The 83,824-nt window shown below is 68.2% G+C and carries 80 protein-coding genes and 3 tRNA genes (1 of these 83 only partly in view); 44 read left to right on the top strand and 39 right to left on the bottom strand.

Translation table 11 applies throughout. The features are described 5' to 3' along the window. The coding region (locus AW270_RS26650) for an IS5 family transposase (protein ID WP_157522687.1) at positions 1-572 on the top strand (572 nt) is incomplete at its 5' end. A gap of 120 nt (positions 573-692) precedes the next feature. Here the strand turns inward: AW270_RS26650 and AW270_RS42290 are convergent. Further along, positions 693-1,532, bottom strand: a complete 840-nt coding sequence (locus AW270_RS42290; RefSeq protein WP_063819346.1) for an O-acetyl-ADP-ribose deacetylase — start codon at positions 1,530-1,532, stop codon at positions 693-695. A 345-nt stretch (positions 1,533-1,877) separates the two neighbouring features. Further along, positions 1,878-2,681, bottom strand: a complete 804-nt coding sequence (locus AW270_RS26640) for a hypothetical protein (RefSeq protein WP_157522684.1) — start codon at positions 2,679-2,681, stop codon at positions 1,878-1,880. 766 nt (positions 2,682-3,447) lie between these two features. On the opposite strand from AW270_RS26640, the gene AW270_RS26635 reads away from it, so the two are divergent. The 4 genes from AW270_RS26635 to AW270_RS26625 all read left to right on the top strand — a co-directional run bounded on the left by AW270_RS26635 (position 3,448) and on the right by AW270_RS26625 (position 11,237). Then, positions 3,448-5,892: an N-6 DNA methylase gene (locus AW270_RS26635; RefSeq protein ID WP_061298748.1), complete on the top strand. Its 2,445-nt coding sequence runs from the start codon at positions 3,448-3,450 to the stop codon at positions 5,890-5,892. Further along, on the top strand, positions 5,885-7,192 hold the full coding sequence (locus AW270_RS39090) for a restriction endonuclease subunit S (protein ID WP_157522681.1): 1,308 nt from the start codon (positions 5,885-5,887) through the stop codon (positions 7,190-7,192). Before AW270_RS26635 ends, AW270_RS39090 begins: the two co-directional genes overlap by 8 nt. Positions 7,193-7,285: 93 nt before the next feature. Next, positions 7,286-10,513 (top strand): type I restriction endonuclease subunit R, encoded by a 3,228-nt coding sequence (locus tag AW270_RS26630; protein ID WP_061298746.1) that lies wholly within the window; start codon positions 7,286-7,288, stop codon positions 10,511-10,513. A gap of 19 nt (positions 10,514-10,532) precedes the next feature. Continuing rightward, a complete protein-coding gene (locus AW270_RS26625) occupies positions 10,533-11,237 on the top strand; it encodes a M48 family metallopeptidase (RefSeq protein ID WP_063819352.1) in 705 nt (234 codons plus the stop codon). Positions 11,238-11,404: 167 nt separating this feature from the next. Here AW270_RS26625 and AW270_RS26620 read toward each other — a convergent pair whose 3' ends face one another. Then, positions 11,405-12,916, bottom strand: a complete 1,512-nt coding sequence (locus AW270_RS26620; RefSeq protein ID WP_063819345.1) for a DUF8426 domain-containing protein — start codon at positions 12,914-12,916, stop codon at positions 11,405-11,407. Positions 12,917-13,541: 625 nt separating this feature from the next. Between AW270_RS26620 and AW270_RS39085 the strand changes: the two genes are divergently transcribed. Then, positions 13,542-14,000 (top strand): hypothetical protein, encoded by a 459-nt coding sequence (locus tag AW270_RS39085; RefSeq protein ID WP_157522678.1) that lies wholly within the window; start codon positions 13,542-13,544, stop codon positions 13,998-14,000. On the opposite strand, the gene AW270_RS26615 is transcribed toward AW270_RS39085, so the two are convergent. Then, positions 13,990-15,324 (bottom strand): helix-turn-helix domain-containing protein, encoded by a 1,335-nt coding sequence (locus AW270_RS26615; RefSeq protein WP_061298738.1) that lies wholly within the window; start codon positions 15,322-15,324, stop codon positions 13,990-13,992. The two genes, AW270_RS39085 and AW270_RS26615, sit on opposite strands and share 11 nt — an antisense overlap. A 329-nt stretch (positions 15,325-15,653) precedes the next feature. Here AW270_RS26615 and AW270_RS26610 point away from each other — a divergent pair, with 329 nt between their 5' ends. The 3 genes from AW270_RS26610 to AW270_RS39080 all read left to right on the top strand — a co-directional run bounded on the left by AW270_RS26610 (position 15,654) and on the right by AW270_RS39080 (position 17,107). Then, the gene (locus tag AW270_RS26610; RefSeq protein WP_063819344.1) at positions 15,654-16,043 is read left to right on the top strand and encodes an ATP-binding protein; all 390 of its coding nucleotides are present in this window, start codon (positions 15,654-15,656) and stop codon (positions 16,041-16,043) included. After that, positions 16,040-16,297 (top strand): hypothetical protein, encoded by a 258-nt coding sequence (locus AW270_RS26605; RefSeq protein WP_061298735.1) that lies wholly within the window; start codon positions 16,040-16,042, stop codon positions 16,295-16,297. Before AW270_RS26610 ends, AW270_RS26605 begins: the two co-directional genes overlap by 4 nt. Positions 16,298-16,480: 183 nt before the next feature. After that, the gene (locus tag AW270_RS39080; RefSeq protein WP_157522672.1) at positions 16,481-17,107 is read left to right on the top strand and encodes a hypothetical protein; all 627 of its coding nucleotides are present in this window, start codon (positions 16,481-16,483) and stop codon (positions 17,105-17,107) included. A gap of 87 nt (positions 17,108-17,194) precedes the next feature. Here AW270_RS39080 and AW270_RS26600 read toward each other — a convergent pair whose 3' ends face one another. Next, positions 17,195-18,076, bottom strand: a complete 882-nt coding sequence (locus tag AW270_RS26600; RefSeq protein ID WP_061298733.1) for a hypothetical protein — start codon at positions 18,074-18,076, stop codon at positions 17,195-17,197. Continuing rightward, complete coding sequence (locus AW270_RS26595) at positions 18,073-18,831, bottom strand: GntR family transcriptional regulator (RefSeq protein WP_061298731.1); 759 nt, start codon at positions 18,829-18,831, stop codon at positions 18,073-18,075. Before AW270_RS26595 ends, AW270_RS26600 begins: the two co-directional genes overlap by 4 nt. Positions 18,832-19,048: 217 nt before the next feature. Between AW270_RS26595 and AW270_RS26590 the strand changes: the two genes are divergently transcribed. The 7 genes from AW270_RS26590 to AW270_RS26560 all read left to right on the top strand — a co-directional run bounded on the left by AW270_RS26590 (position 19,049) and on the right by AW270_RS26560 (position 27,011). Beyond that, a complete protein-coding gene (locus AW270_RS26590; protein WP_030452048.1) occupies positions 19,049-19,297 on the top strand; it encodes a hypothetical protein in 249 nt (82 codons plus the stop codon). Positions 19,298-19,641: 344 nt separating this feature from the next. Further along, positions 19,642-20,532: a DUF2637 domain-containing protein gene (locus AW270_RS26585; RefSeq protein WP_051759538.1), complete on the top strand. Its 891-nt coding sequence runs from the start codon at positions 19,642-19,644 to the stop codon at positions 20,530-20,532. Further along, entirely contained in the window at positions 20,529-22,655 is a 2,127-nt protein-coding gene (locus AW270_RS26580) for a cell division protein FtsK (protein WP_061298729.1), read from the top strand. The genes AW270_RS26585 and AW270_RS26580 overlap by 4 nt, the downstream gene beginning before the upstream one ends. A gap of 350 nt (positions 22,656-23,005) precedes the next feature. Then, the gene (locus tag AW270_RS26575) at positions 23,006-23,887 is read left to right on the top strand and encodes a bifunctional DNA primase/polymerase (RefSeq protein ID WP_061298726.1); all 882 of its coding nucleotides are present in this window, start codon (positions 23,006-23,008) and stop codon (positions 23,885-23,887) included. Beyond that, the gene (locus AW270_RS26570) at positions 23,884-25,428 is read left to right on the top strand and encodes a YfjI family protein (protein ID WP_061298723.1); all 1,545 of its coding nucleotides are present in this window, start codon (positions 23,884-23,886) and stop codon (positions 25,426-25,428) included. The genes AW270_RS26575 and AW270_RS26570 overlap by 4 nt, the downstream gene beginning before the upstream one ends. A gap of 12 nt (positions 25,429-25,440) precedes the next feature. Then, a complete protein-coding gene (locus AW270_RS26565; protein ID WP_030452043.1) occupies positions 25,441-25,620 on the top strand; it encodes a helix-turn-helix transcriptional regulator in 180 nt (59 codons plus the stop codon). Beyond that, positions 25,620-27,011: a tyrosine-type recombinase/integrase gene (locus tag AW270_RS26560; RefSeq protein ID WP_061298721.1), complete on the top strand. Its 1,392-nt coding sequence runs from the start codon at positions 25,620-25,622 to the stop codon at positions 27,009-27,011. The genes AW270_RS26565 and AW270_RS26560 overlap by 1 nt, the downstream gene beginning before the upstream one ends. A gap of 115 nt (positions 27,012-27,126) precedes the next feature. Here AW270_RS26560 and AW270_RS26555 read toward each other — a convergent pair. Continuing rightward, a tRNA-Arg gene (locus AW270_RS26555) sits at positions 27,127-27,202 on the bottom strand. A gap of 756 nt (positions 27,203-27,958) precedes the next feature. On the opposite strand from AW270_RS26555, the gene AW270_RS26545 reads away from it, so the two are divergent. After that, positions 27,959-28,999: a M15 family metallopeptidase gene (locus AW270_RS26545; protein WP_245674865.1), complete on the top strand. Its 1,041-nt coding sequence runs from the start codon at positions 27,959-27,961 to the stop codon at positions 28,997-28,999. 131 nt (positions 29,000-29,130) lie between these two features. Here the strand turns inward: AW270_RS26545 and AW270_RS26540 are convergent, their stop codons facing one another. From AW270_RS26540 to AW270_RS26520, 5 genes are all read right to left on the bottom strand, one after another. Next, positions 29,131-29,721, bottom strand: a complete 591-nt coding sequence (locus AW270_RS26540) for an SAF domain-containing protein (protein ID WP_061298717.1) — start codon at positions 29,719-29,721, stop codon at positions 29,131-29,133. A gap of 23 nt (positions 29,722-29,744) precedes the next feature. Continuing rightward, positions 29,745-30,551, bottom strand: coding sequence for an S-methyl-5'-thioadenosine phosphorylase (locus tag AW270_RS26535; protein WP_061298715.1), 807 nt, complete (start codon positions 30,549-30,551; stop codon positions 29,745-29,747). A gap of 77 nt (positions 30,552-30,628) precedes the next feature. Beyond that, the gene (locus AW270_RS26530) at positions 30,629-30,934 is read right to left on the bottom strand and encodes an FmdB family zinc ribbon protein (protein ID WP_061298714.1); all 306 of its coding nucleotides are present in this window, start codon (positions 30,932-30,934) and stop codon (positions 30,629-30,631) included. 88 nt (positions 30,935-31,022) lie between these two features. Continuing rightward, complete coding sequence (locus tag AW270_RS26525; RefSeq protein WP_369409006.1) at positions 31,023-32,531, bottom strand: potassium/proton antiporter; 1,509 nt, start codon at positions 32,529-32,531, stop codon at positions 31,023-31,025. A gap of 18 nt (positions 32,532-32,549) precedes the next feature. Beyond that, positions 32,550-33,146, bottom strand: coding sequence for a 5-formyltetrahydrofolate cyclo-ligase (locus AW270_RS26520; protein ID WP_275477777.1), 597 nt, complete (start codon positions 33,144-33,146; stop codon positions 32,550-32,552). Positions 33,147-33,158: 12 nt separating this feature from the next. Between AW270_RS26520 and galU the strand changes: the two genes are divergently transcribed. The 8 genes from galU to AW270_RS26480 all read left to right on the top strand — a co-directional run bounded on the left by galU (position 33,159) and on the right by AW270_RS26480 (position 38,557). Further along, positions 33,159-34,067, top strand: coding sequence for a UTP--glucose-1-phosphate uridylyltransferase GalU (galU, locus tag AW270_RS26515; protein ID WP_061298712.1), 909 nt, complete (start codon positions 33,159-33,161; stop codon positions 34,065-34,067). Then, positions 34,051-35,256: a molybdotransferase-like divisome protein Glp gene (gene glp, locus AW270_RS26510; protein WP_061298710.1), complete on the top strand. Its 1,206-nt coding sequence runs from the start codon at positions 34,051-34,053 to the stop codon at positions 35,254-35,256. The genes galU and glp overlap by 17 nt, the downstream gene beginning before the upstream one ends. Beyond that, on the top strand, positions 35,253-35,720 hold the full coding sequence (moaC, locus tag AW270_RS26505) for a cyclic pyranopterin monophosphate synthase MoaC (RefSeq protein ID WP_061298708.1): 468 nt from the start codon (positions 35,253-35,255) through the stop codon (positions 35,718-35,720). Before glp ends, moaC begins: the two co-directional genes overlap by 4 nt. Next, the gene (locus AW270_RS26500) at positions 35,717-36,193 is read left to right on the top strand and encodes a MogA/MoaB family molybdenum cofactor biosynthesis protein (protein ID WP_245674864.1); all 477 of its coding nucleotides are present in this window, start codon (positions 35,717-35,719) and stop codon (positions 36,191-36,193) included. Before moaC ends, AW270_RS26500 begins: the two co-directional genes overlap by 4 nt. Before the next feature lie 36 nt (positions 36,194-36,229). Next, positions 36,230-36,868, top strand: a complete 639-nt coding sequence (locus AW270_RS26495) for a GNAT family N-acetyltransferase (RefSeq protein WP_061298703.1) — start codon at positions 36,230-36,232, stop codon at positions 36,866-36,868. A 122-nt stretch (positions 36,869-36,990) separates the two neighbouring features. Beyond that, positions 36,991-37,572 carry a divisome protein SepX/GlpR gene (sepX, locus tag AW270_RS26490; protein WP_061298701.1) on the top strand — a complete coding sequence of 194 codons (582 nt, stop codon included), beginning with the start codon at positions 36,991-36,993 and terminating at the stop codon, positions 37,570-37,572. 53 nt (positions 37,573-37,625) lie between these two features. Then, positions 37,626-37,699: transfer RNA gene (locus AW270_RS26485), tRNA-Ala, on the top strand. Positions 37,700-38,173: 474 nt separating this feature from the next. Beyond that, positions 38,174-38,557: a hypothetical protein gene (locus AW270_RS26480; protein ID WP_061298699.1), complete on the top strand. Its 384-nt coding sequence runs from the start codon at positions 38,174-38,176 to the stop codon at positions 38,555-38,557. Between the two features lie 15 nt (positions 38,558-38,572). On the opposite strand, the gene AW270_RS26475 is transcribed toward AW270_RS26480, so the two are convergent. Continuing rightward, a complete protein-coding gene (locus AW270_RS26475; RefSeq protein WP_061298697.1) occupies positions 38,573-38,884 on the bottom strand; it encodes a hypothetical protein in 312 nt (103 codons plus the stop codon). Between the two features lie 36 nt (positions 38,885-38,920). After that, entirely contained in the window at positions 38,921-39,079 is a 159-nt protein-coding gene (locus tag AW270_RS39075; RefSeq protein WP_157522669.1) for a hypothetical protein, read from the bottom strand. Positions 39,080-39,834: 755 nt separating this feature from the next. Between AW270_RS39075 and AW270_RS26470 the strand changes: the two genes are divergently transcribed. Next, positions 39,835-40,314 (top strand): RICIN domain-containing protein, encoded by a 480-nt coding sequence (locus tag AW270_RS26470; protein ID WP_169807382.1) that lies wholly within the window; start codon positions 39,835-39,837, stop codon positions 40,312-40,314. Between the two features lie 413 nt (positions 40,315-40,727). Here the strand turns inward: AW270_RS26470 and AW270_RS26465 are convergent, their stop codons facing one another. From AW270_RS26465 to AW270_RS26430, 8 genes are all read right to left on the bottom strand, one after another. Then, complete coding sequence (locus tag AW270_RS26465; RefSeq protein ID WP_061298693.1) at positions 40,728-41,321, bottom strand: hypothetical protein; 594 nt, start codon at positions 41,319-41,321, stop codon at positions 40,728-40,730. Beyond that, complete coding sequence (locus tag AW270_RS26460) at positions 41,318-41,923, bottom strand: DUF6286 domain-containing protein (protein ID WP_157522666.1); 606 nt, start codon at positions 41,921-41,923, stop codon at positions 41,318-41,320. The genes AW270_RS26465 and AW270_RS26460 overlap by 4 nt, the downstream gene beginning before the upstream one ends. Further along, positions 41,898-42,173: an Asp23/Gls24 family envelope stress response protein gene (locus tag AW270_RS26455; protein ID WP_157522663.1), complete on the bottom strand. Its 276-nt coding sequence runs from the start codon at positions 42,171-42,173 to the stop codon at positions 41,898-41,900. Before AW270_RS26455 ends, AW270_RS26460 begins: the two co-directional genes overlap by 26 nt. 47 nt (positions 42,174-42,220) lie before the next feature. Then, entirely contained in the window at positions 42,221-42,370 is a 150-nt protein-coding gene (locus AW270_RS26450) for a hypothetical protein (protein ID WP_439649076.1), read from the bottom strand. A 32-nt stretch (positions 42,371-42,402) separates the two neighbouring features. Then, complete coding sequence (locus AW270_RS26445; protein ID WP_061298684.1) at positions 42,403-42,714, bottom strand: Asp23/Gls24 family envelope stress response protein; 312 nt, start codon at positions 42,712-42,714, stop codon at positions 42,403-42,405. After that, a complete protein-coding gene (locus tag AW270_RS26440) occupies positions 42,711-43,124 on the bottom strand; it encodes an Asp23/Gls24 family envelope stress response protein (RefSeq protein ID WP_245674863.1) in 414 nt (137 codons plus the stop codon). The genes AW270_RS26445 and AW270_RS26440 overlap by 4 nt, the downstream gene beginning before the upstream one ends. Before the next feature lie 690 nt (positions 43,125-43,814). Next, on the bottom strand, positions 43,815-44,018 hold the full coding sequence (locus tag AW270_RS26435) for a hypothetical protein (RefSeq protein WP_061298680.1): 204 nt from the start codon (positions 44,016-44,018) through the stop codon (positions 43,815-43,817). A 100-nt stretch (positions 44,019-44,118) separates the two neighbouring features. Then, positions 44,119-44,724, bottom strand: a complete 606-nt coding sequence (locus AW270_RS26430) for a DUF6000 family protein (protein ID WP_157522660.1) — start codon at positions 44,722-44,724, stop codon at positions 44,119-44,121. A gap of 100 nt (positions 44,725-44,824) precedes the next feature. Between AW270_RS26430 and AW270_RS26425 the strand changes: the two genes are divergently transcribed. Beyond that, the gene (locus AW270_RS26425) at positions 44,825-45,319 is read left to right on the top strand and encodes a hypothetical protein (protein WP_061298676.1); all 495 of its coding nucleotides are present in this window, start codon (positions 44,825-44,827) and stop codon (positions 45,317-45,319) included. A 41-nt stretch (positions 45,320-45,360) separates the two neighbouring features. Here AW270_RS26425 and AW270_RS26420 read toward each other — a convergent pair whose 3' ends face one another. Next, a complete protein-coding gene (locus AW270_RS26420) occupies positions 45,361-46,203 on the bottom strand; it encodes an NAD(P)H-binding protein (protein WP_061298674.1) in 843 nt (280 codons plus the stop codon). Positions 46,204-46,279: 76 nt separating this feature from the next. Here AW270_RS26420 and AW270_RS26415 point away from each other — a divergent pair, with 76 nt between their 5' ends. Next, positions 46,280-46,852, top strand: a complete 573-nt coding sequence (locus tag AW270_RS26415) for a TetR/AcrR family transcriptional regulator (protein WP_245674862.1) — start codon at positions 46,280-46,282, stop codon at positions 46,850-46,852. A gap of 49 nt (positions 46,853-46,901) precedes the next feature. Here AW270_RS26415 and AW270_RS26410 read toward each other — a convergent pair whose 3' ends face one another. Then, positions 46,902-47,477 carry a TetR/AcrR family transcriptional regulator gene (locus AW270_RS26410; protein WP_061298670.1) on the bottom strand — a complete coding sequence of 192 codons (576 nt, stop codon included), beginning with the start codon at positions 47,475-47,477 and terminating at the stop codon, positions 46,902-46,904. Between the two features lie 93 nt (positions 47,478-47,570). Between AW270_RS26410 and AW270_RS26405 the strand changes: the two genes are divergently transcribed. Then, positions 47,571-48,464 (top strand): SDR family NAD(P)-dependent oxidoreductase, encoded by an 894-nt coding sequence (locus AW270_RS26405; protein ID WP_061298667.1) that lies wholly within the window; start codon positions 47,571-47,573, stop codon positions 48,462-48,464. A gap of 23 nt (positions 48,465-48,487) precedes the next feature. On the opposite strand, the gene AW270_RS26400 is transcribed toward AW270_RS26405, so the two are convergent. Further along, on the bottom strand, positions 48,488-50,260 hold the full coding sequence (locus AW270_RS26400) for a vWA domain-containing protein (RefSeq protein ID WP_061298665.1): 1,773 nt from the start codon (positions 50,258-50,260) through the stop codon (positions 48,488-48,490). Beyond that, positions 50,260-51,321: an AAA family ATPase gene (locus AW270_RS26395; protein WP_061298663.1), complete on the bottom strand. Its 1,062-nt coding sequence runs from the start codon at positions 51,319-51,321 to the stop codon at positions 50,260-50,262. The genes AW270_RS26400 and AW270_RS26395 overlap by 1 nt, the downstream gene beginning before the upstream one ends. 93 nt (positions 51,322-51,414) lie before the next feature. Here AW270_RS26395 and AW270_RS26390 point away from each other — a divergent pair, with 93 nt between their 5' ends. Then, entirely contained in the window at positions 51,415-52,311 is an 897-nt protein-coding gene (locus AW270_RS26390) for a protein kinase family protein (RefSeq protein WP_061298661.1), read from the top strand. After that, entirely contained in the window at positions 52,308-53,378 is a 1,071-nt protein-coding gene (locus tag AW270_RS26385; RefSeq protein ID WP_061298659.1) for a calcium:cation antiporter, read from the top strand. The genes AW270_RS26390 and AW270_RS26385 overlap by 4 nt, the downstream gene beginning before the upstream one ends. Positions 53,379-53,394: 16 nt before the next feature. Here the strand turns inward: AW270_RS26385 and AW270_RS26380 are convergent, their stop codons facing one another. From AW270_RS26380 to AW270_RS26365, 4 genes are all read right to left on the bottom strand, one after another. Beyond that, positions 53,395-54,450 (bottom strand): hypothetical protein, encoded by a 1,056-nt coding sequence (locus AW270_RS26380; RefSeq protein ID WP_061298657.1) that lies wholly within the window; start codon positions 54,448-54,450, stop codon positions 53,395-53,397. After that, positions 54,447-54,953, bottom strand: coding sequence for an RNA polymerase sigma factor (locus AW270_RS26375; RefSeq protein ID WP_245674861.1), 507 nt, complete (start codon positions 54,951-54,953; stop codon positions 54,447-54,449). Before AW270_RS26375 ends, AW270_RS26380 begins: the two co-directional genes overlap by 4 nt. A 52-nt stretch (positions 54,954-55,005) precedes the next feature. Further along, complete coding sequence (locus tag AW270_RS26370; RefSeq protein WP_061298653.1) at positions 55,006-56,334, bottom strand: hypothetical protein; 1,329 nt, start codon at positions 56,332-56,334, stop codon at positions 55,006-55,008. A gap of 100 nt (positions 56,335-56,434) precedes the next feature. Further along, positions 56,435-58,039, bottom strand: coding sequence for a dolichyl-phosphate-mannose--protein mannosyltransferase (locus AW270_RS26365; RefSeq protein WP_061298651.1), 1,605 nt, complete (start codon positions 58,037-58,039; stop codon positions 56,435-56,437). A 287-nt stretch (positions 58,040-58,326) separates the two neighbouring features. Here AW270_RS26365 and rsmI point away from each other — a divergent pair, with 287 nt between their 5' ends. Beyond that, complete coding sequence (gene rsmI / locus AW270_RS26360) at positions 58,327-59,157, top strand: 16S rRNA (cytidine(1402)-2'-O)-methyltransferase (RefSeq protein WP_061298649.1); 831 nt, start codon at positions 58,327-58,329, stop codon at positions 59,155-59,157. 4 nt (positions 59,158-59,161) lie between these two features. On the opposite strand, the gene AW270_RS26355 is transcribed toward rsmI, so the two are convergent. After that, positions 59,162-60,655, bottom strand: a complete 1,494-nt coding sequence (locus AW270_RS26355) for a hypothetical protein (protein ID WP_061298647.1) — start codon at positions 60,653-60,655, stop codon at positions 59,162-59,164. Between the two features lie 113 nt (positions 60,656-60,768). Here AW270_RS26355 and AW270_RS26350 point away from each other — a divergent pair, with 113 nt between their 5' ends. Genes AW270_RS26350 through AW270_RS26335 form a run of 4 tightly spaced genes read left to right on the top strand, consistent with a single transcriptional unit; the run spans position 60,769 to position 65,673 of the window. After that, entirely contained in the window at positions 60,769-61,986 is a 1,218-nt protein-coding gene (locus tag AW270_RS26350) for a glycosyltransferase (RefSeq protein WP_063819342.1), read from the top strand. A gap of 24 nt (positions 61,987-62,010) precedes the next feature. Continuing rightward, positions 62,011-63,795: a methionine--tRNA ligase gene (gene metG / locus AW270_RS26345; protein ID WP_061298645.1), complete on the top strand. Its 1,785-nt coding sequence runs from the start codon at positions 62,011-62,013 to the stop codon at positions 63,793-63,795. Beyond that, positions 63,795-64,643, top strand: coding sequence for a TatD family hydrolase (locus AW270_RS26340; protein WP_061298643.1), 849 nt, complete (start codon positions 63,795-63,797; stop codon positions 64,641-64,643). Before metG ends, AW270_RS26340 begins: the two co-directional genes overlap by 1 nt. Positions 64,644-64,698: 55 nt before the next feature. After that, positions 64,699-65,673: a resuscitation-promoting factor gene (locus AW270_RS26335; RefSeq protein ID WP_082801848.1), complete on the top strand. Its 975-nt coding sequence runs from the start codon at positions 64,699-64,701 to the stop codon at positions 65,671-65,673. 227 nt (positions 65,674-65,900) lie between these two features. Here AW270_RS26335 and AW270_RS26330 read toward each other — a convergent pair whose 3' ends face one another. Next, the gene (locus tag AW270_RS26330; RefSeq protein ID WP_061298640.1) at positions 65,901-67,088 is read right to left on the bottom strand and encodes an FG-GAP repeat protein; all 1,188 of its coding nucleotides are present in this window, start codon (positions 67,086-67,088) and stop codon (positions 65,901-65,903) included. Next, positions 67,085-69,352: a serine/threonine-protein kinase gene (locus AW270_RS40690; RefSeq protein ID WP_061298639.1), complete on the bottom strand. Its 2,268-nt coding sequence runs from the start codon at positions 69,350-69,352 to the stop codon at positions 67,085-67,087. The genes AW270_RS26330 and AW270_RS40690 overlap by 4 nt, the downstream gene beginning before the upstream one ends. 104 nt (positions 69,353-69,456) lie before the next feature. Between AW270_RS40690 and rsmA the strand changes: the two genes are divergently transcribed. The 3 genes from rsmA to AW270_RS26310 are packed head-to-tail and all read left to right on the top strand — an operon-like array spanning position 69,457 to position 73,002. Next, positions 69,457-70,317 carry a 16S rRNA (adenine(1518)-N(6)/adenine(1519)-N(6))-dimethyltransferase RsmA gene (gene rsmA, locus AW270_RS26320; protein ID WP_061298637.1) on the top strand — a complete coding sequence of 287 codons (861 nt, stop codon included), beginning with the start codon at positions 69,457-69,459 and terminating at the stop codon, positions 70,315-70,317. 14 nt (positions 70,318-70,331) lie between these two features. Next, positions 70,332-71,195 (top strand): 4-(cytidine 5'-diphospho)-2-C-methyl-D-erythritol kinase, encoded by an 864-nt coding sequence (locus tag AW270_RS26315; RefSeq protein ID WP_061298779.1) that lies wholly within the window; start codon positions 70,332-70,334, stop codon positions 71,193-71,195. 16 nt (positions 71,196-71,211) lie between these two features. Then, complete coding sequence (locus AW270_RS26310) at positions 71,212-73,002, top strand: ABC-F family ATP-binding cassette domain-containing protein (RefSeq protein ID WP_061298634.1); 1,791 nt, start codon at positions 71,212-71,214, stop codon at positions 73,000-73,002. Positions 73,003-73,119: 117 nt separating this feature from the next. On the opposite strand, the gene AW270_RS41435 is transcribed toward AW270_RS26310, so the two are convergent. Together AW270_RS41435 and AW270_RS26300 are read right to left on the bottom strand one after the other, a co-directional pair. After that, on the bottom strand, positions 73,120-74,637 hold the full coding sequence (locus tag AW270_RS41435; RefSeq protein WP_063819341.1) for a trypsin-like serine peptidase: 1,518 nt from the start codon (positions 74,635-74,637) through the stop codon (positions 73,120-73,122). A 303-nt stretch (positions 74,638-74,940) separates the two neighbouring features. Next, entirely contained in the window at positions 74,941-75,450 is a 510-nt protein-coding gene (locus tag AW270_RS26300) for a MarR family winged helix-turn-helix transcriptional regulator (RefSeq protein ID WP_061298632.1), read from the bottom strand. Positions 75,451-75,548: 98 nt separating this feature from the next. On the opposite strand from AW270_RS26300, the gene AW270_RS26295 reads away from it, so the two are divergent. Genes AW270_RS26295 through AW270_RS26285 form a run of 3 tightly spaced genes read left to right on the top strand, consistent with a single transcriptional unit; the run spans position 75,549 to position 78,178 of the window. Next, positions 75,549-76,304: a trans-aconitate 2-methyltransferase gene (locus AW270_RS26295; RefSeq protein WP_061298630.1), complete on the top strand. Its 756-nt coding sequence runs from the start codon at positions 75,549-75,551 to the stop codon at positions 76,302-76,304. Further along, on the top strand, positions 76,301-76,654 hold the full coding sequence (locus AW270_RS26290) for a VOC family protein (RefSeq protein WP_061298629.1): 354 nt from the start codon (positions 76,301-76,303) through the stop codon (positions 76,652-76,654). Before AW270_RS26295 ends, AW270_RS26290 begins: the two co-directional genes overlap by 4 nt. Positions 76,655-76,681: 27 nt before the next feature. Beyond that, on the top strand, positions 76,682-78,178 hold the full coding sequence (locus AW270_RS26285; protein ID WP_063819340.1) for a CYTH and CHAD domain-containing protein: 1,497 nt from the start codon (positions 76,682-76,684) through the stop codon (positions 78,176-78,178). Here the strand turns inward: AW270_RS26285 and AW270_RS26280 are convergent. The 4 genes from AW270_RS26280 to AW270_RS26265 form a co-directional block, all read right to left on the bottom strand. Further along, positions 78,171-79,022, bottom strand: a complete 852-nt coding sequence (locus AW270_RS26280) for an NUDIX hydrolase (RefSeq protein WP_082801847.1) — start codon at positions 79,020-79,022, stop codon at positions 78,171-78,173. The two genes, AW270_RS26285 and AW270_RS26280, sit on opposite strands and share 8 nt — an antisense overlap. Beyond that, the gene (locus AW270_RS26275; RefSeq protein ID WP_061298625.1) at positions 79,019-81,106 is read right to left on the bottom strand and encodes an RNA degradosome polyphosphate kinase; all 2,088 of its coding nucleotides are present in this window, start codon (positions 81,104-81,106) and stop codon (positions 79,019-79,021) included. The genes AW270_RS26280 and AW270_RS26275 overlap by 4 nt, the downstream gene beginning before the upstream one ends. 63 nt (positions 81,107-81,169) lie before the next feature. Next, positions 81,170-82,015: a TetR/AcrR family transcriptional regulator gene (locus AW270_RS26270; RefSeq protein WP_245674860.1), complete on the bottom strand. Its 846-nt coding sequence runs from the start codon at positions 82,013-82,015 to the stop codon at positions 81,170-81,172. Between the two features lie 21 nt (positions 82,016-82,036). Next, entirely contained in the window at positions 82,037-82,981 is a 945-nt protein-coding gene (locus tag AW270_RS26265) for an acyl-CoA desaturase (protein ID WP_061298621.1), read from the bottom strand. A gap of 234 nt (positions 82,982-83,215) precedes the next feature. Here AW270_RS26265 and AW270_RS26260 point away from each other — a divergent pair. Then, positions 83,216-83,288, top strand: a tRNA-Gln gene (locus tag AW270_RS26260). Positions 83,289-83,386: 98 nt separating this feature from the next. Further along, positions 83,387-83,824: the beginning of a bifunctional UDP-N-acetylglucosamine diphosphorylase/glucosamine-1-phosphate N-acetyltransferase GlmU gene (gene glmU / locus AW270_RS26255; protein ID WP_061298620.1), read on the top strand. Its footprint extends 993 nt past the window's final position; 438 of the gene's 1,431 nt are visible here — the first part of the coding sequence; its start codon is at positions 83,387-83,389; its stop codon lies beyond the right edge, outside the window.

Here is an 83,824-nt window from a genome sequence, read left to right as displayed (position 1 = left end):
AAGCCGGCCCGGTAGTGCAGGAGCGCCAAACGGCGCGACGATGGTTACGGCTGCGGCACGGCATCCGGCTGAAGCTTGCCGCGCTGGGACGCTCACGGGGTGGGCTGACCAGCAAAATCCACCTCTCGGCCGATCGGCGGTGCCCGCCGCTGTCCTTCGTTCTCACTCCAGGTCAGGCCGGAGACAGCCCGCAGTTCCGTGCAGTGCTGTCAAAGATCAAGGTTCGGCTTCCGATCGGCCGTCCACGCACCCGACCCGGGGCGGTAGCCGCCGACAGGGCCTACTCCTCGCGCGGCAACCGCGCCCACTTACGTGAGCGCGGCATCAAAGCCGTCATCCCGGAGAAGAAGGACCAAGCCGTCCACCGCAAGAACCGCGGCTCACTCGGCGGCCGCCCCATCGGCCACGACCCCATCCTCTACCAGCAGCGCAACACCGCCGAACGCTGCATCAACCAGATCAAACAATGGCGCGGCCTGGCCTTCCGCTCCGATAAGACCCCTGGCAGCTATTTGGCCGGGCTCCATCTACGCGGTGCCCTTCTGTGGATCCGAAGCCTTCAGCCCGGATGAAGATCCGAAGTCCGTACAGGCCCTAGCCCTCGCAGCTTTGGCCAAGATGGCGTCCGTCGCTCCTTCCAGTTCCGCACCATTCGCCTCATGACGATCACGGGTGGGAGCGCCGCCAACCGGTCAGGCCCGTTCGTGCCACCGCCGCAGACTGTCGAGTGCCGCAGGCAGACTGCCGTCGCGGATCCGGTCCTCCCGTACACCCATGCCGCCCCCACTCCAGTAGTCCTCGCGCCAGATCAAAGTGATCAGCCGAACGGCCTCGGCCACCGTGAGATCCTCCGGCCTTCGCCCGTCGACCAGCGGATTCGAGTAGTCGCACCTGACGAGCAGCGGGGCGCGGAACAGCCGCCGGAACAGCTGTCCGACGGCGTCGCTGCCGATGGTCTCCAGGTCGGCGGGAGTGACCCGGTCGGCGGCTTCGAACAGCTCGCGCCACCGGTCCGCAGGTACGGCGTCGAGGACGCGAACGATCTCGGCATCGGTGACCCGGTGATCCTTGGTACCCATCGCCTCCTCGTATGCCCGGAGGTCGGATACCGAGTACAGGACAAGACGTATATCAAGGCGGAAGCCCGTTGTGTGCAGCACGCGGGAGACAAGGCGGGCTGAGTCGGCGACCGGCCAGCCGAATTTTCCCGTGGAGATGGCCGGGAAGGCGATGCTCTCAGCGCCCAGGTCCTGGGCGAGCATGAGTGACCTGAGGTAACAGGAGGCGAGCAGGTCGGAGCGGTCCTCTGTCCCCGAGTAGACCGGCCCCACGGTGTGGATCACCCAGCGGGCAGGCAGGTTCCCCGCCGTCGTAGCCACCACCTCGCCGGTCGGCAGTCCCTTGCCGTACCGGGAGGCGCGAAGCTCGCGGCACTCCTCCAGAAGCGCCGGCCCACCCTTGCGGTGGATCACGCCGTTCAGCCCGCCTCCCCCGAGAAGGGAGGAGTTCGCGGCGTTGACGATGACATCCACCCGCTGCTCGGTGATGTCACCCTGGACTATCGACCCATGGCCCGGATTCTGTCAGCTGTCGCTTTCTCAGAACCGGACCCGCCCGGCCAAGATCTTCACAGGCATATCGATCCACCAGAGCGGAGAACAGCAACGCTCATCGAGATCGCGTCTTCGAGGCAGGGGCCCGCTGAACACGGTTTATGCCGCCGGCCGACCGGCCACGCCGGTCACCGGTTGGTCGGCCCGCCCACTGTCCCGAACAGGTCGCAGTCCAGCCGGGCCCAGCCCCGGCTGGAGCTGTCGCCGGAGGTGGCGGATCTGTTCCGTGCACTCCACGCGAACGCACAGATCCAGGCCGGCGGCCTATGCGGCATCCAGAATGCTGGGCCGGATGGCACCCCGGTTCCTGAGGTCGGTCAGTCCGTCCAATGTCAGAGGCCGGACTTGTACGAACGTGGAGAACGGAACGCCCCGCGGCACCTCGATGCCCGAAATCCCCATGGTCGCTCCACCCGCCCGGCCGAACCATGCCAGCTGCCCAGGTCCCGGACTGATCCACACTCCCGGACCGCCCCCGATGCAGTCGAGTCCGAGGTCGACGCCCTTCGGGGTGATCTGTTCCCGGCACAGCCTCCGGGGGTCGGTCGCCTCCGGATGAACGGTGACGTGGATTTCGGCGGAGACCGAGGTCGAGGTGAAGACGAAGCCGATCTCGTGAGGCTCCACGTAGGCCATGACGAGCTCGTGGCCAGGGAAGACCGGCACGACCAGCGGCGCCCCTGTGGCCAGGACCCGCTTCTGGAAGTCGGCCACCTCCCGCGCCTCGCGCAGCGGACCGGACACCGCGCATCCGGCGACCAGCGCGGCGCCGATGGCCACCCTGGGCCAGACATTCCCGGGCGCGACCAGCCACGACACGATTAGGAAAGCCATGGCCGGAAACGCCAGCCGCACCAGCTCGGGAACCTCCACCCCTGAGATCACTCCCCAGTCGGTGCCGCTTTCCCGGGCGAAATAGCCGACGGGGAACGCCACCAGCCCTGTCGGCAGCCAGCGCGGTAATCTCGCGACCGATGAGAGGACCAGCCCGAGCGCGAGGGGCAGCACCAGAACTGCGAGCGCGATCAGGGCGCGATCATAGGTTGGCACCAGGGCGAACAGGCCCACGGCAGCACCCCAGATCGCTACTGCGATGAGCAGACGTCTTCCCCATAACGGCATGCGCCTCATCTTGACAGCGGCATCCTGCCCCGCTGCCCATTCCCGGTGGGCGAGACGTCCGGGCCGGTCATTCCCTTGGGATTGCGATCCTCATGTCACATATTCGTGGATGGCTTCGGCTTCGTTCGACGGCGGAGACCGGCTGCGGCTGGCTCACACGTAGATGCCGGAGCGGGCTGCCGCCTGTCTCCCTCCTAGCTGTCCACGCCGGCGTAGGAAGGGGCACAGCTCCGGACGCCATGCTCGCTCAAGGGGGTAGGCATCGGGCAGACCCAGCAGCAAACGATCACCTCACCCGCAGACAGCCGGGCAGGTGAGAAGCTTACAATTACGCTAAGCAGCAGGTGGCAGGCGCTTCATAGAGTGCCCCCGGTAGGACTCGAACCCACGACACCAGGTTTAGGAAGCAGCGCAGCCCTCTATGAGGATGACTTCCCTGACCTGCTGAAACGTCAGGTTCCGCTCGCTGGATGCGTCTTGTGGGTAGGCATTGGGATCGAGATCCGTGGAGGAGCCGAGGCGCCGCGCTCAAGATGATCGTGTCTCAGCAGCAGGGACACCCGGCTCTGGGTTGATGGAGTGCCTGCCAACGGAATCCAATCGATGCTGAGAAGCATGTGTACTCAGATGTGACGCCTGCAAGACTGATCGTGTCTATCGTCGCGCAGTGCGCCGACCCCGTCTCACCTGGTTGAAGGAAAGAGGCCACTACGTGGCGAAGCTCACGTTGCCGCAGCTTGAGCGGCATCTGTTCGGGGCCGCGGACATCCTCCGCGGCAAGATGGACGCTTCGGAGTTCAAGGAATACATCTTCGGGATGCTGTTCCTGAAGCGCGCCTCCGACCAGTTCGACGTGGTCCGTGAGCAACTCGTCAAGCAGTGGGTCTCCCAGGGCAGGAGCCATGATGAGGCCATGCGGATGGCCGCCGCCCCCAACTTCTACCGGGGGGAGAGCTTCTACGTGCCCGAGAAGGCCAGATGGGCGTATGTCAAGGACCGTTCCCGCGAGAAGAACGTCGGCAACATGCTCAACACCGCGCTCAGCACGTTGGAGGAGGCCAACTCCACAGCGCTCGAAGGCGTGCTTGAGCACATCGACTTCATGAAGAAAGTCGGCCAGTCGACCATTCCCGACAGTCGTCTCCAGAAGCTCATCGACCACTTCAACCGGGTGCGGCTGCGCAATGAGGACTTCGAGTTTCCGGACCTGCTCGGCGCCGCGTACGAGTACCTGATCGGCGAGTTCGCCGACTCGGCCGGGAAGAAGGGTGGCGAGTTCTACACGCCGCGTGGCGTCGTGCGGATGATGGTCCGACTGGTCAAGCCCGAGCCTGGCATGCGTGTCTACGACCCGTGCTCCGGCTCGGGCGGCATGCTCATCCACGCCAAGGAGTACGTCGAGGAGCACGGCCAGGACCATCGCGACCTGACCCTGGCCGGCCAGGAGTACAACGGCGGCACCTGGGCCGTTTCGAAGATGAACATGATTCTCCACGGCGTGCTCAACGCGAGCCTGGAGAACGACGACACCCTCGCCAACCCCCTTCACAAGGAGGGCGGCGAGCTGATGCGCTTCCACCGGGTGCTCACCAATCCGCCGTTTTCACAGAACTACGTCGCAGCCGAGATGGAGCACAGGGAACGCTTCAAGTACGGCTTCGCCCCGGAGACCGGCAAGAAGGCGGACCTTATGTTCGCCCAGCACGTTCTCGCCGTGCTGACCCCCAACGGCGTCGGCGCCACAGTCCTCCCGCACGGCGTGCTGTTCCGCGGCGGCAAGGAGAAGGACATCCGCGAGGGCATCATCAACGGCGATCGCCTGGAGGCGGTCATCGGCCTCGCGCCCAACCTCTTCTACGGGACCGGCATCCCCGCCTGCATCCTCGTCCTTCGCGGTACGGCACGGCGGCCTGAAGAGCGGCAGGGAAAGGTGCTCTTCATCAACGCCGACCGCGAGTTCACCGCCGGTCGCGCTCAGAACTACCTTGAGCCGCAGCACGCTGAGAAGATCGTCGCCGCGTTCGACGAGTACAGGGACATCCCCGGCTTCGCCCGCGTTGTCGACCTCGCGGAGTTGAAGGAGAACGACTTCAACCTCAACATACGCCGCTACGTCGACAACACGCCCCTGCCGGAGCCCCATGACGTTCGCGCCCACCTTTACGGCGGTGTTCCCAAGGCTGAGGTCGCCAACAAGGCTCACCTGTTCCAGGCGTTCGGCGTCGACCCGGCGACGCTGTTCGCAGAGAAGAACGCCGATTACTTCGACTTCTTGCCCGAGGGCTGGCAGGCTACTGCGGAGCGCCTTCCGGCGCTCGCCAAGCCCGCAGAGGTGCGGCTCCAGGAGGCGTTCACCGACTGGTGGGTACGGCACAGCAAGCGCCTGGCCGAACTGCCGGTCTCCAAGAAGGTGATGGAGATCCGCGCGGAACTGCTGGAGTCGTTTGCCGAGGAGTTGAAGCCGCTAGGCCTGCTCGACCGGTTCGAGTTGGCTGGCGTCGTGGCCGCCTGGTGGGGCGAGACCCAGTACGACATCAAGACCCTCTCCCTGAACGGCTTTAAGGGCGTCGTCGAAGGCTGGCTCACCACCATCGAGTCGGCATTCGCGCTTGACGAGGAAGAAGTCGAATATTGGGACAAGCAGAAGATCGCCGCCGAGAAGCGTAAGGCCCGCGACCATCGCATCGTCCCGGCGCTCATTGCCGAATACCTGAAAGAGCTCGAAGGAGCCGAGGCCAGGTACGCCGAGCTTAACGCCCAGCTCAAGGCGGCCACCGCCAAGCCCAGCGAGGACGACGAAGCTGATGCAGAGGAATCGGAAGACCAACTCTCCGAGGCAGACCTGAAGAAGTTGAAGTCCGCCACGGCCACCGCGAGGAAGAAGGTCGGTGCCCTGGAGGCTGACTTCTTGCCCCGCCTCAAAATGACCGCTGGAGCCCTGGGCGAGGATGACCGCCGCGTGCTGGTCCTCGAAGTCCTCCGCCTGCAGCTCTCCAATCGCCTCGATACCCGAACGGCTGCTGGCCGCAGGCTGCTGGAATCGGCCTTCCGTAGTTGGGCCGACAAATACGCGGTCACCTTGCGGGACCTCGAAGCCCAGCGCGAAATAGCGGCTGCCCACCTCGAGGCATATCTCAAGGAGCTCGGCTATGTCTGAAATCAAGTTTAGGCATGTTCCGAGCGGGTGGAAGACACATGAGTTTGGACAGGTAGCAAGCCGAGTTGTTCGTAAGAATCTTGTCGGAAATAAGAATGTTCTCACCATCTCAGCTAAACACGGCCTGGTCAGTCAAGCGGAGTACTTCCAAAGGCGGGTCGCCAGCTCGGATGCCAGTTCTTATTTCCTGCTTGAACGAGGTGACTTCGCCTACAACAAGAGCTACTCGGAAGGGTATCCAGCTGGAGTAATCCGGCGACTGGACCGTTATGATTCCGGCATCGTCTCCCCGCTTTATATTTGCTTCCGTCCTGGAGGTGGCGTCGACTCAAATTTTCTGACGCATTACTTCGAGTCGGGACTTCTAAACGATGAAATTCTCTGGGTGGCCAAGGAGGGGGTCCGCAACCATGGTCTCCTCAACGTCAAGGTCGGCGACTTCTTCTCATTGCCTCTCCACCTGCCGCCGATTGGAGAGCAGCGGCGGATCGCCGAGGTCCTCGATACTCTCGATAGGTCGGTCTCATCTATCCAGGCATCCGTCGCTAAGCATGGGCAGGTTCGCCTCGCTCATGTGCGGGAATTGATGGCAGACGGCCTACACATCCTTCGATCCGTAGAGGCATCCGAACTTGGATCTCTTGGAACGGACGACCAGGGGTCGTGGTATTTGACCCCATTGGGTGGCGCCCTCATCGGAATTGAGGCAGGCAACAGCCCCAGCGTAGAAGACACTCCCGCTGGTCCCGGTGAATGGGGGGTTCTCAAAGTAAGCGCAATTGGGCGCAGCGGTTTTCGTCCGGAAGAGAATAAAGTCGCTTATGACCGGTCGCTGCATATTGAAGCCCTATGCGTTCGCCCCGGAGACCTGCTCATTACTCGTGCCAATACCGCCGAATTGGTCGGGATGACATGCATTGTAGGTGAAACGCCCCACGGCCTCATGTTGTGCGATAAGACACTGCGCCTTCACGTTAACGACGCCTTTGCGTCCACCGAATACATCCATCTTGTCCTCGCACTAGCGGAAATTCGGCGTCAGATCGAGATCGCTGCAACGGGAACCAGTGGAAGCATGAAGAACATCAGTCAAGCATCTATTCGTCGGCTCATGATTCCCTGGTCCGGCAGGCCAAAAATGGATCATGTGGTTCACGTCGATGCGGGGTATGCGGCCCAGGTCGATGCACTCGCACGGCAGGCGCGGCGTCTAACTCAGCTTAAACAGGGCTTGATGGAGGACTTGCTAACCGGGCGGGTACGGGTTTCTGAGGCGGAAGCCGTACTGGAAGATCTTTAGGGCTCTGACCGAGTGGGCTTCGGCTCGCCCACTACAAGGGCGATTTGTTTGGGTGTGTTGCTGAATCAGGCGGTTGGAGACGGGAGCGGGATCATGGCGAGTGAGCTCGAATACGCGCTGGTGGAAAAGCCCCTTATCGAACAGCTCCAAAAGATGGGCTGGGACCATCTGGAAGGTGCTCCCTACTTCGCGGTGATCCCGACGATCGCCCGTGATTCCTCCCGCCCTGGCTTCGACGAGGTGATCCTTGAGCAGAAGCTGCGAGACGCGCTGCTGCGGATCAACAAGAACGTCCACGGCGAGGAGTGGCTGGACGACACCCGGATCAGCTCGGCCGTCAGCGCTCTGACCCGCACCACCCCGGGTAGCCTCCTCGAAGTCAACCAAAAGGTCACCGAGCTGCTACTCAAGGGCACTCCCGTCGAGGGCGTTGACGGCTGGGAGGGCGGCAAGAGTCGTATCGTCCACTACATCGACTGGCGGCACCCGGAGAACAACGAGTTCACTGCGGTCAACCAGTTCCGAGTGGACATCCCGGGCGGGCGCGGGTCGATCGTCCCTGACATCGTGCTGTTCGTGAACGGCATCCCGCTCGTCGTCGCGGAGTGCAAGAAGACCACCGAGTCTGACCTGAGCGGCGCCGTCGGCCAACTCCGCAGATACGCGGAGCAAGTCGAGCGCGAGAGCCGTACCGGAAACCAGAAGCTCTTTCATACGGTTCAGCTGACGGTCGCGACTAGCGGCGAGGACGCCAGAATCGGGACGTTTACCGCCGAATACGAACACTACGTGCCGTGGCGCGACACCTACCCGCTCACCAAGGACGAGCTCGCCTTACGGCAGGGCAAGAACGCCGACCAGCTTAGCCGGCAGGAGATCATGGCCGCAGGGGTGCTCGCCCCGGCCAACCTGCTCAACATTGTGCACAACTACGTCACGTTCATGCCGAGTGAGCAGGGCAAGACCATCAAGGTCGCGCCGCGCTACCAGCAGTTCCGTGCCGTGGAGAAGGCGGTCAAGCGGCTGCTGACCGGCAAGACCCGCGAGCAGCACGGCAGCACGGACGGGCGCGGTGGCGTCGTCTGGCACACCCAGGGATCAGGCAAAAGCATCACTATGACGTTCCTGGTTCGCCGGCTGCGGTTCACTCCGGAGCTGGCGAACTTCAAGGTCGTCGTGGTCACCGACCGGACCCAGCTTGAGGACCAGCTCGGCAAGACCATGCGCCTCAGCGGCGAGACCGTGGTCACCGCCAAGTCCGGTGCGAGAGCTAGGACGGTCCTCGCCCATCACGGCCCGGCTGTCGTGTTCGTGATGATCCAGAAGAGCCAGGGCGGCGAGGGAATCACGGCGAAGACCGCTCTCGATGAGATCAACACCGACGAGTCGATCGTGGTGCTGATCGACGAGGCGCACCGGTCGCACACTGCCTCGCTCGGCGCAAACCTGCGGGAGGCGCTGCCGAACGCGGCCCGGATCGGCTTCACCGGCACGCCCATTATGACCCGGAAGGGTCAGCGCAAGACCAGCGTCGACCTGTTCGGCCCGTTCATCGACACCTATCGCCTCAAGGACGCCGAAGAGGACGAGGTGATCGTCCCGATCCTCTATGAGGGCGTCAAGGTCAACGCGGCGGTCCGGGACCGTAAGGACCTCGACGACATCTTCGAGGACGAGTTCATCGAACTCGACGACGACGAGCGGCAGCAGCTTCAGAGACGCTGGGCCACCAAGGGCAAGGTACTGACCGCGCAGCAGATGGTCGATGCCAAGGCTAAGCACATGTTGAACCACTACGTGGACCATGTGCTCCCCGAGGGCTTCAAGGCGCAAGTGGTGGCCGAGGACCGGGAGACCACGGTCCGCTATCGGGAAGCGTTCCTCGCTGCCCGCGACGATTTGGTCGCCGCCATCGAGAAGTTGCCTGAGCACGTGCTGGCCATGCCGCCGGAGAACATCCGCAGCGCGAGCCGCGCCCGGTTGGTGCGGGCGGCCAGGTTCCTCGACCTGTTGAAGCGGATCGACTTCGTACCGGTCATCTCCAAGGGCCAGTCGGAGGAGGAGCACCATCTAACCGAGTGGACCGATGAGGCGAAACAGAAAGCGCGGGTCGACGGCTTCGTTCAGCCCTTCGGGACGAACGACATCGCCATGTTGATCGTCAGGACGATGCTGCTCACCGGCTTCGATGCGCCGATCGAGCAGGTCATGTATCTGGACCGCAAGCTCTACGAGCATGACCTGTTACAGGCGATCGCACGAGTCAACCGTAAGGCGGACCGCAAGCCCAACGGCTGGGTCGTGGACTATAGCGGAGTCGCCAAGAGCCTCCTCGAAGCGCTGCGTATCTTCGCATCTGAGGACTTCGAGGGCGACGAGGGTGATGACGCCGCAGGAGCCCTGCGGGACGCTCGCCTGGAAATCGCCAAGCTGGACCCCCAGTTGCAGCGGCTGCGGATGATGTTCGGCGATCCGGAGGACGTCGAGCGATGCGTACAGGAGCTCTCCGATCCGGAGCTGCGGGATCGGTTCAACGCTGAGCTGAAGCGCTTTGCCACCACCGTCAACACAGTGCTGCCCGATCCGGCGGCTAAGCCGTTCCTGCCGGATCTGAAGCGGTTCATGGTCATCAAGCTGACAGCGGCCCGACGATATCGGATTGACGCCGGCGAGTTCGATCCCGGGGCATACGGTTCGAAGATCCGCGCCCTGATCGACGAGCACATCGCCTCGCTCGGCATTGAGGAGCAGTTGCCGCCGATCAAGATGACTGCGCCCGGCTTTGCCGCCAAGGTGGAGGCGATGACCGGTGGACCCCGGGCCAAGGCGTCGGAGATGGAGAACGCGATCCGGCACCACATCTCCATTCGCGGTGGCGAAGACCCAGCTCGCTATCAGATGCTCAGCGAACGCCTGGAGAAGATCCTCACCGAGTTGAAGGACGAGTGGGACCAGCAGGTCATCGCGCTCAAGGACCTGATGACAGAAATCGTCCAGGAGAAACAAGAGAATCCGTTCGGCCTGAGCGAGATCGAGGCACGCGTCCACCGGACCATCACCGCTGAGCTGGCAACCTCCCCAGAGGAAGCGCTGACGGAAGTACGGTTCGCTGATGCCGCCAGGGAGATCCATCTGAAGGCCACTCAGACGATCCACCGGCAGGACTTTTGGCGCAAGCGCGTCGATCAGGCCGACTTCAGGCTCGACATCTTCGCCATCCTCCACGAGCGGGCTTTGGGGGAGTACGAGCGGCTTGATCAGCTCGCCACCGACCTCCTTGACGTGATCAGGAGCAACCGCCATCTCATTCCAAGGGCATGAGACTGGCATCCTGGTGACCGTGAGTGATTTTCCAGGGGTTCTGCGCGTCGGTGGTCTAGAGGTTGCCGTTTCTGTGAGTGAGCGTCGCAGGAGTGTTCGGCTCACTGTCGAGCGCGACGCCTCGGTCACCGCAGTCGTTCCGCCCCAAGTCTCCAAGGCTGAGCTGGTCAAGATGGTCGAGGCCAAGCGGTCCTGGCTGTACCGCAAGCTCGCCGAGAAGCGGGATTTGGGCGAGGCTCCACCGGAGAAGGAGTACGTCTCGGGTGAGGGGTTCCTCTACCTAGGTCGGTCGTATCGCCTTCGAATCGTTGCTTCGGGAGATGTCCGGTTGATTCGCGGGCGCTTGGAACTCGCCAAAGGCGGCGCGGCTAAGGACCTAGTCCGCTGGTATCGGCGGGTCGGCGAGCCGTGGCTCCGCAAGCGGGTCCAGCCCTGGGTTTCCCGCATGGGTGCCGAGATGACCGGACTGCGGGTGCGGCCTCTGGGCTACCGGTGGGGATCCTGCTCCCAGGATGGTCAGGTCAACATCCACTGGGCCACGATGCAACTCCCGCCCACCTTGATCGACTATGTCCTCGTCCACGAGTTGGCGCATCTTCAGCGACCGGACCACGGCCCCGAGTTCTGGCGGATCGTCGAGCGTGCGATGCCCGGCTATGAGGACTATCGGCAACGACTTCGCTCTAGAGGAAATGAGCTTTGGCTTCCCGAAGAAGGGCGGTGAGTTAGAACGAGGTCACAGTTAAACGGTCCGGCATCGTTGGAGAGTTTGATGTTCCTGGCTTCTGTGGAGTCGCTCGACCAAACCCGCAGAGGCTTGATTCGTCGGATTGGACAGAGCACGTGGTGACGGTCCCAACCCTATTCACGGGCGGGGATCCGCAACACGGATCATGTTGTTAAACCTGCCACCGTGTCCATCTTCTCGTCCTCCAGGGGATCCGGTGCGAAGTGCATGAGTTCATTGCGAATGCGCCGCACGGTGTCCAGCCGATCCAGGAAGTGCAGGTGATCGAGGTCCCATTCCATGCGGGCCCAACGGTCGGAGGACTCCAAAAGCTTCTGATAGTCGTGCAGCATCAGGTTTTGGGCGCCTTTCACCTTCGAAGCAGACAGCTTCGCGAATTTGCGAATCTCATCCAGGGAGAAGACCTCGTCCACACGCCGCCGGAGTCGACGCTCGGCTTCCTCGACCAGTACGAATGGCCGGGCAAGCTGGCCGAACTGCTTAGTCATATCGGCAGCGGTGATGATCCCCACGACCCTCATCGCATGGTCGCAGGTGAAGATATAACCCCTATTGTAGATTTCGCCGACCTGACTAAGGAGTTCGGTGTACAGGTGAACGGCATTGACGGTCCGATCAATGGCATTGCTGACCGTGGCTAAGTGGCTTTTCGTCATGGCTGCCTTGCCGATGGATTCCCAGCTGATCGCTCCCAGGAGGATTCCGTTGTCGTCAAGGACGGCCAGCTGGGAGAACTGTCCGCTGAGTAGTTTTGTCCGCGCGACCTGCAGGCTGTCGCCCAGTCCGACCGATTCCACAGGTGTAGTGGCCGAAGGTACGACGCTGACGGTCAGCGTCAACGGGGGCATATCGGGCGCATCTTGTGTATTGGCCAGAGAAATTCGTTCTTCGGCGCTCGTGGTTTCGCCGGGCTCTCTCCCGATCGGCACAAGTGTGATGGAGTTGTCTATCCAGCTCTCGGTGAAGGGCGGGTTCGTCGTAACACCCTTCGCGGCCAGGTCAGTTTCGATTTGGGCCACTGCGTCCGAGGTCCGGCGCGTGACACCCCATCGCTTGAGGAATTCGCGGATAGTAAGGCGGATGGGTTGTCCTGAGATAACTGCGTCAAGGAGTTCGTGAGGGGTAGTGAAGCCCTCAAGTACTTCCATCTCGCCGGCCAGCGGCCCCGGATCGGAATCGTGGTGTGCGAGGTGAGCGATACGCCGCGGCGCGCCAAACCGGGTAAGCCCGCAGACAGTTAGCAGCGAGCCCATGCTATTGCGCAAGTCCTGCTTGATGACGCTCTTCGAGATGTTGGTCCGATGCCATTTGACCGGCCGGAGTTGGCGGAACTCGGGCTCGGCGCTCGCGTCGAAGAGGTAGTCACCCGTGATCTCTCCGATGGCGACTTTCCCGTTCTTCAGCGGTGATACTACGAAATCACCCGGCCGCATCTCCTTGGTGAACCGCCAGAGCTGACCGGTCCAGTTGGAGCGCACGGCCTTGCTCGCCTCAGGGTAGGCCTGGGCAACGAGCGTGGCCAGGTCCTCCCTCAGTTCGCAGCCGCTCAGGTCATCCAATTCGGACCATCCCAAAATCACGTGGCCGGAGGAGAGCGCAGCCTCCTCCCGTTCACCCGTGCTGCCGAGCCGTACTAACCATGCGCGAGTCGCCATCGCTGCCTATTCAGGAGATGTTGGTCGTAGACGGCCAAGGTAACACCGAATGCCGGGCGTGATCTTGAGAATGATGGCGATGCGTCGGAGTTGGCTGGAGGCTATGTTGAGCGGCGGGGGTCCATTTGTCGCTGCTCAGCCGTGAGGCCATCTTGTACGCCCTCCTTTCGTCGAAGGATCTCCGGTGCTGTCCGGCAGGCGAGAACCTCCGCGCCATCCCGAGCACATGCACTGCTGTCTGATCAGCGCAGGCTGATGCTGCTTGGGGCGCAGAAAAGTGAACCGCCCTGAGCGCGATAAAGGCTTCTTGCTGCGTTTGACCCGTTGACAGTGATGACGGCGATGACACGGCGAAGGTGGGTCCCAGTTCTGGCGGCCCGCGCACTCGATGGCGGAGCGGTGACAGGACGTGACAGCCGTTGACGCCATGACTGTGTCAACGGCTGTCAGCGCGGGTCACCGTCAGCGACTTCCCGCGAAACTCCCGGTGGATCCATGCGCAAGCATGCTTGTCACCGCTGTCATCTGTGTCCGCGCAAGATCGCCAAGTTTCGACAGCGAGGGAACACCGCCATCCTCAGCGATCGTTTGGCTGGCCGGTCGTACTGGATATCGGGGGGTTTCCATGAACGAGCTGCCGCCGTCCGCCTACAAGCGTCGTCCGCCCACCAAGCCCTTCGGCCGGTTCCTCTGGGGCCGGCACAGCCTGTTCCGCAGAACCGTGACGCTGGCCCTGGCCGTGGGGTTCGGTGTGGGGTTCGGTTATTCCTTGGGGGTCATCGTCCAAGCGGAAGAGCCCGCGCGACCCGCACTTGCGGTTGCGCCGGTTCCCGCAGCGCAATCGACCCCACCTGCTCCGGTGGCGCTCAGAGTCGCGTCAGTGAGCGTGCCCCATGTCCCTCTGGTGGACAAGAGCGCGGCGTCGGCCAAGCCGACTGAGAAGCGCCGGACACCACTCGTCAGGGTGAGCAAGAAGGTCAAGGGGCCAGCGGCGGCGAAACGCCACCGCTCCGTCCGGCACCACCCCTGCGCCCGTTTCGACGGCTACAAGGCGCAGGTGTGCAAGACGTTGTTCAAGCGTTGACGGGGTGAGCCAGCGCGCGTAGTTCTCTGACCATCGGCAGGTTGGCGGACTCGCGAGGGACCGCATCAACGATGCGACGGATGATGAGCTGTCTCATGGGGGTGAGCTGCCGAACTCCTTCTGCGATGCGTAGAGCATCCTGAAGGGCGTGCGTCAGATCGCCCCCGTGTACGGCAGACAGCGCCTGGATCAGTCGCAGGTTGCCGCCCGCGAGGTTCGACGGGTAAGTGGCAATGGCCCGGTCGATCGCGACGGGGGCCTTCTTCGTGTCGGCGAGGAAGGCGTACACGTAGGCCGCACTTCGGTGAACCGAAGCTTCGGGGTAGCTGGTCCCCACCGACGAGCCGATCGCCCCGGCCGTGGTGGCGTGGTCGGGTAGGCGTTCATAGGTGTCGGCCAGCTCGTTGAGTGCCTGGATGGCGTCCGCGGACCGGCCATCGAGGGCGGCGAGCTTTGCGCGGACCTCCAAGGCCATCGCGCGTCCCGTGCTGGGGGTGCCCTGGGCCTGGCCCAACGCGTCGTCGAGGAGAGCGGCGATCATGGATCGCGGCTGGTCCTGCCAGAACAGGCAGTCGGCCTCTCTAGCCCGCACCCAGACGGAGAGGTTCCTGTCTTCGGACGCGTCAGCGGTGCGACGGGCGGTCTGCCAGGCCAGCCGGGCGGAACGCCGGTTCCCGGCGTCGTTGAAGTCGGTGGCCATCAGGGCCGTGAGCTGCGACCCCACTCGGAGCAGCTCATTGCGCGGGAGACCAGTCCGGGGGTCCTGGAGAAGTCGGCCGACCTCTAGCAAATCAGCAGTTAAGTCCGCGATCAACGCGTTGGGCGGCTGGGCGTAATAGAGCTGGCCATACGTCTGGACGGTTCTGTGCCAGTCGTCCATGTGATGGTCGTCCCGCAGGCCGAAGGATCGTTCGACGCTGCTGAGAATGGTTTCCAGCGTTCCTGCGGGAACTGTCACTCCGGCGCTTAACGCGCTCATGAGTCGCAGGGCTGCACGGCGGTCCATATCGTCATCCTCGTCGCATGCTGAGGCTGTTGGGCGAATCTTGAGCATACGCCTGCGGAACTGGTCAAGTTCGACGATTAGGGCATAGAGACTGACAAGTCGACCATCCGTCTCTAGTGCGTGCTCAAGCCTTTCGACGGCTTCCAGCGGTGGGCGGTGTATGCCGCGCTCCCATTTGCCAATCAGGGAGAAATGCCAGCTCAGACGGTCTGAGAGCTGGCGCAGGCTGAGATCTTTCGTGTTACGCGCGTGACGGATGTGGCGGCCGAACAGTTCCCAAATATCGGAAACGTCGGCTGAGATCTCGGGCTCGGTCATCGACCATCTCCGGTTGTGTCGCCATGTGGCATACGAGATTTGCCACGCACTGATTCTTCTCGGTTACTACCCGTGGCCCAAGTATGTCACTGCACCGCAGTTCTTCCCCGAACAGAAGCGGGACCCGCAGAAACGTCGCCACGTCCTACGGGTCCCATTGATCGCACTCGGAGGTGCGACCCGTGGCACACGATAGGGCCGGAAGAGCAGCAAGGCGAGATGATCACGGGCAGGCCGGCGGAACTGCGGATTTAGCGGCCACAGGATGTACTCGCTTTTCCTTGCTGAATTCGTGTGCGGCAATTCCCCCTGGGAACTACCTGCGCCTTATGGCCCATCCTGAGTCTGTCGCGAAAGCGCGGGCGCATGTTCGTGGCCTTTTGGCGGCATGGGGACATGAGGGTCTGAGCGAGACGGCCGAGTTCGTCGTGAGCGAGCTCTCCACCAACGCGATCACGGCGACAGAGAGGGTGGTGGATTCACCCACCAAGGTGATCGGCCTGGACGCCTACCGACTCCCGAGGTCGGGCGCGGCCGGGGTCGTAGTGTCGGTCTGGGACTGCTCCCGCGAGCCACCCCGCGTGCTCTGCCCTGATGAGGATGCGGAAGGGGGCCGGGGGCTGCTGTTGGTGGCGGCGCTGGCGCAGGGGTGGGGATACCACCGACCCGTGATCTTCGGGGGCAAGGTCGTCTACGCCACGATCACGGAGGCTCAGTGAGCAGGGTGGACCTGGCTTCTGGGCCCAAGGGCTGCGGGGCGCCCTCGTGCGACGGGACCGCCTACAGGTGCAGCGTCACGCGGGCGCTGGCTGCTTCCGCCCATGCCGTGGCCAACGTGGTGCGGGAGCGGCTGTTCAGGGAGTGCGTCAACCTGCTGGGACGGCTCGACCGCGAGTGGATCGATGCGCGGTCTGTCGAAGAGAACGTGGTCCTAATGACCGATGAGGAGTGGGTCGAGTGGTCAGGCCAATGAGGCTGCCGCCGGGCTGATGAGCTCCGGGAATCCGTGGCTCGGAGTGAGGTCGTTCACGTACTGCCCCCACAGCGTGGACGGCCCTGGCCTGGCGGCATGCGGCGGGGTGGCTGAGCGCGGTCTGGCGTGCTCAGCCACCCTGTCGTTCAGGCAATACGATCTCGTCACCCCTAAGGTGGATCCATGGACTTAAGCCCGTTTAAGGACTGGGACGAATCGGCTTGGATTGCCTTGGGCGGTGCGATCATCGCAATGGTCGGCACCATCTACAACATCGGGATGAAGAGGCATGCTAAGCGGTCCGCCCTCGCCGCCAAGAAGTCGGCGGAGGCTGCTGAGCGGGCCGCCGAGCAGGCGACCCGGGTTGCGGACTTAGATGCTGCGCGATGGCATCAGGAGATGGCTCCTCCGCATCCGGGGGATTTGAGGATCTCTCCACGCAGGGAGGAGGGTTCCGGCCGGTGGGGGCTCTACGTGACGATTCATTTGCCGCGTGGTTATCGCGTCCGCGGGGAGACCATCTTCAAGAACAGTGCCCCAGCGCAGGACGCGCGAGGGCCCCTCAACATTGGGTTGTATGAGCGAGGCCCAGCCGACCTGGACCTTCACATCGAGTCGAGTGAAGGTTCCGAGGATGCATACGGTGCAGTGATCGGCCTGCAGCGTAATGTGAAGGCCGTACATCTGCGCTTCTGGCCTCCCCTGGAAACGGACGAGGCCGGGGCTTGGGTCTGTCCTTGCGGCGGACCGACTGGTGACAATGGCACAGGGCAAGGCCATTGGGAGATGATTCTTTCTGTCACCCTCTAGTCTCGCTAACCTCGACAGAGAAGGCCCGGACAGCCAGCAACTGATAGCGATCCGGACTTTCATCTGTTCTACGTAGCCCTTAGCTCTTCAGACTTGGCGATCTTTGGGAAGGTCCCGAGCTGAACCCGAGGCGCACTCTTTGCGAGAGAGCAGGGGCCGATCGGTAGGCTCAATAGTTGAGAACTCAGGTTGAGAGCGTGCCCAACCTTCCAATCGGAAGATCTCGTACGCGTCTTCGCGGACTGTCGCGTCCTGAACACGCGTCAGGAACTCGGGAACTGTGCTCCCGCACAGGCGCCGTAGCTCAGTCGACAATCCGAGTATGCGAGTGATCAACGCCCGTTGCTCAGTGAGCCGCAAGGCTTGCCCGGCCTCGTCGCTCAGATAGCCATGTTTGCCTACGTACACGTAACAGGCTTGGAGCGGAACGCCCGAGGTCAGGACCACGGGGAAGTCGTCGAGGGGAAGTAGCCGCCGGTCGTAGTTCGGCTCGGTGGCGTCGAGGATTTCGAACTGTGGCTCATCTAGCCACAACACGAACAGCCGGGATGTCTCACCCGGCACGACGATGGGGGCTGCGGGGATGTAGCCGTTCCGGTTGATGTGGGCCGACACGCCGGGGGCGATGCCGGTGACGTCGGCGATGGTCAGGGGGATGACCGGCCGGACGTCGTGGTTGACGAACTTGCGGTGGAGCTGGCTGGGGGCGGCGTTGGAGCCGACCGCGATCACGCGATGCCGCTCAGACATCGGCGCGACGCCGAGCTGGTCGAGGTGGTCGCCCAGGCGGCCGAGGTCGGTTTCGAGCACCCATGCTTCGGCCGGCTCTCCGTCGACTACGTCCAGGCGGGTGTACCGCCCGTCGGCGAACAGTCCGGAGGTCGGGGGGATCCGACCGGGATAGGTGAGCGGGCGCGTCATGGGGTCGTCGGCGAACAGGTCATCGACGTCGAGCTCCGGGGCGCTCACGTGGCGTCCAGCTCGTACACCAACACGTGTCGGTCACCGGGGAGCACCGAGACCATGACCCGGACCGGTCGGCCGTCCGCATCGTAGCCGGTCCGGGTGTGCTCCGCGATGGGTGTTCCGGCGGGCAGGCCAAGGCGAGTGGTCTCGTCCTTGGTCGGCATCCTGACCTGGATCTCGTCGAGCGTCTTCACCTGCGGGTGCCCGATCGACGACAGGATCCCGCCGGGGACGGCGATGTCGCCGGGCTTCATCAGCACGGTTCCCTGGGCGATGTCCATCGGGAAGTAGCTGTCTGAGAGCTGGAACGGCATGTCGTCGACGTAACGGACACGCCGACGCACCACGACAAGGTCGTCTTCGCTGACGCCGAGCCGCTGGGCGACCTTGGCCGACGGCGTGTCGATACCGACTGTGACCTCTTGGCGGGGTTCGTGCCCCTGGTTGCGGACGTCGTTGTTCCACGCGTCGCCGTCCGCGTTGTGGCGGGCGGTGCTCTCGAAGCTGGACAACTGCCAGCGCAGACGGGTCTGTGAGCGGACGACACGCCCGCGGCCCCGTCCACTGGAAAGCAGCCCCTCGTTCGTGAGCTGCTGCAAGGCCTGGCGTACGGTCTGGCGGCTGACCTGGTGGTTTGCCGCCAGTTCTTGTTCTGCGGGGACGTTGTCCCCGGGCTTCAACTCGCCGCGCACGATGGCGGCTCTGAGGTCGTCTGCGACGCGCTCGTACAGCGCGCGTGTGTCCGCTCCCGCAGGCACGTTGGCGCACCCCTCTCAACTCTCTGTGTCGGTGTACGTACTCACCGTACCAACCTGCTTGACATTGGTCACGCTGGGTAGCACTGTACGTACACAGAGGTGAGTACGTACTCAACGTACAAGCGGACTTGCCTCCGAACACAGAAAAGCCGGGACGCGGCCCAAGTCGCCAAACCAGATCCGCACCCCGGCACCCCTTTAGAGAGGTGTACTCATCATGACCTACGGGTCCAACCTGCCCAACCTTCCCGTCCTGCGCGTCGAGCTCGACTTCGGACGGGACGACGCCTTCGCTGGCGTCCAGTGGATCTGCCTTGTCTGCGACGGCGCTGAAGAGTGCGAGCCCGGTGACGAGGCTCCGACTCCCGCCATCTGTTCCTCCTGCAACGCTCTCGCCGTCGCCGAGGCGATGGACAAACTGCGGGAGTCCGGCGCGTGGACGACCGTCAGCGGGATCGAGGGCTGACATGCGCTTCGCCTGTCCCGACTGCGGACACCGCCACGGTTCAGCCCTTGGCTGCCGATGCGGCACCCCGTACCCGCAGATCCAAATGTGCGTCATGCACGCCATGCGCTGCGTGGCCGGCTGCCGGTCCTGCCGCGTCCTCGTCCGCTCCCAGTCCGGCCGATAGGAGGCTCCGTGTTCGTTCGTCTGCGTGGCCTCATCGCCCGCATCAAGGCCCGCCAACTGCTCAATGATCAGCGCAAGCTCGGTGGGTCCTGGGAACTGATGGCCCACTTCTGGTCAAGAGACCTGGGGCGCGAGTGCGCCAAACCCGAATGCCCTCGCTGCGGAGGGAGCCGGAACCGATGACTCGCCCGCTCACCGAAGGCGAGCACACGGCCGTCTCCGTCGTGACGGCGGCGGTCGGTGCGCTGGGCCTCATCGGATTCGTCATCTCCTTCGCCACCGTGGCACAGGCCGCCGAACCGGCCTTCGGCCGTCTGGCCTTCCTACTTCCGCTCGGTGTCGACCTCGGGATCGGAGTGTTCGCCGCGCTGGACATCGTCCTTGCCCGGCTGGACATGCGGGTGCGCTGGTTGCGCCTGATTCCGTGGACGCTCACCGCCGCCACCGTCTATCTGAACGTCGCCACGCAGGCCGACGTGTTCGGCATGGTCGCCCACGCGGTGCTACCGCTGCTGTGGGTGGTCGCCGTCGAGGTGGGCGCCCACGTCATCCGCAAGCGCGCCAACCTGGCCAACCCGGCGCGGATGGACCGCATCCGGAGTTCTCGCTGGGTGCTGGCTCCGATCTCGACCGGCCTGCTCTGGCGGCGCATGGTGCTCTGGGAGATCCGCAGCTATGGGGATGCGCTCGACCGTGAGCGTGAGCGCGTCCTGGCCACGATCGATCTGCACGACCGGTATGGCCGCCTGTGGCGGTTCAAGGCGAGCCGTCGCGAGCGGGCGCTTTACCGGCTCGGTGAGCTCACGCCCGCCGCAGGTCCGGCCGTGGTTCCTGTTCCGCCGACCGGCCGCCGGGCTGATGTCGACGACCTCATGCCGCTCGGTTGGCAGATCCTCGCCGACCACGACGCCGTCGGTACGCCGCTCACTCGTGACCGGCTCCGGGACGCGGTCCGCGAGACCGGCCAGTCCATTTCCACCGACCGGGCGGGGGCGCTGCTCGCCCGCCTCCGGTCCGAGACACCTCCCCGCCGTTCCGCCCGCTTCAAGGCTCACGAGGTGACCTCATGACGGATCACGAGCCCACTGCTGATGTTGTCCCGATCGACGCCGCCCGGGAACGCCGGGCGGCTGCTGAAGACCGACCGGTCGAGGGCGTCGTCGTCCGCGTCGACCGGCCCGACGCGGACGGCCCGGACTGGCTGACCGCCCTGGCCGAGCGGTCGAAGGACCGCCGCCCGATCGTCCCGTCATGGATGCGGTCGGGACCGGAACGTACCGCGACCATCAAGTGGGTCGCGGCCCACTACACCTACGTGGCCGGGTACCACGTCACCCGGTCACCGAAGTACGCCGGACGGCTGGCCATGCGCGCCCCGGTCGGCCTGGCCCGCGTCGTCAACAGCTCGTTGTCCTGGACGTTCGACCTCGAAGGGCGGCCCGTCCGCCTGGACGCGGTCCGCCGGGCCGACGCCGAGGCCTACCTCAAGCTGTCGCGCCAGCGGGACGCCCGCGTCCGGCTGCGCGTGGTGATCGCGCTTCTCGCGCTCGGCGTCGTCGTGCCCGCCGGGCTGGTGGTCGCGTTCGCCCCGCCGGGAGCTCAGTTGTGCGCGCTGGTGGTCCTGGTGGTCGTCCTGGGCGTCGCCGGTCGTCCGGCGGACCGGCCGTTGATCGATCGGGCGGTCGTGCCGACCGCACACGAGAAGCTGAGCAGCGACATCGTGATCCGCGCCCTGGGCGCGCTGGGTGTGCCCGCCATCAACCAAGCTCTCGCCCGTGGCGGGTCGGGGATCAACTTCGTCGCCCCGATCACCCGTGACGGCGGCACCGGCTACCGGGCAGACCTGGACCTGCCCTACGGCGTCACGGTCGCCGAGGTGATGGACCGGCGGGAGAAGCTCGCGTCCGGCCTGCGCCGCCCGCTGGGCTGCGTGTGGCCGGAGGCCGTTCCAGACCAGCACACCGGCCGGATGGTCCTGTTCGTCGGCGACCAGGACATGAACAAGGCCAAGCAGCCGGCCTGGCCGCTACTCAAGTCGGGCGCGGTCGACCTGTTCAAGGCTCAGCCGTTCGGCACCGACCAGCGGGGACGGTTCGCCTCCATCACCCTGATGTTCGTCTCGGTGATCATCGGCTCGATCCCGCGTATGGGCAAGACGTTCCTGCTCCGCCTGCTGTGCCTCATCGCGGCGTTGGACCCGCGTGCCGAACTGCACCTGTACGACCTCAAAGGCACCGGCGACCTGTCGCCGCTGGAGTCGGTCGCCCACCGGTACCGCGCCGGGGAGGAAGACGAGGACATCGCATACGCGATCTCCGACATGCGGGCGCTCAAGGAGGAGCTTCGCCGCCGCGCCAAGGTCATCAGGAATCTGCCCAAGGACGTCTGCCCCGAGTCGAAGGTCACGCCGGAACTGGCCAGCAACAAGAGCCTTGGGCTGCACCCGATCGTGATCGCCGTCGACGAGTGCCAGGTCTGGTTCGAGCACGCCAAGTACGGCGACGAGTTCGAGTCCATCTGCACCGACCTGGTCAAGCGCGGCCCAGCGTTGGGGATCGTCCTGATCGTCGCAACCCAGCGCCCGGATGCGAAGTCGCTCCCGACCGGCATCAGCGCGAATGCGGTCCTTCGCCTGTGTCTCAAGGTGATGGGCCACACCGAGAACGACATGGTTCTCGGCACGTCCGCGCACAAGAACGGCATCCGCGCGACCATGTTCAGCTTCTCCGACAAGGGGATCTGCTACTACGCGGGCGAAGGGGACGCCCCGCGCATCACCAAGTCCGTCTACATCGACGCGCCGGCCGCCGAGAAGATCGCTCTCAAGGCCCGTGCCCTGCGAGTCCACGCGGGGACGCTGTCCGGCCACGCCCTGGGCGACCAGTTCGAGGCCGACACCGCCCCGGCCTACGACCTGCTGGCCGACATCCTGGGCGTGGTCGGCGAGCCGAAGGTGTGGAACGAGGTCGTCGTGTCGCGGCTGGCCGAACTGCGCCCGACGATCTACGGCCCATGGGCCGACCTGGAACCGGAAGCACGGGCGGCCCAGCTCACCACCGCGCTAAAGCCCTATGGCGTCCGCACCGGCCAGGTCTGGGGCAACACCGAAGACGGACGCGGCGCGAACCGTCGCGGGATCACCCGCGACGAGGTCGCCAAGGCGTTCGCCGACCGCTCATCTGACGCTTCGTAGCCGTCGCTCTCGCCGCTAGGTCTAGCGGCCACCCCCGCTAGACCTAGCGCCCCTGCTAGCACCTCAAAGCCCTGCCTGTACGTGATCTAGCGCGCTAGCAGCCCATCTGCATCACCCCGGGAACATCCCTAGGAGCCACCTGTGGCCATCGCCATAGCCCTGCTAGTCCTCTGCCTGTTCGTCGTCACGCTCGGTTACATAGGCCTCTGCGTCGGGTCGCCCTGGAAACCCTGCGCCCGGTGCCGGAACAAGCGCCGGTCTCGCCACTGCCGCGCCTGCAACGGCACCGGCCTGCGCCAACGGATGGGCTGGCAGGTCTGGGTCTATCTGACCCGGTTCGGTCGTAGCCGATGAACAGCCGTCACGTCTACGCGCTCGCCGCCGCTTCGCACGGTTGGCACGTCTTCCCGCTCACTCCGAACGCGAAGACGCCGCTCCGCGGCTTCACCGCATGGGAGAAGCACGCCACCACCGACCGCGACCTGATCGCCCGGTGCTGGGACGCGAACCCGTTCAACATCGGCATCGCCTGCGGCCCGTCCCGGCTCGTGGTCGTCGACCTGGACCGGCCGAAGCCCGGCGCTGTGCCGCCGGAGCCGTTCGACGAACCCGGCGTCACCGACGGCGCCGACGCCCTGGCCCTGCTCTGCGAGCGAGCCGGTCAGCCGCTCCCGTTCGACACCTTCACCGTCCGCACCCGCAACGGAGGAACGCACCTGTACTTCACCGCACCCACCGGTCTCAGTCTCGGCAACACCGCCGGACGGCTGGGCTGGCTCATCGACACCCGCGCCAACGGCGGCTACGTGGTCGGCCCTGGTAGCCGAGTCCCGACGACGGGCGAGACCGGCGAATACGAGGTGACCAACGCCATCGCCCCAGCCACGCTCCCGGCCTGGTTGACCGCGCGACTCACCGACAGGCCGACCGGCCTTCGCAGCACGCCGACGGCCCTAGGAGGTGATCAGGCGACCCGCTACGCCTGGCGTGCCCTGCACGGAGAGACCGAACGCCTGTTCAGCGCTGGACCCGGATCCCGCAACAGCACGCTCAATCAGGCCGCGTTCGCCCTGGGCCAGCTCATCGCGAACCGCCTGCTCCCGCGCCACCTGGTCGAGTCCGCGCTCCAGGAGGCCGCCGAGACCATCGGCCTGCCCGCGCACGAAGCCGCCACGACCATCCGTTCCGGCCTGACCGCCGGAGTCCGCCAGCCACGCCGGGACGCACGATGACCAACGCACCCGCAGAGCGCGCAACGGCCCTGCTCTCCACGCTCAACGCCGACCAGGTGCTCACCGCGATGCACGCCCAACCTTGGGACACCCCGGTCCCGCTGGCTGCGCGCGGCACGTTGCCGGCCTTCCCCGCTCACGCTCTCCCAGCCTGGGCTGGCGAGTTCACCGCCGCCCTGGCCGAGGAGACACAGACGCCGGTGGACCTGGCCGGGTGCATCGTGCTCGCCGCGCTGTCGACGGCCGCCGGAGGGCGGGCGCTGGTCAACGTCCGGGGAAGCTGGTGCGAGCCGGTCAACCTGTTCGTGGTCGTCGCCATGCCGCCGGGCTCGCGCAAGTCGCCGGTCTTCCGGGCGATCGTCGCGCCCCTCCAGGCCGCCGAGCGGGCACTTCAGGAACAGGTCCGCCCACTCATCACTGAGGCCGAGCTGGCGCGCAAGGTCGCCCAAGAGTCCGCCGACAAGGCCGCCCGCATGGCTGCCTCAGCACGCGGCGACTCTGCCGGGGATGCCCTCGCTGAGGCGACCAGCGCCGCCCTGGCCGTCGATAGCATCACGGTGCCAGCTGAACCGCGCCTGATCGCCGATGACATCACGCCGGAAGCAGCTGCGTCTCTGCTTGCCGAGCAGGGCGGGCGGCTGGCGGTGCTGTCGGCCGAGGGCGGCATCTTCGCCACCCTGGCCGGTCGGTACTCCGGTGTCGCGAACCTGGACCTGTTCCTCAAGGGCCACGCGGGCGACCTGCTTATCGTCGACCGGCGGAGCCGCCGGGAGCGCGTCGACCATGCTGCGCTCACGCTGGGCCTGGCCGTCCAGCCCGACATCGTGACCGAGATCGCGAGCTCACCAGGCTTTCGCGGCAAGGGCCTGCTCGGGCGCATCCTCTACAGCCTGCCGACCAGCAACGTCGGCTATCGGCTGATCGATCCGCCCGCCGTCCCCGAACAGGTCGCGGCGGAGTACGCGGCCAGCCTGGGACGACTCGTCACCGAGATGTACGGCTGGCAGGACCCCGCCCGCCTGGTCCTGTCGCCCGAGGCGGCCGACCTGTTCCGTGCTCAACGGGAGCGCACGGAACCCCGGCTCCGCCCCGACGCCGGAGACCTGGCCCACATCAGCGACTGGGCCGCCAAGTTCGACGGCGCGGTCGCCCGAATCGCCGGCCTGCTCCACCTGGCCGCCCACATCGGCGACGGCTGGCGAAAGCCCATCGCCGCCGACACCATGACCGCCGCCATCGAACTGGGCGAGTACTTCACCGCCCATGCCCTGGCCACCTTCGACGCCATGGGCCAGGACCCCGGCGTCGAGGCCGCCCGCACCGTCCACGCCTGGCTGACCAAGGCCAGGCCAGAACACTTCACCCGCCGCGACGCCCACCGCGCGCTCCAGCGCAAGTTCAAGAAGGCCGCCGACCTGGACCCCGCCTTCGACCTGCTGGAGCAGTCCGGCTGGATCCGCCGCGAACCCGACCCGACCACGAGCAGGGGCAACCCCTCACCCCGCTACGCCGTGCACCCTGACCTGCACCGCACCGCCTGAGGAGCCGCCCTGATGCCTCGCATGCTCACGCTGGCCGACCTGTGCGACGAACTCCAGATCAGCCGCTCGACCTTCTACGACTGGCGCGCCAAGGGCCGCGCCCCCAAGTGCCTCAAGCTCCCCAACGGTGACCTGCGCATCCGCCGTGCCGACCTGGACCGCTGGCTCGACACCCGAGAGGACAACGCCTGATGACCGACACCACGTACAAGGTCCGCGTCTTCAAGACCGAGGTCAGGAAGAACCCGGCAGGAAAGGCCACGTCCTACCGAGTCCAGTGGCAGACGGACGGACGAAAGATCTGGCGGAAGTCCTTTCCGCTGGCGGCGCAGGCCGAGACCTACCGAAGCAGCCTGATCACTGCGGCGCGCAATGGAGAGGCGTTCAGTCTGGTGACCGGAGAGCCGGTTTCCTGGAGCCGGACGCGGACGCAGGAAATGACCTGGTACGCCTTCCTCTGCAAGTACGTCGACATGAAGTGGAAAGGCGCATCGGCCAACTACCGGCAGGTCATCGCCCGTGCGCTGACGGCCGCCACGCCCGCCATGTACACGACGCAGAAGGGCAAGCCGGACGACAAAGCCCTCCGTTCGGCGCTCCACCGCTATGCCTTCAACACCCAGCAGCGGGAGACCGCGACCGGCGACGTGGCGGCCACGCTGAAGTGGCTGGCCGACCACAGCAAGCCGATATCAGCCCTGACCGACTCAGGTCTCATGCGTGACGTACTCGACAAGGCGACGTCCACCGTGGCCGGCACCCGCGCCGCACCGAACACCGTGAGAAAGCACCGCCTGATCGTCTCCAACGCCCTCGACTACGCGGTGGAACTGAAACTGTTGGACATTAACCCACTCAAGACCCTCAACTGGAAACCCCCGAAGAGCACCTACGAAGTCGACCGAGCCAGCGTGATCAATCACGCCCAGGCCCGCAAACTCCTGGACGCCGTTCGCCAACAGCAGCCGAGCGGTCCTCGCCTGGTGGCGTTCTTCGCGGTCATGTACTACGCGGGCCTGCGTCCCGAGGAAGCGGTAAATCTCCGCACCGACAACGTGATCCTCCCCGACCTCGAAGAGGGAGAGGAGGAAGGCTGGGGCGAACTCCACTTCAGAAAGGCCGCCCCCTACGCCGGGCGAGAGTGGACCGACACACGCACAATCCGAGAAGAGCGCTCGCTCAAACACCGCCCCGACGGCCATTCAAGGACCGTTCCGACGCCGCCCGCCCTCACCGCGATCCTCCGCGCGCATCTGACCGAGTTTCCGAACGGGCCGGACAACCGCATCTTCTTCGGCGTGCGCGGCAACGAACTGTCGCAAGTCACCTATCGGCGAGCGTGGAGCGCAGCCCGTACGCAAGCCCTGACTCCGGCCCAGGCCGATTCGGCCCTGGCCAAGCGCCCCTACGACCTCCGCCACGCCTGCGTCTCCACCTGGCTCAACGCAGGCGTCCCAGCGACCCAGGTAGCCCAGTGGGCAGGCCACAGCGTGGAAGTCCTGCTCCGGATCTATGCCAAGTGCGTCGCCGGACAAGACGCCATCGCACGTCAGCGCATCGCGGAGGCACTCGCAGCGGACTAATCCCGTGGGTAAGAACTGGGTAAGAACACCCGCAAACGATCAGCTTTAGCCGATCACCACCGGACATAAGAAAGAGCCCTCCACCGGCATAACCGCTGGTGAGGGCTCTTCTAATTGGTGCCCCCGGTAGGAATCGAACCTACGACACCAGGTTTAGGAAACCTGTGCTCTATCCCCTGAGCTACGGGAGCCGACCCCCCAAGCCTAGCGAAACAAGAGCCCCCCGCGCGCCACCCAACCCCCCTCAAGGTCCTCCCACCCAAAGGTAAAGCAACAACAACCCCGCGGCCCGAAGGTGAGATAGGTGATCGGCTGGGCACCGTGACCCGAGGACGCCGACCCGGTACCCGCACACTACGCCCCATGGTCCTGCTGGCCGCCCTGCTGGCCCCAGCCGTCCTGGCCTTAGGCTTACTCGTCGCCGAACTAACACAATTCGGCGTCCCGCCGTACCTGCGCGCCAAGCCCGCGGAGCCCCCGGTCTTCATGGCCCCCACCCCGCTCCCGCGCCCGCTGACCCCGGACCGCCTCTACGAAGGCCGTGTCCCCGCCCGCAAACCCCCCGAGCGTGAGAAGCACGACAAGCACGGCAACCACCCCGACATGCCCGAACCGCCAGTCCAGGTAGCAACGCCCACCGAGGCCAAGGTCCCGAGAGGCGAAACCCCGCGCAGCGGGGCAAGGCGGACCCCTCCGGCAGAGGTGAGGGCCGCGTGCCCCGACGAGTGGACGGACACCTGGCTCTGGGAGGTCTGCCAAGAGGAAGCTCGTAAGCCGGCCTAAATTACCCCCGCCAACCAGCAAGAACGGTCCACAACTCCCATACGGCATAAGACACGTCAATCGGTATGTAACGGCTGCAACGACTCGGGCACGACCACGCATCCCGCTGTAGTAACGTGCCTCCCTGACCGAGGTCACGAATTCGCAAACGGAGGAGTCGAAGCGTGCCTACTCCTCGATCAGCGGGACTGGTCGTGGCCGTCATGCTGATGTTCTCCCTGGTCCAGGCGGGGAGTGCGCAGGCGGCGCCGAAGAAGGAGCCTGCCACGCTGACCGAGCTGCGGCGGGAGGCCGAAGAGGCGGCCAAGGGGATCGAGGCCGCCACCAAGGCGCTCGTGGCCCGGCAGAAGGAGTTCGACACCTCCAACAAGCAGCTTGAGGCCAAGCTCACCCAGCTTCGCACCGCCGACGCCGAGCTCGCGCGCATCCGCAAGCCGCTGTCCGATCTCGTCGAGGTCATGTACCAGAACCCGACCAGCAGGAACATGGGTTCCCTCATGACCAGCTCGAACGGGGAGGCCTCGCTGCGGGCCATGAGCGACGTCAACCAGCTGATCGCCGGGCGGAACATCGTGGTCGAGGACGCGACGCGGCTGTTCCAGGACCGCGAGCGGCTGGCCTCGGAGGCGCAGGAGCTGCGGGCGACCAAGCTCCTGCAGGAGGCGCAGCTCACGTTCGAGATCGACACCCTGCGCAAGCAGTCGCAGAAGACCGTCAAGTCCCTCACGGGGGCGCTCGCCAAACTGGGTGTGAAGCGCGGCGGCGGCGCCTGCGACCCCACGCGGGTGGTGCTCGCCGAGGAGTACGCCAACGGGCTGCTCCCCACGAACGTGCTCTGCCCGCTGCCCTTCAAGGGCGAGGAACTCCGCGCCGACGCCGCGATCGCCTTCGCCGACCTCAACCTGGCCTACAAGCGCCGCTTCGGCCAGAACCTCTGCGTGGTCGACAGCTACCGCAGCCTCCGCGACCAGCAGATCGTCTACTACCAGCGCCCCGGCCTCGCCGCCATCCCCGGCCGCAGCAACCACGGCCTCGGCCTGGCCATCGACTTCTGCGGTCCGATCCGCGTCTACAAATCCACCGAATTCGTCTGGCTCGAACAGAACGGCAAGAAATTCGGCTGGATCCACCCCGACTGGGCCTACGTGAGCCCCTTCGAGCCCTGGCACTGGGAATACGACCCCAAGGTCGGGTCCCTTCTCTAAAGGCTCTTCTTCCGTTACGGCTCTCGCCCACCCCGGCCCCGACCGCCGCCCCCGGCGCGGGCTCGTACCCGGCGCCGACCGGCCGCCCTCCGCTTCCCGCCGCGACGACGGCGGTCCAGCCGGAACGGCTTCTAACGCGGATGGATCGCGAACGACAGCCGTGCCCCGGCCTGCGCCCTGGCCAGCGACGTGGCCTGGCCGGTCGTCGTGGCCAGCACGAGCAGGCCGCCCTCCTCCGACTGCGCCTTCGTCAGCACCCTCACCCGCTCCGCCGCCGTCTCCGCGTGTGTCTCGTAGGCGGCCAGCACGTCGATCACGTCCCCCGACGTCACCAGCCCGGCCGCGTCGGCGTCCTCAACCCTTACAGGAGTGGCGACCAGACCGGGCGAGCTGCCGGCCAGCAGCCCGCCACCGAGCAGCCGGGCGTCGGTCAGCACCTCGCCCCGCCGGGCGGGGGCCGTCAGCACCTTCCCGGCGGCGGGAGAACCGGCCGCCAGATAGCCGTCGGGCAGCGCCGACGGCGGCAGCCGGATCGTGGCCAGGTCGCTCGCCGCCAGCCGTCCACCGGGAAGGTCACGGGACGCGACCAGCACGGGCACGCCTGACGGGGACCGTACGGAGACCAGGGTTCCGGCCACCGCGAGCCCGAGCAGGACGGCGGAGATCAGCCGACGGCGCCTGGCGAGCAGCCGGGCCCACCGCGCCGGCACCGCGACACGCATCAGAACAACTCCAGACTCGGTGACTACGGCAGGTCGAACGGGAGCTTGATCCCGTCGAGGGCGTTGCCGCAGGCGCAGGCCCGCTCCTCCGGCAGTTCCCGCACCACCTGGCCCACCAGGGAGCGCATCCGCTCCACGTTGGCCGCGAAGAACGCCATCACCTCCTCGTGGGTGACGCCCTCACCGGCTTCGACGCCGGCGTCGTGGTCGGTCACCAGGGAGATCGAGGTGTAGCAGAGCGCCAGCTCGCGGGCGAGGATCGACTCGGGGAAGCCGGTCATCCCGATGATCGTGCAGCCCATGGAGGCGAACCACTTCGACTCGGCGCGGGTCGAGAACCTCGGGCCTTCGATGACCACGAGGGTGCCGCCGTCGGAGACCTCCCAGCCCAAGGAGCGCGCCACCGATACGGCGGCCGAGCGGCCGTCGGGGCAGTAGGGGTCGGAGAACGACACGTGGACGGCGCCGCCCGCGTCGTAGAAGGTCTGGATGCGGCCGGAGGTGCGGTCGATGAGCTGGTCGGGGACGACCAGCGCGCCGGGACCGAGCTCGGCGCGCAGGGAGCCGACGGCGCTGGGGGCGAGCACCTGGCGCACGCCGAGGCTGCGCAGCGCCCACAGGTTGGCGCGGTAGGGGATGCGATGGGGCGGGAAGCCGTGGTTGCGGCCGTGGCGGGGGAGGAAGGCGACATTGCGCCCCTCGATGCGCCCGACCGTCACCTTGTCGCTGGGGGGCCCGTAGGGGGTCGCGACATCGATCTCCTCGGCGTCGTCGAGCAGGGAGTAGAACCCTGAACCGCCGATGACACCGATGTCTGCACGATTGACCATGGCGCCGACCCTAGCGTCCCCGGCCCCACCGCTTCGACCCTCTGTCGCCTCCTGTGGACAACCCGCTCAGCGGCAGGTCAGGCCGCCGGAGTGCTCGCGGGGGTGCTGGTCGTGGAAGCGCTGCCGGAGGACGAGGTGGTCTCGGCGGGCTTGCTCTCCGTGGCCGGCTTGGACGGCGACGACGTGGTCGTGGACGACGTCGTCGACGACCGATTGTCGGTCCGGTAGAAGCCCGAGCCCTTGAACACGATGCCCACCGCGTTGAACACCTTGCGGAGGCGGCCCGCGCAGGCGGGGCACTCGGTCAGGGCGTCGTCGGTGAACTTCTGGACGACTTCGAGCTGCTCACCACAATTGGTGCAGGCGTACTGATAGGTGGGCACGCGGTCCTCCTCAGTGACTTGGCACTCGGCCCAAGCGACTGCTAAATGATAAGGCAACTGGCAAGCTGCAACGTTGCCGTGGGGGAGTTTAGTCCCCTGTCTCCCCATACCAGCCTGCGAGTTTGCCCCTACGACTGACCGCACGCAGGCGCTTCTCGACGATCCGGCGCTGGGCCGCGGTGGTCACCACGAGGAGCTGGTCGTCCCGCTTCAGCCGGGTGCTGCCGTCGGGGACGAACGAGTGCCCGTCGCGGACGACCATGGTCACGGCCGCGTCGGAGGGCAGCCGCAGCTCGAAGATCTCGACGCCGTGGAGCTTGGACGCGGGCGGGATGCGCATCTGGAGCAGGTCGGCGTTCAGCTCCTCCAAGGGCGCGGCCTCCACGTCGAGGTCGCGCGCCTCGCCGCTGTCGGACAGTTTCAGCACCCGGGCCAGGAACGGCAGGGTGGGGCCCTGGACCAGGGTGAACACCACCACGATCACGAAGACCTCGTTGAACAGCTCCTTCGCGTGGGGCACCCCGGCCGCCCAGGGAATGGTGGCCAGCACGATGGGGACCGCGCCGCGCAGCCCGGCCCACGACAGGAACACCTGTTCCCGCCAGGTGACCCGGCCGATCCGGGTCACCCGGACCGCCCAGGAAGACAGGATCACCGACAGCGGGCGGGCCAGCAGGACCAGCGCCAGGCCCGCGACCAGGCCGGGGACGATCTGGCTCGGCAGCTCGTCGGGGCTGACCAGCATGCCGAGCATGACGAACAGGCCGATCTGGGCCAGCCAGGCCGTTCCTTCGGCGAAACCCCTGGTCGCGGCCCGGTGGGGGAGGCGGCTGTTGCCGATGATCAGGGTGGCGACGTACACGGACAGGAAGCCTGAGGCGTGGAGGCTGACCGCGCCGCTGTAGGCGATGAAGGCCACTGCGAGGACGGCGATCGGATAGAGGCCCGAGGCGGGCAGCGCGACCCGGCGCAGGGCGTAGGCGGCGATCGGACCGGCCGCGCAGCCGACGGCCGCGCCGGCGGCCAGCTCCCACAGCGAGGTGCCCAGAACGTTCCACGTGGTGGGCATGGGCTGGCTGACCTGGCTGAGCATCACGACGACGATCACCGTGGGGGCGTCGTTGAAGCCCGACTCGGCCTCCAGGATGCCCGCCAGGCGCGGCGGCAGCGGGAGCCGGCGCAGCACGCTGAACACGGCCGCGGCGTCGGTGGACGCGAGGACCGCGCCCAGCAGCATCGCCGTTCGCCAGTCGAGGGCGAGGAACCCGAAGACGGCCAGTGCCAGCGTCAGGATGCTGACCGCCACGCCGAACGTCGCCAGCACCAGCGCCGTCGGCACGGCCGTGCGCACGTGTTCCCAGTTGGTGGTGAGCCCGCCTTCGGCCAGAATGACCGCGAGAGCGATCAGGCCGAGCTGTTTGGCCAGCTCGGCGTCCTCGAAGTGGATGCCGAGGCCCGCCTCACCGAGGGCGACGCCCAGCGCGAGATAGAGCAGCAGCGAGGGCAGACCCGTGCGGTGTGCGACTCTGACGGAGATCACGGCCGCCAGGACGATCGCGGCGGAGAGAAGAAGCCATCCGTCGAGGTCCAGCCGCACTAGGTCTCCTTTCGGGATTTATGCCAATCCTTTCACACGATTCACATGTATTCCGGATGGCAACGCCGCATACTTGACGGCTCGGTCGTGAGGCTCTGCCGGGAGACCGGGGCGGAGTTCGCCTTCGTGCAGGAGGGCGACGGTCGGCACATTCGGCCCGACCCGGGCCAGGGCCCGGTCGTAGGAGCCACCGCCCCGCCCGAGGCGTACACCCGAATGCGGATCGACGGCGAGCGCCGGGACGATCACCAGAGCGGCGGTGCGGATCGTGTCCACGCCGCGCCGGGTGTCGACCGGCTCCATGATCCCGTGACGGCCGGGCGCGAGGGTGTCGGGGCCGTCGTAGACCGCCCAGTCGAGATCATTGTCCTCGCGCAGAACGGGGAGGATCACGGTCGCGCCGTGCTTCCACAGGGCGAAGACGAGACCTTCCGTGGAAGGTTCCGTTCCGGTCGACCAATAACACGCCACCAGGCCGGCCATCTGGACCCATGGCTGGTCAAGCAGGGTCTCCCTGATCCGGCGGGCGCTCTCACGGCGTTCACCGGCGTCCATGATGGAACGTTCACGCAGAATTTCGCGCCTCAGCTCGAACTTGTCCAAAGAGGCCTCCACTAGCCTTCACTCATGGGTGCTGACTTCGACTCCGTCACCAAAGCCGTCGTCCCCGCCGCCGGTCTCGGGACGCGCTTCCTCCCCGCGACCAAGGCCACTCCGAAGGAGATGCTGCCGATCGTCGACAAACCGGCGATCCAGTATGTCGTCGAGGAGGCCGTCTCGGCTGGGCTGCTCGACGTGCTGATGGTCACCGGGCGCAACAAACGATCCATCGAAGACCATTTCGACGTCGCCGCCGAGCTGGAGGGCGCGCTCCGGGCGAAGGGTGACGAGAAGCGCCTGTCGCAGATTCAGGAACCCGTCGACCTCGCGACCATGCACTACGTCCGCCAGGGCGAGCCCAAGGGCCTCGGCCACGCCGTGCTCTGCGCCAAGCAGCACGTCGGGAACGAGCCGTTCGCCTGCCTCCTCGGCGACGACATCATCGACCCGGACGACCCGCTGCTCAAGCGCATGATCGAGGTCCGCCAGCAGCGCGGCGGCAGCGTCATCGCGCTCATGGAGGTCCCCGAGGAGCAGGTCTCCCAGTACGGCTGCGCCGCCATCGAGGTCACCGACGAGGACGACGTCGTGCGGATCACCGATCTGGTGGAGAAGCCCCCGAAAGAGGAGGCTCCGTCCAACTGGGCCATCATCGGCCGTTACGTGATCGACCCGGCCGTTTTCGAGGTGCTGGAGAAGACCCCGCCCGGCCGCGGCGGCGAGATCCAGCTCACCGACGCGCTGCGCACCCTCGCCGGGAGCAGCCCCGAGGAGGGCGGGCCGGTCTACGGCGTTCTGTTCCGCGGCCGGCGTTTCGACACCGGCGACAAGCTCCAGTACCTGCAGACCGTGGTGGAGTTCGCGGCGCGGCGGCAGGACCTCGCCCCCGACTTCCTGCCGTGGCTGCGAGAATTCCTGGATGAGGCACAGCCCTAGCGATCTCAAACCGGTCGATCGGCACCTCGCCGACATCCTGGCGACCGTCCGCCCGCTGGCCCCGCTCGAGCTCGATCTCGAGCGGGCGCTGGGGGCGGTGCTCGCCGAAGACGTGACCGCGCCGGTCGACCTGCCGCCCTTCGCCAACTCGGCGATGGACGGCTACGCGGTCGTCGCCGCCGACCTCGCCGGCGCGCCGGTCACGCTGCCGGTGACCGAGGACGTCGCGGCGGGGGACTCCGTTCCCCGCGCCATCGGGCCCGGCCTGGCCGCGCGGATCATGACCGGCGCGCCCCTTCCGGCGGGCGCGGACGCGGTCGTCCCGGTCGAGTACACCGACGGCGGCACCGCTCAGGTGGTCATCCACAAGCAGGTCGAGCCCGGCGCGGCGATCCGCCGCGCGGGTGAGGATGTGCGGGTGGGAGATGTGGTCCTGCCGGCCGGCACGCGCATCGGCGCGGCCCAGATCGGCATGCTCGCCGGGGTGGGCCGCCGCCGGGTGACGGTCCGGCCGGTGCCCAGGGTCGCGGTCATCTCGACCGGCACCGAGCTCGCGGAGCCCGGAACCCCGCTCGGCTACGGCCAGATCTGGGAGTCCAACAGTTTCATGCTGGCCGCCGCGGTCCGTGAGGCCGGCGGCGAGGCGTTCCGCGCGGGCGCGGTGACCGACGACCCCCGCGTGTTCATGGAGACGCTCGACGCCCAGCTCGTCCGGGCCGACGCGGTGATCACCAGCGGCGGCGTCTCGATGGGCGCCTACGAGCCGGTCAAAGAGGGCCTGAGCCCGCTCGGCACCGTCCGCTTCGAGAAGGTCGCCATGCAGCCCGGCATGCCCCAGGGCTTCGGCGTGGTCGGCGACGACCAGATCCCGATCTTCACCCTGCCGGGCAACCCGGTGTCGTCCTACGTCTCCTTCGTCCTCTTCGTACGACCGGCGCTGCGCCAGATGCAGGGCCTGCCCGCTTCGCTGCCCGGCACGGTCCGGGCCGTCTGCTCGTCGCGGTTGCGCTCGCCGCAGGGCCGCCGTTCCTACCTGCGCGCCGTGCTGACCGGAGACACCGTCACCCCCGCGCGCGGCCAGGGCTCCCACCAGCTCGCCGCCCTGGCGGCGGCCGACGCGCTGATCGTGATCCCCGAAGACGTGACCGAGATTCCCGAAGGTACGACTGTGGAAGTGATCCGGCTGTGAACCTCACCCATCTCGACGAATCCGGGGCGGCCCGCATGGTCGACGTGTCGGAGAAGCCCGTCTCCGTCCGGACGTCCACCGCCTCCGGCCGCGTCCTCCTCTCCGAGGAGGCCGTGGCGATCCTGCGCTCGGGCGACACCCCGAAGGGCGACGCGCTCGGCGTGGCCCGCATCGCCGGGATCATGGGCGCCAAGAAGACGCCCGACCTGATCCCGCTCTGCCACCCGATCGCCCTCCACGGGGTGAAGGTCTCTCTGGAGATCCTCGACGAGGGAGTGCTGATCACCGCCCGGGTGAAGACGGCCGACAAGACGGGCGTCGAGATGGAGGCCCTGACGGCCGTCACCGTGGCCGCGCTGGGCCTGATCGACATGATCAAGGCGGTCGACCCCGCCGCGGTCATCACCGACGTGCGCGTCGAGGAGAAGACGGGCGGCAAGACCGGCGACTGGCGGCGCCCGTGATCCGCGCCCTGGTCATCACCGCCTCCAACCGGGCCGCCGAGGGCGTCTACGAAGACCGTTCCGGCCGGATCCTCTACGGCCTGCTGGAGGAGTCCGGCTGCACGGTCGACGGCCCGGTGGTGGTCCACGACGGTGAACCGGTGTATGAAGCGTTGGTGAAGGGCCTCGAGTCGGCGTACCACGTCATCGTCACCACCGGCGGCACCGGTCTGACCCCCACCGACCTGACCCCCGAGATGACCGCCCGCGTCCTCGACCGGGAGATCCCCGGCATCGCCGAGGCGATCAGGCAGGTGAACAGGGAGAAGGTGCCGACCTCGGTGCTCTCGCGCGGCCTGTCCGGGCAGGCGGGCCGGACGCTGGTCGTCAACCTGCCCGGGTCGACGGGCGGAGTGCGCGACGGCATGGCCGTCCTCGGCCCGATCCTGGCGCACGTGGTCGACCAGATCCGAGGCGGTGACCATCGCGTCTGATGGCGTGATCCGGTGAACAAGAGGGATGATTGAAGAGTGGATCGACTTCGCGGCTGGCCCGCGACCTTGGTGGAGGGCCCCGTGGGGCTCCGGCCGCTGCGGCTCCGCGACGTCCGCGTCTGGCGGGAGACCCGCCTGCGCAACGCCGACTGGCTGCGCCCCTGGGAGCCCAGCAACCCCGAGACGCCCCTGTTCCGCACCGGCCTCAGCCCCTACGTCTCCATGGTCGGCACCCTCCGCCGGGAGGCCCGCCAGGGTCTCGCGCTGCCATGGGTCGTGACGTACAACGGCGTCTTCGCCGGCCAGCTCACCGTCGGCGCGATCGTCTGGGGCTCGGCCCGCTCCGCCCAGGTCGGCTACTGGGTCGACGGCGCCCTGGCCGGCCGGGGCATCACCCCCACGGCTCTGGCCATGGCCGTCGACCACTGCTTCTTCACCACCGGCCTCCACCGCCTGGAGGCCAACATCCGCCCCGAGAACCATGCCAGCCGCCGGGTCGTCGAGAAACTCGGCTTCCGCGAGGAGGGCGTACGCAGAAAGCAACTCCACATCGACGGAGCGTGGCGAGACCACATCTGCTACGCGTTGACCGTGGAAGACGTGCCGCGAGGCCTGCTCGTCCAGTGGCGCAGGGCCCGCGACGCGTCGAAAGCGCGTCACGGAGAGTCCCCGTAGGCACCAACAGGTTCGACGATCTCGCGACACACCGCACCGAATGCTCGTCAATCAGTGACACGCCGTCTTACGGTGCGTGACGTGAGCATGCAGGCGGGTCGAGATCAGGAGGAGAGCAGCCGATGAGCAGCGTCCTCCTCTATCTGGCCATCGTCGCGATGTGGCTCGGCGTGCTCGTGCCGATGTGGCTACGCCGCGACCGCTATGTCCTAATGGACGAAGACAAGGACAACACCGAGGGCGACACCCTGATCGAATCCCTCGATCAGGCCGTGGCCCCCCCGGCGACCACGGAGGAGGAGGCTTCGGTGTCCGAACCCGCCGCTGCCTCCGACCCCCAGTTCGCCACCAACCGAAGGCGCGCCCGCATCCGCGTCCGCCGCCGCCGAACGCTGCTGTGGTGCGTGGCCATGGTCGTCGTCTCCGCCCTGGCTGCCTCTCTTGGGGTGGTGCCGTGGTGGGGCGTGGCCCCGGCGGCGCTCCTCCTGGGCCTCTACGTGCTGCTGCTGCGAGTGGCCTCCAAGCTGGAGGACGAGCAGCAGGACCTCGCGGCCCGGGTCCGGGCCGACCGGGTCCGGCGAGCCCGCGCGGAGGCCCGGCGAGCCGCTCAGGCGGCACGCGAGGCCGAGATCATCGAACTGGAGAAGAAGCGGGCGTACGTCTTCGACCAGTACGCGGATCACCGGCGAGCGGTGGGGGACTAGCGCGTGGATGGCGCGAAGGGGTGCTGGAGTTTGGTAGCCTAGATCTCGTTCACGGGGCTATAGCGCAGTCCGGTAGCGCACTTCGTTCGCATCGAAGGGGTCTGGGGTTCAAATCCCCATAGCTCCACTCGTGACCAGGGACCTTATGGTCGCCGCCCCTCTGGGGCGGCTTCCCCTAGGGTCCCTTCGTCGTTTACACGGGGGGACGACCCCCCGAACCCCCCGATACGAGAGGGCTGTCGCCCCCTCGCGCTCCCCCGGCGCTACTGCGCCTGACGTCGCTTCGCTCCGGGTCGCTGCGCTCCTGGCGAAGGGCTCCGCCCCTCGCGCTCCCTGGTAAGGCCTCGTTTCGCTCAGATGATGGATTCCAAATTGCGCCACGGAACGGCTGACATGCCGTTTGGAGCTTCTTAGTGACTAACTGAGTGATTACGCCTGAAAGATTGCTCACTTTCAAGGCTGGGCCGCTCGGTGATGCGGACGCGAGATCTGCCGTGCAAGTGTCGGTGGGACCCCCACGTGGGCCAGGCCCTGCGCGAGGTCGAAAACGGACACGCGAAAGGCGAGATCGTCATTATCGCGTGAGCCTATAGTGCGACGTATGCCGTTATGGGAAAAACGTCTGCTGGTCGCCCTGGCGATCTACGCCGCCGCGATCGGTTGTTACCTCTGGTCGCCGTACGGGGTGTTGATCGTGCTGGTGCCACTCGTGCTCGGCATGATCCTCGGCGCCGCCGCGCGACTGCCGAACTGGTGGCCCGTCGGCTGGGCGGCGCTCCCCGCCGGCGCCTTCCTGCTGTACGGCCTGTTGAGCTGGCTGGCCATCCTCGGCATCGGGTTCCTCCCGGCGCCCATCATGATCGCCGTTCCGGCGGCTGGCTACGCGCTCGTGTCGTGGCTCGCCTCACCCGGGTTCGCCTGGCCGAAAGTCGGCGCGGGCGTGCTCGCCATCGCCACGATCGTGCCGGTCTTCCTGAACGCCTAACCGAAGATCAGCGTGTCACCGGCGAGTGAGCCGCCACCAGCGGGGGCGCGGTTCACGGAGGCGGGTGGCCTTCCTCTGGTGCCTGGCCGACGCCTTGCGCAGGCGCTGGTCACCTGTCGACTCGTACATCTCCTGCTGAGCCTCTACCGCAAGGTCCAGCAGGGCGATGCGGTACGACGGGCGCAGGCCCCGGATCGCGCGGTGCAGGCCCTTGACATCCCCTGCCAGGAGGCAGCGGAGGTAGTTACCGGTGACCGAGTCGGGCGGCAATGCCCTGGCGGCGTCGCGGAGGCCGGAGACGTCGTTGGCGATGAAGGCCGGGATCATGGCCAGGAGCGGATCGTGGTCCGCTGGGGTGGCGATTCACCGCTCCCTGCCTTCGGCCATGGCCTGGAGGTTGTCCGCCAATTCGATCGCATGGGGGTCGCCGAGCTCTTCTGCGCGGGTGCGGACGGCGGCTAGGTCGGCGGGGTCCTTGGTCTGGGTGTAGGTGAGGATCAGTGCGGAGATCGCTGGGTCCACACGGGCAATTCTTGATCAGCGGGCGCCGCTTTGGGTCGCAGTGCCGTCACGATCACCAGGGCCGCTGTGCAGCTTCAGCGCGTTGGGAGGTCGAGAGCTAACCGAGAGGGTCGATCGACCGGCCGGGGTCGATTGAATCGACACCCAGGTGGTCGATCAGACTGCATGTCGATCGCTCGACTCAGCTAAGAGCCTTGCTGTCCAGCCGGAAAGTACAGCAACCGCGGTGGACTTCACCGGACACCCACGTACGCCCATGGACCGTCGACAGCCCGTTGAACAGGGGTCTAGGGACGTCAAGGAGGGTGCGACATTCACGGGTTTCACGCCGCCGCGCTGCGGGCGTCGGCGGCACGGGCGGCCAGGCGCGGCGGGCATGCGGCCTTTTCGGGCCGACCCGTCCGCGTCACCTTCCCGCGCCCGATTCAGGGACAGCGGCCTTGATGGCGTAGCCGGGTGTGCACCCGCTCCGGGCAGAGCGACGGCGTGTGCCGGCCACGACGAGCCAAGGGTCTTTTCGCCACTCCGTGACCGTCCACGGCGGCGATCTCGCCATTCGGGTCGAGATCGGCCACCGCTACCTGGCGGCAGTGCTCGAACGCATGAGTATCTAGCCATCTGACCTTGACATGATTAGTTTTATCTGGTCATCGGCCATTGTCGTGAATATACGAAGAATGTACTTGCCGCTTTTAAGCTCCAAGGGAGTTGGCTGCCCCGAGCGAATGCCGAGGCCGTGGAAAGGCGACGACCCGATGAGAAGAAGCACGCAACGAATGGTCGCGGCGGCGACAACGGTCATGGCGGTCATGGCGTTGATGGCTCCGCCCGCATCCGCCGCCGCGACGAAGCGCTGGAAGGGCTACTGGGGCTACTGCCTGACGGTGACGAGCAACAGCGCCAACGCCCAGGTCAAAACGGGAAGCTGCACCTCGGGGTGGAACATCTGGAAAAACGGTACGAATCACAACGATGCCACCATCACAAACATCACCACCAACCTCTGCCTGACGATTGCCGGTGGCAGCGTGACGTCCGGAGCGCAGGGCGTCCAGTATGCCTGTGATGGGCACCTCTCACGTCGGTGGAAACTCGTCAACGTGAGCAGCAAGAAATGGAGATTTCAGAACCTGAACTCCGGCTACTGCCTCATCTCCGGGCCTGCGTCCGGCGGTCTCACCCAGCAGGCGCCCTGCACCAGCCCCGCCGCTGTGTGGGAGGAGATCTCCGCCTGACGCGTAGAATGGTCGGCCCGGCTGGATTCCGGACCGGCCATTCGCTTATGGCGTTACGGCATGGTTACCCCGCCGAGGATTGCTACCGTGCCGATGCCCGGCGTCACGACGAGCTTGCGGATGAAGGGCTCCGCCCCACGCGCTCCCTGGTAAGGCCTCGCTTCGCTGGGGCTACTCTCGCTTCGCTCGGATGATGGATTTCCAACTGCGCCGCAGCGCGGCTGACATGCCGGTTGCAGCCTCCAGGTGACCAGCCGAGTGATTACCCCCACAAGATCGCTCGCTTTCAAGGCCGGGGACGGTGTCTGCGTCCAACGCACTTTCAAGGCCTGTGTGAAAGAACGAGTCGACGATCTTGCCCGAGCGGAGTGTGCTGCTTCAAGCCGGGCAGCCCAGCACAGCTCCGTGACGTGTCAGTGGACCTCGCGCGTTCGTCCGCCCGGGCCGAAGCGGAGCCGTATCAGGGCGGGCAGGCGTTCCAGGCCCAGCGCGGTCCGCAGGTCCGGAAGTGCCTCGTCGTGCAAGCGGGTGATCAGGGCATCCGGGTGGGCCGGATCTTGTGAGGTCACCCGCAGGTCTAGGGCGGGCGCGTCCGGCTTTCCGCGGAGCGAGGCTCGTGCGCGTCGCACGCCCCTGTAGGCGCTCACCTGGCCGGCCAGGGTTTCGCCGGCCTGCCTGCCGGTGATCTCGGTGACCCCGGACGGACCGGACTCCAGGCGCATGCGATTCAGCCGGTCGACCCGGAACTGGGCTAGCAGCCAGCTCAGGCCGATGACGCCCAGTACGACGCCTCCGACGGCGACGGCCGGCCAGAACCAGGAGCTGGCACCGGCGAAGGTGGAGACGGGATTGGGCAGCAGGGGCGTCCGGGCCGCGGTCGCGCCGAAGAGGCCCAAGCCGCGGGCCAAGGCGGTGGCGCCCGCCGGGAGAAGGATCAGGCCTAGCACTACCAGGCCGGTTCGGTTGCCGCGCGCGATGCCCCGGCCGAAGGCCCTGCTTCGGTTCATGGTGCACCTCTCACCTTGGTCTTGACCGTGTAGCGGCCGACTGGCGCGAGTCTGGCCAGTTCGTCCTCCACGGCCGTTTGCACACGCTCGCGCAGTGCGGCCGTGTCGCGCAGGTCGGTGCCCGCGTGTACGGTCACCTGCCGCCCGCGTATCTGCGCCCGCGCCTGGCGCACACCGTCCACCTGAGCTGCGACCGCGCCGAGCACCCGGGCCAGCATGCGCCGCGGGGTGCCGATGATCATGCTGGGGTCGCCGCTGCGCAGCGCCACGAGCCGGGGGCGGCCGGGGACCGTGCCGATCAGGATGAGCAGGATCCCCACGATCGCGATGGCTCCGGCGCCTGCCATGACCGCGTTGTCCTGCCAGGTCGTGACACGGGCCCAGTCTGCGACCCGGTCGTACGGCACGATCCGTCCTGGGTGGCCGAACAGTGCCGAGATCGCTTCCATCGCGATCACCAGTCCGGCGGCGAACAGGACGAGCGCGGCGATCGCCGCGGGGATCTTCCGTCTGGAGCGCAGGAAGCGCACCGCGTCCTTCCCGCGTACGGACGCGCGGGTCTGGGGTTCGGGGGAATCAGCCCCCGCGTGGAGAGTCGTCATGGCCGCTCCTCGGTTCTGGCACGAGCCGGACGATGTCGACGTCGACGTTCTCGACGGTGATGCCGGTCAGGTCGCGTATCCGGCTCATGAGCCGCTCGCGCGCCTCCGCCGCGACCTGACGCACCGGCGCCGGGTAGCGGACGGCGAGGCCCAGCCGCACGGCGGCGACGGCCCCGCTGATGGACGCCGCCACTCGTGGCTTCTCCGCCAGCCGGTCGTCGTCGGCGGCCACCTCCGTGGCGATTTTCACGAACGTGCGCTCCGAGACCGCAGTGGCGCCGGGCCCGGCCGTGGCGGTCACTGCCGCCTTGCCTTGAGCTTGGGCATTTCGACGCCGCCTTCGAGGACGAGCCCGACGAAGAAGCCGACGACCCCGAGAACGAGCACGATGAGGAAGGCGTTGAGGCCGCCGAAGGCGCCCACGATTCCGAGGATCGTGCCGAACAAGAGCCCGACGATGGACCAAACTGGGAACTGGTTCATGATGAACCTACCTTCCTGGCTTCTTCGGTTTCGGTGACGTCGTCGACCATCACGTCCACACGTCTGTCGCCGATCAGCGGGCCCACGGCTTCGCGGACCTCGGCCACGATCTCGGGGATCGGCCTGCCGTACCGGACGGCCACATGAATCTCGACCACTTCGTCGCGCAGGCGCACCCCCGTCACGGATCCGCCGGGAAGATACGTGGCGACCGTCCCGAACGGACCGGCGAGGAGCGCGGCGACGCCGGGACACGAGGCCACCGTCTCGGCGATCCGCCTCGCGTCCGGGCCCGTGCTCGTGGTCATTGGACCCGCGCACCTTCCCTGGTGCCCGAGGACTCGTCCTGGCTGGGCAGGTAGACGTCGTCCACCGCGACGTTCACCTCGGTCACCTCGAGCCCGCACATCTCCCCGACGGCGGTGATCACGTTGTCCCGGACCGCTGCCGCGAGACCCGGGATGGCCACGCCGTAGTCGACGACCAGATCGATGTCCACCGCGGCCTGGCGCTCGCCCACCTCGACGGCGATGCCGCGGGTGACGCCCTCCTCGGCGCCGAGTCTGCCCTTGAACGCGCCGAACACGCGGGCCGGGCCGGTGCCGAAGTCGTGCACCCCGGAGATCTCCCGGGCGGCCACGCCCGCGATCTTCGCGACGACGTCCCCCGCGATGGTGGTCCGGCCGTGGTCAGGGACGCGCTCTCGTGGGACTGGCATGCCCTTGGCCGATGGCGCACTGGTCTCCGTCATATGAATCCCCCACTTTCGACCTTTTCTGACGGCCTTATCGGTTTTTGGCAGCCTGCCTCCTTTAGTACCCCTTCATCCCTTAGTACCCCTTTTGGGGAGGGAGAGCATGAAGGTCAGGGCCAGGTTGCGTCACGGGCCTGCCTCGACTTGCCCAAGTGGGACCATCGCCGACCTCGCGCGCAGCTCGTCGCGTCCGTTGGCGTGCTGGAGAGAGGTGCGGTGAGTCGGTTCCTGTACGGGGTGAGCTCGACTCCGGTTTCGAGGTTGCACCCGGGCATGGCGAGGGTCGGACCATGGATGAGCCGGTGGGAGGGCGTCTTGGTCTCCAGCGGCCCGACCTTGATGAGGCGCTGATCGAGGTGACGGGTCGTCCACGGGAGACTCCGGAGTGGCCGAGATCGTCAGGCTTGGCGGTGTGGCGGTCGGGCCTCTGGCCGTCCGGGACAGCTTTGAGCCTTGCCAAGGCGGCAGGACCAGTCCCAGTACACCGTGGTTCGTGAGGAGATCGATGCGTTGCCCGGCCGTGACGTTCCCCATGTGCGGTAGATCGCGCGGCTCGCAGGACGAGTGCATGTGGGTGCTGTGCAATTCCGCACAAGCAGCCTTGACCTGGTACATCTCAACGTGGCTCCCGGCCCGCAGCCGGGAGCCGATGGTTCAGCGCTGTTCGAACAACCTCAGGAATTCCAGGAGTTCGTCGTTGCCGAAGGAGTTCCTGCCTTTTCTGGACGTCGTCTCCCGATAGGTGGCTTCGGCGAACTGGTATGCCTGGTCGAGCGGCACGCCCTGGGCGCGTTGGAGAGCCACCAGCGCTGTGATGAAGGCGGAGCTCTCCCCGCCGTAATGACGTTCATTGGCCATTGCAGGATGCTATTGCCCCTTTCAAGCATCGATTACGGGGGATCCGTCACGCTCCCCGGTAAGGTCTCGCTTCGCTGTGCCTCGGAAAGTCGCCGAGTGGCTAAGCCCAGTCGCGTCCTGCGGTCCAGCCGGCCAGGGTGCCGTTCATGGCGCTCTCGGCGAACGAGACCTGCTCCGCCATGGCGCGCTTACAGTCGCTCGCGTCCGGATCGTCCGGCGAGAAGGTCTCCCACAGCCCGTTGGGGGTCAGGAACCGGCCGGCGTGGTCGGTTGCCAGCTTCTCGTCGTAGCGATTCTCCACTTGCGGTAGATAGCGATCGAGGTAGGAGGACAGGATCGCCGCGTCCTCGTCCTCGCCGAAGCGGGCCAGCGCCAGGCAGTATCCGGCCCCCGCGTAGACCAGTTCGCTGTCGAGGAGCATCGTCGACAGCCGCTCACGGAACTGCACGCGGCGATCAAGCCCGATGAGCCATGCGGCGGTCAGTCGTGCGCGCCACTCACCGTCGAGCAGGACGCTGAGGTCGTGATCGGAGATGCGGCGGGCGTCCTTGGCGAGCGCGCGCCCGAAACGGATCACCTTCCGGTCGGAAAGGCCGAGGAAGTTCCCCATGAGGTTCATGTAACGCGGGAATTCGACGCGTCTTGCGACCACATAGCGGCGCGCCAATTTCATCATCTCGTGGTCGGGCGAGAGGGGCACGCGCACACGGCCATCTTGCCTTACTTCGAGAAGGTGTCGTGAAGGCGTGTTGCAAGGGGAGTGGCTTCTACTGCGGACAGCGTCGTCCTCTCCAAAGGAGATTCCGGTGAACCGCATTGTCCGCTCTCTCGGCCTCAGTGCCGCCGCGGGAGCCCTTTCCCTGGGCCTGTTCGCACCCGCCGCCGAGGCGTCCGCCCTGGCCGACCGGACCGCGACCGGCAATATCGCGTTCGACATGATGGATTACGAGAATTTCGGCAAGAACGAGCGCTGCCGCTACAACATCCCGCTCAGCAAGACGGGGACTGTCGGCGGGCCGGCCAAGAGTTTCAAGGCCTGGGCCAAATGCGGGGGAGAAATCCGTACCGAGATCTATTACCGGCTCCGGTGGACCGCCCCCGGCATTCTGACCGTCGACAACATCGTCGTCTGGTTCTTCGAGGGTGACAGCGCGGACACCCCCTGGCTGAAGGGCAAGGGGAGCATCGGCACGTTCCTGCTCTGGCCGGGACAGTCCGCCACCAGGCAGATCCGCGTGCAGAACGACGCCGACGGGCAACCTGACGACCGCACCATCCTGACGTTCACCATGCGCAACTGACAGCGCCGCCGAGATCGCGCCTGCGGCGGGGCGATCGGGACCTACATCACCTGCTCGAACACGGAGGCGTTGCGCCTGGCCCAGTCGGCGAAGGCGGTGGGGGCGCGGCCGAGGATCTTCTCGACGTCGGGGCTGACCGACCGTTCGCGGGCGGTGGGGGTCCCGAGGATGTCGAGAGTGGTGTCGGCCACGGGTGCGGGCATGAACGTGAGCAACTGGGCGCGGGCCTCCTCCCGGGTCTGGTCGATGAAGGTGATGGGCTCGCCGATGGCGTCCGCGATGGCGGCGGCGCGCTGGCGCGGAGTGGTCGGCGTGGGGCCGGTCAGCTCGTAGACCGCTTCGGCGTGGCCCGGCTGGGTGAGGGTGGCGGCGGCGACGGCGGCGATGTCGTCCGGGTCGATGATCGGCAGGCCGACCTCGCCGAAGGGCGCGGCGACCGTGCGGGCGGCCCTGACGGACGATGCCCAGGCGTAGGCGTTGGAGGCGAAGCCGCCGGGGCGCAGGATGGTCCACTCCGTGCCCGAGTCCATGACGGCCTGTTCGAAGGCGGCGAAGGCGCGCCCATGGGAGGGGGACTGCGGGCGCGTGGCCACTCCCTGCGAGCTGAGGAGGACGATCCTGCCGTAGTTCGCGAACGGAGCGACGACGCGGACGGGGTCACCGGCCATCATCAGATCCCCGCCGATCAGCAGGAACACCGCCGCGCCCTCGGAGGGCACGTCGGCGGACGGCTGCGCGAGGTCGGCGGCGACGGCGCGGACGCCGGGGGGCGTGTCGGCCGGGGTGACGCGGCGCGCTACGGCGGTCACCTCGTGGCCCTGCTCGGTGAGGGTGCGGACCAGCGTGCGGCCCACGTTGCCGGTGGCGCCTGTGACGACGATCAAGACGGGTTCCTTCGTTCTGAGTTAGTTGACTGACTTAAAACCAACGTAGCACAGAGATCGCCGTATAGTCAGTCAGGTGACTGACTCGGGTGGCGGGAAGAGGCAGCGGCTGATGAGGGCCGCGGCCGAGGTCGTGCACCGGCAGGGCGCCGAGCGCACGACCATCGCCGACATCGCGCGGGCGGCCGAGGTCCCCGTGGGCAACGTCTACTACTACTTCAAGACCAAGGACGAGCTCGTCGCGGGCGCGCTGTCCGAACATGCGCGGCAGCTCGACGAGCTCACCGGGCGGCTCGACAAGTTCCCCGATCCTCGCGAGCGCCTCAAAGGGCTGATCGCCGCATGGGTCAGCCGGCGCGACGTCGCCGCCCGCTACGGCTGCCCGACCGGCACACTCGCCGTCGAGCTGGACAAACGCGAAGAGGGCGGCTTGGACGTCGAGGCGGGCAGGGTCATCCGGCTCCTGCTCATGTGGGTGGAGCGCCAGTTCCGCGAACTGGGCCTGCCGGGCCCCGACGGTCTGGCGCTCACGTTGGTGGGCGGATACCAGGGCATGTCCCTGCTGGCCAACGCCCTGCGGGACCCGGGGGTCATGGAACGCGAGGGCGCCCGCCTGCTCGCCTGGCTCGACTCCCTCGAATGCGCCTGAGTCTCCGCCGCTGCTCAGAACGGGCGTTCACGCCGGTCGAGCCCGGGTCTCATCCGGCGGCGGCGCTCGCCCTGCTCGCCAGTCCGTCGAGGAGCAGCGAGATGAGCCGCGACGCGAGGTCGCGCTGGTGTTCGTGACCGCTGATCAGGGTGATCCCGCCCAGCGCCATGAGCACGTCGGACGCCGAACCGTCCGCCCGCAGCCGCCCGGCGGCGATCCCCGCCGCGAGCAGGGTCTCCACCGCCTCCCCGAGGGCCTGGCGGCTGTGCAGGCGCAGGCCGTCGCGGGTCGCGAGGATGGCCGGTAGCGCGTCGGACATGCCCTGCTTGGTGAGCATGTAGTCGACGAAGTCCTCCATCCACGCCCGGAAGGCCTCGACGGGCGGATGCCGCTCCAGCAGCCGGGGCGCCGACTCGCACAGCCGCGTGGTCTCGTTGCGGTAGGTCGCCTCGACGAGGTCCTCGCGGGTCGGGAAGCGGCGGTAGAGCGTGCCGATGCCGACGCCGGCCTCGGCGGCGATGGCCTTGAGCGAGGTGTCGGCGCCCTCCCGGGCGAACACGCGCGCGGCGACGTCGAGCAGGCGCTCCTGATTGGCCTGCGCGTCGGCGCGGAGTGAACGAGGCATGGTCCCCCCTTGCATAAGCGGAGTCGCCTCCGCTTATTGTGGACGGTCATAAGCGGATTCGGCTCCGCTTTTAAGCCTAGAGGAGAAGATCCCATGCCACAGCGTTTCACCACCCCGTTCGGCCCCCGATCCACCGCCGACGACGTGATCGCGGGCGTCGACCTCAGCGGACGTCGCGCGATCGTCACCGGCGGCGCGGGCGGCCTCGGCCGCGAGACCGCGCGGGCGCTGGCCTCGGCGGGCGCGGAGGTGACCATCGCCGTACGCAACCCGGTCACCGCGCCCGGCCTGCGGGTGGCGCTGCTGGACCTGGCCGACCTGGACTCCGTCACCGCCTTCACACGTAGCTGGACGGGCCCACTGCACATCCTCGTCAACAACGCCGGCGTCATGGCCACCCCCGAACAGCGCACCCCGGAGGGCCGCGAGCTCCAGTTCGCCACCAACCACCTCGGCCACTTCGCGCTCACCGTCGGCCTCCACGACGCGCTCCGCGAGGCCGGGGACGCGCGGGTGGTCGTGGTCAGCTCGGTCGGCCACGTCAACGGCCCGGTCCGCTTCGACGACCTCGACTTCACCCGGGACCCCTACGACCCGTGGCTCGCCTACGCCCAGTCGAAGACCGCCAACATCCTGTTCGCCGTCGAGGCCGCCAAACGCTGGGCCCCCGACGGCATCGCCGTCAACGCCCTCAACCCCGGCCGCATCTGGGAGACCGACCTCGGCCGCCACGTCGTCACACCCCCGCCCAGCTTCGACCCCTCGGGCACCACCGGCGTCACGGAGAAGAACATCGCCCAGGGGGCCGCGACCTCCGTCCTCCTCGCCGCGTCACCCCTGGTGGCAGGCGTCACCGGCCGGTATTTCGAGGACTGCCAGGAGGCCGAGCCGTTCACCCCGGGCGTGCGCCGGGGCGTCGCCGACCACGCCCTCGACCCCGACGACGCCCGCCGCCTCTGGGACCTTTCAACCGACCTGAGCAGGTGACGACCGGGCTGGTCCAGAACTGGTCACGGCCGCATCCGGAAGACCGGGCCCCGTGGGCGGAAGGGGAGGGAGGCTCCTTCCGGGAGCAGGTAGGCGTGTTCGCGCCGCACCCGGATCACGTCGCACCAGCCGTCGGTGATGATCAAGATCGGTCCGTCGTGCGGGAAGTCGTCGGCGCGTTCGAGCAGGTTGACGCCCGGTTGCAGTTCCGTCCCGCCCCGGCCGCGCACCCGCACCTGGCCGGCGATCGTCTCCACCGGGAGGTAGCCCGCGTCGTAGGCGGCGGCGTCGCAGAAGACGACCCGGGCCTGGGGCACGTCCCTGGCCAGGGCGTACGACGCGATCGCGCCCAGGGCCTTGCCGAGCAGGCGGACGTCCATCGAGCCCGACGTGTCGAGGACCACGCCGAACGTCGCCTGGCGGACGATCTCCTCGGGCAGGATCCAGCCGGGGCGCGGGATGCCGGGGGTGGACGACTGGCGGCGGGACGCGCGGGCGTAGGTGCGCTTGCGTTCGGGGCTGCGGACGTGTTCGTCGAACCAGCGGGCCAGTTGGGCGTCCCAGGGGAGCGGGGGGTGGTCGAGGGCGCGGATCTCCTGTTCCAGGCCGCTCGGGAGGTGGCCTCGGCCGGAGGACAGGTGGTATTCCAGGCCCTGGGACAGGGCGCTGCGGTAGTAGGCGTCGAGGTCGGCGTAGCGGCCGGGGGTGGCGGACTCGTTCAGGAGGTCGCCGAGGCCCTTGCCCCGGAGGGTGGCCAGGCGGCGCATGCGGCGCAGGTCGGTGGTGATGCGGTCGTACACCTCCTCGCTGGACAGTCCGCGCAGGTCGGGGTCGTAGAGGAGGCCTTCGGGCATCTCGCCCACGTTCATCTCGACGAGCCAGCCGTTGACGACGTAGTCGCAGGCCACGTTCCACAGGTACGGGTCGCGCCCGCCTGTCCGGTCGCCGTGGCGCAGGGCGGCGTGGAGCATCTCGTGCGCGAGGACGAACCGCCACTCTTCGGTCGTGAGCTCGCGCAGCGGGTTGACGTAGAGCTCGCCGGCCTCGGCGTTGACGGCGGCGATGGCGATGTCCCATCCCCGGGCCACGTCGGCGTCGGCGACGATCTTCATCCCGGCCGCGAGCGCGCCCAGCAGCGGATACGACGACACGAACCAGCCGAGCGCCAGCTCCCACGGCGGCTTGCGGCGCAGCGGGTCGCCGCCGGAGGCCACGGTGACGGCCGACGTCGCGGCCGAGGAGACGCCGATGGCGAGCTCGTGGGGGAACTTGCGCCAGTCGGCCTGCTTGTCGGTGCCGACGGTGAAGTCGGGGTGCTCGCCGGGGGCGAACTCGGGCGGGACGCCGGTCAGCCAGCGGCTCGCCAGCGTCGCCTCGTCCTCGACCGGGAGGTCGGGCAGCGGGCGGGGCGGGCGGCCGACGCCGACGGAGGTGAGGAACCGGTCGACGACCACGCAGCAGGCCGCCTGGTAGTGGAGCCGGGGCCGCCGCCGCTTCTCGCGCCCGCTCGGGCGGTCGAGGTCGCCCGGCTCGGCGTTGCGCGGGTCGAGGTGGCCGAAACCGGCGTGCAGCAGCAGGTGGGCGAACACCCAGGCCCACTGGTCGGATTCGGCGCGGACGCGCGGATTGAAGCGGACCGGCCCCTCCGGGAGGATGTCGGCCCACAGGCCGTCGGGCAGGTCCTCCTCAAGGTCCAGGCCCACCCGCATGGTGCGGAACAGCGGCTGCGCCGAGACCTCGTGCCAGCCGCGATGGACCGCCACGCGCCACGGGTCGGGTTTGCGCTGCCTGCTCATCAGGCCCGCGCCGCCGCGAGCCGGGGCAGGTCGCGGCCCACCTCGATGAGGAACCACGACGGCAGGACCGGCACGCCGTTGTCGTCGGTCGCGATGACCAGCTGGGCGCATTCGAGGCTGATCTCGGCCAGCTCGATCAGCAGCGCCTTGGACCGGAACGCCAGCTTCTGCAGCGCCGGGGAGGCGTGCTTCCTGGACGCCGGCAGGTCCTTGGCCAGCCGCGCCCGGAACGCCTCCGACAGGAAGAACAGCAGGTCGCGGTCCTGCGGGTCGCGCGGCCAGGCCACCTCGCCCTTGATGACGGCGTCGAGGTCGAAGGCGTGCCGGACCGTCTTCACGTAGGCCCGGAACGCCGACGCGTGCACCGGCGACAGGGTCCCGTGGGCGAGCACGGCCAGCGTGTCGCCGTCGACGTTCTCGCCGTAGGCGTGCAGCGCGTCCGACAGCATGTGCCAGCCGCGCGGCGTGGAGAACGGCTCCTCCGTCTTCGGCGGGGCGCTCCACAGGTGATCGGGCCGCTGGACGAGATGGTCGACCACCCACCGGTGCACGCCGTTGCCGGAGGCCCAGACGAGCCAGTCGTCGGCCGAGGCCCGCAGGTGAACGTGGATCATCCGGTTGACCAGCGCCGACGGCATCGGCCGGGCGAGCGCGTTGTCGGTCGCCCGGTTGCCCGCCCCGATGACGACCGACCCCTCGGGCAGCTCGTAGGTCCCGATCCGCCGGTCGAGGATCAGCGAGTAGAAGGCCTTCTGCACCTCCGGCGACGACGCGTTGAGCTCGTCCAGGAAAAGACAGTAGGGCTCGTCGCGCGCGATCGACTCGGGCGGCGCGAACCGGCTCCGGTCGCCGACGATCTGCGGCACGCCGATGAGGTCCTCGGGCGCGAGCTGGGTGCCCAGCAGCGTCACACACTCAAGCCCGAGCGACTCGGCGAACGCCCTGACCAGGGAACTCTTCCCGATGCCGGGCGCGCCCCAGAGGAAGACGGGACGCACCAGCGCGACGTTGAGCAGCACCTCGGGAAGAGCGGCCGGCGTGACGGTGACGGTGGCCTGCATACGGACCAGCTTCCCGAATCCCCCGATCTCCGGCCATCGGTTTTCCGGCCTGGCGGATCTTCGCCGTGGCCCGGCGAGGGGAAGAATCGATCTGTGGACAAGCCAGGAGAAAGGCTGTCGTCGCTGGACGACCGCGAACTCGCCGACCGGGTGCGGCAGGCCGCCGCGCACGGCGCGGGCATCGGCGGGCGGTCGGCCACCCTCGACGTCGACGGCACGCCCGTCTTCGTCAAACGGGTCCCGCTGACCGATCTGGAGCTGCGGCCCGAGAACGTCCGGTCGACGAGGAACCTGTTCGACCTGCCCGACTTCTACCACTACGGCCTGGGCTCGGCGGGCTTCGGGGCCTGGCGTGAGCTGGCCGTCCACCTCATGACGAACGCCTGGGTCCGGGCGGGCGACTACGACGGGTTTCCGCTGCTCCACCACTGGCGGGTCATCCCCGACTCCCCGCCCGAGGGGTTCGCCGACGAGTTCGGCGGGATCGACGGGGCGGTCGCGCACTGGCGGGGCTCCCCGGCCGTGCGGGCGCGGCTCGAAGCGATCGGCGCGGCCTCGCACAGCCTCGTGCTGTTCCTGGAGCACATCCCGTACACGCTGGGAGAGTGGCTCACCGACGAGGCGCGCTTCGTCCGGGCGGAGCGGGAGCTCGCCCGGGGATGCGACTTCATGAGCTCGCGCGGGCTCGTCCACTTCGACGCGCACTTCGGCAACGTTCTCACCGACGGCGAGCGGCTCCGCTTCGCCGACTTCGGTCTCGCGCTGAGCACGGAGTTTGAGCTCTCACCGGCGGAGCAGAGGTTTCTCTCCGCTCATCTCCGATATGACCACGACCACACGGCGGGATTCCTGGTGCACCAGATCCACCGGACCTACCAAGGGGAACCTCCACCCGGCGTCGCCGCGATCCGCGATCGGCACGCCCGGACCGCTCGCTTCCAGGCGGCTTTCCATCGACGTCTGCTGACCACCACGAATGAGGCCCCATGAGCTCCCGGCTGCGGCTGGCCGCCACGATCGTGCCCGTCGTCTCCCTGCTGGCGCTCGGCGCGGTGTGGGAGCGCGAGCTGCCACCAGTCGTCGAGCTCGTGATCGTGCTGCTGCTGGCGGGGTGTGTGCTGGCGGCGGTCCACCACGCCGAGGTGGTCGCCCACCGGGTGGGGGAACCTTTCGGGTCGCTGATCCTCGCGGTCGCGGTCACGGTCATCGAGGTGGGGCTGATCGTCACGCTGATGATCTCGGGCGGGCCTGCGGCGACCGCGCTCGCGCGCGACACCGTCTTCGCCGCCGTGATGATCACCTGCAACGGCATCGTCGGGCTGTCGCTGCTGCTCACGGCGTTGAAACGGGGGACCGCGCCGTTCAATCCCGAGGGGACCGGCGCGGCGCTGGCCACCGTGATCACGCTGGCGACGCTGTCGATGGTGCTGCCGACGTTCACGACCAGCAACCCCGGTCCGGAGTTCTCGGGCCCGCAGCTCGCCTTCGCCGCCGTGGTCTCCATCTCTCTGTACGTCCTGTTCGTGTTCGTCCAGAGCATCCGGCACCGGAACTACTTCCTGCCGGAGGGCGACGACGACAGCCACGCCGACGTGCCTCCGGCGACGATGGCGCTGACCAGCCTCGTCCTGCTCCTCGTGGCGCTGGTCGCGGTGGTCGGGCTGGCCAAGGTCGAGTCGAAGACCATCGAGGACGCGGTCACGGGCGCCGGGCTGCCGGGGTCGGTGGTCGGCGTCGTCATCGCGCTGCTGGTGCTGCTGCCGGAGACCCTGGCCGCGGCCCGCAACGCGCGGCGCAACCGCGTGCAGATCAGCCTCAACCTGGCGCTGGGCTCCGCGATGGCCAGCATCGGGCTGACCATCCCGACCATCGCGATCGCCTCGATCTGGCTCACCGGGCCGCTCACGCTGGGGCTCGGGGCGGTGCACATCACGCTGCTCGCGCTCACGGCCGTCGTCGGGACGCTCACCGTCATCCCCGGACGGGCCACGTTGCTGCAGGCCGGAGTGCACCTCGCGCTGTGCGGGAGCTACCTGTTCCTGGCGGCGGTGCCGTAGCTCATGACGAAGCAGGTCAGCGCAGGGCGTCCATGTCGATGACGGTCAGCGTGCCGCCCTGGCGGAACCAGGTCACCTCGTCGCCGAGCTGGACGCCCTCGGCGCCGGAGACGATCTGCCCGGCCCGGCCGCTGGGCACGTCGTAAAGGGTCGAGGCCCGGGTTCCGGCGGCGTCCTGCTGCACGAGATGGACCACGTGCGAGCCCCACAGCCGGCTCGTCGGCCGTCCGGGCAGGCGGCGCGTGATCGTGCCGTCGCGCCGCCACACCTCCAGCAGGTCGGCGCACCATTCCGGGCCGCAGCCGAACCAGACCGTGCGGCCGGGCGGGGTGGGGGCCGTCGACCAGGTGCCGGTGCGCAGGTCGACCAGCCGGTCGGGCGCTCGACCGGCCCAGGGCCACTCCATCAGGGTGTAACCGGCCGAACCGGGCATCCGGGCGACCGGTCCACCGGACAGCGGGACGCTCTGGATGCCGGCCTCCACCGTCGACCAGGTGATCATGCCGCCGGCGACGGCCAGGCCGGTCAGCGAGCCCGGGGACGTCCCGGCGGGGGCGACGCGCCGCGGCTCGCCGCCGGTCAGCGGGGCCGACCAGATCGCGCCGTCGGCCCACCAGGCGGCGTGGCCCTGGCCCGCGACCAGGTGCGAGGTGTACGTGTGCACCGTCGCCACCACGTTGAAGGCGCGCCGGGTCAGGTCGTAGCGCAGGATCGTCTCCTGCTGGCCGGTGCCGACGACCGCCCCGTCGGCGACGTCGGCGGGGGTGAACGCGACCCCGCCGGGCCCCTCGGCCGGGATCGTGTGGACGGCCCCCGGCCACACCTGCTCGACGGGGGCGGCCAGGACGGGCTGGAAGGGGTCGGAGGGGGCGGGCGTGGGGGCGAGGCCGCGTACACCCACCAGGAGGCCGCCCGCCACGACGGCGAAGGCGGCCGCGACGGCGAGGGGCGCGCGCCAGCGCACCGGCCACGACCTGCGGGGTTCGGGCACCGGATGGACCAGCCCGTCGTCCTCGACGGTGGCGGCCCGGCCGGCGAGGGCGTCGCGGAGGATGTCTTCGAGGTGACTCATGTCGACGCCTTCAGCTCGCGTTCGAGGCGGATCAGCGCGCGCATGACCGTCGAGCGGACGGTGCTCTGCCGCAGCCCGGTCACCTCCGCGATCTCCCCGTCGGACAGGTCGAGGTAGTAGCGCAGCACCAGGGTCTCCCGCTGCCGGGCCGGCAGCCGGTCGAGCGCGGTCAGCACCTCCTGCCGCGTCTCGCCCAGCAGGACGGCCGCCTCGGCCGAGTCCGCCGGGACGGGCGGCGGCGGGGGCCGGTGGATCGCCACCCTGCGGCGGCGCAGCGCCGAACGCGCCCCGTTGAGCACGCTGGTGCGGACATACGCCAGGGTCAGCGTGCCCGGCCTGCTGCCGTGGAGCCGGGCGAACACGTCCTGGACGACGTCTTCGGCGGTCTCCCGGTCACCGACCAGCAGCAGCGCCAGCCGGATCAGGTCGAGCCGGTTGTCCCGGTAGAGGGCGACCAGGACCTCGGGCGGCGGCGCGAAGTCCTGGAGCATGTCACCCGTCATGTAGATAGAACGCGCGACCCCCCGCATCCGCTGCGCGCGGATCTGAAGTGGTTCAGCCGAGCCCGGCGTACTGCCTCGGGCGCAAGGCCTGGGTGCGCAGCGCCGACAGGGCGGCGGCCTGGCCGACCGGGGTGAGCTGCCAGGTCGAGCGCCAGTCACACGACACGCGCAGGTCGAGCGCGTCGAGGCGGCGCTGGAACTCGCCCATCGGGGCGCCCAGGTCGCGGGCGCTCACCTGGGCTCCGGCGGCCGAGCGCCAGCCTTCGCCGTTGACCACCTCGGCGACGCGTTCGCACAGGTCGGGGTAGGTGTATTCGGCGCCGTCGGCCAGCAGCATCAGGGCCGACTCGCGGATGGAGACCTCGAAGTCGTGTTCGCCCTTGGCGGGGGTGAGCAGGGTCGCCGCGGCGGACGTCCAGAGGCTGTCGGGGTTGTCGGCCAGCCGGCGGCCCGCCGAGGTCAGGACGAGTTTGCGGCCCGTGCGCCGGACGGCCTTCAGCTCGCCCATGACCAGCTCGCGGAGCATCGTCAGGGTCGGCACGTCGGCCTCGCCCCGGACGGTGCCCGAGCTCAGCGTGTCCCAGCCGAACAGCTCGACCGACTCGATCACCAGGGCGCGGGCCACGTTGAACTTCTGGGTCAGCGGGACGCCGCCCGTCTCGGCCCAGTCGAGCAGCCACCACAGCGACGCCAGATGGGGCTCTTCGGGAGCGGCGACGGGTGCGTGGAGCCGCACCTCGAAGGGCTGCGCGAGCTCCCGCCGGGGACGGCCGCGGCCGAGGACCCAGCGGTTGAGGCGCTCGCCGTGGACGCGGTGGAGCCAGCAGTCGCCGCCGAGCTCGGGGCGGGGGCTGGTCAGCCAGCGGCGGGTCAGGTCGAGACGGCCCTTGGCGAACGTCTTCTCGCCCGGCTGGGTGAGCTCGCCGGAGACCAGAGCGAGCTCCAGAGCCGCCGCGCAGGCCACGTGGGCGCCGAGCTCCTCCGGCCCCATGATGGAGCTCCAGCTGAGCTCCGGGACGTCCGGAGGCAGCACTCCGGTCGCCTCCACGGCGTCCTGGTAGGCGGCGGTGCCGGCCTCCTCGCCCTCACGGGCGTAGACGCGCAGGATCCTGGTCGTGGTGGGCGAGTCGCAGAGGGCGGCGTAGCGCTCCATGCCGCCCAGCTCGAACAGGCGGCCGAGGGCGCGGGCGATGCCCTGGCGGTCGCCCGTCACCTTGATCGGCAGGGCGTACCAGAGGAACTCGCAGACATCGAGCTGGCTGATCGTCTCAAGGGCCTCGCCGCCGGTGAGCCACTCAACGGCGACTCGAGCCGAGTCGGCGACATCCGGCTCGGCTCGCTCCAGCTCGGCGAGGAGGGCCGCCACGTCAGGTGCGGGCATGACCCGCAGTCTGCCGTATGGCACCCACCGTTGACGACGACCGAGAGACACTCGGGACCACCCCCCTAGTGACTCACGATACGGACCTGCCCGCCAGAGGTCAGATCCAGCCCTTCTTGAACAACATCCGGTCATACCAGTCCTGGTACGGCAGGAGCTCCGCCGACAGCACCGGATAGAGCCACCAGAAGTTGAGCAGGGCCAGCAGCGCGAACACGCCGACCGCGATCGCGCCGGCGCGGCGGCGCTGCAACGGGGCGCCGGCCGGGCCGATGACCAGGCCGGCCGCCAGCGCGACGCCCAGGATCATGAACGGCACCATCGGGATGGCGTAGAAGAGGAACATCGTGCGGTTGTCGGCCCAGGCGAAGTAGAACCAGGGCAGCCAGCCCGCGGCGTAGCCCAGCAGGACAGCCCCGGCCCGCCAGTCGCGGGTGGCGACGTACCAGGCGATCATGGCGACGAGGGCGGCGAGACCGGCGTACCAGATGATCGGGGTGCCGGTGCCGAGCACGGCCCACGAGCAGCTGTCGGCGCCGCAGCCCGACGGCGACTCGTAGAAGAACGCGACGGGGCGGGTGAGCAGCGGCCACTGCCACGGTTGCGACTGGTAGGGGTGGGTGGTCTCCAGGCCGGTGTGGAACGACAGGATCTGGGTCTGGTAGTCGAACCACGAGCGGAACGAGCTGAACACGAAGTTCTGCCAGCCGCCCGAGGTGGCCTCGGCCCAGTTGCGGCCGTAACCCCGGTCGCTGCCGAACCAGCCGAAGAACGACACGACGTACACGACCAGGGACACGATCGCCACCCAGGCGAACGCGAGCGGGACGTCGAGCTTGAGCGTGGCCAGTAGCGGGCGGCGCAGGCCGACCGCGCGGCGGGCGCCGAGGTCCCACAGGACCGTCATGATGCCGAACGCGGCGATGAACAGGATGCCGGTCCACTTGGTGGCCAGCGCCGCGCCCAAGCACAGCCCCGCCGCCAGCCGCCACGGGCGCAGCCCGAGCCTGGGCCCCAGGTCGCTGACGGGGGAGTTCTCATACCAGTCGGCCAGCCGCTCGCGGCTCTGGTCGCGGTCGACGACCAGGCAGGCGAACCCGGCCAGCAGCCAGAACATCAGGAAGATGTCGAGCAGGGCGGTGCGCGACAGCACGAAGTGGAGGCCGTCGACCGCGAGCAGGAACCCGGCCAGGCAGCCCAGCAGGTTGGAGCGGGTCATCCGGCGGGCCAGCCGGGCCAGCAGGAAGATCGAGATCGTGCCGAGCAGCGCGGCGGCGAACCGCCAGCCGAACGGGTTGAGGCCGAACATCCACTCGCCGAGCCCGATCATCCACTTGCCGAGCGGCGGATGGACGACATAGGACCCGCAGTCGGCGACGTTCTGACAGACCTTGAAGATGTTGTCGTCGCCGCGCAGCATCGCCTGGTTGGCCGCGTCGCCGTCGAGGAACTGGGTCTCGACGCCGAACTTCAGCGTCGACCAGGCGTCCTTGGCGTAGTAGGTCTCGTCGAAGACCACCGCCTTCGGCACCTCAAGGCGGTCGAACCTCAGGAACCCGCCGAACACGGCGATGATCGCGGGGCCGAGCCAGGCCCACAACCCGCCGCCCGGCATCGGCGGCAGCAGCCGCTCGCGCACCGAGAGCGCCTGCTCCTGCGGCTCGGGCTGTTCGGGCGCCTTGTCAGCGAAATCTGTCACGGCCACGGCGACACACTACTGGCGACACGCCGTTACGAACACGACGTACACCCCGATTCCTGACCCCACACCGAGCCCCCGCCCGAAGAGATCAGAGCGAGGGTCATGAGAGCCGCCGGGGCAGAAGGCGCCGCGAAACCTGGAACGCCGCAGCGCGCCGGTGTCTGGACTGACGGAGCGCCGGGAGCGAAGCGACCAGAGCGGAGGAGGGAAGACACCGGATATGAGCGCGAGGACCGCCGTGCCGGAGGCACGGCAGTCAGACACCCCACTGAAGCTTTCATACTTGAGGCGTGACGGATTACGGGACCCTCGTGCTGGCCGGCGCTCCCATCGGGCAGCCGGGCGACGCCTCGCCCCGGCTGCGGGCCGCTCTGGAGAGCGCCGACGTGATCGCCGCCGAGGACACCCGGAGGCTGCGGCGGCTGGCAACCGACATCGAGGCGGAGATCGCCGGGCGTGTCGTGTCCTACTACGACCAGAACGAGGCCGCGCGGGCCAAGGAGCTGCTCGGCTGCCTCCTCGAAGGCCAGAAGGTGCTGGTGATCACCGACGCGGGCATGCCGGGCGTGTCCGACCCCGGCTACCGGCTGACCCGGCTCGCCGTCGACGCCGGGGTGCGGGTGACCGCGCTGGCCGGTCCGTCGGCCGTCACCACCGCTCTCGCGATCTCCGGGCTGCCCAGCGACCGGTTCTGCTTCGAGGGGTTCCTGCCCCGCAAGGCCGGCGACCGGGCGCGGCGGCTGGAGAGGCTGGCCGCCGAGGAGCGCACGATGGTGTTCTTCGAGGCGCCCCACCGGCTGGAGGCCTCGCTGCTGGCGATGGCCGGGGCGTTCGGCGACGACCGCGCCGCCGCCGTCTGCCGGGAGCTGACGAAGACCTATGAAGAGGTGCGGCGCGGCGGCCTGGCCGAGCTCGCCGCCTGGGCGCCCGGGGCCAAGGGCGAGATCACGATCGTGGTGGCCGGGGCGGTGCCGCGTGAGGTGTCGGTGGACGATCTCCTCGGCGAGGTCGCCCGGCTGGAGGCGACCGGCGTCACCCGCAAGCAGGCGATCAGCGACGTGGCCAGGGACGCGGGCGTCTCCAAGCGGGACCTCTACAACGCGGTGCACTCGGGCGCGTGATCGTTCACGACGCCACGGGTTCGGAGGCGACCGGCTCCGGGGTGCGCTTGCGGGGAAGCCGCACGTGGCGGAGCGTGATCGCGGCCGCCAGGCAGGCCAGCGGGACGGCCGGGAGCAGGTAGCGGTAGTCGAACTCGGCGGTGGCCGCCGGGGCCAGCACCAGCCCGACCGCGCCGAGCCACGGCAGCAGCACCGGCCCGCCGAGGGTGCGCCAGCGCTGGACGACGCCCACCAGGCCCACCAGCAGCAGCAGGCCGAGGACGGTGCCGGGGAGCCGGACCACCGACTGGTAGCTCATCATGAACGTCGAGAACGGGGCGACCTTGACGGTGGCGGCCTCGCCGTTCTCGTAGCGCATGGCGTCGGTGTGGGTCTGGCCCCGGTAGGAGCTCCACTGGGGGAGCTTGTTGGTGGTGTTGTTGCTGAATTCGTACAGCCCGAAGGTCTTGCCGTCGGGGAAGACGGGGCGGCCCCACTGGAAGGCGCGGAAGAAGTCCTTGGCGACGGCTGCCAGGTAGTCGAGCGGCTGGGCCATGATGGCGCGCTTGGCGAACTCGCTGGCGATGCGGTTGGTCTCGGCGTCGAACTTGCGGCCCGCGCCGAAGACGTGGAGCTGGTTCTCGTTGTCCCACCACAGGTAGGCCTGGGCCGACTTCTCGCGCTCGGCCACCGGCGTGTTGATGCAGAGCAGCGCCAGGTCGAGGTCGTCGCGCGGGTCGAGGCCCATCTTGTCGCAGTCGGCGAACAGGGCCGTGCGCATGTAGAGGATCACGCCGTCGCTCTGGGTCATCGCGAAGGGGCCGTTGACCGCCTTGAACCAGCCCATGTAGCCGACGACCGGGATCGCGCAGGCCACCACCATGGCCGCGATCGGCTTCCAGCCGACCCGCTTGATCAGCATGAACGCCACCACGAGCGCCAGGATCGGCAGGCCGATGCTGCGGGTCAGCGCGGTCAGCGCGAGCAGGCCGCCGACCGCCGCGCCGACCTTCCACGTCATCGAGCGGTGCCAGAGCACCAGCGTGATCACGCCGGTGACCAGCAGGATGAACATGGCGTCGCTCATGATCAGCGTTTCGAGCTGGATCTGGTAGGCGTCGAACAGCACCGGGACGGTGGCCAGCGCCGCCGCCCACCCGGCCATGGCGAACCTTTTGACCAGCAGCGCGTAGATCAACCCGGCCGTTGCCAGGCCCATCAGGTGTTGCGTGAGGACAACGAGGCTGAAGCTGTGAAAGGGTCGGAGCAGCAGCAGCCAGAAGGCGTAGCCATCCGGCCTGATCGGGTGGGGCCTCGGGTGGAGCGCGACCGACACGTAGTCGTAGGAGTCGTTGAACCACATCGCCGGGCCGAAGCCGAGCATCGTGACGAGCCGCAGGAGCGCGCCGGCCGCGAGTGCGGCGGCGAACCAGCGATGATTGCGCAGCGTGACGACGAGACGCTCCTTCCAGGTGACCTGGGGGGCGCCTGTGACGGCGGGTTCCGCGACCGCGACCATGGTTACAGAATGCCAGGGGTTTTCGGGACTTGACCCGCCGCCCGTGGGGCAGACGGCATCATGGTTGGATTCATGACCGGCGATCACAGGTGTTAACGGCAGGGGTAGCGAACGTGGAACTGACAGTGGTCATGCCGTGCCTCAACGAGGCGGAGACCGTGGAGGTGTGCGTCACCAAGGCCCTGGCCTGCATGCGCGAGAACGGGATCGACGGCGAGGTGGTGATCGCCGACAACGGCTCCACCGACGGGTCCCAGCAGCTCGCCCGTGACGCCGGCGCCCGGGTCGTGCACATCGACCAGAAGGGCTACGGCAACGCCCTGATCGGCGGCATCCGCGCGGCGCGCGGCAAATACGTGATCATGGGCGACGCCGACGACTCCTACGACTTCACCAATCTGATGCCCTTCGTCGAGGAGCTCCGCAAGGGCTCCGAGCTGGTCATGGGCAACCGCTTCAAGGGCGGCATCGCCCCCGGCGCCATGCCCCCGCTCCACCGCTACCTGGGCAACCCGGTCCTGTCGTTCGTGGGCCGGCTGTTCTTCCCGAGCGCCATCGGCGACTTCCACTGCGGCCTGCGCGGGTTCCGCCGCGACTCGATCCTGCGGCTGGGCCTGCAGACCGGCGGCATGGAGTTCGCCTCCGAGATGGTAGTCAAGGCCACCCTCCAGGGCCTGGAGGTCCGCGAGGTGCCGACGACGCTGTCGCCCGACGGCCGCTCCCGCCCGCCGCACCTGCGCTCCTGGCGCGACGGCTGGCGTCACCTGCGCTTCCTGCTGCTCTACAGCCCCCGCTGGCTGTTCTTCATCCCCGGCCTGGCCCTGATGATCTTCGGCCTGATCGCGGGCACGGCGCTGACCTTCGGCCCTGTCTACATCGGCCAGCTCGCCTTCGACGTCGACACCCTCGTGGGCGCCTCGGCGATGGTGGTGATCGGCTTCCAAGCGGTGCTGTTCGCCCTGTTCACCAAGGTGTTCGCGGCCGAGGAGGGCTTCCTGCCCGAGTCGAGGCGGATCAGGAAGCTGATCGACATCGTCACCCTCGAACGCGGCCTGATCATCGGCGGCCTGCTGGCCGTCGCCGGTCTGGTCGGCCTGGTCGCCTCGCTGGCCCACTGGGGCGGCCGGGGCTTCGGCGAGCTGATCCCGGCCGAGTCGCTGCGCCTGGTCGTGCCCTCGGCGACCGCGTTCATCATGAGCTTCCAGACGATCTTCGCGTCGCTGTTCATCTCGATCCTGGGCATCCGCCGCTCGCGCGAGACCCCGGCCGACATCGCCGCCTCCGCCGCCGAGGAGGCCGCCGAGGCTGTGAATAAGCAGCCGACCCTGTAGTCCGATGCCTCTAGGCTTGGAGGCATGTCTCAGCACATCTTGACCGCCGTCGCGTGGCCCTACGCCAACGGGCCACGCCACATCGGCCACGTCTCCGGGTTCGGCGTGCCGTCCGACGTCTTCAGCCGCTACCAGCGGATGGCGGGCAACAAGGTGCTGATGGTCTCGGGCACCGACGAACACGGCACCCCGATCCAGGTCCAGGCCGACAAGGAGGGCGTCACCGCCCGCGAGCTCGCCGACCGCTACAACCGGGTCATCGCCGAAGACCTGACGGCCCTCGGCCTCTCCTACGACCTGTTCACCCGCACGACCACGCTCAACCACTACGCCGTCGCCCAGGAGATCTTCCTCGGCCTCCACAAGAACGGCTACATCTTCCCGAAGACCACGATGGGCGCGGTCTCCCCGTCCACCGGCCGCACTCTCCCCGACCGCTACATCGAGGGCACCTGCCCCATCTGCGGTTACGACGGCGCGCGCGGCGACCAGTGCGACAACTGCGGCAACCAGCTCGACCCGATCGACCTGATCAACCCCAAGTCGAAGATCAACGGCGAGACGCCGAAGTTCATCGAGACCGAACACTTCATGCTCGACCTGCCCGCCTTCGCCGACGCGCTCGGCACCTGGCTCCAGGGCAAGCAGGGCGAGTGGCGGCCCAACGTGCTGAAGTTCTCGCTCAACCTGCTGGGCGACCTGCAGCCGCGCGCGATCAGCCGCGACCTCGACTGGGGTGTGCCGATCCCGCTCGACGGGTGGAGCGACCGCAACGACAAGCGCCTCTACGTCTGGTTCGACGCGGTCATCGGCTATCTGAGCGCCTCGGTCGAGTGGGCCCGCCGGTCGGGCGACCCCGACGCGTGGCGTGCCTGGTGGCAGAACCCCGACGCCCGCGGCTACTACTTCATGGGCAAGGACAACATCGTCTTCCACTCCGAGATCTGGCCGGCCATGCTGCTCGGCTACAACGGAGAGGGCGCCCGGGGCGGTTCGGCCGGGTCGCTGGGCCGGCTCGACCTGCCCTCCGAGGTGGTGTCGAGCGAGTTCCTGACCATGGAGGGGCGCAAGTTCTCCTCCTCGCGGTCGGTCGTCATCTACGTGCGCGACTTCCTGGAGCGCTACTCCGCCGACGCGCTGCGCTACTACATCGCGGTGGCCGGCCCGGAGAACCAGGACACCGACTTCACCTGGTCGGAGTTCCTCAACCGCAACAACGGCGAGCTCGTCGCGGCCTGGGGCAACCTGGTCAACCGGTCGATCTCGATGGCGTCGAAGAACTTCGGCAAGGTCCCCGACGCGGTCGACCTGACCGACGCCGACCGGGCGCTGCTCGCACGCTCGAAGGCCGCCTTCCCGGCGGTCGGGGCCGAGCTGGGCCGCTCGCGGTTCAAGAACGCGGTCACCGAGGCGTTCGACGTGGTCCGCGACGCCAACCGCTACCTGGCCGAGCAGGAGCCCTGGAAGATCAAGGACGACCCGGTCCGCCAAGGCAGCATCCTCCACGTCGCGCTCCAGGTGGTCGACGACGCCAAGACGCTGCTCACGCCGTTCCTGCCCACCTCGTCCAACAAGATCCACGAGATGCTGGGCGGCCAGGGGGTCTGGTCCGGCATGCCGGAGATCCGCGAGGTCGACGAGCCGGGCGGCCGTTCCTACCCGGTCATCACGGGCGACTACAACGACTCGGCCCGCTGGGAGCACACGCCGATCCAGGCGGGCACCCCGCTGGCCCCGCCGAAGCCGCTGTTCGCCAAGCTCGACCCGAAGATCGTCGACGAGGAACTGGCCCGGCTGGAAGAGAAGTGATGTCCGTTCCCCTGCCCGAGGCGCTCGGCGCCGAGGTGTTCGACAGCCACTGCCACCTCGACATCATGGTGGGGGAGCGCAAGGCGTCGTCGGGTGACCCCGTCGCCCTGGCCGCCGAGGCGGCCGGGGCGAGCGTCGGCCGCATCGTCGAGGAGGCCGCGTCCGTCGGGGTGACCCGCCTGGTCACGATCGGCTACGACCTGCGCAGCTCCGAGTGGGGCGCCGAGATCGCCCGCGACCACGAGGCCGTCTTCGCGGGCGTGGCGATCCACCCCAACGAGGCCCACGCGGCGACGCCCGAGGTGCTCGGCCGGATCGAAGACCTGGCCCGGCTGCCCCACGTGCGCGCCGTCGGCGAGACCGGTCTCGACTTCTTCCGCGACTGGGCGTCCAAGGACGACCAGCACGCCTCCTTCCGCGCCCACATCGAGATCGCCAAGCGCACCGGGAAGGCGCTGGTCATCCACGACCGCGACGCCCACGACGCGGTCCTCGACGTGCTCGAATCCGAGGGCGCGCCCGAGGTGGTGGTCTTCCACAGCTACTCGGGCGACGCCGAGATGGCCGAACGCTGCGTGCGGGCGGGCTACTTCATGTCGTTCTCCGGCCCGGTCACCTACAAGAACGCCGCCTATCTCCGCGAGGCCGCCAAGGTCGCGCCGCCGTCGCTGATCCTGGTCGAGACCGACGCGCCCTACCTGCCGCCCACCCCTCACCGGGGCAAACCCAACGCGCCCTATCTGATCCCGCTGACGCTGCGCTGCCTGGCCGAGGTGAAGGACATGGCGCCGGAGGCGCTGGCCGAGATCATCAACATGAACGGTCCGCGCGTTTTCGGTGATTGGTAATGCAATGTCACGATACGGTGTGAGTTGACCATGGCGCTTCCGGAAGGACGCATCCGTGTATTCCCCGACATTGGAGAGCCCCGCGCGCGAGCCGGGCAGCCAATTGTCGGGCTGGGAACACCCGGTCGAGAAACCCGCTGAGGCTCCCTCCCGGTTGAGGGCGCTGGTCCGGCCGTGGCTCGCCGTCCTGTGCGCCGCCGCTCTGGGGGCCTCCGTCGGTGTCGTCACCGGGCTCGGGCTGGCCAGCGAGGTCACCCTCGACGTCGACGGGAAGCTGACGACCCACCGGTCGTTCGCGGCCGACGTGAGGGGAGCGCTGGAGGGGGCCGGGGTGCCCTACGACCAGCGCGACATGGTCTCGCCGAAGCCGTCGACCGAGGTCGACGACGGCATGACGATCGTCGTCCGGCACGCCAGACCGCTGACGCTGAACCTCGACGGGACCTCCAGCACCCATCTGACCACGGCTCTGAACGTGCAGGACGCGCTCGAAGAGCTCAAGATGAACCCCAACAAGCTCCAGCTGTCGACGACCCGGCTGCGGCAGATCCCGGTCGAGGGCTTCAAGCTGAACGCCCGCTCGGAGCGCAAGGTGACGATCGTGGCCGGGAGCATGCGCATCCGCACGACGACCACCGGCCGGACCGTCGAAGAGGTGCTGGAACAGTCGAACATCGACCTCGGCGAGAGCGACACGGTGTCGCCCGGCCTGTCGACGTTCCCGCCGGAGGACACGGTCATCCGGGTCAAGCCGGGCCTGCCGCCCCACACCATCCCGATCTCGGCCGACGTGGCGGCGCTGAACTGGCCCGCTCTCGCGAAGTGTGAGTCGGGGAGCGACCTGAAACTGGCGTCGGGCGGACGCTTCGGGCTCTACCGGTTCACCGTGAAGGCCTGGCGGGTCGTGGGCGGCGAGAAACGCCCGATCGACTGGCCGGAGTCCGAGCAGACCTACCGGGCGCAACTGCTCTACCAGCGGCTGGCGGGCGACTGGCAGCGCGCCTGGCCGAAGTGCGGCAGCCACCTCTAGCGGTGTCTCCCCGCTCAGCCTGGCTGGGAAGGGTCCTGAAAGCTTTTCTGCTTCCGTTACGGCTCCGCCCACCACGGCACCGCCCGCCGCCCCCGGCTCTGTCCGTATCCGGCGCCAACCGGCCGCGCCACCCCCCACCGCGACGACGGGGGCGTCACCTGGCGACATGGGCCCAGTGGACCGAATCGGTTGGGCGTGGCGGTTGCCGTCAAGGGGGAGGGAGAACCTCACCTGACGGCGTGGCCCCAGTCGACCGACCGGGCGGGGGCGGGGATCGCCGTCGAGGTGAAGACCGCGCCGACGCCGTCGCGATCCGGGGCGCCGATCAGCAGGCCCGAAGGGCCGTCGGCGGTCAGGGACCAGCCGTAACGCTGGCCCGGCTGGGGCGGGACCGGGAGCGCGGCCACGGTTCCGTCGACGGTTGACGTGTGCACGCCGCCCGTCGCCCCCTTCGTATACGGGTGGCCCATGGCGAGCTTCCCGTCGCCGGTGAAGGCCAGCGCCCAGCCGAGCCCCTTCGTGCCGTCGACGGTGACGGTCCGGGTGGGGGTGAGGTCGGCCCAGAGCTGGACCATCCCCGCGTCCTGCGGCCCGGCCAGCGGGGCGCCCGCCGCCAGGTAGGACGTGCCGCCGATCCGGGCCGTCGCGAGGGACCAGCCGAAACGGTTGCCCGGCTCCTGCGGCACCGCCGTCGTGGCCTGCCCGAGGTCCCACTTCTTGCTCGTGTAGGGCGCGCCCGACAGCACGTCCCGGACCACGACCACCGTCCCGGCGTCGACGACGCCGCTGGCGACCTGGACGCCGGTGCCGTCGTCGTCCTCGTAGGGCACGCCGATCGCCAGGTCGGGCCGGGCGGGGTTCCCGTGGAAGGCCAGCGACCAGCCCCACATGTCGCCCACCTCGCCGTTGCCGATCACGCCCTCCGATTCCTGGTCGAGGCGGGTGCGGCCCCGCGGGGTGAACAGGTGCACCGCGCCCGCGTCGGCCACCCGGGCGTCGGCGTGCGGCTCGCCGACCGCCAGCGCCACCCCGCCCGGGAGGTCGGCCGCCGCCAGTGACCAGCCGAAATGCGCGTCTTTCTGTGGATTCTCGGCGGTCACGGTCTGGACGCCGCCGGCGCCGAACACGTACACCTCCCCGTGGTCGTCGTCGCCCGCGTAAGGGGCGCCGACGATGACGTCGAGGCAGCGGTCGCCGTCGACGTGGGCGGTGGCCACGGCCCAGCCGAAGCCGGTGTTCGTGTCGCCGCCCGGTGGCCGCAGGACCCGGCCGCCGAAGGCGACGGTCTCGGCGAAGGGGTCGCCGACGGCGTGGGTCGTGGCGGGACAGGGGGCGGCGGAGGCCGTACCGGACAGAGGCAGGGCCGCGCCGAGCAGGACGACGGCTAGCAGGACGAGGGCGAGCAGCCGGATCACAGCGCCACCTCCAGGCCGCCGCCGAACTGGAGCCGGGCGGGGCTGCGGTCGTCGGGGAGGTCGAACACCAGCATGCCGTCGGACCGCCCACCGGGCCGCAGCCCGCTCGGCAGCGGCGTGGAGAGCCGATGGGGCTGGTGGGCCGCGCCCGAGTCGTCGAGCAGCACCGGCTCGGCGGCGATCGCGGCCAGCTCCCCACCGGTGTTGACCATGCTCCACGGGATCACACAGAACGCCCCTGCCGACGCCGTGACCCCTTCGAAGTCCTGCAGCCCGCACTGCGGATCCCGCGTGACGACCAGATCGACCCCGAACCCGGTCCCGACCGTCACCCGCTTGGCGACATCGCCGTCGGCGGCCTGCTGCGCGGCGATCTGGATCGCGGTCCGCGGCGCGTTGTCCCCCGACACGACGAGCACCCCGACGGAGACGACGAACGCCGCGAAAACGACAATGGCCGCGATCAACCACCGGTCAGAACGGGAGCGCGGCGGCCTGATCAGGGGATCATCGCTGGGGGAGACGGCATCCGCCTGCCCGGAAGCACCCCCGACGGCCGCACCCTCGTCGGCGGCGAGCACCGCGGTGCGATCGACAGGTACGGCGAGATCAGCGCCCTGGACCGTGGCCAAGGTGGTGGCGCGCTCATCAGGAGCGGTCGCTTCCTCACCGGAGATGACGGAGGAAGCGCGGTTGCCCGGCTCGCCGGGGTCCGGGATCTGATCGGCGGCAGTGAGGACTGCGATGCGATTCACCGGTTCACCGGGGCCGGGGGTTTGATCGGCGGCAGCGAGGACTGCGGTGCGATTCACCCGCTCACCGGGGTCCGGAACCTGATCAGCGGCAGCGAGGGTCGCGGTGCGATTCACCGGCTCGCCGGGGTCTGGGATCTGATCGGCGGCAGCGAGGACTGCGGTGCGATTCACCGGTTCACCGGGGCCGGGGGTTTGATCGGCGGCAGCGAGGACTGTGGTTCGATTCACCCGCTCACCGGGGTCCGGAACCTGAGCGGCGGCAGCGAGGGTCGCGATCTTGTCGGCGGTGCCTGCGGGTTGATCGGTGGGTCCGCCGGGATGCCCACCCTTGTCCGTGGTGGCGAACACGGCGGTGCCGGTGACTCGCTCGCTGGCATCCGGATGCTCGTCAGCGGTGGCGGGCGCTGCCTCCGTGCCGGTCGTGGCGAAGGTGGCGGTGCGGTCGGCTCGCTCGCTGGGCTCAGCTTCGGGGACGGGGGCGTTGTCGGCGGGGAAGGCGGTGGTGCCGGCCACCTGCCTCTCCGCATCCGGAGCCTCTGCGGCGGCCGACGTCCCGGCGGGTTCCGGGTCCTCTTCCGTGGTGTCGGCTTCGGAGGGGAGCGGTAGGTCGGCGAGGGTGCGGTTGAGTTGGTCGACGGGTACCAGCGGCTCCTGCCTGGTCGCCTCCGGGGCGTGGGGGGAGATCGGCGGGAGGGCGCCGCCGACCAGGGCGATCAGGAGGGCCTGGGCGGTGGGGCGGCGGGTGGGGTCGGGGTCGGTGGCCTGTCTGACCAGGTCGTTCAGGGGGGCGGGGAGGGCGCCCAGGTCGGGGCGGCCGTTCAGGACGCGGGCCGCCAGGGTCATCATGTTGCCCTGGCCGTAGGGGTGGCGGCCGGTTCCGGCGTAGGCGACCAGGCAGCCCCACGCGAAGATGTCGGTCGACGGGGTGACCGGTTCGCCGCGGACCTGTTCCGGCGCCCACCACCCGGGGCTGCCCAGCAGCTCACCGGCCTGGGTGAAGTCGTGGGAGGCGTCCAGGGCGCGGGCGATTCCGAAGTCGATCACCCGGGGGCCGGACAGGGACAGGATCACGTTGGCCGGCTTCAGGTCGCGGTGCACCAGGCCCGCCACGTGGATGGCCGCCAGTGCCGCCGCCACGCCCAGCGCCACCCCGTGGAGCGGTCCCGCGTCGAGCGGGCCGGATCCGAGGATCTGCCTGTTCAGGGTGGTTCCGGCGATGTACTCGGTCACCATGTAGGGCCGCCCGTCGGCGGTGTTCCCGTTGTCGAGGACCTGGGCCGTGCAGAACGAGGCCACCTTGCGCGCGTTCTCCACCTCGCCGTGGAAGCGGGCCGCGAAGGCGTCGTCGGCCAGCGCGGAGCGGACCACTTTCAGGGCCACCAGGCGGGTGCCGTCCACAGCCAGGTAGACCGTGCCCATGCCGCCCTCGCCCAGGCGGCCCAGCAACCGGTAGATCCCGATCTCGGCGGGATCTTCGGTTCGGAGTGGTTCGGCGCCGGTCGGCTGCATTTCAGGGCTCTCCTACGACCTGGTGTTCCTCTGGGAGGAGTTCGGGGCAGTCGCCAGCATGGATTGCCTCCCTGGGCTGCGAACAGGTAAATGGACGCGTTCGGATGCCCGACACTGGTTGCATGAGTCTGCTGGGGCCGGTCGAGGTGCGCACGCTTGCGGAGAAGCTGAACATCCGCCCTACCAAGAAGCTCGGGCAGAACTTCGTGATCGACGGCGGGACCGTCCGCAAGATCGTGCGGGTGGCGGAGCTCCGCGACGACGACGTCGTCATCGAGGTCGGGCCCGGTCTGGGGTCGCTGACGCTGGCGCTGCTGCCGGAGGTGGCCGAGGTCGTCGCGGTCGAGATCGACCCGGTGCTGGCGCGGCAGCTCCCCGAGACGGTCACGATCATGCTGCCCGAGTTCTCCGACCGGCTGCGGGTCGTCGAGGCCGACGCGCTGCGCATCACCCCCGGAGACCTGCCCGCCCGGCCGACCGCGCTGGTCGCCAACCTGCCCTACAACGTGTCGGTCCCGGTCGTGCTCCACCTGCTCCAGATCCTGCCCGAGCTGCGCAGCGGCCTGGTCATGGTGCAGTCGGAGGTCGCCGACCGGCTGGCCGCGCGGCCCGGCTCACGCGTCTACGGCATCCCCTCGGTCAAGGCGGCCTGGTACGCCGACGTGCGCCGCGCGGGCCCTGTCGGGCGCAACGTCTTCTGGCCGGCGCCCAATGTCGACTCGGGCCTGGTCTCCCTCGTCCGCCGCGAGCCGCCCGCCACCACCGCCACCAGAGAAGACGTGTTCGCGGCCGTCGACGCCGCGTTCGCCCAGCGGCGCAAGACGCTGCGCGCCGCCCTGGCGGGCTGGGCCGGGTCCCCAGCGGCGGCCGAGGAGGCGCTCGTCAAGGCCGGGGTCGACCCGAAGGCCCGGGGCGAACAGCTCGACGTGGCCGACTTCGCCCGGATCGCCGAACACCGCCGCTAGGCTCCCGTCACGTGATTACCGTGCGTGTGCCCGCCAAGGTCAATCTTCAGCTCTCCGTCGGCCCGCTCCGCGACGACGGGTTCCACGACCTGGTCAACGTCTTCCATGCCGTGTCCCTGTTCGACGAGGTCACCGCGTCGGAGTCAGACCGGGTCGAGGTGGTCTGCGACCACGCCGACGTGCCGCTCGGCGACGACAACCTGGCCGCCAGGGCCGCCCACGCGCTCGCGCCGGGACGGGGCGTGCGGCTGGAGATCAGCAAGAACATCCCGGTCGCCGGGGGCATGGCCGGGGGCAGCGCCGACGCCGCCGCCGCGCTGGTCGCCTGCAACGCCCTGTGGAACCTCGGCCGGACGCCCGGGGAGCTGATGGAGATCGGCGGCACGCTCGGCAGCGACGTGCCGTTCGCGCTGCTCGGCGGCACCGCCGTCGGAACCGGGCGGGGCGAGCACCTGACGCCGGTCGACACGTCGGGCACCTTCCACTGGGTGTTCGCGCTGGCCGACGGCGGCCTGTCCACGCCCCAGGTCTACGGAGAGTGCGACCGCATCCGCGAGGCCACCGGCGAGGCGGCCGTCTGGCCGAGCCTGAGCGAGCCCCTCGCCAAGGCCCTCGCCGACGGCAACGCCCCAGCCCTGGGCGGCGCGCTGGTCAACGACCTCCAGCCGGCCGCCATCATGCTGCGCCGGTCCCTCCACCGCACCCTCGAAGAAGGCCGTGAACTGGGCGCGCTCGGCGCGCTGGTGTCGGGGTCCGGGCCGACGTGCGCGTTCCTGGCCGCCGACGAGACGCACGCGCGTGAGATCGCCGTCGCACTCACCGGCTGCCGCGAGGCCGTCATCGCCCACGGACCGGTCCCGGGAGCCGTAATCGTCTAGATAGGCTTGGCGGGCGATGAATCTGGTCAATCTCGAATCCGTCTCTCATGCCTTCGGCCCCAAGCCGCTGCTCAAAGGGGTGTCGCTCGGGGTCGAAGCGGGCGAGCGCATCGGTGTCGTCGGGCGCAACGGTGGCGGCAAGACCACCCTCGTCTCGATCATCGCCGGTGAGCTCACACCCGACAGCGGCCGGGTCACCCACACGCGCGGGCTGCGCGTCGGGGTGCTCGCCCAGCGCGATCTCTTCGATCCCGACACGCCGATCCGCGACATCGTGCTCGGCCACCGGGCCGAACACGAATGGGCCGGCGACGCGCAGGTGCGCGAGATCCTCGCCAACCTGCTCGGCGACCTCGACCTGTCGGCCCACGCGGGCGCCCTGTCCGGCGGCGAACGCCGCCGCACGGCGCTGGCGAAGCTGCTCATCGGCGACCACGACCTGATCGTGCTCGACGAGCCCACCAACCATCTCGACATCGAGGCCATCGCCTGGCTGGCCGGTCACCTGACGGCCCGCAAGTCGGCTCTCCTCGTCGTCACCCACGACCGCTGGTTCCTCGACGCCGTCTCCACCCGCACCTGGGAGGTGGTCGACGAGTCCGTCGAGCGCTACGAGGGTGGCTACGCCGCCTTCGTGCTCGCCAAGGCCGAACGGGCGCGCATCGCGCAGGCGTCCGAGGAGCGGCGGCAGAACCTCATGCGGAAGGAGATCGCCTGGCTGCGGCGCGGCCCGCCCGCCCGCACGTCCAAGCCGAAGTTCCGCATCAACGCCGCCGAGGCGCTGATCGCCGACGTGCCGCCGGTCCGGGAGACCGTCGAACTGCTCAGGTTCGCGACCGCGCGCCTCGGCAAGACGGTGTACGACCTGGAGAACGTCACCCTCCACGCCGGTGGCCCCGCCACGGGCCCGCTCGTGCTCGACCACTGCACCTGGCAGTTCGGCCCCGGCGACCGCATCGGCCTGATCGGCGTCAACGGGTCGGGCAAGTCGACGGTGCTGCGCCTGCTGTCCGGCACGGTCCAGCCCGACGAGGGGAAGCTGGTCCAGGGCCGCACGGTCAAGCTGGCCCACCTCTCGCAGGAGCTCGCCGAACTCGATCCGACCCGGCGGGTGCTGGAGACGGTCGAGGAGGTCCGCAAGTACATCACCGTCGGCAAGAAGGAGTGGAGCGCCTCCCAGCTGCTCGAACGCCTCGGCTTCAAGGGCGACGCGCAGTGGAAGGTGGTCGGCGACCTGTCCGGCGGCGAGCGGCGGCGGCTCCAGCTGCTGCGGCTCATCATGGACGAACCCAACGTCCTGCTGCTCGACGAGCCCACCAACGACCTCGACATCGAGACGCTGACCGAGCTCGAAGACCTGCTCGACGGCTGGCCGGGCACCCTCGTCGTGGTCAGCCACGACCGCTACTTCCTGGAGCGCGTCTCCGACCGCACGGTCGCGCTGCTCGGCGACGGACGGCTGTCGATGCTGCCGGGCGGCGTCGACGAATACCTGGAGCGCCGCGCGGCCGGAACCGCCCTGTCGGCCCGTGCGGCCAGTGCCGAGCCGGTGGCGGTCGAGACTCCGGTGGCGGAGAAGAAGGTCTCCCAGAAGGAGCTGCGGGAGCTCCAGAAGGAGCTGAGCCGGCTGGAGCGGCAGCTCGACAAGCTGTCCGAGCGCGAGGCCAAGGTCCACGCCCAGATGGCCGAGGCGGCCAGCGACTTCGAGAAGCTCGGCAAGCTCGACGCCGAGCTCCGCGACCTCGGGGCCCAGAAGGAGGCCACCGAGCTCGAATGGATGGAGCTGGCGGAGCGCGTGCAGGAGTGACCTGCTGAAGTGTCCCTGAAAAGGAGAAGAGCCCGGTTGGCCGACCGGGCTCTTTCCTTTTTGCTTCAGATGACTTGGGGCACCTACCGAGTCATCTCGGCACTACGAGACGGAAGATCAGACGATCTTGCCGGACCAGAGGGCCGCCGCCACCTTGTAGACGCCGAAGGTCTCACCGTCGAAGTACGGGGAAACCGAGGTGTCGTAACGGTTGTTCTTGTCGGTGTCGGAGACGCCGATGGTGACACCGTTCAGGTAGCCGAGGCGACGAGCGCTCTTGTACTGCGACAGCCACGACGAGCCCAGCGAGCCCTCGCCCGTGAAGGACGACTTGACCCCGATGATCTCCTCGGCCTTGATGTCCGAGGCCTTGGCCGCGAACGTCTTGCCGTAGGTCCACTTCAGGGTGTGGCCGGTGAAGGCGTGGTTGCCGTCCGGGTGCTTCCCGCTCGGGTAGCCGAAGACGTAGACCGACTGGCCGACCTTCTGGTTGTACGCCAGACCCTGGCCACCGACGTTGTCACCGAGGCGACCGACGTCCTTGAGGCCGATGTTGAGGGTCGAGCCCCAGAGGATGTAGTCGACGTCGTAGTTGACCCAGAAGGTCCGCTTGACGTACTTGTACTCGCGGCTGCCGAGCGGCTTGTACGAGAAGACGAAGGTCTTCCCACCGGGCAGCCAGTACTGGTCGCCATCGTTCTGCTGGCCCTGCGGCGCGCGGAACTCTTCCTGGCTGATGAACTTGTCGGTCACGCCAGTGCCGGGCTTGTAGGTGTTCGCCGGCTGGTCGGCCTTGACGTTCGGCCACTGGAACTTCTTGAAGGTGTCCCAGGCGACGCCGTCGACCTTCTTGCCCTCGGGGCTGGTGGTCACGTTCTTCTCGTCGACGAAGTCGGCGATCCAGAGACGCGACGCGCCGGTCTCCTTCTTGTCCTCGAGCGCCTTCTTCGCGGCCTCGGCAGCAGCCTTGGTCTCGTGACGGCTGAACTCGCGGTCCTTGTAGACCTCGCCGGCGACGGGGAGGACACCGTTGTACACGTTCACGAACGCGTAGTTGCGGTCGCCGTCCTCGTAGACGTCGAAGTCGTAGTGCGTGAAGGCCTGCTTGCCGACGTAGATGCCCCACGGGGTCTTGCCCTGGTAGTAACCGGGGATGAAGACCCACTTGTCGAGGGTGGCCTTGTTGGACGCCGTGTCGTAGACACAGTGACCAGCAGTGGCGACGAGGTTCTTGTAGCTGCTCTGGAGCGAGGTGCCGGTGCACCAGTGCGGCTTGCCGTCGGCGCCGATGAAGAACACCTTGCCCGAGGTCTTGGGCAGGTTGACGTTCTTCGAGACGCTGGTGGTCTTCTTCTCGTCACCGATGGCCGGAACGATGCCGGGCTTGGTGTCGGCGGTGGGACCACCGGTCGACACGTGCTTCCCGACGACCTGAGTCTCGACGTTGTAAGGCGTCGCGCCGATCAGGTTGGCCTTGGCCTCGCCGTACCAGAAGGCCGCGACCTGCTGGGCAGCGAGGTTGGTGTTCGCGAGGCTGTCGGAGGCAACGTCCCCAGCGGCCTGCGCGGGGGCGGCGACGACCGCGGAGGCAAGCAGCCCCGCGCTCAGACCGCCCAGAATGAGCGTGCGCTTCATGTGGATCTCCCCAGGTCTGTCGTGGGACGTCACTTGCGCCCCATGCGTCAGTAAAGGAACGATCAGAAAGCTATAAGACGGAATGAGGGTGTGAAAGCAAAAAGACCAACTGCCTGAGGCCGTTGGTGTGTGGAAACTTGCTGTAAACCTGTGGGGTTCCTGTGAAGATTCCGTTATTTCCCCTGATGGTGGGGGATGCGGATCGATCACTCCATGGATCGATCCAGCTGGGGTGTGTGACGTAAATCACACACGGATCAGGGGAACCAGATCGTGGGTCAACCCCGTCTTACTCCGACGCACCTACGCGGAGTCGGAGGTGTCGAAGGGCACCAGGAGGGTCCGCAGGAGCCCTGAGAGGTCCTGCTGTTCCTGTCGTCCGAGGGCGGCGAGGAGATCCTGTTCCCGTCTGAGCAGGTCGGCGAAGGCCGCGTCGACGCGGCCGAGACCCTTGGCGGTCAGCCGGACCAGCACCCCGCGCCGGTCGTCGGGGTCGGGGTTGCGGGTGACGAGACCGGCGGCGGTCAGCCGGTCGATGCGGTTCGTCATGGTCCCCGAGGTCACCAGAGTGGCCCGCAGCAGCGCGCCCGGGCTCATCTCATAGGGGTCGCCGGCCCTGCGCAGCGCCGTGAGCACGTCGAACTCCCACGGTTCGAGCCCGTGTTCGGCGAAGGCGGCCCGCCTGGCCCGCTCCAGATGACGGCTCAGCCGCGACACCCGGCTCAGCACCTGGAGAGGCGTCACGTCGAGGTCGGGGCGCTCCTGCCGCCAGGCCGCGACGAGCCGGTCGACTTCATCCTCGGCTGCGCTCATGGACCACGAGTCTAGCTTTTCTTGACGTCAAGACATCTCTCTTGATATCAAGTATCTCTATGTCAAGAGATACGCCGCAGCGCGCCGGAGGCACGGCAATGACACAGTGGGACCCGAACATCTACGGGCGGTACGCCGATGAGCGGTCGCGGCCTTTTTATGAGCTGACCGGGCGGATCAGGGCCGAGGAGCCCCGGCGGGTCGTCGACCTCGGGTGTGGCACCGGCGAGCTGACCGTGTCGCTGGCGCGGCGCTGGCCGGGGGCCGCGGTCCACGGGGTCGACTCCTCGGCCGAGATGATCGCCAAGGCTCCCCAGGGCGCGACGTTCGAGGTCGCGGACGTGCGGGACTGGCGGCCCGCCGAGCCGGTCGACGTCATCGTGTCGAACGCGCTGCTCCAGTGGGTGCCCGAGCACCGTGAGCTCCTCACCCGGTGGGCTCGCGAGCTGAACCCGGGCGGGTGGCTGGCCTTCCAGGTTCCGGGGAACTTCGCCGCGCCCAGCCACCAGGTCATCCGTGAGCTCTGCCAGAGCGCCGCGTGGGCCGGCGAGCTGGCCGATCTCGCCTGGCGCGATCCGGTCGACTCCGCCGAGGACTATCTGCGGCTGCTGTCGGCCGAGGGCCTCACGGTCGACGCCTGGGAGACGACCTACGTCCACGTCCTCCAGGGCGACGACGCGGTGCTCCGCTGGGTCACCGGGACCGCCCTGCGGCCGATGCTCACCCGGCTCGGCCCCGAGCGCCGCGAACAGTTCCTCGCCGACGCCGGGCGGGTGCTCGCGGTGGCCTATCCGAAGCGCGACTACGGCACCCCGTTCCCCTTCCGCCGCATATTCACGGTGGCCCACAAATGATCACCGGCATTCACCACATCCAGCTCGCCACTCCTCCCGGACGCGAAGACGAATTGCGGGCCTTCTACTGCGGCCGTCTCGGCATGACCGAAGTGGCCAAGCCGGAGGAATTGGCGAAACGCGGAGGCGCGTGGTTCCGTGGAGGAGGGGCCGAGCTCCACCTGGGGGTCGAGGAGGACTTCCGGCCCGCCGGGAAAGCGCATCCGGGGCTGCTGGTCCGGGATCTGGACGAGGTGCTCGCCCGCTTCCCCGAGGCCGAGGTCGATCCGTGGCTCCCGGGATATTTGCGTTGCTATGTCGATGATCCGGTGGGGAATCGCCTAGAACTTCTCCAGCCCGTGTCTCGATAGGCGATTTGTTCACCTTCGGGTGGCATCATGGCCGCAATTCGGCAGGGTCACGTTTACCTGGAGGTGCTAGTGGCGATCGAGATCGAGGACAAGTTCGATGTCCAAGACGAGTTCGTGGTGCCCGATCTTCTCGGCGTCAAAGGCATCTCGTCGGCCAGCGGCCCGAAATCCCACCAGCTCGTGGCCATCTACTTCGACACCCCCGATCTGCGCCTCGCCGCGCGGGGCATCACCCTGCGGCGGCGCCGCGGCGGTGACGACTCCGGCTGGCACCTGAAGCTGCCCAAGGCCGCCGGTGTGCGGCAGGAGATCCAGCTCCCGCTGACCCGCAGTGCCAAGATCGTCCCGGCCGCGCTGGCCGACCAGGTGCTCGTCTACACGCGCGGTCACGCGCTGGTCCCGGTCGCCGAACTGGACACCAAGCGGTCGGTGACCCGGCTGCTCGACGGCGACGGAGAGGTGCTCGCCGAGGTCGCCGACGACCGGGTGAAGGGGACCGTCTTCAGCCAGTCGCCCGACGTGAAGCCCAAGGTCGAGCGGTGGCGCGAGGTCGAGGTCGAGCTCGTCAAGGGCGACGAGGCGCTGCTGAAGCGGGTGGGCAAGCGCATCATCAAGGCGGGGGCGGTCACGGGCGGCTCCGCCAACAAACTGGGCCGCCTCCTGGGCGAAGCCGTACAGAAACTTCCTCAGTCGCCTGCCGAGGGGACGGTCGGCGCCGCGGTCTTCGCCTACCTGCGGAGCCAGACCGACGCGCTGATCGCGCAGGACGGCCGGGTGCGGCGGGCCGAGGAGGACGCCGTGCACAAGGCGCGGGTGGCCTGCCGGCGGATGCGCAGCGCGTTCAAGTCCTTCTCCTCGATCGTCACCGAGACCGACGCGCTCCAGGAGGAGTTGAAGTGGTTCGGCGAGGTGCTGGGGGAGGTGCGCGACCTGGAGGTCATCCAGCTGCGCTTCGGCAAGGAGCTCGACGGGCTCGACGAGCACCTGATCGTGGGGCCGGTCCGCGCCCGGCTTCTCGACGACCTCAAGCACCAGGAGGAGGAGGGCTACGAGCGGGCCCGCGAGGCGATGAACGGCGAGCGCTACTTCGCCCTGCTCGACGCCCTCGACCAGCCCCTCTCCTTCACCGGCAAGGCCACCCGCGAGGCGGACGAGGAACTGGCCAAGATCGTGGCCAAGGAGTGGCGCCGGGTCCAGAAGAAGCACGAGACCGCCCAGGCCATCGACGACGCCCACGAGCGCGAGATCGCCATGCACGACGTGCGCAAGGCGGCCAAGCGCGCCCGCTACACCGCTGAGGCCGCCGGGTTCGGTCACGAGGCCGCCCGCGCCGAGGCGGTCCAGGAGGCCTTGGGCCTCTACCAGGACGGCGTGGTCGCCCAGGAGACCCTGGAGAAGGAGGCGGCCAAGGCCCGCGAGGCGGGCGAGGACACCTTCACCTACGGCGTGCTGGCGGGTCTGGAGCGGGCCGCCGCCGACCGGGCCCGCGCCAAGTTCCCGAAGTTGTGGGCCAAACTCACGTGACGTAGCGGTCGAGGCTGATCAGGTCGCCGTCGGAGTGGTGGAGCACGGCGAACCCGCCCTTCGGCAGGCGGGTGTCGCCGACCCGCCCGTCGCACAGGGCGGTGAGCAGGTCGGGGAGGACCTTGCCGTGGCTGCAGACCGCGGTGGGCTCGGTCAGCTTGCGGACCAGGCGGAGGGTGTCCTTCGGGTCGTAGCCGGGTTCGGAGAGCAGCTTCTCCTTGCGGATCGGCAGGTCCGCCGCGGTGGCGTAGGGCTTGAGGGTCTGGGTGCAGCGGCGGCTGGGTGAGCTGACCAGGTTCTGCGGGGCGTAGGCCGTCAGGGCCTGGGCGACCACCTCGGCCTGGGCCATGCCGTCGGAGTCGAGGGGACGCCGGTCGTCGTGGCCCTTCCAGTCGGAGCGGCTGCCGGCCAGGCCGTGCCGGACCAGGATCAGCGGGACGGTCACCAGCGGGGCCGCCGTCAGCGCGCGGAGCAGGCCCGCGTCCCACTCGTAGGTGAGGCGCCGCCGGGCCTCGTCGAGCGGCAGCCAGACCACCTGGTCGACCTCGTCGACAGCGGTGAGCTCGCTTTCGGCGCGGACCCGCGCGGCCCAGTAGTCGACCCGCTTGAGGCGGCCGTCCTTCAGGTAGTGGACGGGCGGCAGCGAGCGGCCCAGGACGACCGACAGGCCGGTCTCCTCCTGGACCTCGCGCAGCGCGCCGGTGATGACGTGCTCACCGGATTTGAGCTTGCCCTTGGGGAACGACCAGTCGTCGTACTTGGGCCGGTGGACGAGCGCGACCTCGGGGGAGGTCTCGTCGCCGCGCCAGATGACGGCGCCGGCGGCGTGGATCACATCGGTCATTTGCCGTCGTCCACGGTTCGCCAGCGTCGGGTGCCGATGAGGTGCTGCTGCAGGTCGGCGCCGCCATTTCGGCGAAGCCAACGGCCATCTGAGGTGAGCCACCATGTGTCCGTCCCGTCGGAGAACGCGCGGTCGAGCAGGTCGGCGATGTACGACCGGTGCTGCGCGCCGGTCACCTTCACCAGGGCCTCCACCCTTCGGTCGAGGTTGCGTCGCATGAGGTCTGCGCTGCCGATCCACATCTCGGGCCGCCGTCCGCCGCCGAACTCGTAGATGCGGGAGTGCTCCAGGAAGCGCCCCAACAGGCTTCTGACCCTGATGGTCTCGGACAAACCCGGAACACCGGGCCGGAGCGTGCAGATGCCGCGAACCCACAGGTCGATCGGCACTCCCGCCTGCGAGGCCCGGTAGAGGGCGTCGATCACGGGCTCGTCCACCAGCGAGTTGGTCTTGATCCGGATGCGGGCCGCGCGGCCCGCCTTGTGGTGGGCGATCTCCCGGTCGATGCGGGCCAGCAGGCCGTGCCGCAGCGAGTGGGGCGCGACCAGCAGCCGCCGGTAGGCCGAGTGGTTGGAGTAGCCGGTCAGGTGCATGAACAGGTCGGTGACGTCCTCGCCGACGAGGGGGTCGGCGGTGAGCAGGCCGAAGTCCTCGTACATGCGGGCGGTCTTGGGGTTGTAGTTGCCGGTGCCGATGTGGCAGTAGCGGCGCAGTTCGCCGTTCTGCTCCTGCCGGACGACCAGGGCCAGCTTGCAGTGGGTCTTCAGGCCGAGCACGCCGTAGACGACGTGGCAGCCGGCCTTCTCCAGTTTCCTGGCCCACGAGATGTTGGCGTGCTCGTCGAACCTGGCCTTGATCTCGACGACGACCACGACCTGCTTGCCCGCCTCGGCCGCGTCGATCAGGGAGTCGACGATGGGGGAGTTGCCGGAGGTCCGGTAGAGCGTCTGTTTGATCGCCAGCACGGAGGGGTCGGCCGCCGCCTGCTCGATGAAGCGGCCCACGCTGGTGGAGAAGCTGTCGTAGGGGTGGTGCAGCAGGATGTCCTTCTCCCGCAGCATCGCGAAGATGTCGTCGTCGGCGTGGATCACCTCGGCCGGGACGAACGACCGGTAGCTGAGCTCGCCCCGGTTGTGGGTCGGCCCGAGGTCGGCGATGGTGTGCAGGCCCGACAGGTCGAGCGGCCCCGGCACCCGGTAGATCTCGTGGTCGGCCACGCCGAGCTCCTCGACCAGCAGCTCCAGCACCTCGGGCGAGATCGTGTCCTCGACCTCGATGCGGACCGGCGAGCCGAAGCGGCGGCGGCGCAGCTCGCGTTCGAGGGCCTGCATCAGGTTCTCGGTGACGTCCTCGTCGACGTCGAGGTCCTCGTTGCGGGTGACCCGGAAGACGTGGTGCTGGACGATCTCCATGCCCTTGAAGAGCTGGCCGAGGTGGGCCGCGATGACGTCCTCAAGCGGGACGAACCGGTCGTTGGCCAGCTTCACGAACCGGGGGAGCTGCGGGGGCACCTTCACCCGCGCGAACACCGTGTTGCCGTTGACCGGGTTGCGAACGGTGACCGCCAGGTTCAGCGACAGCCCGGAGATGTTGGGAAAGGGGTGCGACGGGTCGACGGCCAGCGGCGTCAGCACCGGCCGGATGCGCTCCCGGAACAGCTTGCGCATCACGGTGCGCTCGTCCCGCCCGAGATCGGCCCAGCGGACGATCTCGATGCCCTCGGCCTCCAGCTCCGGGACGATCGTCTTGTGGAACAGGGCCGAGTGGCGCTGCACCAGGACGTCGGCGATCCCGTTGATGCGCTCCAATTCCTCGCTCGGCTTGAGCCCGCTCTGCGCCCTCAGCAGCAGTCCGGTGGCCATCCGCCGTTTCAGTCCCGCGACCCGCACCATGAAGAACTCGTCCAGGTTGCTCGCGAAGATCGCCAGGAACCTGACCCGTTCGAGCAACGGGAGCTTGGGGTCCTCGGCGAGTTCGAGCACGCGTTCGTTGAACTGGAGCCAGCTCTCCTCTCGGTTGAGGAATCGTTCGTGAGGGAGGGGAAGCTCCTCCGGGGGGACGGACGCGGTAATTTCGGCGGACATGTCCTGAATATGCCCGAGTTTGTTGAACGACGTGTTAACTTCCCCGCAACGAAATCACCAGGCTCAGAGTTCGCTCTCGCGGGCCCTCAGCAGCTTCTCGTTCTCCCTCGCCTCGCGGGCCCTGACCTTCTCCTGCTCGCGCCGGAGCTTCTCGGCCTCCTTGGCCTCGCGCTCCCGCAGTTTCTCCGCTTCACGCCGGAGTTTCTCCTGCTCCTTGCGCTGACGGCTGAGTTCCTTGGGGTCGGTGCGGGGCTCGGCGGGCAGCGGCGGCGCCAGCACCAAGCCCCTGGACGAGTTGGTCAGGCCGGGCACCGGATCGAGGTCGCTCAGCCCGTTCCAGCAGAGGTTCACCAGATGGGCGGCGACCGCCTCGCGGCTGGGCCGCCGGACGTCGAGCCACCACTGGCCGGTGAGGGCGACCATGCCGACGAGCATCTGGGCGTACATGGGGGCGAGCTTGGGGTCGTAGCCCCGGCCGGCGAACTCGTCGGCCAGGACGTCTTCGACCTGGCTGGCGATGTCGCTGATCAGGCTGGCGAAGGTGCCGGTGCCGGAGGCGGCGTGGGAGTCGCGGACAAGGATCCGGAAGCCCTCGCTGCTCTCCTCGATGTACTGGAGCAGCGCCAGCGCGGCACGCTCCAGTTTCACCCTCGCGTGGGTCGCGGACAGCGCCTGGGTGACGAGCGTCAGCAGGCGCTGCATCTCGCGGTCGATGACGACGGCGTAGATGCCTTCCTTGCCGCCGAAGTGTTCGTACACCACGGGCTTGGAGACGTGGGCGTGGGCGGCGATCTCCTCCACCGAAGTGCCGTCGAAGCCCTTCTCCGCGAAGAGGGCGCGACCGATCTGGATCAGCTGCTCACGCCGTTCCGCGCCCGTCATCCGTCTGCGGGTTCTGGATTCGGTCACGGGACCATAATGGCGGTTGGTTCAAGCAATGCGCTTCGCCGCCAGCCGTTCCGGGTTGGGCCAGCGCACGTCGTAGGCCCATCCGAAGCGCTCGAAGATCTTGATGAGACCGGCGCTGAGGTCGATCTGTCCCTTGAGCACGCCGTGCCGCGCGCAGGTCGGGTCGGAGTGGTGCAGGTTGTGCCACGACTCGCCGAACGAGGGCAGCGCCAGCCACCAGACGTTGCGGGACTTGTCGCGCGACTCGAAGGCCTCGTCGCCGAACACGTGGCAGATCGAGTTGATCGCCCAGGTGACGTGGTGGAGCAGGCCGATGCGGACCAGGGTGCCCCAGAAGAACGCGGTCGCCGCGCCCTGCCACGACCAGGTGATCAGCCCGCCCAGCACGGCCGGCAGCGCCATGGACGTGATCGCCAGCACCGGGAAGAGCTTGTGGAACTTCACGATGTCCGGGTCTTTGACCAGGTCGGGGGCGTACTTCTCGCGGTTGGCGCGCTCGGCCTCGAAGAGCCAGCCCATGTGGGCGTACAGAAGGCCCTTGGTGACGGCCCAGAAAGAGGTGCCGAAGCGCCACGGCGAGTGGGGGTCGCCGTCCTTGTCGGAGAACTTGTGGTGCTTGCGGTGGGTGGCCACCCAGTCGAGGACCGACATCTCCAGCGACATGCTGCCCGCGATGCCCAGTGCGATCTTCAACGGCCGTTTGGCCTTGAACGAGCCATGGGTGAAGTAACGGTGCAGTCCGACCGTCACGCCCAGGCCGGTGAACATGTAGAAGACGAACGCGATGGCGACGTCGACCCAGCTCAGCCAGCCCCAGGCCCAAGCGGCCGGCACGGCGACGGCGAGCGCCACCAGCGGCGCGCCCACCACGATGCCGAAGCTGATGATCTCAGGGCCGGTCTTCCGCTCCGGGTCCATATCGGGTTTGGGCTGCTGAGGGCCCGGTCGCTCCGAGACTACGGTCATGAACTACCTCACGATCTGTAGGTAAGCGGGCTGGTTACGCCACCGTAACCTACGCCATCGTAAGTTAGGAAGTCCTAAGGCGAGAATGGGGAGAAGGTGTATGTGAGAGGTCCATCTCATGGCGCGAAACTGTCTTGCAGAAGAAACACCTGGTCTGCTATGGCGTGGCGCGTTCCGGATGGGAGCCCTAACCAGCATCCTTTCCTGGGGTGTGCCCGGTAAGCTTGGTGGCGATCCGGCGTTGGGTAATTGGCAGCCCGCCAACCTTTGGAGTTGGTTTGTCCTGGTTCGAGTCCAGGCGCCGGAACCGATTAACGTCTCAGGTAAGCTCACGTTGTCTCGCGGGTGACCGTGCGGCATCCGTCTGCTGACCGTTTCGTTCGCGGATCCGAGGGAGCTCCCACAGTGAGTGCGCCGCGCCCGGCCGCCGTCATCGTCCTCGCCGCCGGTGAGGGCACCCGGATGAAGTCCGCCACCCCCAAGGTCCTCCACGAGGTCTGCGGCCGCTCTCTCGTCGGCCACATGCTCCACGCCTCACGCGAGCTGGAGCCGGGCCGCCTGATCGTGGTCGTGGGACACGCCCGTGAGCGGGTCGAGGGGCATCTGGCCTCTTACGGGGATGTGACGTCGGTCGTCCAGGAGCAGCAGAACGGCACCGGCCACGCGGTCCGGATCGTCCTGGAGAACGTCGGCGTCATCGAGGGAACGGTCCTCGTCGTGTACGGCGACACGCCGCTCCTGCGCGGATCCACCCTGGCCGGGCTGCTCGCGGAACACGAGTCGCAGGGCAACGCGGTGACCGTGCTGACGGCCCACGTGCCCGACCCCACCGGCTACGGCCGG

Origin of the sequence: Herbidospora cretacea, assembly GCF_001570605.1 — a bacterium.
In the GTDB taxonomy this organism is placed as follows: domain Bacteria; phylum Actinomycetota; class Actinomycetes; order Streptosporangiales; family Streptosporangiaceae; genus Herbidospora; species Herbidospora cretacea.
This window is presented reverse-complemented; position numbering and strand designations above follow the sequence as displayed.

Bases quoted from the DNA above. Each gene is read 5' to 3' on its own strand.
- AW270_RS26370 (WP_061298653.1), bottom strand. From the start codon at position 56,334: ATGCCCGCACCTGACGTGGCGGCCCTCCTCGCCGAGCTGGAGCGAGCC.
- AW270_RS26575 (WP_061298726.1), top strand. From the start codon at position 23,006: ATGAACAGCCGTCACGTCTACGCGCTCGCCGCCGCTTCGCACGGTTGG.
- AW270_RS40690 (WP_061298639.1), bottom strand. From the start codon at position 69,352: ATGCAGCCGACCGGCGCCGAACCACTCCGAACCGAAGATCCCGCCGAG.
- AW270_RS26470 (WP_169807382.1), top strand. From the start codon at position 39,835: ATGAGAAGAAGCACGCAACGAATGGTCGCGGCGGCGACAACGGTCATG.
- AW270_RS26375 (WP_245674861.1), bottom strand. From the start codon at position 54,953: ATGACGGGTGACATGCTCCAGGACTTCGCGCCGCCGCCCGAGGTCCTG.
- AW270_RS26340 (WP_061298643.1), top strand. From the start codon at position 63,795: ATGTCCGTTCCCCTGCCCGAGGCGCTCGGCGCCGAGGTGTTCGACAGC.
- AW270_RS26400 (WP_061298665.1), bottom strand. From the start codon at position 50,260: ATGAGCAGGCAGCGCAAACCCGACCCGTGGCGCGTGGCGGTCCATCGC.
- rsmA (WP_061298637.1), top strand. From the start codon at position 69,457: ATGCCCGACACTGGTTGCATGAGTCTGCTGGGGCCGGTCGAGGTGCGC.
- AW270_RS26355 (WP_061298647.1), bottom strand. From the start codon at position 60,655: ATGGTCGCGGTCGCGGAACCCGCCGTCACAGGCGCCCCCCAGGTCACC.
- AW270_RS26265 (WP_061298621.1), bottom strand. From the start codon at position 82,981: ATGACCGTAGTCTCGGAGCGACCGGGCCCTCAGCAGCCCAAACCCGAT.
- metG (WP_061298645.1), top strand. From the start codon at position 62,011: ATGTCTCAGCACATCTTGACCGCCGTCGCGTGGCCCTACGCCAACGGG.
- AW270_RS26440 (WP_245674863.1), bottom strand. From the start codon at position 43,124: ATGCCAGTCCCACGAGAGCGCGTCCCTGACCACGGCCGGACCACCATC.
- AW270_RS26565 (WP_030452043.1), top strand. From the start codon at position 25,441: ATGCCTCGCATGCTCACGCTGGCCGACCTGTGCGACGAACTCCAGATC.
- AW270_RS26280 (WP_082801847.1), bottom strand. From the start codon at position 79,022: ATGACCGATGTGATCCACGCCGCCGGCGCCGTCATCTGGCGCGGCGAC.
- glp (WP_061298710.1), top strand. From the start codon at position 34,051: ATGAGGCACAGCCCTAGCGATCTCAAACCGGTCGATCGGCACCTCGCC.
- AW270_RS26300 (WP_061298632.1), bottom strand. From the start codon at position 75,450: ATGAGCGCAGCCGAGGATGAAGTCGACCGGCTCGTCGCGGCCTGGCGG.
- AW270_RS26570 (WP_061298723.1), top strand. From the start codon at position 23,884: ATGACCAACGCACCCGCAGAGCGCGCAACGGCCCTGCTCTCCACGCTC.
- AW270_RS26385 (WP_061298659.1), top strand. From the start codon at position 52,308: ATGAGCTCCCGGCTGCGGCTGGCCGCCACGATCGTGCCCGTCGTCTCC.
- AW270_RS41435 (WP_063819341.1), bottom strand. From the start codon at position 74,637: ATGAAGCGCACGCTCATTCTGGGCGGTCTGAGCGCGGGGCTGCTTGCC.
- AW270_RS26285 (WP_063819340.1), top strand. From the start codon at position 76,682: ATGGCCGCAATTCGGCAGGGTCACGTTTACCTGGAGGTGCTAGTGGCG.
- AW270_RS26610 (WP_063819344.1), top strand. From the start codon at position 15,654: ATGGCCCATCCTGAGTCTGTCGCGAAAGCGCGGGCGCATGTTCGTGGC.
- AW270_RS26480 (WP_061298699.1), top strand. From the start codon at position 38,174: ATGCCGTTATGGGAAAAACGTCTGCTGGTCGCCCTGGCGATCTACGCC.
- AW270_RS26460 (WP_157522666.1), bottom strand. From the start codon at position 41,923: ATGACGACTCTCCACGCGGGGGCTGATTCCCCCGAACCCCAGACCCGC.
- AW270_RS26275 (WP_061298625.1), bottom strand. From the start codon at position 81,106: ATGTCCGCCGAAATTACCGCGTCCGTCCCCCCGGAGGAGCTTCCCCTC.
- sepX (WP_061298701.1), top strand. From the start codon at position 36,991: ATGAGCAGCGTCCTCCTCTATCTGGCCATCGTCGCGATGTGGCTCGGC.
- AW270_RS26310 (WP_061298634.1), top strand. From the start codon at position 71,212: ATGAATCTGGTCAATCTCGAATCCGTCTCTCATGCCTTCGGCCCCAAG.
- AW270_RS26410 (WP_061298670.1), bottom strand. From the start codon at position 47,477: ATGCCTCGTTCACTCCGCGCCGACGCGCAGGCCAATCAGGAGCGCCTG.
- AW270_RS26475 (WP_061298697.1), bottom strand. From the start codon at position 38,884: ATGATCCCGGCCTTCATCGCCAACGACGTCTCCGGCCTCCGCGACGCC.
- AW270_RS26395 (WP_061298663.1), bottom strand. From the start codon at position 51,321: ATGCAGGCCACCGTCACCGTCACGCCGGCCGCTCTTCCCGAGGTGCTG.
- AW270_RS26380 (WP_061298657.1), bottom strand. From the start codon at position 54,450: ATGAGTCACCTCGAAGACATCCTCCGCGACGCCCTCGCCGGCCGGGCC.
- AW270_RS26540 (WP_061298717.1), bottom strand. From the start codon at position 29,721: ATGCGTGTCGCGGTGCCGGCGCGGTGGGCCCGGCTGCTCGCCAGGCGC.
- AW270_RS26620 (WP_063819345.1), bottom strand. From the start codon at position 12,916: ATGGCGACTCGCGCATGGTTAGTACGGCTCGGCAGCACGGGTGAACGG.
- AW270_RS26465 (WP_061298693.1), bottom strand. From the start codon at position 41,321: ATGAACCGAAGCAGGGCCTTCGGCCGGGGCATCGCGCGCGGCAACCGA.
- AW270_RS26290 (WP_061298629.1), top strand. From the start codon at position 76,301: ATGATCACCGGCATTCACCACATCCAGCTCGCCACTCCTCCCGGACGC.
- AW270_RS26585 (WP_051759538.1), top strand. From the start codon at position 19,642: ATGACTCGCCCGCTCACCGAAGGCGAGCACACGGCCGTCTCCGTCGTG.
- AW270_RS39080 (WP_157522672.1), top strand. From the start codon at position 16,481: ATGGACTTAAGCCCGTTTAAGGACTGGGACGAATCGGCTTGGATTGCC.
- AW270_RS39090 (WP_157522681.1), top strand. From the start codon at position 5,885: ATGTCTGAAATCAAGTTTAGGCATGTTCCGAGCGGGTGGAAGACACAT.
- AW270_RS39085 (WP_157522678.1), top strand. From the start codon at position 13,542: ATGAACGAGCTGCCGCCGTCCGCCTACAAGCGTCGTCCGCCCACCAAG.
- AW270_RS26405 (WP_061298667.1), top strand. From the start codon at position 47,571: ATGCCACAGCGTTTCACCACCCCGTTCGGCCCCCGATCCACCGCCGAC.
- AW270_RS26590 (WP_030452048.1), top strand. From the start codon at position 19,049: ATGACCTACGGGTCCAACCTGCCCAACCTTCCCGTCCTGCGCGTCGAG.
- AW270_RS26615 (WP_061298738.1), bottom strand. From the start codon at position 15,324: ATGACCGAGCCCGAGATCTCAGCCGACGTTTCCGATATTTGGGAACTG.
- AW270_RS26560 (WP_061298721.1), top strand. From the start codon at position 25,620: ATGACCGACACCACGTACAAGGTCCGCGTCTTCAAGACCGAGGTCAGG.
- AW270_RS26580 (WP_061298729.1), top strand. From the start codon at position 20,529: ATGACGGATCACGAGCCCACTGCTGATGTTGTCCCGATCGACGCCGCC.
- galU (WP_061298712.1), top strand. From the start codon at position 33,159: ATGGGTGCTGACTTCGACTCCGTCACCAAAGCCGTCGTCCCCGCCGCC.
- AW270_RS26295 (WP_061298630.1), top strand. From the start codon at position 75,549: ATGACACAGTGGGACCCGAACATCTACGGGCGGTACGCCGATGAGCGG.
- AW270_RS26535 (WP_061298715.1), bottom strand. From the start codon at position 30,551: ATGGTCAATCGTGCAGACATCGGTGTCATCGGCGGTTCAGGGTTCTAC.
- AW270_RS26630 (WP_061298746.1), top strand. From the start codon at position 7,286: ATGGCGAGTGAGCTCGAATACGCGCTGGTGGAAAAGCCCCTTATCGAA.
- AW270_RS26445 (WP_061298684.1), bottom strand. From the start codon at position 42,714: ATGACCACGAGCACGGGCCCGGACGCGAGGCGGATCGCCGAGACGGTG.
- AW270_RS26435 (WP_061298680.1), bottom strand. From the start codon at position 44,018: ATGGCCAATGAACGTCATTACGGCGGGGAGAGCTCCGCCTTCATCACA.